This window comes from Desulfobotulus pelophilus (genome assembly GCF_026155325.1).
GTDB lineage: Bacteria > Desulfobacterota > Desulfobacteria > Desulfobacterales > ASO4-4 > Desulfobotulus > Desulfobotulus pelophilus.
On record NZ_JAPFPW010000001.1, the window covers coordinates 344,004 to 456,829 of the forward strand.

Annotated in this window: 111 protein-coding genes and 1 tRNA gene (2 of these 112 cut by a window edge); 80 read left to right on the forward strand and 32 right to left on the reverse strand. The window is 50.5% G+C overall.

Annotated features, from left to right (window positions below):
- Together OOT00_RS01540 and OOT00_RS01545 are read left to right on the forward strand one after the other, a co-directional pair.
- Positions 1-141, forward strand: partial view of a FadR/GntR family transcriptional regulator gene (locus tag OOT00_RS01540; RefSeq protein ID WP_265423528.1) — the final stretch only. It extends 543 nt beyond the left edge of the window; 141 of the gene's 684 nt are visible here — the last part of the coding sequence; its start codon lies off the left edge, out of view; the stop codon is at positions 139-141.
- A 177-nt stretch (positions 142-318) separates the two neighbouring features.
- Complete coding sequence (locus OOT00_RS01545; RefSeq protein ID WP_265423529.1) at positions 319-1,116, forward strand: sulfite exporter TauE/SafE family protein; 798 nt, start codon at positions 319-321, stop codon at positions 1,114-1,116.
- 5 nt (positions 1,117-1,121) lie between these two features.
- On the opposite strand, the gene OOT00_RS01550 is transcribed toward OOT00_RS01545, so the two are convergent.
- Entirely contained in the window at positions 1,122-2,240 is a 1,119-nt protein-coding gene (locus tag OOT00_RS01550; protein ID WP_265423530.1) for a response regulator, read from the reverse strand.
- Complete coding sequence (locus OOT00_RS01555) at positions 2,233-5,730, reverse strand: hybrid sensor histidine kinase/response regulator (RefSeq protein WP_265423531.1); 3,498 nt, start codon at positions 5,728-5,730, stop codon at positions 2,233-2,235. The genes OOT00_RS01550 and OOT00_RS01555 overlap by 8 nt, the downstream gene beginning before the upstream one ends.
- Positions 5,731-6,063: 333 nt before the next feature.
- Here OOT00_RS01555 and OOT00_RS01560 point away from each other — a divergent pair, with 333 nt between their 5' ends.
- The 13 genes from OOT00_RS01560 to OOT00_RS01620 all read left to right on the forward strand — a co-directional run bounded on the left by OOT00_RS01560 (position 6,064) and on the right by OOT00_RS01620 (position 21,938).
- Entirely contained in the window at positions 6,064-6,261 is a 198-nt protein-coding gene (locus OOT00_RS01560) for a hypothetical protein (protein ID WP_265423532.1), read from the forward strand.
- 114 nt (positions 6,262-6,375) lie between these two features.
- Positions 6,376-7,548 carry an acetyl-CoA C-acetyltransferase gene (locus OOT00_RS01565; RefSeq protein ID WP_265423533.1) on the forward strand — a complete coding sequence of 391 codons (1,173 nt, stop codon included), beginning with the start codon at positions 6,376-6,378 and terminating at the stop codon, positions 7,546-7,548.
- A 94-nt stretch (positions 7,549-7,642) separates the two neighbouring features.
- Positions 7,643-8,494 (forward strand): 3-hydroxybutyryl-CoA dehydrogenase, encoded by an 852-nt coding sequence (locus tag OOT00_RS01570; RefSeq protein ID WP_265423534.1) that lies wholly within the window; start codon positions 7,643-7,645, stop codon positions 8,492-8,494.
- A 112-nt stretch (positions 8,495-8,606) separates the two neighbouring features.
- On the forward strand, positions 8,607-9,767 hold the full coding sequence (locus OOT00_RS01575) for an acyl-CoA dehydrogenase family protein (RefSeq protein ID WP_265423535.1): 1,161 nt from the start codon (positions 8,607-8,609) through the stop codon (positions 9,765-9,767).
- A gap of 148 nt (positions 9,768-9,915) precedes the next feature.
- Entirely contained in the window at positions 9,916-10,890 is a 975-nt protein-coding gene (locus OOT00_RS01580; protein ID WP_265423536.1) for a CoA transferase subunit A, read from the forward strand.
- Positions 10,890-11,702 carry a CoA-transferase subunit beta gene (locus OOT00_RS01585; RefSeq protein WP_265423537.1) on the forward strand — a complete coding sequence of 271 codons (813 nt, stop codon included), beginning with the start codon at positions 10,890-10,892 and terminating at the stop codon, positions 11,700-11,702. Before OOT00_RS01580 ends, OOT00_RS01585 begins: the two co-directional genes overlap by 1 nt.
- 114 nt (positions 11,703-11,816) lie before the next feature.
- Complete coding sequence (locus OOT00_RS01590) at positions 11,817-12,110, forward strand: hypothetical protein (protein WP_265423538.1); 294 nt, start codon at positions 11,817-11,819, stop codon at positions 12,108-12,110.
- On the forward strand, positions 12,089-13,228 hold the full coding sequence (locus OOT00_RS01595; RefSeq protein WP_265423539.1) for an enoyl-CoA hydratase/isomerase family protein: 1,140 nt from the start codon (positions 12,089-12,091) through the stop codon (positions 13,226-13,228). Before OOT00_RS01590 ends, OOT00_RS01595 begins: the two co-directional genes overlap by 22 nt.
- A 21-nt stretch (positions 13,229-13,249) precedes the next feature.
- Positions 13,250-14,035: an enoyl-CoA hydratase-related protein gene (locus OOT00_RS01600; RefSeq protein ID WP_265423540.1), complete on the forward strand. Its 786-nt coding sequence runs from the start codon at positions 13,250-13,252 to the stop codon at positions 14,033-14,035.
- A gap of 102 nt (positions 14,036-14,137) precedes the next feature.
- The gene (yiaY, locus tag OOT00_RS01605) at positions 14,138-15,286 is read left to right on the forward strand and encodes an L-threonine dehydrogenase (protein ID WP_265423541.1); all 1,149 of its coding nucleotides are present in this window, start codon (positions 14,138-14,140) and stop codon (positions 15,284-15,286) included.
- A gap of 142 nt (positions 15,287-15,428) precedes the next feature.
- Positions 15,429-16,670 carry an L-lactate MFS transporter gene (locus OOT00_RS01610; RefSeq protein ID WP_265423542.1) on the forward strand — a complete coding sequence of 414 codons (1,242 nt, stop codon included), beginning with the start codon at positions 15,429-15,431 and terminating at the stop codon, positions 16,668-16,670.
- A gap of 192 nt (positions 16,671-16,862) precedes the next feature.
- Positions 16,863-19,253: a methyl-accepting chemotaxis protein gene (locus OOT00_RS01615; protein ID WP_265423543.1), complete on the forward strand. Its 2,391-nt coding sequence runs from the start codon at positions 16,863-16,865 to the stop codon at positions 19,251-19,253.
- A gap of 288 nt (positions 19,254-19,541) precedes the next feature.
- Entirely contained in the window at positions 19,542-21,938 is a 2,397-nt protein-coding gene (locus OOT00_RS01620) for a sigma 54-interacting transcriptional regulator (RefSeq protein ID WP_265423544.1), read from the forward strand.
- Between the two features lie 147 nt (positions 21,939-22,085).
- Here OOT00_RS01620 and OOT00_RS01625 read toward each other — a convergent pair whose 3' ends face one another.
- Entirely contained in the window at positions 22,086-22,232 is a 147-nt protein-coding gene (locus tag OOT00_RS01625) for a hypothetical protein (RefSeq protein WP_265423545.1), read from the reverse strand.
- Positions 22,233-22,821: 589 nt separating this feature from the next.
- Between OOT00_RS01625 and OOT00_RS01630 the strand changes: the two genes are divergently transcribed.
- Positions 22,822-24,018, forward strand: a complete 1,197-nt coding sequence (locus tag OOT00_RS01630) for an ABC transporter substrate-binding protein (RefSeq protein ID WP_265423546.1) — start codon at positions 22,822-22,824, stop codon at positions 24,016-24,018.
- A 71-nt stretch (positions 24,019-24,089) separates the two neighbouring features.
- Here the strand turns inward: OOT00_RS01630 and OOT00_RS01635 are convergent, their stop codons facing one another.
- From OOT00_RS01635 to alr, 3 genes are read right to left on the reverse strand one after another with little or no spacing between them, the layout of a single operon-like run.
- Positions 24,090-25,598 carry a glutamate-cysteine ligase family protein gene (locus OOT00_RS01635; RefSeq protein ID WP_265423547.1) on the reverse strand — a complete coding sequence of 503 codons (1,509 nt, stop codon included), beginning with the start codon at positions 25,596-25,598 and terminating at the stop codon, positions 24,090-24,092.
- Complete coding sequence (locus OOT00_RS16320) at positions 25,595-28,000, reverse strand: MFS transporter (protein WP_265423548.1); 2,406 nt, start codon at positions 27,998-28,000, stop codon at positions 25,595-25,597. Before OOT00_RS16320 ends, OOT00_RS01635 begins: the two co-directional genes overlap by 4 nt.
- The gene (alr, locus tag OOT00_RS01645) at positions 27,997-29,130 is read right to left on the reverse strand and encodes an alanine racemase (protein WP_265423549.1); all 1,134 of its coding nucleotides are present in this window, start codon (positions 29,128-29,130) and stop codon (positions 27,997-27,999) included. The genes OOT00_RS16320 and alr overlap by 4 nt, the downstream gene beginning before the upstream one ends.
- A 495-nt stretch (positions 29,131-29,625) precedes the next feature.
- Between alr and OOT00_RS01650 the strand changes: the two genes are divergently transcribed.
- From OOT00_RS01650 to OOT00_RS01665, 4 genes are all read left to right on the forward strand, one after another.
- Entirely contained in the window at positions 29,626-30,072 is a 447-nt protein-coding gene (locus OOT00_RS01650; protein ID WP_265423550.1) for a PaaI family thioesterase, read from the forward strand.
- 10 nt (positions 30,073-30,082) lie between these two features.
- Complete coding sequence (locus OOT00_RS01655) at positions 30,083-31,492, forward strand: efflux transporter outer membrane subunit (protein WP_265423551.1); 1,410 nt, start codon at positions 30,083-30,085, stop codon at positions 31,490-31,492.
- A 142-nt stretch (positions 31,493-31,634) separates the two neighbouring features.
- On the forward strand, positions 31,635-32,873 hold the full coding sequence (locus OOT00_RS01660; RefSeq protein WP_265423552.1) for an efflux RND transporter periplasmic adaptor subunit: 1,239 nt from the start codon (positions 31,635-31,637) through the stop codon (positions 32,871-32,873).
- Positions 32,874-32,875: 2 nt separating this feature from the next.
- Positions 32,876-36,010 carry an efflux RND transporter permease subunit gene (locus OOT00_RS01665; protein WP_265423553.1) on the forward strand — a complete coding sequence of 1,045 codons (3,135 nt, stop codon included), beginning with the start codon at positions 32,876-32,878 and terminating at the stop codon, positions 36,008-36,010.
- 8 nt (positions 36,011-36,018) lie between these two features.
- On the opposite strand, the gene OOT00_RS01670 is transcribed toward OOT00_RS01665, so the two are convergent.
- Positions 36,019-37,494, reverse strand: coding sequence for a sensor domain-containing diguanylate cyclase (locus OOT00_RS01670; protein WP_265423554.1), 1,476 nt, complete (start codon positions 37,492-37,494; stop codon positions 36,019-36,021).
- Positions 37,495-37,652: 158 nt separating this feature from the next.
- Between OOT00_RS01670 and OOT00_RS01675 the strand changes: the two genes are divergently transcribed.
- Both OOT00_RS01675 and OOT00_RS01680 read left to right on the forward strand, forming a co-directional pair.
- Entirely contained in the window at positions 37,653-38,138 is a 486-nt protein-coding gene (locus tag OOT00_RS01675; protein WP_265423555.1) for a YkgJ family cysteine cluster protein, read from the forward strand.
- A 128-nt stretch (positions 38,139-38,266) separates the two neighbouring features.
- A complete protein-coding gene (locus tag OOT00_RS01680) occupies positions 38,267-39,085 on the forward strand; it encodes a substrate-binding periplasmic protein (RefSeq protein ID WP_265423556.1) in 819 nt (272 codons plus the stop codon).
- A gap of 14 nt (positions 39,086-39,099) precedes the next feature.
- Here OOT00_RS01680 and dinB read toward each other — a convergent pair whose 3' ends face one another.
- Complete coding sequence (dinB, locus tag OOT00_RS01685; protein ID WP_265423557.1) at positions 39,100-40,230, reverse strand: DNA polymerase IV; 1,131 nt, start codon at positions 40,228-40,230, stop codon at positions 39,100-39,102.
- Positions 40,231-40,445: 215 nt separating this feature from the next.
- On the opposite strand from dinB, the gene OOT00_RS16570 reads away from it, so the two are divergent.
- The 6 genes from OOT00_RS16570 (at position 40,446) to OOT00_RS01710 (ending at position 47,268) form a co-directional block, all read left to right on the forward strand.
- Positions 40,446-40,637 carry a FeoB-associated Cys-rich membrane protein gene (locus tag OOT00_RS16570; RefSeq protein WP_497007255.1) on the forward strand — a complete coding sequence of 64 codons (192 nt, stop codon included), beginning with the start codon at positions 40,446-40,448 and terminating at the stop codon, positions 40,635-40,637.
- Positions 40,638-41,005: 368 nt separating this feature from the next.
- A complete protein-coding gene (locus OOT00_RS01690; RefSeq protein WP_265423558.1) occupies positions 41,006-41,767 on the forward strand; it encodes a Smr/MutS family protein in 762 nt (253 codons plus the stop codon).
- Between the two features lie 205 nt (positions 41,768-41,972).
- Positions 41,973-42,617, forward strand: a complete 645-nt coding sequence (gene trhA, locus OOT00_RS01695) for a PAQR family membrane homeostasis protein TrhA (RefSeq protein ID WP_265423559.1) — start codon at positions 41,973-41,975, stop codon at positions 42,615-42,617.
- Positions 42,618-42,866: 249 nt separating this feature from the next.
- Positions 42,867-44,510 (forward strand): BCCT family transporter, encoded by a 1,644-nt coding sequence (locus OOT00_RS01700; RefSeq protein ID WP_265423560.1) that lies wholly within the window; start codon positions 42,867-42,869, stop codon positions 44,508-44,510.
- A gap of 52 nt (positions 44,511-44,562) precedes the next feature.
- Positions 44,563-46,416: a putative nucleotidyltransferase substrate binding domain-containing protein gene (locus OOT00_RS01705; protein ID WP_265423561.1), complete on the forward strand. Its 1,854-nt coding sequence runs from the start codon at positions 44,563-44,565 to the stop codon at positions 46,414-46,416.
- A gap of 108 nt (positions 46,417-46,524) precedes the next feature.
- Complete coding sequence (locus tag OOT00_RS01710) at positions 46,525-47,268, forward strand: 3'-5' exonuclease (RefSeq protein WP_265423562.1); 744 nt, start codon at positions 46,525-46,527, stop codon at positions 47,266-47,268.
- A 54-nt stretch (positions 47,269-47,322) separates the two neighbouring features.
- Here the strand turns inward: OOT00_RS01710 and OOT00_RS01715 are convergent, their stop codons facing one another.
- Together OOT00_RS01715 and OOT00_RS01720 are read right to left on the reverse strand one after the other, a co-directional pair.
- A complete protein-coding gene (locus OOT00_RS01715) occupies positions 47,323-49,026 on the reverse strand; it encodes a cation:proton antiporter domain-containing protein (protein WP_265423563.1) in 1,704 nt (567 codons plus the stop codon).
- Between the two features lie 216 nt (positions 49,027-49,242).
- Positions 49,243-49,887 carry a LysE family translocator gene (locus tag OOT00_RS01720; RefSeq protein ID WP_265423564.1) on the reverse strand — a complete coding sequence of 215 codons (645 nt, stop codon included), beginning with the start codon at positions 49,885-49,887 and terminating at the stop codon, positions 49,243-49,245.
- Between the two features lie 312 nt (positions 49,888-50,199).
- Here OOT00_RS01720 and OOT00_RS01725 point away from each other — a divergent pair, with 312 nt between their 5' ends.
- Positions 50,200-50,775 carry a hypothetical protein gene (locus OOT00_RS01725; RefSeq protein WP_265423565.1) on the forward strand — a complete coding sequence of 192 codons (576 nt, stop codon included), beginning with the start codon at positions 50,200-50,202 and terminating at the stop codon, positions 50,773-50,775.
- Positions 50,776-50,809: 34 nt separating this feature from the next.
- On the opposite strand, the gene OOT00_RS01730 is transcribed toward OOT00_RS01725, so the two are convergent.
- From OOT00_RS01730 to OOT00_RS01740, 3 genes are read right to left on the reverse strand one after another with little or no spacing between them, the layout of a single operon-like run.
- Complete coding sequence (locus OOT00_RS01730; RefSeq protein WP_265423566.1) at positions 50,810-51,289, reverse strand: nuclear transport factor 2 family protein; 480 nt, start codon at positions 51,287-51,289, stop codon at positions 50,810-50,812.
- Positions 51,290-51,300: 11 nt separating this feature from the next.
- On the reverse strand, positions 51,301-52,440 hold the full coding sequence (locus OOT00_RS01735) for a (Fe-S)-binding protein (RefSeq protein WP_265423567.1): 1,140 nt from the start codon (positions 52,438-52,440) through the stop codon (positions 51,301-51,303).
- 59 nt (positions 52,441-52,499) lie between these two features.
- Positions 52,500-53,192 carry a 4Fe-4S binding protein gene (locus OOT00_RS01740; RefSeq protein ID WP_265423643.1) on the reverse strand — a complete coding sequence of 231 codons (693 nt, stop codon included), beginning with the start codon at positions 53,190-53,192 and terminating at the stop codon, positions 52,500-52,502.
- Between the two features lie 263 nt (positions 53,193-53,455).
- Here OOT00_RS01740 and OOT00_RS01745 point away from each other — a divergent pair, with 263 nt between their 5' ends.
- The 5 genes from OOT00_RS01745 (at position 53,456) to amrS (ending at position 58,555) form a co-directional block, all read left to right on the forward strand.
- Positions 53,456-54,337 (forward strand): YitT family protein, encoded by an 882-nt coding sequence (locus OOT00_RS01745; protein ID WP_265423568.1) that lies wholly within the window; start codon positions 53,456-53,458, stop codon positions 54,335-54,337.
- A 160-nt stretch (positions 54,338-54,497) separates the two neighbouring features.
- Positions 54,498-55,880 carry an NAD(P)H-dependent oxidoreductase gene (locus OOT00_RS01750; RefSeq protein WP_265423569.1) on the forward strand — a complete coding sequence of 461 codons (1,383 nt, stop codon included), beginning with the start codon at positions 54,498-54,500 and terminating at the stop codon, positions 55,878-55,880.
- Positions 55,881-55,964: 84 nt separating this feature from the next.
- Positions 55,965-56,786: an AmmeMemoRadiSam system protein B gene (gene amrB / locus OOT00_RS01755; protein ID WP_265423570.1), complete on the forward strand. Its 822-nt coding sequence runs from the start codon at positions 55,965-55,967 to the stop codon at positions 56,784-56,786.
- On the forward strand, positions 56,783-57,349 hold the full coding sequence (gene amrA, locus OOT00_RS01760; RefSeq protein WP_265423571.1) for an AmmeMemoRadiSam system protein A: 567 nt from the start codon (positions 56,783-56,785) through the stop codon (positions 57,347-57,349). The genes amrB and amrA overlap by 4 nt, the downstream gene beginning before the upstream one ends.
- Before the next feature lie 144 nt (positions 57,350-57,493).
- Positions 57,494-58,555, forward strand: a complete 1,062-nt coding sequence (gene amrS / locus OOT00_RS01765; protein WP_265423572.1) for an AmmeMemoRadiSam system radical SAM enzyme — start codon at positions 57,494-57,496, stop codon at positions 58,553-58,555.
- Positions 58,556-58,768: 213 nt separating this feature from the next.
- Here amrS and OOT00_RS01770 read toward each other — a convergent pair whose 3' ends face one another.
- Entirely contained in the window at positions 58,769-59,797 is a 1,029-nt protein-coding gene (locus OOT00_RS01770; RefSeq protein WP_265423573.1) for a LysM peptidoglycan-binding domain-containing protein, read from the reverse strand.
- Between the two features lie 254 nt (positions 59,798-60,051).
- Here OOT00_RS01770 and OOT00_RS01775 point away from each other — a divergent pair, with 254 nt between their 5' ends.
- The 7 genes from OOT00_RS01775 to OOT00_RS01805 all read left to right on the forward strand — a co-directional run bounded on the left by OOT00_RS01775 (position 60,052) and on the right by OOT00_RS01805 (position 67,048).
- Positions 60,052-60,618 (forward strand): HD domain-containing protein, encoded by a 567-nt coding sequence (locus OOT00_RS01775; RefSeq protein ID WP_265423574.1) that lies wholly within the window; start codon positions 60,052-60,054, stop codon positions 60,616-60,618.
- A 165-nt stretch (positions 60,619-60,783) separates the two neighbouring features.
- The gene (locus OOT00_RS01780; protein ID WP_265423575.1) at positions 60,784-61,794 is read left to right on the forward strand and encodes an HD-GYP domain-containing protein; all 1,011 of its coding nucleotides are present in this window, start codon (positions 60,784-60,786) and stop codon (positions 61,792-61,794) included.
- Positions 61,795-62,076: 282 nt separating this feature from the next.
- Positions 62,077-62,847, forward strand: a complete 771-nt coding sequence (locus OOT00_RS01785) for a motility protein A (RefSeq protein ID WP_265423576.1) — start codon at positions 62,077-62,079, stop codon at positions 62,845-62,847.
- A 27-nt stretch (positions 62,848-62,874) separates the two neighbouring features.
- Positions 62,875-63,678, forward strand: a complete 804-nt coding sequence (locus OOT00_RS01790) for a flagellar motor protein MotB (RefSeq protein WP_265423577.1) — start codon at positions 62,875-62,877, stop codon at positions 63,676-63,678.
- A 96-nt stretch (positions 63,679-63,774) separates the two neighbouring features.
- The gene (locus OOT00_RS01795) at positions 63,775-64,476 is read left to right on the forward strand and encodes a PTS sugar transporter subunit IIA (protein WP_265423578.1); all 702 of its coding nucleotides are present in this window, start codon (positions 63,775-63,777) and stop codon (positions 64,474-64,476) included.
- Positions 64,473-66,212: a chloride channel protein gene (locus tag OOT00_RS01800; protein ID WP_265423579.1), complete on the forward strand. Its 1,740-nt coding sequence runs from the start codon at positions 64,473-64,475 to the stop codon at positions 66,210-66,212. Before OOT00_RS01795 ends, OOT00_RS01800 begins: the two co-directional genes overlap by 4 nt.
- 14 nt (positions 66,213-66,226) lie before the next feature.
- Entirely contained in the window at positions 66,227-67,048 is an 822-nt protein-coding gene (locus tag OOT00_RS01805) for a hypothetical protein (protein WP_265423580.1), read from the forward strand.
- On the opposite strand, the gene murI is transcribed toward OOT00_RS01805, so the two are convergent.
- Positions 67,012-67,797 (reverse strand): glutamate racemase, encoded by a 786-nt coding sequence (murI, locus tag OOT00_RS01810; protein WP_265423581.1) that lies wholly within the window; start codon positions 67,795-67,797, stop codon positions 67,012-67,014. The genes OOT00_RS01805 and murI overlap by 37 nt on opposite strands.
- A 61-nt stretch (positions 67,798-67,858) precedes the next feature.
- On the opposite strand from murI, the gene OOT00_RS01815 reads away from it, so the two are divergent.
- Positions 67,859-68,128 carry a hypothetical protein gene (locus OOT00_RS01815; protein WP_265423582.1) on the forward strand — a complete coding sequence of 90 codons (270 nt, stop codon included), beginning with the start codon at positions 67,859-67,861 and terminating at the stop codon, positions 68,126-68,128.
- Here the strand turns inward: OOT00_RS01815 and OOT00_RS01820 are convergent.
- From OOT00_RS01820 to dnaX, 4 genes are all read right to left on the reverse strand, one after another.
- Complete coding sequence (locus tag OOT00_RS01820) at positions 68,064-68,528, reverse strand: YkgJ family cysteine cluster protein (RefSeq protein ID WP_265423583.1); 465 nt, start codon at positions 68,526-68,528, stop codon at positions 68,064-68,066. The two genes, OOT00_RS01815 and OOT00_RS01820, sit on opposite strands and share 65 nt — an antisense overlap.
- Positions 68,518-69,120, reverse strand: a complete 603-nt coding sequence (recR, locus tag OOT00_RS01825; protein WP_265423584.1) for a recombination mediator RecR — start codon at positions 69,118-69,120, stop codon at positions 68,518-68,520. Before recR ends, OOT00_RS01820 begins: the two co-directional genes overlap by 11 nt.
- Before the next feature lie 196 nt (positions 69,121-69,316).
- Positions 69,317-69,628 (reverse strand): YbaB/EbfC family nucleoid-associated protein, encoded by a 312-nt coding sequence (locus OOT00_RS01830; protein ID WP_265423644.1) that lies wholly within the window; start codon positions 69,626-69,628, stop codon positions 69,317-69,319.
- 18 nt (positions 69,629-69,646) lie between these two features.
- Positions 69,647-71,608, reverse strand: coding sequence for a DNA polymerase III subunit gamma/tau (gene dnaX, locus OOT00_RS01835; protein WP_265423585.1), 1,962 nt, complete (start codon positions 71,606-71,608; stop codon positions 69,647-69,649).
- Positions 71,609-71,874: 266 nt separating this feature from the next.
- Here dnaX and OOT00_RS16325 point away from each other — a divergent pair, with 266 nt between their 5' ends.
- Both OOT00_RS16325 and OOT00_RS01840 read left to right on the forward strand, forming a co-directional pair.
- Complete coding sequence (locus OOT00_RS16325; RefSeq protein WP_368407562.1) at positions 71,875-73,059, forward strand: tyrosine-type recombinase/integrase; 1,185 nt, start codon at positions 71,875-71,877, stop codon at positions 73,057-73,059.
- The gene (locus tag OOT00_RS01840; RefSeq protein ID WP_265423586.1) at positions 72,974-73,360 is read left to right on the forward strand and encodes a hypothetical protein; all 387 of its coding nucleotides are present in this window, start codon (positions 72,974-72,976) and stop codon (positions 73,358-73,360) included. Before OOT00_RS16325 ends, OOT00_RS01840 begins: the two co-directional genes overlap by 86 nt.
- A 43-nt stretch (positions 73,361-73,403) precedes the next feature.
- On the opposite strand, the gene OOT00_RS01845 is transcribed toward OOT00_RS01840, so the two are convergent.
- Both OOT00_RS01845 and OOT00_RS16330 read right to left on the reverse strand, forming a co-directional pair.
- Positions 73,404-73,802, reverse strand: a complete 399-nt coding sequence (locus tag OOT00_RS01845; RefSeq protein WP_265423587.1) for a type II toxin-antitoxin system HicB family antitoxin — start codon at positions 73,800-73,802, stop codon at positions 73,404-73,406.
- A 12-nt stretch (positions 73,803-73,814) separates the two neighbouring features.
- Positions 73,815-73,991: a type II toxin-antitoxin system HicA family toxin gene (locus OOT00_RS16330; protein WP_144682890.1), complete on the reverse strand. Its 177-nt coding sequence runs from the start codon at positions 73,989-73,991 to the stop codon at positions 73,815-73,817.
- 257 nt (positions 73,992-74,248) lie between these two features.
- Between OOT00_RS16330 and OOT00_RS01850 the strand changes: the two genes are divergently transcribed.
- A complete protein-coding gene (locus OOT00_RS01850; RefSeq protein WP_265423588.1) occupies positions 74,249-74,881 on the forward strand; it encodes a recombinase family protein in 633 nt (210 codons plus the stop codon).
- A 49-nt stretch (positions 74,882-74,930) separates the two neighbouring features.
- On the opposite strand, the gene OOT00_RS01855 is transcribed toward OOT00_RS01850, so the two are convergent.
- Positions 74,931-75,158, reverse strand: coding sequence for a hypothetical protein (locus OOT00_RS01855; RefSeq protein ID WP_265423589.1), 228 nt, complete (start codon positions 75,156-75,158; stop codon positions 74,931-74,933).
- A gap of 642 nt (positions 75,159-75,800) precedes the next feature.
- On the opposite strand from OOT00_RS01855, the gene OOT00_RS01860 reads away from it, so the two are divergent.
- The 6 genes from OOT00_RS01860 to OOT00_RS16335 all read left to right on the forward strand — a co-directional run bounded on the left by OOT00_RS01860 (position 75,801) and on the right by OOT00_RS16335 (position 79,567).
- Entirely contained in the window at positions 75,801-76,424 is a 624-nt protein-coding gene (locus OOT00_RS01860; protein WP_265423590.1) for a tyrosine-type recombinase/integrase, read from the forward strand.
- A 396-nt stretch (positions 76,425-76,820) separates the two neighbouring features.
- Positions 76,821-77,285: a hypothetical protein gene (locus tag OOT00_RS01865; protein WP_265423591.1), complete on the forward strand. Its 465-nt coding sequence runs from the start codon at positions 76,821-76,823 to the stop codon at positions 77,283-77,285.
- A gap of 437 nt (positions 77,286-77,722) precedes the next feature.
- Entirely contained in the window at positions 77,723-78,388 is a 666-nt protein-coding gene (locus tag OOT00_RS01870; RefSeq protein ID WP_265423592.1) for a hypothetical protein, read from the forward strand.
- A gap of 118 nt (positions 78,389-78,506) precedes the next feature.
- Entirely contained in the window at positions 78,507-78,938 is a 432-nt protein-coding gene (locus tag OOT00_RS01875; RefSeq protein ID WP_265423593.1) for a hypothetical protein, read from the forward strand.
- A 50-nt stretch (positions 78,939-78,988) separates the two neighbouring features.
- Positions 78,989-79,117: a hypothetical protein gene (locus OOT00_RS01880; protein ID WP_265423594.1), complete on the forward strand. Its 129-nt coding sequence runs from the start codon at positions 78,989-78,991 to the stop codon at positions 79,115-79,117.
- 270 nt (positions 79,118-79,387) lie between these two features.
- Entirely contained in the window at positions 79,388-79,567 is a 180-nt protein-coding gene (locus tag OOT00_RS16335) for a helix-turn-helix transcriptional regulator (RefSeq protein WP_368407563.1), read from the forward strand.
- A 334-nt stretch (positions 79,568-79,901) separates the two neighbouring features.
- Here the strand turns inward: OOT00_RS16335 and OOT00_RS01885 are convergent, their stop codons facing one another.
- Positions 79,902-80,201, reverse strand: a complete 300-nt coding sequence (locus OOT00_RS01885; RefSeq protein WP_265423595.1) for a hypothetical protein — start codon at positions 80,199-80,201, stop codon at positions 79,902-79,904.
- Positions 80,202-80,429: 228 nt separating this feature from the next.
- On the opposite strand from OOT00_RS01885, the gene OOT00_RS01890 reads away from it, so the two are divergent.
- Positions 80,430-81,983 carry a DUF3987 domain-containing protein gene (locus OOT00_RS01890; RefSeq protein WP_265423596.1) on the forward strand — a complete coding sequence of 518 codons (1,554 nt, stop codon included), beginning with the start codon at positions 80,430-80,432 and terminating at the stop codon, positions 81,981-81,983.
- 434 nt (positions 81,984-82,417) lie between these two features.
- On the opposite strand, the gene OOT00_RS01895 is transcribed toward OOT00_RS01890, so the two are convergent.
- The 3 genes from OOT00_RS01895 to OOT00_RS01905 form a co-directional block, all read right to left on the reverse strand.
- A tRNA-Ser gene (locus OOT00_RS01895) sits at positions 82,418-82,509 on the reverse strand.
- A gap of 38 nt (positions 82,510-82,547) precedes the next feature.
- On the reverse strand, positions 82,548-83,321 hold the full coding sequence (locus OOT00_RS01900; RefSeq protein WP_265423597.1) for a tRNA1(Val) (adenine(37)-N6)-methyltransferase: 774 nt from the start codon (positions 83,319-83,321) through the stop codon (positions 82,548-82,550).
- Positions 83,318-83,635: a DciA family protein gene (locus tag OOT00_RS01905; protein ID WP_265423598.1), complete on the reverse strand. Its 318-nt coding sequence runs from the start codon at positions 83,633-83,635 to the stop codon at positions 83,318-83,320. The genes OOT00_RS01900 and OOT00_RS01905 overlap by 4 nt, the downstream gene beginning before the upstream one ends.
- A 487-nt stretch (positions 83,636-84,122) precedes the next feature.
- On the opposite strand from OOT00_RS01905, the gene hflK reads away from it, so the two are divergent.
- On the forward strand, positions 84,123-85,175 hold the full coding sequence (hflK, locus tag OOT00_RS01910; protein ID WP_265423599.1) for an FtsH protease activity modulator HflK: 1,053 nt from the start codon (positions 84,123-84,125) through the stop codon (positions 85,173-85,175).
- Between the two features lie 2 nt (positions 85,176-85,177).
- Positions 85,178-86,161, forward strand: a complete 984-nt coding sequence (gene hflC, locus OOT00_RS01915) for a protease modulator HflC (RefSeq protein ID WP_368407564.1) — start codon at positions 85,178-85,180, stop codon at positions 86,159-86,161.
- Positions 86,162-86,226: 65 nt separating this feature from the next.
- Here hflC and OOT00_RS16530 read toward each other — a convergent pair whose 3' ends face one another.
- Complete coding sequence (locus OOT00_RS16530; protein WP_438266390.1) at positions 86,227-86,421, reverse strand: 30S ribosomal protein bS22; 195 nt, start codon at positions 86,419-86,421, stop codon at positions 86,227-86,229.
- Between the two features lie 38 nt (positions 86,422-86,459).
- Between OOT00_RS16530 and OOT00_RS01925 the strand changes: the two genes are divergently transcribed.
- From OOT00_RS01925 to OOT00_RS02005, 17 genes are all read left to right on the forward strand, one after another.
- Positions 86,460-87,008 carry a hypothetical protein gene (locus OOT00_RS01925; protein WP_265423601.1) on the forward strand — a complete coding sequence of 183 codons (549 nt, stop codon included), beginning with the start codon at positions 86,460-86,462 and terminating at the stop codon, positions 87,006-87,008.
- A gap of 131 nt (positions 87,009-87,139) precedes the next feature.
- Positions 87,140-87,379: an FmdB family zinc ribbon protein gene (locus tag OOT00_RS01930; protein ID WP_265423602.1), complete on the forward strand. Its 240-nt coding sequence runs from the start codon at positions 87,140-87,142 to the stop codon at positions 87,377-87,379.
- 255 nt (positions 87,380-87,634) lie between these two features.
- Positions 87,635-87,928: a co-chaperone GroES gene (groES, locus tag OOT00_RS01935; RefSeq protein WP_265423603.1), complete on the forward strand. Its 294-nt coding sequence runs from the start codon at positions 87,635-87,637 to the stop codon at positions 87,926-87,928.
- A 112-nt stretch (positions 87,929-88,040) separates the two neighbouring features.
- Positions 88,041-89,693, forward strand: a complete 1,653-nt coding sequence (gene groL, locus OOT00_RS01940; RefSeq protein ID WP_265423604.1) for a chaperonin GroEL — start codon at positions 88,041-88,043, stop codon at positions 89,691-89,693.
- A gap of 207 nt (positions 89,694-89,900) precedes the next feature.
- Positions 89,901-90,599: a protein TolQ gene (gene tolQ, locus OOT00_RS01945; RefSeq protein WP_265423605.1), complete on the forward strand. Its 699-nt coding sequence runs from the start codon at positions 89,901-89,903 to the stop codon at positions 90,597-90,599.
- Positions 90,599-91,015 (forward strand): ExbD/TolR family protein, encoded by a 417-nt coding sequence (locus tag OOT00_RS01950; RefSeq protein WP_265423606.1) that lies wholly within the window; start codon positions 90,599-90,601, stop codon positions 91,013-91,015. The genes tolQ and OOT00_RS01950 overlap by 1 nt, the downstream gene beginning before the upstream one ends.
- Entirely contained in the window at positions 91,012-91,875 is an 864-nt protein-coding gene (locus tag OOT00_RS16340; protein WP_265423607.1) for an energy transducer TonB, read from the forward strand. The genes OOT00_RS01950 and OOT00_RS16340 overlap by 4 nt, the downstream gene beginning before the upstream one ends.
- The gene (locus OOT00_RS01960; protein ID WP_265423608.1) at positions 91,875-93,236 is read left to right on the forward strand and encodes a DPP IV N-terminal domain-containing protein; all 1,362 of its coding nucleotides are present in this window, start codon (positions 91,875-91,877) and stop codon (positions 93,234-93,236) included. The genes OOT00_RS16340 and OOT00_RS01960 overlap by 1 nt, the downstream gene beginning before the upstream one ends.
- A 16-nt stretch (positions 93,237-93,252) precedes the next feature.
- The gene (pal, locus tag OOT00_RS01965; RefSeq protein WP_265423609.1) at positions 93,253-93,837 is read left to right on the forward strand and encodes a peptidoglycan-associated lipoprotein Pal; all 585 of its coding nucleotides are present in this window, start codon (positions 93,253-93,255) and stop codon (positions 93,835-93,837) included.
- A gap of 57 nt (positions 93,838-93,894) precedes the next feature.
- Complete coding sequence (gene ybgF, locus OOT00_RS01970; protein WP_265423610.1) at positions 93,895-94,761, forward strand: tol-pal system protein YbgF; 867 nt, start codon at positions 93,895-93,897, stop codon at positions 94,759-94,761.
- Between the two features lie 2 nt (positions 94,762-94,763).
- Positions 94,764-95,240 carry a crossover junction endodeoxyribonuclease RuvC gene (locus OOT00_RS01975; RefSeq protein WP_265423611.1) on the forward strand — a complete coding sequence of 159 codons (477 nt, stop codon included), beginning with the start codon at positions 94,764-94,766 and terminating at the stop codon, positions 95,238-95,240.
- A 35-nt stretch (positions 95,241-95,275) separates the two neighbouring features.
- Complete coding sequence (gene ruvA, locus OOT00_RS01980) at positions 95,276-95,908, forward strand: Holliday junction branch migration protein RuvA (protein ID WP_265423612.1); 633 nt, start codon at positions 95,276-95,278, stop codon at positions 95,906-95,908.
- A complete protein-coding gene (gene ruvB / locus OOT00_RS01985; protein ID WP_265423613.1) occupies positions 95,908-96,948 on the forward strand; it encodes a Holliday junction branch migration DNA helicase RuvB in 1,041 nt (346 codons plus the stop codon). The genes ruvA and ruvB overlap by 1 nt, the downstream gene beginning before the upstream one ends.
- Positions 96,949-97,278: 330 nt before the next feature.
- Positions 97,279-98,586, forward strand: a complete 1,308-nt coding sequence (locus OOT00_RS01990; protein ID WP_265423614.1) for a L,D-transpeptidase family protein — start codon at positions 97,279-97,281, stop codon at positions 98,584-98,586.
- Positions 98,553-99,401, forward strand: coding sequence for a hypothetical protein (locus tag OOT00_RS01995; protein WP_265423615.1), 849 nt, complete (start codon positions 98,553-98,555; stop codon positions 99,399-99,401). The genes OOT00_RS01990 and OOT00_RS01995 overlap by 34 nt, the downstream gene beginning before the upstream one ends.
- Positions 99,402-99,466: 65 nt before the next feature.
- The gene (locus OOT00_RS02000) at positions 99,467-101,011 is read left to right on the forward strand and encodes a M14/M99 family metallopeptidase (protein ID WP_265423616.1); all 1,545 of its coding nucleotides are present in this window, start codon (positions 99,467-99,469) and stop codon (positions 101,009-101,011) included.
- A gap of 259 nt (positions 101,012-101,270) precedes the next feature.
- A complete protein-coding gene (locus tag OOT00_RS02005) occupies positions 101,271-101,696 on the forward strand; it encodes a bactofilin family protein (RefSeq protein WP_265423617.1) in 426 nt (141 codons plus the stop codon).
- A 90-nt stretch (positions 101,697-101,786) separates the two neighbouring features.
- On the opposite strand, the gene OOT00_RS02010 is transcribed toward OOT00_RS02005, so the two are convergent.
- Entirely contained in the window at positions 101,787-102,386 is a 600-nt protein-coding gene (locus OOT00_RS02010; protein WP_265423618.1) for a class IV adenylate cyclase, read from the reverse strand.
- A gap of 206 nt (positions 102,387-102,592) precedes the next feature.
- Here OOT00_RS02010 and rplM point away from each other — a divergent pair, with 206 nt between their 5' ends.
- From rplM to OOT00_RS02045, 7 genes are all read left to right on the forward strand, one after another.
- Complete coding sequence (gene rplM, locus OOT00_RS02015) at positions 102,593-103,030, forward strand: 50S ribosomal protein L13 (protein WP_265423619.1); 438 nt, start codon at positions 102,593-102,595, stop codon at positions 103,028-103,030.
- Positions 103,031-103,053: 23 nt separating this feature from the next.
- The gene (gene rpsI / locus OOT00_RS02020; protein WP_265423620.1) at positions 103,054-103,446 is read left to right on the forward strand and encodes a 30S ribosomal protein S9; all 393 of its coding nucleotides are present in this window, start codon (positions 103,054-103,056) and stop codon (positions 103,444-103,446) included.
- Between the two features lie 792 nt (positions 103,447-104,238).
- The gene (locus OOT00_RS02025) at positions 104,239-105,267 is read left to right on the forward strand and encodes a glyceraldehyde 3-phosphate dehydrogenase NAD-binding domain-containing protein (protein WP_265423645.1); all 1,029 of its coding nucleotides are present in this window, start codon (positions 104,239-104,241) and stop codon (positions 105,265-105,267) included.
- Positions 105,268-105,393: 126 nt separating this feature from the next.
- The gene (locus tag OOT00_RS02030; RefSeq protein WP_265423621.1) at positions 105,394-105,903 is read left to right on the forward strand and encodes a hypothetical protein; all 510 of its coding nucleotides are present in this window, start codon (positions 105,394-105,396) and stop codon (positions 105,901-105,903) included.
- Between the two features lie 30 nt (positions 105,904-105,933).
- Positions 105,934-106,212, forward strand: a complete 279-nt coding sequence (locus OOT00_RS02035) for a hypothetical protein (protein ID WP_265423622.1) — start codon at positions 105,934-105,936, stop codon at positions 106,210-106,212.
- A 93-nt stretch (positions 106,213-106,305) separates the two neighbouring features.
- Positions 106,306-107,088: a ParA family protein gene (locus OOT00_RS02040; RefSeq protein WP_265423623.1), complete on the forward strand. Its 783-nt coding sequence runs from the start codon at positions 106,306-106,308 to the stop codon at positions 107,086-107,088.
- 98 nt (positions 107,089-107,186) lie between these two features.
- The gene (locus tag OOT00_RS02045) at positions 107,187-107,579 is read left to right on the forward strand and encodes a hypothetical protein (protein ID WP_265423624.1); all 393 of its coding nucleotides are present in this window, start codon (positions 107,187-107,189) and stop codon (positions 107,577-107,579) included.
- On the opposite strand, the gene OOT00_RS02050 is transcribed toward OOT00_RS02045, so the two are convergent.
- Complete coding sequence (locus OOT00_RS02050) at positions 107,580-108,239, reverse strand: TIGR04211 family SH3 domain-containing protein (protein ID WP_265423625.1); 660 nt, start codon at positions 108,237-108,239, stop codon at positions 107,580-107,582.
- Between the two features lie 297 nt (positions 108,240-108,536).
- Here OOT00_RS02050 and tsaA point away from each other — a divergent pair, with 297 nt between their 5' ends.
- Together tsaA and OOT00_RS02060 are read left to right on the forward strand one after the other, a co-directional pair.
- Positions 108,537-109,244, forward strand: a complete 708-nt coding sequence (gene tsaA / locus OOT00_RS02055; protein ID WP_265423626.1) for a tRNA (N6-threonylcarbamoyladenosine(37)-N6)-methyltransferase TrmO — start codon at positions 108,537-108,539, stop codon at positions 109,242-109,244.
- Positions 109,245-109,916: 672 nt separating this feature from the next.
- Positions 109,917-110,987, forward strand: a complete 1,071-nt coding sequence (locus OOT00_RS02060; RefSeq protein WP_265423627.1) for a ParM/StbA family protein — start codon at positions 109,917-109,919, stop codon at positions 110,985-110,987.
- Between the two features lie 4 nt (positions 110,988-110,991).
- On the opposite strand, the gene OOT00_RS02065 is transcribed toward OOT00_RS02060, so the two are convergent.
- The 3 genes from OOT00_RS02065 to smpB all read right to left on the reverse strand — a co-directional run.
- On the reverse strand, positions 110,992-112,215 hold the full coding sequence (locus OOT00_RS02065) for an HD-GYP domain-containing protein (RefSeq protein WP_265423628.1): 1,224 nt from the start codon (positions 112,213-112,215) through the stop codon (positions 110,992-110,994).
- 18 nt (positions 112,216-112,233) lie between these two features.
- The gene (locus OOT00_RS02070; protein WP_265423629.1) at positions 112,234-112,746 is read right to left on the reverse strand and encodes a chemotaxis protein CheD; all 513 of its coding nucleotides are present in this window, start codon (positions 112,744-112,746) and stop codon (positions 112,234-112,236) included.
- A gap of 68 nt (positions 112,747-112,814) precedes the next feature.
- A protein-coding gene (gene smpB / locus OOT00_RS02075; protein WP_265423630.1) for an SsrA-binding protein SmpB crosses the window boundary here: on the reverse strand, positions 112,815-112,826 show its 3' end. Its footprint extends 447 nt past the window's final position; 12 of the gene's 459 nt are visible here — the last part of the coding sequence; its start codon lies off the right edge, out of view — the gene reads right to left on this strand; it ends in the stop codon at positions 112,815-112,817.

Genomic DNA, 112,826 nt, shown 5'->3' on the forward strand with positions numbered 1-112,826 from the left:
CATTCCCTTGCGGGACATCGGGTCATTCTTGCTACATTAAAGAAAGGGGACCGGGAAGGAGCCAGGCAGGCTATGGAAGCGCATATTCAGACTATCCGGGAGAGTCTGGTCGGGAAGGAAGATCCGTATGAAAAACCATGAGGAGAACTGGTGATCCCGAGAGTTCATATTTTATTTGCAGAGGCTGGCTGAAATTTTTTTTGAACAGCGCAGTGCCACACAATATATCTTGTGAATTAAGATGATCGTAACTGTTTGTGGTGCGCTGTCAGCTGCTAAAAATAGTTTGCGGACAAGCTCTGCATCAGGGAGAGAGAAATGCTTGAGACCTTTGCGTTGTATCTGCTGCTGGGGGCCATTGCCGGTGTTCTTGCCGGGCTTCTGGGAATTGGGGGCGGGCTTGTAGTGGTACCCATGCTGGTTTTTGCTCTGCCTTCTCAGGGGGTGGAAATGTCCATCCTCATGCAGCTGGCACTGGGCACCTCCATGGCTGCTATTATTTTTACGGCCACATCCAGCCTGAAGGCCCACCATAAGCGGGGTGCCGTTCGCTGGGATGTCGTGTGGCGTATAAGCCCGGGCATTGTACTGGGTACTTTTCTGGGGGCACTTGTGGCTTCGCGTATGCCCACTATGGCCTTGAAGATTATTTTTATCGTTTTTCTTTATTACGTTGCTTTACAGATGTTTCTTAACAAAAAGCCCAAAGCCAGCCGCACCCTTCCCGGGATAACGGGTATGTTCGGTGCCGGATGCACCATCGGCGGCATGTCCAGCCTGGTTGGCATTGGTGGAGGGACCCTTTCCGTTCCTTTCATGACCTGGTGCAATCTACCCTTTCATACGGTGATCGGTACCTCCGCAGCCATAGGGCTGCCCATTGCCCTTGCAGGAACCGCTGGATATGTGGTGGGTGGTCTGGGCAATGAGCTGCTGCCTCCCCTATCTCTGGGGTTTGTTTATGGACCGGCGCTGATCGGTATTGTGGGAGCCAGTGTGCTGACGGCTCCTCTGGGGGTCAGGCTGGCCCATAGTCTGCCGGTGAATACCTTGAAAAGATTTTTTGCAGCGCTGCTGATTCTTGTGGCAACCCGTATGCTGGTGGGACTTTTGTAGGCCAGCTATCGAAGGCTATGGCTGCCATCCTGAAAACGCAGGGCTATCTGGCGGAAAGTTTCAGATTCTTTCATAAATGCCTGGAGGACGTGAGGGTCAAAATGATGGGGCAGGGTGCGGCCGTCCCCCTGACTTATTATGTGTACGGCCTTTTCATGGGAAAAGGCCTCCTTGTAGCTTCTTTTGGAAATAAGGGCATCGTAGATGTCGGCAATGGACATCAGGCGGCCGGAAATGGGTATATCGTCTCCCCGGAGGGCTCTGGGGTAACCGGAACCATCCCAGCGTTCATGATGGGTATGGGCGATTTCAGCGGCTACACTGAGAAAGGAATTCTGACCGGAAAGCCCTTTTTCAGCCTGACGGAGGGCATCATGCCCATAAATTGTATGGCGTTTCATTTCCTGGAACTCCTCTTTTGTAAGAGGTCCTTCCTTCAGAAGAATACGATCCGGAACGCCTACCTTGCCGATATCATGGAGGGGGGCAGATTTAAAAAGCTGGTCGATGTAGTGTGTGCTGTCCAGCTGGTGGCGGAAACGGGGATGGTGACGAAGATGGCGGGCAAGGGTCCGGACATAGTGCTGGGACCGGCGGATATGCTCTCCTGTTTCCATGTCCCGTGTTTCTGCCAGAGAAGCCATGCACTGGATGGTGACATCCTGGGTGCGTTCCAGTTCCATGGTACGTTCGCGTACACGGTCTTCCAGTGTGGCATTCTGCGTTGAGAGAGCTTCCTGGGCCAGCTTGAGGGCAAGATGGTTGCGGATACGCATGCGAACGATGGGCGGGTTAAAGGGTTTGGTGATGTAATCAACGGCCCCGAGGGCCAGTCCTTTGTGTTCATCCAGGGCTTCACTCATGGCGGTAATGAAGATGACGGGTATGTTGCGGGTTCTCGCATCCTGTTTCAGGCGTCGGCAGACCTCAAAACCGTCCATTCCGGGCATCATGATATCCAGCAGAATCAGGTCCGGAAGGCTGGTTTTCGCATGTTCCAGTGCTGTCGGTCCGTCAATGGCGACCATAACCTCGTATTCCGGCCCCAGCGTATCAAGAAGCAGGTCGATGTTGGTCTCTGTGTCATCTACTACCATAAGGGTGCAGTCTTCGGGTCTACGCATGGGTTTCATCCTCCAGCATCCGGATCAGTTTTTGTACTTGGATGAGTGCATCCTTAAGCTGATAGGTTCTGACCTGACGCAATATGCGGTTCACATCCGCTGCATAGGGAGATGGCCAGTTGTGTTTTTCCAGCTCTGCCATGATGGGGGCACAGCGCTTGGGTTTCAGGTTGGCAACTTCCGGTTGCAGTCGTCTGAGGCAATCCAGGAGTTCCTCACTGGTTCCGGTGAGAAGATGGATCTCTTTCGGCATAGGCTCCGTAAGACCCTTGAGTCCTTCAAGGGTGGCTGACATTGCCGCATCAAAGTCCAGCCATGTTTTTAGAAGCGTTTCTTTTTCCGTAGGTCTGCGAAGCAGCATATCGAGACTGCCTGCATGGGTAAAAACGGAATCCATTCCAAGATTACCGGAAACCCCCTTGAGGGTGTGTACGGTCATCTGCGCCTGCTGCAGATCCCCTTCTTCAAGGTTTCTTCGTATGCTGTCAGAAATATCGGCGTATTCTTCCCTGAATCTGGAAAGCAGTTCCATGTAAAGTTCGAGGTTGTCGCCAGCGCGGGTGATGCCCGATGCGGTATCAATGCCAGGGAGCAGAGTCAGATTTTCCTGTCTTTCCGGCGGACCGCTGGCAGGGAAGGAGGCTCGGGTGGTTTCCTGAAAATGACGGGGAAGCCAGCGGATGATGGTGGCAAAGAGCTGGGCAGGGTTAACGGGCTTGGGAACATGATCGTTCATGCCGGCCAGTATGGCCGCTTCACGGTCCCCTACCATGGCATTGGCAGTCATGGCAATAATGGGGAGTTTTTCCTGCCCGGCTGTGTTGCGAATCTGACGGGTTGCCTCGTATCCGTCGAGCTCAGGCATCTGGACATCCATGAGAACCATGTCAAAATGATATTCCAGCACTTTGTGCATGGCCTCCCGCCCGTTGACCGCCGTTGTGACTCTGGCACCGGCGCCGGTTAGCAATTCTCTTGCCAGCTGCCGGTTGAGTTCGTTGTCTTCTGCAAGCAGGATATGAACACCATCCAGCCGGGGCAGGGTATTTTCTATGGAAAAATCCTTTTGAGAATGGGTTTCCTGAGGGATGCAGAGGGCTTCCAGCGTGCTGTCCATGAGATCGGAAATGGTAAAGGGCTTGAACAGAACTCCGTCAAGGAGTTGTCTGTCTTTTTCCCGCAGATCTTTGCCGAAAGCTGTGACGAGAAGGAGTTTTGGTTTGGGGTCAAGGGTATTTTCCCGTATCCAACGGGCAAGATCAATACCGCTCATGCCGGGGAGTTTCCAGTCCAGAAAAAAGAGATCATAGCATGTCTTTTCTGTCTGCAGGTGCTGGAGGGCTTTTTCACCGTCGGCAAAGGATCGGGGCCGCATGGAAAGGGTTTCCGTATATTCTGACAGAACCTGGCGGCTGGCTGCGTTGTCCTCCACAATCATTACCCGCAGATCCCGAAGAACGGGCGCAAGGCTTGTTTCTCTTCCCGGCTGGCTGTGACATGGAGCCAGCCATACGTCAAAGGAAAAGGTGCTGCCTTTTCCAGCCTCGCTCGTTACGGAAATCTGACCGCCCATCATTTCCACAAGGCGTTTGGAGATACTCAAGCCCAGTCCGGAGCCCTCGTAACGGCGGGTCATGGAGGCATCCACCTGATTGAAAGGCCGGAACAGTTCAGCCTGCTGCTGCTCGGTCATTCCGATGCCTGTGTCCTGCACGGAAAAAAACAGCTGTATGCCCTCTGGTGTCTTTTCTCCGGGGTGGACAGAGAGGGTAATCTGGCCTTTTTCCGTAAATTTAACGGCGTTGCTGACAAGGTTGATGAGAATCTGACCGAGGCGCAGGGGATCACCTACGCATTGTGATGGTATTTCCGGATTTGTGATGAAAATAAGTTCAAGATTTTTTTCATGGGCCTTTAATGCTGTCTGGTTGGCAAGGCGGGTAAGAATTTCGTCCATACGGAAAGCAACAGCCTCCATTTCCATATGGCCGGCTTCAATTTTGGAAAAATCCAGGATGTCGTTGATAATGCGGAGCAGAGAGTCCGTGGCGGTTTGGATTTTTTCAAGATAATCCTTCTGCTTTGGAGAAAGGGCCGTCTTGAGGGTAAGGTAGGTCATGCCCATGATGGCGTTCATGGGTGTTCTGATTTCGTGACTCATGTTGGCAAGAAAACGGCTTTTCGCTTCCGTTGCCGCATCAGCCAGGTCTTTGGCACGGGCAAGTTCCTCGTTTTTAACTTCCAGCTCACGGGCAAAAAGGTTCAGAACTTCTGCATTTTTTTCTGCTTTTTCTTTAGCTGCTTTGAGTTTTTCGTTGGCCTGCTGAAGGGCGGCTGTGCGCTCCAGAACCCGGCTTTCCAACAGACGGTTGGCACTTTTCAGAGCCGCTTCCGCTTCTTTGCGTTCCGAGATGTCCTCCAGCATGCCCTCCACAAAAGGCAGCCCTGTTTCCGGGTTTTTTTCCACACGGGCCTGTATGGCCCCCCATATTTTCCTGCCGTCTTTTCTTCTCAATCGGGTTTCAAAGTTTTGAATGGTCCTGCCGGATTCAAGCTGCTGACGAATGGCAACCGGTATTTCTGGGTCCACAAAAAGCTCATTTTCAAAGTTATCCACAAGGTGCATCATTTCATCAATATGCCGATATCCGAAGATCCGGGCCATGGAGGGATTGATGTTGATGATACGTCCGGAGAATGTAATCTGAAAAATCCCTTCCAGGGCATTCTCAAAAATGGATCTGTATTTTTTTTCGGAAATAAGAAGGGCTGTTTCCGCCTGCTTCCGTTCCCGTATCTCTGCCTTGAGCTGATCCGTATGGGCAGCAATGCGGGTGGCCATGGTGTTGATTTCAGAAATAATGGCGTTGATATCTTCCTGGGGGACAGGGGGAATGGCGCTGTCAAAATTTCCTGCGGCAATGGCTTTGATATTGCGCAGCAGGGAGTCCAGGGGACCTTGCAGCAGGGAAGCCATGAGAAGCTGGATGACCAGGATAACCAGTGCTGTGGAAAGAAGGACAATGATGCAGACCATACGGATAAGGGTGCTCTGCATATCACGGATGCCTTCTCTGGAAAACCAGACTTCAACCGATCCGATGGAAAGGAGGGTGCCGTCATCCCGGATCTGTTCCATGGTGCGGGTCTTGCGGAAGGTGTGGGGGTTGTTGGGGTCAGGCATATGGGCAAAGACAACGGTATTCGGGCTGAAGATAACCCGCAGGCCTGCCATATGTTCGGTGTGCAGGTAGGCGGTGGCTATGCGTGTGGTGAGGTCGTTATCCAGCTGCCATGCCGGGCCGGACAGAACGTGGGCAATTTCCTGGCTGATGGCTTGGGCCTGTTCCTGCAGGGCTTTATTGGATTGATGGGTAAGGTAGATGTAGTAGATGGTTCCCAGAATGGAAAACAACAGACAAAGGGAAAGGGAAAGCCCTGAAATAAGGTCTCTGGAAAGGCTTCGTCTGGAAAATCCGGGAAGGGGCATGGGATAAGCTCGCGGAAGGAAGTGGATGGTTCATACCACGGAAATACGAATAAACCCTGTTTTTAAGAATGTATACCAATCTTTCCATACAGGCAAACAGGAATCGTATGATTTGGATGGGGCCGTTTCCTTATGATGTGGAAAAGGCAGGATGAGAATGCGGGCTGTGTCTGTCATCTCGTGTGAGGGCGGTTTCGCCACGCCAGTGGATTTGTGTGGGGCTTTGACAATATGTTTTTTTATAACAGTGGTTTATTTGCTATTTTCCGGAATGGTGTCTGTGGCGGATTCGCCACTTTTCCAGGCCGGATCTTTGAGAAAAAAAGGACTGCTATGAAGAAAACTCTTTTTTTATTTGAAAAAATCTTTGTTTATCAAGCCTTTATCTTTTTGAAGCTGGTGGGCTTCGGGCGTGGCATTGCCATTGCAATAGTCCTTTGGACAGACAAGCAAGCAGTCTGGTTTTTGGTGTCTCCTTTGGTGGTGTACACCGGCACACGCCTCCTGATGTGCCGGTGTACACATAAATAAAGGAGCCCTGTTGTCGGCAGATGCCGGGTGGTCCGGTTTTGATCGGCCAAAACTCATAATAAAAACGTATGTTTATGATCGCATACCTTCAGGGGAAAGACGGGGAGTTGAGCCATGAAAGAAGCGGTAATTGTGAGTGCCTGCCGGACACCGTTGGGGGCGTTTAACGGATCTCTTGCCAGCCTGGGAGCTGTGGAGCTTGGGGCCATTGCCATTCGTGAAGCTGTGAAGAGAGCAGGTATTGATGACAGGGAGGTGAATGAGGTCATTATGGGGCAGGTACTTCCCTGTGGCTGCGGGCAGAATCCAGCCAAACAGGCGGTTGTACGTGCCGGGATGCCTTGGGAGGTGGAAGCCCTTACCATCAACAAGGTGTGCGGTTCCGCCCTGAAGGCCGTCATGCTGGCAGCCCAGGCCATTGCTTTGGGGGATGCGGACGTGGTGGTTGCCGGTGGAATGGAGAGTATGAGCAATGCACCGTATTTTCTTCAGAAAGCCCGTTTCGGTCTGCGTATGGGGCATGGAGAAATTAAAGATGGCATGATCCATGATGGTCTGTGGGATCATGTGAATAATTTTCATATGGGCATGAGCAATGAGATCTGTTCGGATAAATGGGGTGTTACCCGTGAAGAACAGGACAGGTATGCCGCAGAGTCCTATCGCAGGGCCAATGAAGCGAAGAATTCGGGCCGTTTCAAGGATGAGATTGTACCTGTGGAAATCAAATCCCGTAAAGGCGTTAACGTTTTTGCCGACGATGAATCCGTGAAGGAAACTCCCTATGACATGCTGGCTGCCATGCCGGGAGCATTTAAAAAAGGTGGTGTGGGAACGGCGGGAAATGCGTCTATCATTGCAGATGGTGCCGCAGCCTTATGTGTGATGAGCCGGGAAAAGGCCGAAGCCCTGGGGTGTGAGATACTGGCTACCATCGGCGCCCAGGCTTCCTACGGAATAGAGATGCAGTATGTACTTATGGCACCCCTTTGGTCCATCCCCAAGTGCTGCGCTAAAGAGGGAATAGGGATGGAGGCCATTGATCTTTTTGAAATCAATGAAGCTTTCAGCGGCACGTCCTTTGCCATCAACCGGGAGTTGAATCTGGATCCTGCCAGGGTCAATGTGAATGGCGGCAGTGTGGCCATCGGTCACCCCATTGGTGCTTCCGGCGCGCGGGTTCTCACAACTCTGCTGTATGAAATGAAGCGTCGGGATGCCAGAACAGGCCTCGCGTCTCTTTGTCTGGGCGGTGGAGAGGCGGTTTCCATGATAGTAAAAAGATAAGCCTGATCGATTGGGTCGGAAGAAGGCCGGTACGCGTCACAGAAGATGTCTGGGAATAACCGGAGCCTGATAATTGTGAAAGGAGAGCTTGATAATGGAAATCAAAACCTTTGGTGTGATCGGTTCAGGACAGATGGGGGGGGGTATCGCACAGGTGGCAGCTGCCAGCGGGCTTACTGTCATTGTGATGGATATCAATGATGCTGCACTGGAAAGAGGAATTGGGCTCATTGACAAAAATCTTTCCAGAAATGTGGAAAAGGGGAAGATCAGTGCCGGGGATAAGGATGCCATTCTGGGCCGTATGAAGACCGTAACCAGCCTTGAAGGGCTTGAGCCCTGTGACTATGTGGTGGAGGCAGCAACGGAAAATGAAGGCCTGAAGTTTACAATCTTTGAAGATCTGGACCGCATCTGCAGGCCCGGTGCTATTTTGGGTACCAACACTTCTTCCATCCCCATCGGCCGTATTGCAGCGCGGACAAAACGCCCGGAAAAAGTTATTGGCATGCATTTCATGAACCCTGTGCCTGTAATGAAGCTTGTGGAAATTATCCGGGGAATCGCAACGGATACGGAAACCTTCCGAGTGACCTGGGATCTTTGTGTAAAATTTGGAAAAACACCTGCCGAAGCCAATGATTTCCCCGGATTCATTGCTAACCGTATCCTTATGCCCATGATCAATGAGGCTGTGTTTGCCCTGTATCACAGCGTTGGCAGTAAGGAAGACATTGATACGGTGATGAAGCTTGGCATGAATCATCCCATGGGGCCCCTTGAGCTTGCCGATCTTATCGGTCTGGATACCTGTCTTGCCATCATGGAAACTCTCTATGACGGTTTCTGTGATTCCAAATACAGGCCCTGCCCTCTTCTTCGTAAATACGTGGAAGCCGGATGGATGGGCCGGAAAACCGGAAAGGGTTTTTACGACTACCAGTAGCCATGGAGCTGGCACCGGCTGGTTCGGGTGGATATGCCGGTGCCAGACTTTGGATGAGGCATCGTCCCGTATGCGATGCGTGGAAAAGAATGATCACTGAACGGGGGCAGTCATGGCATTTGAAATCAGCAAAGAGCAGAAAATGATTCAGAAAATGGCTCGCGAATTTGGTCGTAAAGAGTTGGCGGAAGCGGCTATGGATCGGGATCATACCGGTGAATATCCTAAGGAAATTCTTCGTAAAATGGGGGAGCTGGGACTTCTTGGCATGCTGGTACCCGAAGAGTACGATGGAGAGGATATGGGAACCGTGGCCTATTCCCTGGCGTTAACGGAAATTGCTTATTATGACGCTTCCGTGGCCGTTATCATGAGTGTACATAATTCCATCGGATGTGGCAGTCTTGTGCGTTTCGGCAGCAATGAGCAGAAGGAAAAATATCTCAAACCCATGGCAAAAGGTGAGATTATCGCAAGCTTCGCCCTTTCCGAGCCCGAGGCGGGCAGCGATCCTGCGGGTATGACAGCTACGGCGGAAAAAGACGGAGATTCTTATGTGCTGAACGGAACCAAGCGCTGGATCACCGGCGGTGCGACATCAGGGGTTTTCATTATTCTGGCTAAAACCGATCCGTCGGCAGGGCATAAAGGAATTTCAGCTTTTCTCATTGAACCGGATACACCGGGTTTCATCGTAGGACGCAAGGAAGAGAAGATGGGCCTGAAGGGATCGGATACCACGGATCTGATTTTTGATAACTGCCGGGTTCCGGCAAGTACCTTGCTGGGTAAGGAAGGGGAAGGTTTTCTCGTTGCCATGAGCGGCCTGGACGATGGGCGTATCGGTATCGGATCCCAGAGCCTCGGTGTGGGCATGCGAGCCCTGGATCTGGCTGTGGATTATGCCAGACAGCGCCACCAGTTCGGTAAACCCATTGCGGCCAATCAGGGACTGCGCTGGATGATCGCAGATATGGCCACGGAAGTGGAGGCAGCGCGTCTTTTGGTCCTCAATGCGGCAGCCATGAAGGACAGGGGGGAGAAATGCTCCAAGGAAGCATCCATGGCAAAGATGTATGCCTCCGAAATGGCCAATCATGTGGCCGCCCAGAGTCTTCAGATTCATGGTGGTTACGGGTATACCAAAGAATTTGAGATCGAGCGTCTGTACAGGGACGCAAGGGTTTTTACCATTTATGAGGGAACCACGCAGGTACAGAAGATTGTTATCAGCGGTGAGGTCATAGGGGATAAGAAACGCAAGAAGAAGTAGGGGGCGAAGGCGGTGCATGCGCAGAGTCCTTTTTTCTGGCGCACTGAGTAAACAGCGTTTTGCTTCTTGGCCCATGTAAATATGGCGAGGTTTTGGTTTATTGTCTTGGGCGGAATAGAAGCCAGCTTTCTTTATGAAGGAGGAGAAAATGGCCAAACCCGGAAAAATGAATCTTCAGGAGGCCGTTGCGCAGATACCCGATGGTGCAATGCTGACTTTCAGCGGTTTTACCATCTGGCGGCGCCCCATGGCGGCTGTCTACGAACTCATCAGGCAGGGGAAAAAGAATCTTCACCTTGTGGAAGTGAACGGTGGAACCCATTCCGACCTGCTGATCGGAGCCGGTTGTGTCAAGATTTGGGAAAGCTGCTGGATCGGTCATGAGCTGTTTGGGAAAATAGGTGCGAACCTGGCCCGCCGTGCGGAAGCCGGCGAGGTGATTATTGAGGACTACAGTCATGTACAGATTCTGTATCGCATGGCTGCCGGGTCCATGGGACTGCCCTATCTGCCCACCTATGCCAGCATGGGAACGGATATGCTCAATCCGGCCTATGACCATCTCAGAATTGCAGGCTTACGGGACGGCAGCAATCCCAAAATTCCTAAGAAAAAGTACGAAATTGTGTCGGATCCCTTTTACGGAGGAGAACTGCTGCATATGCCTGCAGCGAATCCGGACTGGTGCATTGCCCATGTCCAGATGGTGGGTGAGGAAGGAACGGTACGGGTGGAAGGGCAGCTCTACTCCGATTCCGAAGCCATTAAGGCTTCAGACAATGTCATCATTATCGCGGAGCAGATTGTCAGTGAGGAGTATATCCGCAGAGAACCGTCCCGTAACCTTATTGCGGGTCATCAGGTTTCCTGCATTGTGGAGCAGTCCTGGGGAGCCCATCCCACAGGATGTTTCGGCTGTTATGAAACCGATGGCAGTTTTATTCAGAATTTTTTTAAAAAAACGCGGTCTCAGGAAGGTCTGGATGCCTGGGTCAAGGAATGGATCCATGATATTCCCAACTTTGAAGCCTACCTGGAAAAAATCGGTATCACGCGACTGGAACAGCTGCGGGCAAACCCGGCCTTTGGATATTCCACCACAATCAAAAGGGGGACACGCTGATGAATTGGGACACGACCCTTGCTAAAACAGGTGAATTCAAGCCCATCGATCTGCTGGCAGTGGCGGCGGCCCGTGAAGTGACGGATGGTGATGTGGTGTTTGCAGGTACGGGCCTTCCCATGCTGGCCATTGGTCTGGCCCAGCGGACAGCGGCACCTACGGCAGTCTGCATTTATGAGGCGGGCAGTGTGGACGGCAGGCCTGTTTCCCTTCCCACCTCCGTGGGAGATGCCCGGTGTATCTACCAGGCTTCCGTTGCTTCCGGGCTGTTTGATGTGTTCAACCAGCTCCAGAGGGGTGTTGTGGATCTGGCCTTTCTCGGTGGTGCGGAAGTGGACAAGTACGGAAACGTGAACACAACGGGTATGGGTAAGTACGGGATTGTTCCCGAAAAACGGCTCACCGGTTCCGGTGGGAATTCCGACATCAATGGCCTTGCTAAAAAAACCGTGTTCATCATGGTGCAGGAAAAAAGACGATTCAAGGAGCAGGTTGATTTTGTGACCTCTCCCGGATGGCGGATTCCTAAGTGGCCTTCGGGTGAAATGGTGCCCAAAAAGGAAGTGTACAACAGGGCTTTTCGGGGTGGACCTGAGGCTGTCATTTCCAACATGGGGGTGTTTCGGTTTGACGAGAACGGAGAAATGTATCTGGATACCTATCATCCCGGATGTACGCCGGAACAGATTCTGGAAAACTGCAGTTTTGATCTCAATATAAGCCGGGTTCGGGGTGAAACAAAGCCGCCGAGTCTTGGCGAGCTGGATATTCTGTATCATCAGATCGACCCGGAAGGTATTTTTCTTCCGTAATCGATGTGCCGGTGCATCCCCCGCACCGGTTTTCTCCCCCCATGCCGGGGATTTCTGAAAGGATCCCCGGCTTTCTCCCCGATTATCAGAATAAGGGGTCTAGAGGAGGTCGGAATGCATGAGGCTTTTTTTTCCACCCCCCGGTGCTGGCAGAGTTTCTGGGTACGGGATACGGCCCTGTTGTTTCGGCTGGCTTCTCCCCTTGGCCGTTTTTGTCGTTTGGGCGTGGTTGTGGTCTGGAGTTTTGGAAAAAATCCGCCATCCCTTCCCGATACCTTTGGCATGGTAAGAGATCCTGATGCCGTGGCAGCCATTCTTTGTCTCCCCGGTGATGCCAGGGTGCTGGGCTTCCTGCCCCTTGCACGGCCGGAAGAAGGAGAGGGCTTGTGTGGAGGTATGACGGCATGAGCGATATCCACCTTGCCTTTATTCCCGTTGGAAACGGCAGAAAAATACTGTGCATCCGCATCGAGGCGGAGGAACGTCTGAATACTCTGCGCATGGAGACCACGGCAGCCATTGGCCATGCGGTACGCCGGGGCGATGAGGATGCCAGTGTTGTTCTGATCTGGCTGGAGGGTGCCGGTGAGAAAGCTTTTTGTGCGGGCGGAGATGTCAGGACGTTATCCCGTATCTATAAAGAAGGAAATCGGGAGAGCGTTCTTGCTTTTTTTGCTACGGAATACCGTACGGATTACGGCGTTCATATGGCAAAAACCCCTGTTCTTTGTTTTGCCCATGGCATTGTGATGGGAGGCGGCATCGGTCTGCTTGCAGGAAGTCGTCACAAGGTGCTGACCAGCGGAGCAAGCCTTGCCATGCCGGAAATATCCATAGGCCTGTTCCCGGATGTGGGGGCTACCTGGTTTCTGAACCGTATGCCCAGAGGCTGCGGGCGTCTACTTGGGCTGGCTGCCTACCGAATGGATGCGGCAGATGCCTGTTTTGTTGGGTTGGGGGATCGGGTGGTCCGGGAGGAGGACAGGGATGGGATTTTTGAAACCCTGCAGGGCCTGCAATGGACGGGTAATCCCGAAAAGGATGCGGAATCCGTGGATGCGGTTCTCGCTCATTTTGCCCTGCCTCTGGAAACCGGCCTGCTTGCGGAAAAGCCGGATTGCCTCCGCAAACTGGCAGATGCTCCTGACCCTGCATCCTTCCGGGAAATACTGAAAGAGGCCGCAAAACGGGAAGCCCGTTTCATGCAGGCAGTTGAAAGCTACGATAAAGGAAGTCCCTTCAGTATACGGCTTACATGGGAACAGCTGGCAGCGGGCAGGCATCTTTCACTGAAGCAGGCATTCTGCCTGGAATTGATTCTTGCGGCCCGTTGTGTGGAACATCCGGATTTCCACGAGGGTGTTCGGACACTTCTGGTGGATAAGGATCAGAAGCCCCGCTGGAAAGATAAGGATACGGGCAGTGTGGATGTCCTTGAAATCCGGCGTTTTTTTACACCGCCCTGGTCTTCTCTGCATCCTTTGCGAGACCTGCGGGATCCCGCACTGGTATCCGGGTGGGCATGAATCCGTAAGAGAGGAAAAAAAATGGAATGGAAGAATCTTATCTACGAAAAAGATGCCGGTATCGTCCGCATTACCCTGAACAGACCCAAAGCGCTGAATGCATTGAATGCCGATCTGATTGCAGAGTTGGATGGCCTTCTGGATGCCCTGGAAAAGGACAGGGAAGTGCGGGTCGTTTTGCTGACGGGAGCCGGTGACAAGGCCTTTGTGGCCGGTGCGGATATTTCCGAACTGGCTCATATGGACAGTTTTTCTGCGAGGATTTTTGCGGAGGCAGGACAATCCATGATGGCAAAAATTGCCCGGCTTCCCATGCCTGTCATTGCCGTTGTGAATGGCTTTGCCCTTGGAGGCGGATGTGAACTGGCCCTGGCCTGTGATTTTATTTATGCCTCGGAAAAAGCGGTTTTCGGACTTCCCGAAGAAACACTGGGACTGATACCGGGGTTCGGCGGAACCCAGCGTCTGGCGAGAAAAATTGGTGCTGCCATGGCCATGGAGCTGATTTTTACGGCAAAACGCATTAAGGCGGAAGAGGCCATGGTCTTGGGCCTGGTCAATCGTGTGGTGCCTGCGGATCATTTGATGGAAGAGGCGCAGAAGACAGCCCTGTCCATTGCATCCATGGGACCTGCCGCCATCTCACTGGCCAAGGTGGTTGTGCATAAAGGTATTGAGGTGGATCTTGTTTCGGGTTGCTACATGGAAAGAGAGGCTTTTGGTCTCTGTTTTGCCAGCCCGGATGCGGGGGAAGGGACAGGAGCTTTTTTGGAAAAGCGAAAAGCGGTTTTCAGCAAAAGTCGTTGAGAAAACGTTTTTCAACGGTTTGCAGGAATCCTGCGCATGAAAGCCGGGAGCCTGCATTGTTGGTGCAGGGCCAGAGTCATCCCGAAGAAAGGAGCATTGCTTATGTCGAGCACGTTTTTTATTCCTGCTGTTAATTTAATGGGCGCTGGATGTCTGAGTGAGGCCGCTGATGCAATACAGGCCCATGGATTTAAAAAAGCCCTCATCGTGACTGACAAGGTGCTGAATCAGATTGGTGTCGTTAAACAAGTTGCCGCATTACTTGATGATCGAGCCGTTGATTGTGTGGTGTTTGATGGTACACAACCTAACCCGACGACTGACAACGTGGCACAAGGACTACAATTGCTTCAAGGCAGCCAGTGCGACTGTGTTATTTCCCTAGGCGGTGGCTCACCACATGACTGTGCTAAAGGCATTGCGTTGGTTGCTGTCAATGGTGGTCATATTAGTGATTATGAAGGTGTTGATCAGTCTGCTAAGCCGCAGTTGCCATTAATTGCAATTAACACTACCGCGGGGACAGCCTCAGAAATGACCCGTTTTTGTATTATCACCGATGAAGTTCGCCATATTAAAATGGCTATAGTTGATAAGCATACCACGCCGATTATGTCTGTGAACGATCCTGAATTGATGCTCGCAAAACCCGCGTTATTGACTGCCGCAACAGGGATAGACGCATTAACTCATGCTATTGAGGCGTATGTTTCGACGGCAGCCACACCGATTACCGATGCGGTTGCCTTGAAGGCGATAACCCTTATTCAGCAACACCTGCGCACTGCCGTTGCTGACGGACAAAACCTAGAGGCGCGTGAGCAAATGGCTTATGCACAGTTTATGGCTGGCATGGCGTTCAACAACGCATCCTTGGGCTATGTGCACGCCATGGCCCATCAACTTGGCGGGTTTTATGATCTGCCACATGGTGTGTGCAACGCAGTTCTGCTCCCTCATGTTCAACGTTATAACGCACAAGTTTGTGCGGGGCGTTTGCGTGATGTGGCAACGGCTATGGGCGTAGATACAGTCGCCATGAGTGATGAGGAAGGCTCGAAGGCAGCGATTCAAGCGATTCAATTGCTTTCTGCCGATGTCGGTATTCCAGCAGGGCTTTATGAGCTGGGCGTGAGAAAAGAAGATATGGATGTATTAACAAAAAATGCCCTCAATGACGCTTGTGGCTTTACCAATCCGAAACAAGCGACACACGAAGAAATTGCTCAAATTTTTATGGAAGCCATGTAAGGTCTCCACTTTTATAGAGGCCGATACACAAAACGACGCGAGTTACTCGGGCCCTTTTTTTATCGGGTTATTTAGGCCACGCTTATCGTTAATCGCTTCTGCCTTCTATTATTGATGGCGTTGCAAGTGAAGGGGGAAAATCATGCAGGATAAAGTCTTGTTCAATCGCTGGCTGGTTGTGGCTGGAGCCTGTCTGATGCAGGCCATTCTGGGTGCCGTATATACCTGGAGCCTTTTTAATTCAGCATTGGTAGAAAAGTTCGGATGGGACCGGGGGGATGTGGTGTTCACCTTTTCGGTGACCATGGTTTCTTTTACCATTGCCGTACTGGTGGCAGGCCGCGTGCAGGATAAGCTGAAGCCCAGAAATGTGGCCATCGTTGGTGGTATTGTTGCGGGTATAGGGGTTTTTCTTGCTGGAAAATCCGTTTCCATCATGGGTATGTATCTTACCTACGGTGTGATTACCGGCTTTGCCATGGGGGCGGTTTACGTTGTACCTGTGGCTACCTGTGCCAAGTGGTTCCCGGAGAAGAGGGGGCTTGTTACCGGTCTGAACCTTGCTTTTGTGGGGGTAGGCGGTATGGCATTGAAACCCATTATCGTATGGCTGATTGCCAACGTTGGCGTTTCGGAATCCTTTGCCTACCTTGGTCTTGCCTATGGTGTACTGATCATCATCGGTGCCTTTTTCATGGTTCAGCCTCCGGCTGGCTATGTGCCTCCTGGCTATACCCCGCCCAAAGAAGGTGTGGTACAGTCCGGTAAGGTAACCCAGTCTGCGAAACAGTATACCCCTTCGGAAATGATGCGCACGCCTCAGTTCTATTCTCTGACCCTGATTTATTTTTTCGGTGCGGCAGCGGGTCTGATGGTAATCAGCATTGCTGCCAATATTGGTATGGATCTGGTGGGTCTCACCCTTGCGGATGCAGGGAATGCGGTAGTCACCATTTCCCTCTTTAACGCCCTGGGACGTTTCGGCTGGGGTGCTATTTCCGACCGTATCGGCCGTATGCAGTCTTTGGCAGTGATGTCCTGTGGTTTTGTGGTGGTGATGCTTTTCATGTCCCTTGTTCCCATGAATTATGCCACCTATCTGATTTCCACCTGTATTGTCGGTTTCTGTTTTGGTGGTTATCTCTCCACCACTCCTTCCGTTGTAACGGACTGGTACGGCACGAAAAATGTTGGTAATAATTACGGTATCGTTTTTCTTTCCTATGGTGTTGCAGCCATGTTTGCTCCCAGATTTGCCGTTCAGCTGGGCTATACAGCAGCTTTTATGGTGGCCGCCGTACTCTGCGGTATTGGTGCCTTCCTTGCCTTCACCACCCGTCCCCCCAGACAGGAGGCCGTTGCAGGGAAAACCGTACGAGCATAATCCCCCCATGATTCAATGAGCCGATCCGAACAGTATGTAAGAGAAGCAGGTAAATGACCGCAGACAGGGCTGGTTCCCTTCTGCGGTCATTTCTTATGGCTTTTACCCATACCACGGCTCTGCTATGATGACATCATTACTGATGATTTTTTTGTGATGGTATCGGAACTTTTTATCTGGGAGAGGATTGGTATGAAGGCCCTGGGGATTCGTTTGAAAATGGTGGCAGGTATTTCCCTGCTTCTCTTGCTTGTGTGTTTCATGGGAATATTCGGTTATCAGCGTCTGGTGGATGTGGTGCACTATGCGGAGATCAAGGATGCGGGGGACGAAATTTTTACGCATATTCAGGATGCAAGGCGACATGAGAAGGATTATCTGCTGTTTAACGACGAAGCCCATTATCATCTGCTGCAGGAAACCTTTGACCAGATAGAGAGCAGGGCTCTGGCCGTTCGCCAGCTGGTGGGCGGCAGTGGTGTACTGGGCGGCGGTATCGCCGGTGTGCTGGAGAGCATTGGCGCATACAGGGTGGCGGCGGACGAGATGCGTGCAGGTAAGGAGGCCAATCGTGAGATAACGGAGCGACTCGGTGCCATTTCCGATGAGATTGAGATGGTGGCGGAATCCATGGCTTCGGGAGCCGCCGGAGAAATTGCGCTGGAAGTGGGAAGGACTGGCGGGCAGGAAACGGAAAATGATGCGGTAGAGGGTGTCAGGAATACGGTAGCCATCGCCCATGGTCTTTTGCAGTATTTTCATGAAACCGGTATGAGCCGGGAAAGGGCTTTTGCCGCCCTGCGAAGTCTTCGATTTGGCGATGGGCTGTATTTTTATGTGCTGGATCAAAGAGGGCGTTTTGCCGTGCATGGTACAGTTCCTGAACTGGAAGGACGGCATGCGGATATGTTTGTGGATCCTGTAACCGGCAATTCCTTTCTTGTGGAGTTGCTGGAGCATATCCGTGGGGAAGAGGAGGGTTTTGTGCGTTATTCATGGCCTGCTCCGGGAGACAAGGGGGGGATGGAGCGTAAAATAGCCTATGCCCGGTATTTTGAGCCATGGAAGGTGAGTGTGGGCAGCATTATTCTTGTGGATCAGGTGGAGGAAAGAACGGAGATTTTCCGAAATGTTGTGGCAGAGGGTATTGAGCGATATGCCAGGGCACGGGATATGGAAACCCTTACCCTGAAAGGGCGTATTGCTGCTCTTTATTACTATTTTACCAACAGTTCCGATGTGGATGATGTGGAGTGGTATCTGTTGCAGGCCCGTAATATTCCCGGTGCTGGCGAAGAAATGGCCCTGCTGGTGGATCAGTATCTTGCGGGTTTCGAGCAGTGGCAGGTTCTTCGGGAGAGGGACAGGGAACTGCAGGAGGAAATTCGTGTGGTGGCACGTTCCGGAAGAGATTCCGTACAGGCTGTGGCCGACAGGGTTCATGGCTTTTTTGATAATGCGGCTGCCGCGGGCAGAAACGGTCTTCTGGTGGCCATGTTTTCAGGCTTGATTGCCGGAGGGCTGATAGCGGCTTTTCTTCTGCGGTCGGTGACCAGGCCCATTCAGGCAACGCGGGATATGCTGCAGGATATTGCGGAGGGAGAGGGTGATCTGACCCGGCGTCTGGAAGTTGGGACCCGTGACGTGCTGGGAGAAATGGCTGCATGGTTCAATCGCTTTGCAGAACGTATTCGTTCCATGGTGGCGGATGTTGCCGGACATGCGGCCAGCCTTGGGGACTCGGCGGCGGATCTTTCCGGTCATGCCGATGCCATGGGCAGGGAAATGGAGCGCAGCCGGAGTCTGTCTGTGCGTATCGAAGAAGCGGTCGAGGAAGCCAGTGAGGATATGCAGACCGTGGCGGCAGCCATGGAGCAGGCGTCTACCAATCTGGAAATGGTAGCCGCATCCAGTGAGGAAATGACAGCTACCATTTCAGAAATTGCCATCAATGCGTCAAAGGCAAGGGAAATATCCGAAGTGGCTGTAGGGCGTGGGACTACGGCTGTGGAGCGGATGACAGGTCTGGGGCTGGCAGCCCGCAGTATTGATGCGGTGACCGAGGCCATTGAAGATATTTCTGCCCAGATCAATCTTCTGGCCTTAAATGCCACCATAGAAGCTGCCAGAGCAGGGGATGCTGGAAAGGGCTTTGCCGTTGTGGCGGGAGAAATCAAGGAGCTGGCCCGTCAGACAGGTGATTCCACCCGGGAAATCAAGGCCCGCATTGAAGAGATTCAGACCGGTACCCGGAGTGTGGAAGAAGAGATCCGTGCTGTGGGAGAGGTACTCAATGAGGTGGAACGTATTGTCAGTACCATTGCCTCTGCCGTGGAAGAACAGTCCGTTTCCATGAGGGAAATGGCATCCAATATTTCTCAGGCTGCTCAGGGAATCGGTGGGGTGAATGAACGGGTGGCGGCATCGTCTCAGCGCACCGATCATATTGCAAGGGATATGCGAACCATGGGTGAGGCGGTTCAGTCCATGGATACTACCAGTACTCAGGTCCGTGCCCAGGCAGCTGCCCTTTCCGGGCTGGCCGGAGATCTGAGAACCATGGTAGGGCGTTTCCGTACCTGATCCGGGAGAGGGGGCTTTTCCCGGTTTCTGTGGAAAGGTGCCTGGATTCTGTATGAGAAGATCTTGCGGAAAATATTTTTTTTTGACTATGGTTCTTTTGGGTTTTGTGCAGGATAATTGATCAGGTTGAATGACACGGTCTGATTTTCTTACCTTTTTCCGGTCCCTGTCTGGGGGCCGGAAAGGGGAATCGTCCAGGCGGTAAAAACATTGTTTACAAGTACAGACAGGTCTTCTTTTTGTTAGGTTTTCGTTCTGAATTTCAGGCTTATCAGCCGGGGGGGATCAATGATCAGGCAAAACCAGAGGGAAGAAAGAAGAGGTCGGGGGGACTTTTCAGGAAAAGAGGGAAGAAAAAATCTTGAAGCGGAGCTGGACCGACTGAATGCGCTGGTCACCCTGCTCCGCCGGTGTAACCATGCCCTGCTGCATGCCAGTGATGAAAAGTATCTGCTGCGTGAAGTTTGCATGGCATTGGTTGCCATGGGACGCTACCGGCTCTGCTGGGTCGGTTATGCGGAAAAGGATGAAGAAAAGAGGGTCCGAACGGTTGCTTTCTGGGGGGATGAGGACTCCTATCTGGACAAGGTCTGTGTTTCATGGGGGGAAAGTGGCCCCGGTTCCGATGCGCCTACGGGCATTGCGATCCGGACAGGCAGCCCCTGCAGGCTGCAGCATCTCGACCGGCAGATGGCCGGTGATGCAGGATCGTGGCAGGCTTCTGTTCAGGGTCGGGATTTTGGATCGGTGCTGAGTCTTCCTCTTATTCTTGCCGGTGCCGGGAGGCCCATGGGAGCTCTGACCTTGTATTCCAGGGATCCCGAAGGCTTTTCCGATGCGGAAGTACGGCTTCTGGAGGAACTTGCCGAGGATATTGCAAGCGGTATTGAACATCTGCATCGCAGGCTGGAACGGTACAGGGTGGAAGAAGCACTCCGGCTGGCGGAAGCCCGCTATGATGGTGTTTTGGAAAATACGGGGACAGGCACCATTCTTATTGAAAATGATGAAAGGATCCGTTTTTGTAACGCTACTTTTGCGAGAATGACCGGCTATACCCGGGAGGAAATTGTCGGGAGAAAAAAGTGGAAAGATTTTGTTGTGAGAGAAGACGTCCGGCGTATGGAGAACTACCATGTCTGGAGACGGGCGGAACCTGGAAGGGCCCCGTCCGTTTATGAATGTCAGTTTTTGGACCGTAACGGAGACGTGCGGGATGTACTGATGAAAGTCGGGATGGTGGAAGGAACGCTGATGAGCGTGGCTTCTTTTATGGATATTACGGAAGCCAAAAGAGCAAGGCATCTTCTGCACGAGCGGGAAATGCAACTGGCGGCGGTTGTCAACCATCTGCCCGGTCCGGTTTTTGTGCGGGATGCAAAGGCAAGAGTTGTTTTTGCCAACCTGCGTCTCATTAATCAGACAGGCTATAATCCCGAGGGTGAATACTGTTACGCAATTTTCTATGGCAGAAAAACGCCCTGTCCGGATTGTCCCGTGGACCGTGTTTTTGCAGGTGAAACCGTGCGAAGGGAGGTTTTTTTTCCGGACGATGGGCGGTGGTATGAGGTGATTTATGCTCCCATATCCGGATTCGACGGTACGGTTGGTCGGGTGCAGGTGGTTTTTATGGATATTACGGAACGTAAAGCAGCAGAATCTGCGCTGATGGTTCGTGAAGAAAGCCTCAGGGAGGAGAACCGGCGTTTACGTTCAGCTATTCAGGAGCGCTGGCGTTTTGGAGGACTTGTTGGGAAAAGCCAGGTGATGCAGGAAGTATATGAAAGAATACTGAAGGCAGCAGCGGGTACCAGCAGTGTGATTATCTATGGTGAATCAGGAACGGGCAAGGAGCTGACGGCCCGGGCCATTCATGATATGAGTGAGCGGGTACGGGGGCCTTTTGTGCCGGTGAACTGTGGTGCCATCAGTGAAAATCTGGCTGAAAGTGCATTTTTTGGACACAGAAAAGGTGCTTTTACGGGTGCGGACCGGGATCGTCACGGGTATCTTGCCGCAGCGGATGGCGGTACCCTGTTTCTGGATGAGATTGGTGAAATCCCTCTGTCCATGCAGGTAAAGTTGCTCAGAGCTCTGGATGGCGGTGGTTTTACGCCTGTGGGAGGAACGGAGGTACTTCGTCCTGATATTCGGGTAATTGCGGCAACAAACCGGAACCTTTATGATCTTTTGCGTGAAAACAGAATGAGGGATGATTTTTTTTACAGAATTCATATTGTTCCCATACGGTTGCCCGCCCTGAGGGACCGCAAGGAAGACCTGCCCCTTCTGATGGATCATTTTTTTACCAAGTATGGTGCCGGTAGGGTACTCCCGCCCATAACGGGAAAGTTGCTGGAAGCGTTTACCAGTCATCGCTGGCCGGGGAATGTACGGGAATTGCAGAATGCGGTTCAGCGCTATCTCTCTTTGGAAAAGCTTGATTTTTTAGGTGAAAGGGACTCCTTTACAGGGGCTGCCGATGAACTGGCCGAAGAGGAGGCGCTGGTTCCACGGGTGGATGCCTATGAAAAAAAACTGATTGTGGACGCTTTGCACCGTCACCAGTGGCATAGGGAGAATGCGGCGGAGAGTCTTGGCATTCATCGCAAGACTCTGTTTACGAAAATGAAAAAATTCGGGCTTCTGAATGAGCATTCCTCCCATGGTGCCGCCCGTTTCTGAAAAGGGGTGTGCTTCCGCTGAGGCTGCATACAAGATCGGAGCTGCGGTGGGCTGATTGTCGTCTGATCAGACTGACGGGCTGGGGATGTACGGAGGCATCATCGGGTGGCTGCCTTTGGCAGGGCTCTGGCAGCCACCCTTTGCTGTTTACTGGGAAATGCCGGATAAAGCCCGCTCAATGAGGGCTATCTGCTCAGAATTATTGGCTGGCTGAGAGTCGTTGTCTGCTGGTTTCACCGGTCCTTTTCTTTTTTCTTCAGCCTGTTTCTGTTCCGGTATATGGGATGCACACATGGATTGAACCTCCTCTTGTTGCGACAATGGAAACACTATATGCTACCCTTTCCCCTGCGGTTGAGCAGGATGCGGCCTGTCCTTTGAACCATGACTCTGACTGGGTACCCTGGCTCACCCATGCTTACCTTTGTTCAGGAGAAGATCAGGCCAGCCATATCCTCTACCATGGCAAAAAACATGATTCAATTCCAAATACGTATGCGTATCCATGGGTGTCCAGTTTGCCGGGTAGGGTGGATCAATATGGAGAAACACTATTCAAACAGGGGATTACCGGATGACGTCTGCTGTTCTTATTCTGGCAAGCTCAGGTGCTGCCAGTTTAAAAAACAGGGAGGTTTTCTCTGCATGTTCATCCGACACTCGATAAGGGCAGGTACCCTTTGTCAGGGCCTTGATTCCCATGGACAATGGCTGTTTGCCACTTGCCCCATATCGTAGCGTAAGAAGGGTATTGTATCCCAGAAACAGCCCCGCCAGTTTGTTTTTTTTTGTGAGGATGCTTGAAACAATAAGGCTTCCGGTGATATTTGTCTTGACATCTGCCGCTGCAGCTATAGTACGCATTGCTTCAATGATGTTTTGTTTGACCATCACCCGTATGTATCAAACCTTTCTTGAGGTGGTTATGCGCATTCTGAGATCAACGGTTCTGACCCTTTTACTGCTTGTACTTCTCATATCAGAATCATGGGCTGGGCAGTATCCCGTAACTCCTGTGACCAACAACGGTGAAAAATGGCGTATAGGCTATCTGGAAGGTGGAATGTATCCCGACTATCAGATCATTTTTTTCAGGACAGTGAAAGGACTGATGGAGCTGGGCTGGATTGGCCCCATGGACCTGCCGGAAACGTACAACCCCAATCACAGACAGGCATGGCAGTGGCTGGCTGAAAATGTTCGTTCGGATTACCTGGAGTTTGTCGGTGATGCATTTTATACATCCGAATTTAAGGCTGATCAGCGTGTCCGGACAAAACAGGAACTGATTGACCGGCTTAGTAAGCAGAACGATCTGGATCTGATTCTGGCCATGGGAACCTGGGCAGGACAGGATCTGGCCAATGATGAGCATTCCACTCCCACGGTGGTGGCCTCCACCAGTGATCCTTTGGGATCGGGAATCATCAAAAGCGCGGAAGATTCCGGATTCAGACATCTGCACGCCAAGATTGAACCTGACCGATATATACGTCAGTTACGTCTCTTTCATGATATTACCCATTTCAGGACCATGGGTATAGTGTTTGAAGACACTCTGGAAGGCCGGACCTTTGCTGCTGTAGCTGACGCCGAACAAGTGGCCAGGGAGCGAGGATTTGAACTGAAAACCTGCCATGCCCGAAACAGTGACATCACTCTGGGGCAGGCCGCCCGGGAAGCGCTTGCATGCTATGAAAATCTGGCACCTCAGGTGGAGGCCATGTATATCACTGTTCATCGGGGGGAAAGTCTGGAAAATTTGCCCAATCTTCTGAACCCATTGCTTAAAAATGGAGTGGCCACTTTTGCCATGCCGGGATCGGAGTTTGTGAAGAACGGTGTCCTTCTGAGTATAGCCCATGCTGACTTTGCCTACGTAGGCAGGTTCCACGCCGAGACCATGGCCAGAATATTCAATGGAGCCAATCCCTCAAGCTTGGAACAAAGGTGGGCCGCGCCATCAAAAATCGCTATAAATTTAAAAACAGCTGAGACCATAGGATTCGATCCTCCCTTTGATGTGCTGGCTGCAGCCGATGAAATCTATGACCATAAAACCGGGGTAAGTCAGCGATGATGCTTGTAATTTATAGACCTCCAGGATTTACACTGTGCCATTAGGTTCTGGCAATGGGTCTTCTAAGTCTGTCAGATCGGGACAATTCTTCTTTCCAGCGTAAGTTTCGCTATTCTTTCCCTGACAGACCCGGTCATGCGGCTCAGGCGATCCAGGGCACGGTCTGCGCCGGTTTTTCCGGTTTGCAATACCCATAAGGGATAATCCAGCATCCATTGGTGCTCGGAGTCGAGCCCCTGTGCAGCTGTTTCCACAACATGCATGCAAAGATCTTTAACTTTTATTCCATTGTATTCGCCGTCCAGTGCGTTTTGAACAGCTTCATTCCGTAAACCCAGAAGATCCGTCCAGCGATATTGCTTCATCAGCATGGCCGTTTGGCTAAGATTTCTTAAAAGCCCGTACTGCATGGCACATGGTGAGATAACAAGAGAGCTTGCAATAGTGGATTTGTCCAGTCCGGCCAGATCCCTGTCCGGATAGTTGGCCCCGGCAGCCCTACCTTCCAGATAGCAGAAGCGAATAAAGGGAGCTAAAAATTCTTCCAGCTTATCCGGGTAGTTGTCCATGATATCCATGAATTTACCCAGATCAGGTCCCTTGTCATTCAGGCCGTAGCGTATCCTGCAGTCTGTGTATTGGGTGAACTGATGATCAACCAGATGACGGATGCCCGGAGTAATTCTTTTTTCGGTTTTGTGGAAAAAAGATTTGGCCTGACATGGCCCGGACTTGAGAAAATCAAGCAAGGGTGGATCACAGGGGATGAGATACATATCCGCAGGGTTTTTGAGGCTGTCAGCTTCGGAGACAAACCACATACTGGTTCCGGCACCAAACATCCATTTCAGGTAGTCTGCCAGATTCCGAAAGGGTTTGGCAGGAGCCATGTGCAGTTTCCTGTCCCCCATCATTCTGGAACAATTCATTTGCCTTGACCAGAGGGTGAGTCTGTTTTCCTTGAAGCCTGTAATCCTGCCCGCTTCAAAGGGGCTGTTGGCATAGAGGGCTATAAAGGCCGGTGCAAGACCCAGAAGACAATTGAGTCCCGTTACGGCATCTCCAAGGTCTGTTTCCGTACTTGGGCTGTTTTGCGCTTTGGCATCGAAACCGGCCATGTGGTTCCATTTTCGATACTCCGTCTGATAGTTATAAATGGAGCGTGGTGCGCGTACAGAGGTATAAAATGCCGGGCTTATTCTGACATCAGGATGCTCGCTGAAGTTTATGACCATGGCGTTTTCCCGATCCAGGGCAGCGGAAATATCCTTCAGTTCCCGACGGATCAGTCTGTGCAGCTGGCTCAAGCTGTCTTTTTCCTGCCTGACAGGTCCAAGGGAACTCTCAAGGTTGTTGAAACCATTGTCAATGGAGTGCAGACCCTGCGCACACTTCAGCCCATAATCCCTGCCATGATATGCAAGAAGTTCTCCCTTTTCTCCCCGCAACGCTCTGATCTGCTGCAGATTGCGAAAAAATGGACCAACAGGATGGGTCTCTCCGGTCCGGACAAGGGCTGTGGGCATTTCAAGTTCAACACCAATGGAAGGAAAAACGGGGTGTTTTTTCAGGGTGGTCATGTTTTTGCCTGCAGGCCTTCTCTGGCGAAAAAAAGAAAAAGAATAGAAAGAAGCATATAGCCAAGCCCAAGAACGACCAGTCCCTGAGAAATGGAGACCCCGGACATGAGTGCGCCCAGTGTGAGAGGGCCAAGCATCTGTCCCAGTTTGTCCGCTGCCCGCTGAATGGACATGGCTTTGCCTACGCCAAAGTTTTCCGTTGACCGGAGCTTCAGGGCAAAGGCTGTCTGGGCAGAACTGCCGATGCTGCTGGCCAGACCAAGGAGAAAGATGGCTATTACGATCATCAGAAAACCCTGATGTATGTACAGAAGGCTGAGTCCTAAGCCTCCAAGGAGTCCTCCTGCCACAATGAAAGGTTTTTTGTTTTCTCTGCGGTCTACTATTTTACTTAGCTGGGGGGCCAGATACACAACAGACAGCCCATAGATCATAAGAACCCTGCCGATATCTGACTGACTCATGCCCAGCCCGTTCAGGTAAAGTGGTGTGGCAAAAAAAAGAAGCCCGACCTGACAGATGGAAAAGGGGATGATGCAGAAAAAAGTCAGGGCAACGACATTCCGGTCCCTCATAAAAACCAGCAGGGAGCTTGCCTTTACGGCAAGCTCCGGAGGAGCCGGAGCCGTCTGTCCTTTGAAACGCTGCATGAAAACCATGAAAAATACAAGGGATGCCAGAGCGAGGAGCATACCCACCAGAAAAACCGGAGGATAGCCTGTGCGTTCGGCCAGTATGGCTCCCAGAGCAGTCCCGCAGATATGGCCGGAAAAAATTCCGGCCACAAAATGGGAGCTGCCTCTGGCCCTTGTGGTGGGGCTGCAATGGGTAAAAAGAAAGTTCTGCAGGGCCATCCATGAAAGCCCGTAGCCCAGTCCGCATACTCCCCTTGCCAGAATGAAAGCAAGGCCGTTATCGGCCATGGCGCTGAAAAATAATCCTGCGGTTGTCATCAGTATTCCGCAGACAAAAGGTGTACGCCAGTCCCGTTTGTCTGCCATGGCGCCCGCAACCAGCGATGCCCCCAGAGCACAGAGCATTTCCAGGGAAACAGGCAGTCCCAGGATTATATTTTTGGGTAATCCCGGAATGGGCGTGTACAGTTCGCGCATCTGCAGCGGTACGAAAGACACGGGCATGGCAAATGCCAGTAAAAAAAGAAAAGCAGCAAATCGTGCCAGCATCAGATTGTCCAGTACATCCTGATCTGTATGGGGTTTGTCGGGGTTTCTTTTTTTTCTGCGGATGTGGGATATCATGAAGTAAATTTGCTCCACAATGAGCAGGGATGCAATCAGGGCAATGGTCAGGGAGTCCAGAAGCAGCTTTCTGATAAGATTTTTCATGGAAGATTTGTCCAGGACCGCCCGGATTTCTCCCAGTACAGAGTTATCGGTATTTTTGATGAGGGGCACGGCGACCCACAGGTCATCCTGTGATTTGCCGTCTTTTTGTGCGGACATATCCTGCCGGTCATTTTTTGAAGCATAGGCCTGAATATTTCCGGCCTTGTCCAGAATGGTAAGGGAGGCAATTTCAGGGTTGGTTTCAATTACTTCCATCAGGTAGACATCCATGCGGCTGATTCGTTCCAGAGCAATCCCGGATGCAAGGATACGTTCCGTGGTAGATTTCAGGAGCTGAAGCTGGGCCTGAATCTTTTCTTTATTCAACTGGACGTGGTCTCTGTGGAATTGATATACGCTGATGCCTGCGAAAGCAGCCTGGGTCAGAATAATTATTGTCAGAACCCTGAAGAATATGATTTGGTGCAGGTCATGTCCGTTAAGTTCCGGAATCCTTGAAAGGAGGGTGAAGAGAGCTCCTCCTGCCAGAATGGCAATCACTGCGCCCAGTATCAGCCTTTTTCCCCAGAAATCCCGTATCTCGGCTTTTATCTCATGTTTGTGGAATGAGAAGACCAGGCTGCCAGCCATGGTACCGGCAGTTGTCCCTGTCCCCGTCCATGTTTCTGCAGGCCCGGCGAGAGGTAACATGATCCGATACGCATCGCTGGTTTCGAGAAGCTGCATGGATGGATCGGGAGAATCAATTCTTTTGCCCTGTATTTGTGCTGAGTAAGGGTACTTTTCGGGCAGAGGCCTCATGCTGTAGACAGGGATATGGCGTGCATCATAGATTTCGATGTTGGAAAGGGTCTGGTACATGGCCGCATAGCCAGCCATTTCCTTTTCAATGCCGATAAGATTGTCCAGGGATTTCCCAAAACGCAGGGCGGCTTCTATTTTTCTTTTGAAATCCTTCTGTGGCACTGCGTATCCGGCAAGTTCCGAGGAAACAAAGATTTTTTCAAAGGAGTTGGAGACCAGAATCACCATGAATGACAGGGATAAAAAAAGAATAATAATGGACAAGATGATGATACTCTGATTTCTTCTCACAGGGTTGTTCCATCATAAAAGTATGTTTTTTCCGTATTCTTAAGAAGAGGTAAAAGTACTTCCCAGATTCCGCTGCCCGCACTTCTGGCTGCCTGATATAAATTGATGTCAGGGCCTGCCAGGAAGACTTCGCTGCCTGCCACAGTTTCCGATATACCGCTGACATCCAGCATGCTCTGGGCCAGAGCAGGTTTGCCTATGAGGGAGCATTTTTTGCCATGCACCACAGGGAATAATTTCCCGGGCAGCATGCTGTGCAGGCCCTGATCAAAACCGCACTGAATGATTGCAATTCGTCCGTCCTGTTTCATCTGATGGGAGCCGTGGTAGCCGATGCAGGCATTTTGAGCGACATCCCTGATCTGAATGATTCTGGTCGAGATCTGGGCTATGGGAGAGGGTTCTCTTTCCCATCCGTGAACTCTTTCTGCATATCCGTAGAAGAGGGTGCCAATCCGCAGAGCATTCAGTCTGCCACTGCACACCATGTCCGGAAAACCAAGAAGTCCTGTGGAACTGCCCAGATGAACCATGTCCGGCATCAGGTTTGATTGTTCCAGTCTGTCAAGAAGGCGGTTAAAAGTCTGGCACTGTTTTTCTGTAAATTCCTTGCTTTTGGTGTCGCTTTGAAAGGAGCAGGCCAGGTGGCTGTAAATTCCATCCACCTGGATATGAGGGATCGGGTCCAGCATGTCCATAACTTCCTCAACCTGATCAGGATGAAAGCCAAATCGGCCCAGGCCGGTATCCACCTTGATATGAACCCGAAATTTTTGGGCAGCGTCCGCTTTATAGGCTGCCAGTCTCAGGGCAAAATCAGGGTCAGCCACTGTCAGGGTGAGGTTGTATTGAAGGGCAAGGCTCAGGTCGGGGTAAAGAGGGTCGTTCAGTGCTAATACCGGACAGTTGATTCCGGATTTTCTGAGGCGTATTCCCTCGTCCAGTTCTGAAACCACGAGGCCGTCAAGGCCTGCTTCGACCATGGTCATGGCTATCTGCAACAGGCCGTGACCATAGGCGTTGCATTTCGCAACGCCCATGATTCTGATGTGTTCAGGCACATGGCTTCGGACCAGAGCAATGTTTTTTTTCAGAATTTCCAGATTTATACGGGCAGCCAAATGCATCATAGATTTCAGACTTAGGGTTACCCCAGAACATTGAAGGGGGAGATTGGAAAAGTTACTGAAGAATGACCCAAAAACTAAATAATGCTTGCAGCTGAATGTAGATAGAAAACGTTGAAATCAGTATCAGATTTAAACGGATTCATACAAGAAATAAATGGAAGCGCTGAAAGCGCAATTCTGAAGCTAAGGCCATAACTTCTGAGGAGAAAGGGCGTCGGCTCTGATCACATCGTCCATAGTATATAAAAAATTCTGATTATCCCACGGGTCCAGACATTGCTTTGAACGGGTTAACAACTCAGAATTTTCCTTTGCTAACCGGCATGGCTGAAAGAAGGTGCAATCAGGATGTTTTTTTGCATTTGTTTAAGGGAACTGATCGTCTGTTTTGCTGAGCGGCTTTACGGAAATTTACTTGACGCCGTGGTTGATTATGGTCACATGGGGTATGAAAAAACAGGATTGATTTCGGAATTGACGCCATGGAGGAAAAGGGTGACAGACGTAATGGAAAATCATGATATCATCCTGAAACGGCTTGCAGAAGCAGGAGGGGAACTTGGGGACCATTTTGTCACCCCTCCCTGTTTCATCACTTCAGGAGGAATTTTTACGCAATACCAGGAGGGGTGTTTCCTGGCCTGCCGTTTCAGCCATGACAAAAGCCTGATCAATCCGGGAGGTTCTCTGCAAGGGGGCTTCCTCATGGCAGCCTTTGACAATGTGTTTGGTCCTTTTTCCATCCTGGAATCGGGAAGAGCGGCCGTTACCCTTGATTTGAACGGTACCTTCCTGCGCCCGCTGATGGAAAGCGATCGTTTTTATTCTGTACGGGCAATGATGATCGAAAGGTCCGCCAGGTTTCTTGTGATGGAAGGCGAAGCCAGAGATGCCTGCGGGCGGCTGGCGGCGAGGGCGTATTCGCGGATGTTTTTTCTATAGGGGGGCAGTCTTGTTACGATGGATCCATGTGCTGGTGCTGTTGTCTTTCTTTTTCGGGTGCACGGCAAGACAGTATCCCACTCCGGAAGGACTCCCCGAAGGACTCCCTGCTGCCTATGAAGTTGAAGTTCTCGATGAAGGAGCGTCTGTTCAGGGATGGTGGGAGCTTTTCGGAGACCGGGAACTGGTTTTTCTTGTGGAAGAAGCCCTGCGTCGCAATTACGATATTCGTGAGGCTTTTGCACGGCTCGAGGCCGCTGCCGCTGATTTTGGTTCGGTGCGGGCCGGTGAGTTGCCGGATTTGACCATGACTGGCGAGGTGGGCCAGCAGCGAACCCGTAACAGTGAAACAGGTCAGACCCGCAGCAGCGAACGGTACAACACCTTTCTTGCGGCAAGTTATGAAGTGGACCTTTGGGGTCGTGTGGCTGCAGCTTCTGCCGCTGAGGGGGAACGTTTCCGTGCCAGCCGGGAAGACCTGGAAAGTGCGGCCATGACGGTGGCGGCAACGGTGGCAGAGGTCTGGGTGGCAAGGAAGCAGACCCTTGCCCACATTGACCTTGTGAGAGTTCAGCTTGAGGAAGAAAAGGCCCTTCTGTCCATCGAAGAGGCCCGCTTTGTCAGTGGAATGTCATCGGCCCTCGATGTGCTGCGTCAGAAAGAAACGGTACTTGCCACAACAGCCCGTCTGCCTGATCTGAAAGCAGAACTACGTCTTCAGCAGCATCGCCTTGCTTTGCTCACGGGAAGGGCGGCATCGGGTTTTCGGGTTGGTGAAGATGTGTCGGGCGATGCTCTGGTAACCGTGCCTCTGCCTGCTACGGGACTTCCCCTTGAACTACTTGAACAAAGGCCGGATATTCGGGCTGCCCATGCACGGCTTGTGGCTTCGGGATGGGATCTGGAGGCCACAAAGGCTCTGCGGCTTCCAAAGCTGACCCTGTCTGCAAGGGCAGGCCTGACGGCTGCGGGAATGTCTCTTCTGGGAGAAGGATGGCTTCTTGATGCGGCTGCCGATATGGCTTTGCCTCTTTTTGACGGGGGTAGGCGCAGGGCGAATATTGATCGCAGTGGGGCCATTGTCCGGGAGAGGGTGGCTGTTTTTGAGCGTACGGTCATGACAGCTGTGAAGGAAGTGGAGGATGCCCTGGCACGGGAAGAGCGTCAGGAGGCCCTTGTAAGAGAAACCTCCCTGCGCCTGGATGCCGCCAGAATCACATTGGAAGAGGCCATGCGCCGGTATCACTGGGGGGACAATAATTTTGATGCTGTGCTGACGGCCCGTACCCGGATCCGGGATCTGGAGGAGCGTATTGTGGAACAGCAGGCTTCCCGGATTCAGGCACGGATTGCCCTTTACCGTGCCCTTGGTGGCCAGTGGTGGCAGCATCTGCCTGTCTATGTATATGAAGACGAATAGCCATGGTTGCCCGGTAAGCAATGGTTGGGAAATGAACCGTTACCTTCCATTCTGTCTGCCCGGCAGGACCGTTATTTTCCCCTTTGCCTGCAGGCCAAATTGCTGAATGGCGGCCTTTTTACGATAATTCTCCGGAGTTTGTATGACATCGATTTCTTCCCAGCCCCATAACAGGCCCCCTGCTTTCCGAATGCCCATGTGGTTAAGAATTTGTATTCCCCTTGTGATACTGGCAGCCGGTGCCGGTGTGGGGCTGTATTTTATGGAAACCCGTCCGGCTGCCCAGCGGAAACCGGCGGTGCCACCTGTTCCCCTCGTTATGGTTCAGGCCCTTCAAACGACAAAAGCTCAGGAGCGGATTTCCGTTATGGGAACCGTGATTCCCGAAAGAGAGGCGGAAATCCGCAGCTCTCTTGCAGGGACCCTGGTTTTCATGGCGGAAGATTTTATGCCGGGAGGCTGGGTGGATGCGGGGGCACTGATGCTGAAAGTGGATCCGGCAGACTATGGAATTGTCCTTGAAAAGGCAAAGGCGGGTCTTGAGAGGGCAAAGGCGGATTTTGAACTGGAAAAGGGCCGTGCTGCCATGGCAGAGGCAGAGGTCAGAACCCTGGAAGGTCTTACGGGCAGCTCCTTTTCGCCCACGGATCTGGCTTTCCGCAAGCCCCAGCTTCGCCAGATGGAGGCCGCCATAGCCACAGCCATGGCAGATGTGTCCATGGCGGAAATTGAGTTGGAAAGGACGAGGATTCTGGCTCCTTTTGATGGGGTACTGACCCGGCGTCATGTGGTTGCAGGAACCCGTGTTTCCCCGGGAGAAACTGTGGCCACACTGGTGGGACGGGACTGGTTCTGGGTAGAGGCCCGGATGCCGTTGGACCGGCTTTCTTTTCTTAGGGCTGCCAAAGATGCGGAAGGGGCCTCTAAGGCCTGGATACGAACCCGGATGGGAGAGCGGGTAGGTCATGTTTTCAGGATTTTACCGGATATCAGCGAGCATGCCCGTATGGCCCGTGTGATTGTGGCCGTCAAGGACCCTCTGGGTATGCATCACGAAAGACCGCCTCTTTTTCTCGGGGACTATCTTTCCATGGATCTGGAAGGGCGTTTTTTGGAAGAAGTATTTTATCTTCCCCATGGCAGCCTGAGGGAGGGGAACAGGATCTGGGTGGTGGGCGAAGATTCCCGTTTGCGTTTTCTGTCTGTTGTTCCGCTTTTTAGCGATGATTATGGGGTTTACATAGCACCGGATGTAGAAGAGAACAGTCTCCTTGTGGTTTCGGATCTCAGTCTGGCAGTGGAGGGGATGATGGTTGCGGTGGAGTATGGTGAAAGAGATCGGTCAGAGAGAGTTCCCCTGAATGCCGAAAGAGGTGAATAGCCATGGCAACGTATACCGGGGGACCCATTGCCTGGATGACCCGCAATAATGTGGCGGCCAACCTGTTGATGGTTGTCTGCATTGTTGGCGGTCTTGTGATGTTTACGGGAATCAAGCAGGAAGTGTTCCCTGATTTTGATCTGGGGACGGTCACCGTTTCCGTGGCCTATCCCGGTGCCGGCCCTGAAGAGGTGGAGCAGGGTATCGTTCTGGCTCTGGAGGAGGCTGTACAGGGTCTGGAAGGATTGGATAAGTTTGTTTCCGTTGCCTCCGAGGGAATGGGGCAAGTGCAGATAGAGGTTCTGGAAGGTACGGATATTAATCGTTTCTCCCAGGATGTTCAACGGGAAGTGGACAGGATTACCACCTTTCCCGATGATGCGGAAAGCCCCCGGATCGTGGTGGATGCCAGGATGCGTGAAGTGCTTTCCATAGCTGTATTTGGTCCTCAGGATGAGTTTGTGCTCAGGGAAGCAGCGGAGCAGATGCGGGATCGTTTTCTGGAACGGGACGATATCACGCAGGTCTCCCTGGAAGGTGTGCGGGATCATGAAATTTCCGTGTCCATTGCCGAGGAAGAATTGCGCCGTTATGGCCTGACTCTGGAGGCTCTGGGTCGCAGGCTGGCAGAAGTTTCTGTGGAAATGGGAGGAGGTCGGCTGGAAACCCGTGGGGGGGAAATTCTCCTCAGAATGAAAGACAGAAAATATACGGCGGCCAGTTACAGAGATGTGGCCATTCTTACCCATAAGGACGGATCCAGGCTCCTTCTCGGGGATATAGCCCGTGTGGAAGAAAGTTTTGAAGACACGGATGTGCGGGCATTTTTCAATGGCTATCCCGCCGTGATGGTGAATGTGTATCGGGTGGGAGAAGAAACGCCCATTGCCGTATCCCGGGCTACTCTGGCGGCGCTGAAGGAACTGCGGGGCACATTGCCGGAAGGCATTGATACGGATGTGGTTCGAGATTTTTCCAGGGTTTTTGAGCAGCGGGCGGATCTTCTCCTGCGCAATGCCGGACTGGGTTTGATTATTGTCTTTGGCTGTCTGGCCCTTTTTCTGGAAATCCGCCTGGCTTTCTGGGTCAGCCTCGGTATTCCCATCAGTTTTATGGGGGCTTTTCTTCTTTTGCCCATGACGGATTTTTCCATCAATATGGTGACCCTTTTTGCCTTTATTGTCACCCTTGGTATTGTTGTGGATGATGCCATTGTAGTGGGAGAAAATGTGTATTCCATGCGTCAGCGGGGGCTGTCGTTTATGGATGCATCCGTTCAGGGCGCACGGGAGATGGCTGTGCCCGTTACCTTCAGCGTGCTGACCAATATGGTAGCCTTTCTGCCCCTGGCCTTTGTACCGGGCATGATAGGAAAAATATTTGGTACCTTGCCTCTGGTGGTCATCGCTGTTTTTATGATGTCTCTCATAGAAAGCCTGTACATTCTTCCTGCTCACCTGGCCCATCAGAGGGAAGGGACAAGGGGTCTTTTAAGCCGATTCAGGGATTTTCAGATGGCGTTCAGCCAGGGGCTGATACGTTTCATCAATGGTTTTTACGGTCCTGTTCTTGCCCGTTGTCTGGCCCATCGCTATCTGGTGCTGGCGGTGAGTCTGGCCATACTCATGGTGACCTTGGGTTATGTAAAAAGTGGTCGCATGGGCATGGAACTGTTTCCCAGAATTGAGTCGGACTATGCTTTTTGTGAGGCGGTGATTCCTTATGGCTCCTCCAGAGAGCGGGCATCCGAAATCCATGACAGACTGGTACGGTCTGCGAGAAAACTGGTGGCGGAGCATGGAGGGGAAGATCTCTCTCTGGGTATTTTCTCACGGATCCGTGAGAATGCCATACAGGTCCGCATTTATCTGACGGCTCCCGGCATAAGACCCATGGGTACAACGGAGCTGGTTAACCGGTGGCGCAGCGATGTGGGCCATATTGCGGGCATTGAAACCATCAGCTTTCAGGCAGACAGAGGAGGGCCGGGTTCAGGTAAAGCCCTTACGGTGGAGCTTTCCCACAGGGATATTGAGACCCTTGAAGCTGCAGGCCGGTATCTGGCCGAACAGTTGCGGGATTTCCCCCTTGTAAGTGATGTGGATGACGGTGCCGCCCGGGGAAAGCAGCAGCTGGATTTTTCCATGCTTCCCGAAGGTGAGCGGCTGGGGCTTACGGCGCGGGAAGTGGCCAGGCAGGTGCGTTCTGCTTTCCAGGGGGTGGAGGCTCTTCGTTTTCAGAGAGGTCGCAATGAGGTGACCGTGAGGGTGCGGTTACCGGAAAAAGAGCGCATGCGCATGGAGCATTTGCAGGATCTTGTACTGCGAACGCCTGAGGGAAGCGAGGTGCTGTTCAGGGATGTTGTCCGGCTGGAAGAAGGAAGGGCGTATACGGAAATCCGCAGACGGTCTGGGCGGCGTATTCTTAATGTGACGGGCGATGTGACTCCTGCGTCACGGGCGGTGGAGGTGGTGCAGGCCTTGCAGGCTGAGGTGCTGCCTGATCTGCATTACCGGTTTCCGGGCCTTACCGCAGGCTTTGAGGGCAGACAGGCGGATATGCAGGAAAGTACCCAGCGTCTGTTTCAGGGTCTGTTTCTTGCCATGGTGGCTGTGTATGCCCTGCTGGCCGTTCCTTTTAAGAGCTATTTTCAGCCATTGATTATGATGTGCTGTATTCCCTTTGGTCTTGTGGGGGCTGTTATGGGTCATCTGATCATGGGATATTCCCTTTCCATGATGAGCCTTTTCGGTATTGTTGCGTTGTGCGGAGTGGTGGTGAACGGCGGTTTGGTCATGATAGATCTGGCTAACCGGTTACGGAGGCAGGGTGTGGAGAGCCTGCCTGCCATATGGCAGGCAGGGGTTTCCCGCTTCCGGCCCATCCTGCTGACCACCCTGACCACCTTCGGGGGGCTGGCACCCATGATATTTGAGACTTCCCGTCAGGCCCGTTTTCTGATTCCCATGGCTATCAGTCTGGGTTTTGGCATTGTCTTTGCCTCTTTGATAACCTTGGTACTGGTTCCTTCTTTTTATATGATACTGGAGGATATGGCGGGGTTTTTCAGAAAGGGTGAAACAGAAACCCCCTTTTCAAAGAAAGGGATTCCTGTGATAGATCCTGAGAAACGATGACCGCCCTATCAGAGGGTAGCCGCAGGGTTGTGGTCTGTCACCACCTGGTCCCGCCCTCTTTTTTTGGCCTGATAAAGAAGGGCGTCCACGCGGCAGATCAGATATTCTGCCGTGTCTTCTTTGTGCATCTGGCAGACTCCGATGCTGGCAGAAAGTTTCCAGTCCATGGATTTGGGCAGCTGGAGATTCTCCCTGAAGCTTACGCGCAGGGATTCTGCCAGGCTGGAGGCACCTTCGATATCCGTATCCGGGAGGATGATAAGGAATTCCTCACCGCCAATCCGGGCCGCAAGATCAGAGGCGCGTAACCGGTTTTCCATGTTCCGGGCCGTTTGCTGGAGAATGGCATCACCCTGGGGGTGGCCAAAGGTATCGTTGACGGCCTTGAAGTGATCGAGATCAACCATGATGACGGAAAGGGCTCTGCCTGTCCGGCGGGAACGGGCCATTCCCCGTTCAAGGCTGATAAGGGCCTGTCTGCGGTTGGCAAGACCGGTGAGGGCATCTGTGCCGGCCAGAGTGAAGAGAGCATGCTTTTCGGCTTCCTGCCGCTTCAGGGCTTTTGCCAGTGCGTGAGTGAGAAAGAGAAAAAAGGAACAGGCCAGAAGGCTGATGGCCAGGCTGCTTTTTTCCTGCTGCCACCACTCCTTCAGAATATTTTTTCTGGAGAGAGAAACCCATGAAAGGAGGGGATAGGGTTCAATGGTTTCAAAGGCAACAATTCGAGCAACATTATCCAGCCCTCTGGCCCGGATTACTTTCTGATCACGAAGATTCAGGTGATCGGAAATGACGGAGGCAAATACACCTGCGTAGGTATCGTGATCGGGTATGCGAAGAAGAATCTGGCCGTTGTCCATGATGAGGCCTGCTGTTCCATCGGGAGGCAGAAGAAGGGTTTCGTAGCTTCGGCGGAGGAAATCAAGATCAATGAGGACGGCAAAGATATACTGCAGGTTCCCTTCGGGGGTATGGAACGCCTGAGATATGGTAAAAAAAGACTGTTGCTTGTTACCGGATATGACAGGAGGAGGGCTGATGGCAAGAGTCTGTCGGTGGTCTGCCCTGTGGGTGTGGACGTACTGCCTTCTCTGGGCATCGGTGGGCAGAGACAGGCCTCCTGCCCAGTGGCGGAGATCTCCTTCCGGATTCATGACAAGAATGTCCATGATATAAGGTTCTTCCAAGATCAGTTTTTTCAGCTGGGGCGAAATGTCATGACAGAGATCCAGACTGTTCCGGGCACATGATTCCAGCCACAGGAAGAGCCCTTTAAAAAGAATTTTAATACCGCCAAGCTGCTGTGTGGAACTTAAGGCAAGCATCCGGCTGAATTCCTGTGCCTTTGTTTCGGCGGCCTCAAATTTTTTTTGGTAATGGAGCCAGCCATTTCCTGCCATGAGAAGGGTGATAATAAGCATGGCAGAGAGTCCCAGAGCGTAGGCCAGGGTTATGGGGTTTTTATGTTTTTCAAAAAGAGACATAGCAACCTCTTTGTGAAGGGCAGGCAACCATGAGCACGATTATGAAAATGGCTGGCGAGAAACAGAAACAGTCCCAATGATAACGCGAAATTTTGTAGCATAACGGTTGCCATTACGGAAGAACTGTTTCCAAAGGGCTGAGCCGGAACGGGAGGGAGATGACGTTTTGGGAAAAAAAGAAAATGGATGAGATGACCGTGGAAGAATGGGAATCTCTCTGTGATGGGTGCGGGCGGTGCTGCCTTGTCAAAATGGAGGATGACGAAACAGGGAAAATATATTTTACCCGGTTGGCCTGTCAGTTTCTGGATCTTGTCAGCTGCCGGTGTGAGATTTATGAGAATCGTTTCCGTTGTGAGGTCTCCTGCCTTGCTGTCCGGGACTGCCTGGCCCATCACCCCCACTGGTTGCCGGAAAGCTGCGCCTACCGCTGCCTTCATGAAGGGCGTAAACTGCCGGACTGGCATCCTCTGCGACATGGGGGGAGCCGGGAAAGAGCCATGATTGCTTCTGTGGGGCCATGGGCTGTTTCCGTGATGGATCTGGACCCTTTACATCTGGATCCGGAGGCCTTTCTCATCCGTTTTAGTGGGCAAGATGGCATCGAAGTATGGGGCTATGATGATGAAGAAGAAGAGGGGTAAGGGGAGTAGCGGCGGATGTGAGAAAAACAGGTCTGAGGGTCAGAAAGAAGGCTTTTCTTTGGTATCTCAATGCCGACATGCTAAGATGAATTTGCCCCGAAATTTATTCTGGAAAAGGAGGCTTCCGAATGCAGCAAAGCATGCTTTCCATCCTTTGCCAGTGCCTGTGGAGTGGTCTGTTTGGCCTGTGTCTTTTTTCCCCGGTACAGGCCTGTTGTGCAGAGCTGCCTGCAGTCCTACACATTGCAACGCCTCAGTGGGAAGGCCAGACCAATGCGGACGGAAGCGGTTTCTTTTTTGAGGTAGTCCAAAAAATATATGAGCCCCATGGCATTCGGGTTTCCTGGGAGTTTGCCAACTGGAACCGTTCCATGGATCTTGTGGCGAAACAACATGCCGATGCCATGCCCAGTATCTGGAAGGAAGATGCGGAGGCTGCCGGTCTGAAGCTGCCCCGGCTTCCTCTCTACATTGAATATACCGTTGCCGTATTGAAAAGAACGTCCATTCCGGACTGGCAGGGCATTGCGTCCCTGAGAGGTAGAAAAGCTGTATGGCTGAGGGGGTATGATTACCATTTTGACACCCCCCTTGAAGCCTTTAATCTGAAATGGGAGGAGGTTGCCAGCGAGGAAGCTCTCTGGCGCATGCTGGCAGCGGACCGTGTGGATGTCATTATCGAGGCCGGTATAGATGTGGATCGTTATATGACTGACAATATGGTGGATACAACGGTGTATGGAGTGAAACCCCTTTGGGGTCAGAAGGCCTATTTGGCCTTTTCTCCCGCAGCATCGTCTGAAAAATTGATGGCCCTTTTTGATGAAGGGATGGCAGCCATGCTGGTATCCGGTGAGCTGGCTGTCCTGCATGAAAAATGGGGAGTGACAGGTTTTATGCCTTCCGCGTGGGAAAGGCCGGGCGAAAGGGTACAGGCATTACCCTGATTCATCGTCGGTTTTCAAAAAGGACCTGAAGGGCAGTTGTCAGCAAAGGGAAGCAGCAGCTGTCTTCCCTGGGGTTCCCTTTTTTCTTCTGAGCCGGGGAAATGGGACATGGTAAGCCCCAGCAGGCGGACAGCCTCTTTTTCCGCATCGGTTCTGTCCAGAAGGATGGACACTTCTCTCATCATGTCTTCTGATTTCCAGATGGCAAGGGGAAGGGTTGTAGACCGCGTGACACTTCGAAAATCAGGGTATCTCACCTTTAAAGTAAGTGTGTGCCCGGCCCATTTTTTTCTGAAGAGACTGCCTTCCACGTCCAGTGCCAGTTCCTGCAGAATGCCCAGCATTTCTTCTCTGGTCCGGATATCCTTTTCTAAAGTCAGCTCCCTGCCTATGGATTTTCTGCTTCTCCCCGGTGCAACGGGCCTGGTATCCTGACCGATGGCGAAAAGATAAAAGTCAACTCCGGCTTTTCCAAAAAGGGCCATCAGGCCCTCTTTTCCTTTTTCTTTCAGATCTTTCCCCGTAAAAAGCAGGTGCTGATGCATTTTTTTTTCTGTGGTTTTGCCAACTCCGAAAAAACGGCGTACGGGCAGCTTGTCAAGAAAAGAGGGGGCATCTTCAGGCCGTATGACCGTCAGGCCGGAGGGTTTGCGGATGTCCGAAGCCACCTTGGCAAGGAATTTGTTGTAGGAGACACCGGCGGATGCCGTAAGGCCGGTCTGTTGATAAATTTTTTCAAGAAGTTTCCGGGCCGTGGCAGTAGCAGAGCCGATCCCCATGATGTCTCTGCTGACATCAAGGAAGGCTTCATCCAGAGACAGGGGTTCAATACAGTTGGAAAATTCCTGGCATATGGCAAAAATCTGTCGGGATACGGCAGTATACACGGCTTTTCTTGGTTGGATAAAGATGGCATGGGGACATTTACGGGCGGCCTGGGATGCGGGCATGGCAGAGTGAATTCCGAATTTTCTGGCCTCGTAGCTGCATGTGGCCACAACGCCCCGCCCTTTGGGGTCACCGCCAACGATGACAGGCCTGCCCTTGAGTTCAGGATGATCCCTCTGTTCGATGGAAGCGTAGAAGGCATCCATGTCTATGTGAATGATTTTACGTTGATGGCTGGAAGAAATGTTGTGAGACATGACGTCATTGGGGTCAAAAATAAAATAAAAGCACGTCCTGGACTGCCAGCGTCCTGATGCCCGTAACCTGTTATTATGTATGGGGACGGAAGCTCTGTCAAATGACTTTTATGAGAATGGCTATATCCGGGGAGAAAACTCTTTTTTATTTCATTCTCCTTGACGTTTTAGTTATGGGCTATATTTTTTCAAAAGCTTTAAAACAGGAGGTCCGGATGATTTTTCTCCATACACTTATTCTTAGTCTGATTGTTTTTGTGGTCGCCGCATTTCTGGCAAAGCACTTGCGTGGCCGGGACAATGGGTCCGGATGTGAGGGCAGCTGCGGATGTGGCGGCAGTTCCTGCGATAAAAAAAAGGCACCTTCGGGTGTGGGGAAGCCGACCAGGAATGAACCCGGCAGATAGTGGAGGTACCATGCATGGAGCATATGAAGTCTGTAAAAGTATAAGGAGGCTGTTTTTGAATACGGGATCGAAAGGGATCTGAAAGTTTGCTTTGATTAGGAGAATACCTGTGGCCTGTGGAGTTGTATACCACGGGCTAGTCCATAAATACCTGCAATAGCCCTGAAAAAAACGTATATGAGCATGGAAAAAGGGCCGTGAATTGGGCTTGGTGGCATTGTTTTGCAAACCCTGTCATCTGTGTCTTATGTCAGGAACCAGACGTTCCCTCCTTTTCTGAACCATGAAAGGCCCTCCTCTGTGGGCCTTTTCTCTCATTATATAAATATCCGCATTGTTGGTGCAAGGATTGGAAGATAAGGGATTCCATGAAAATCTCTCTATGGCAGCGTATTGTACAGGTGATCTGTTTCTGGAAAAAGGAAGGCATTTCTTCCCAACCCGCCGGAAAGATCAGAAAAAAGAGAGCACGGAGAAAAAAACAGAGAAAATCTTCTTTAGAAAAAAAGAAACCAGCATCGTTATCGTCGGTTTGTGAAGATGGAAGCCTCCGTGAAGAGCGTTCTTTTTCTGAACAGAAGAAGCCTGATATACCTGCTGGCCCGGAACCGGTGGACCTGCCTCTGAAAACCCGGGAAAAAAAGAAGAAATTCAGGCGTCATTCTATTTCGGAAGTTCGTGGCGAGAAAAAAGAAAAAATCCCCCTGCTGGATGAGGATGCCGATCTTTTTGTACTGATGGGGGGAGATCCTGTGAAAGAAGGGCCGGTGCAAGAACCGGATTTGCCGGAGCAGGAGATTCTGGGTGACATACAGCAGCAAGAAACCGTTCTACTATGGCCACCTGCGGAAAGAATGCTCGATCTCCACGGCATGACAACGGCTCAGGCGGCTGTTCGCATGCGGTCTGCCATTCTTTCGGCCCGAATGGAAGGCATAGCCGTGCTGCGTATTGTTACGGGCAAGGGGCTGCATTCCAAAGGGGGAAATGCGGTGCTGAGGGAGTATGCGGAAGAGTTTTTGTCTCAGATGCAGCGGAATGGCGAGATCCGGATGTTCCGGTGGGAAGGCAGGACCAGGAGTAAAAGTGGTGCTGTGCTGGTACGGTTGTCCGGTATGGGGCTGGATTAAAGGCGAGTTGTTGTGTTGGGAAAGGCTTTGTAAAACATTTATCATAAAAGTTTTTTTGGGTTTCCTTCTCCTGTTGAGCGGGTATTCTGGTGGTGTCTCTTCATTTATTGCAAGGTTCTACGGTCTTACAAAGACTGGGTCTGAACAGAGCGGGATGCTTTGGGCCTCTCACCATATGCGGGCGTCAGGATAACAGGAGGAAAAAATGGTAACAAGGGCACAGGAAACCTTTAACTGCTATTCCCATCTTGCAGGTGGTGTTGCCGCTGTTGCGGGAACAATCTGCCTGATTCCCGTGGCAGCATCCTCTGCAGCAGGACTGGCCACAGCGCTGATTTACGGCTTGTCCGTAACCTTTCTTTTTTTTGCCAGTGCTCTTTACCATGCGTTCAAAGAGGAGGAAAATGAAGTTTCTTTCTGGAGGAAAATGGACCGACTGGCCATTTTTTTTATGATTGCAGGGACCTATACGCCCATTTCCTACTTCTGTCTGGAAGGAGGCTGGCGCTGGGGCATGATTGGACTTCAGTGGGGATTTGTGGCCTTTGGGTTTATAACGCAGGTTTTTTTTCCAAGGGCACCGCGGACATTTTATGCAGGTATTTATCTTGCTATGGGCTGGACAGCGGTTTTTCCTATGAATCAGGTGCTGGGCAACATGACCTCCCTGCAGGTGACCCTGTTATTTGCCGGTGGTTTTGCCTTTACTCTGGGCGGTCTGATCTATGCTTTGAAGCGTCCCCGTATGGTGCCCGGTGTGTTCGGTTTCCATGAACTTTTTCATGTTATGGTTCTTCTGGGGGGAGTTTTTCACTATGGAATGATTTATCATATTTATTTCACAGTATAAAAGAAGGTGCCGGATCTTCCGGCACAGGGTAAGAACATGCGTTGATAAAACCTCTGGGGATCCAGGGGTTTTTTTTATTGATGAGCAGTGGGACAGGCCTTTTGCTTGACAGGATACTCCTGAACTGAGAAATATGATTTAAAAAATAATCTGTTAGCAGAGTATCAGACCATCGGTCAGGCGAAATCTTCTGCCCTGTTCCGTTCTGATTCCCTTGTCTGACACGTTCACACCAAGGAGTCCTTTACCATGGATGATAAGAGTCTGGATAAAATAGAACCGGATGGAGAGGTTTCCCCCATTGATACCGATTATCAGGTGGGGCAGGACAATGTGGTGATCAAAATCGGGCGGTATGGTTTTGATATTCACAACCCTGTTTTCGGGATATCCGGTGTGCTGATTCTTTTATTTGTGGTTATCACCCTGATATTTCAAGCCCATGCAGAGCCGGTTTTCAGCAGTCTGCGTGGGTGGTTGACATCGAACCTGTCCTGGTTTTTTATTTCAGCCGGTAATGTTTTTGTGCTGGTATGCCTTGGTCTGATCGTTTCACCTCTGGGTCGCGTACGTATCGGCGGTACGGAGGCCAGTCCGGATTTTTCTTACCTTGGCTGGTTTTCCATGCTTTTTGCCGCAGGTATGGGTATCGGCCTCATGTTTTACGGTGTGTCGGAACCCCTGTCTCACTTTAGCAGCGCCTATGCCGGTACCAGTATGGAAGGCGGGCTTCGAACGGACTGGGCACCGCTGGGTGGAGCCGCAGGTGACGTCCTGGCTGCGGAGCGGCTGGGGATGGCTGCAACCATTTATCACTGGGCTCTGCATCCATGGGCCATTTATTCCGTTCTGGCTCTGGGGCTTGCTTTGTTTGCTTTTAACAAAGGGCTCCCGCTGACAATACGGTCCATATTTTATCCCCTGCTGGGAGAGCGTATCTGGGGCTGGCCGGGTCATCTGATTGATATTCTGGCCATCATTGCAACCCTTTTTGGTCTGGCCACTTCCCTCGGCCTGGGTGCTTCTCAGGCAGCAGCCGGGCTGGGTTATCTTTTTAACCTGCCATCCGGTGTCACTACCCAGGTTCTTCTGGTCATTGGCATAACGGTGGTGGCCCTGGCATCGGTTATTGCCGGGCTAACGGCCGGGGTACAGCGTTTATCGCAGATCAACATGGTCTTGGCCGCTTCGTTGCTGCTGTTTGTGATTCTGGCAGGCCCTACCCTTGCCATTATCACCGGTTTTTTTGCCAACCTTGCTGCCTATTTGGAGTATCTGCCTGCTCTGGCCAATCCGGTTGGTCGTGCGGACAGTAATTTTGCGGAAGGATGGACATCCTTTTACTGGGCATGGTGGATATCCTGGTCGCCTTTTGTGGGGATGTTCATTGCCCGGGTTTCAAGGGGGCGGACAGTGAGGGAGTTTCTTGTTTCTGTTCTGCTGATTCCATCGGCTGCCTGTGTGCTGTGGATGACGGTGTTTGGCAGTACGGCCATCAGCCAGTTTGTCAGACAAGGATACACAGCCGCAGCGGAAGCAGCTCTGCCTCTGCAGCTTTTTGCCATGCTGGATATGCTGCCTCTGGCACAGATTTCTTCTTTTATCGCTATCGTACTGGTGATTATTTTTTTCGTTACCTCTTCGGATTCGGGCTCCCTTGTCATTGACACGATTTCTGCAGGGGGCAAGGTTGAATCGCCTACACCGCAGCGGGTTTTCTGGTGTACATTTGAAGGGCTGGTAGCCATGGCCCTTCTCCTTGGTGGCGGGCTCGTTGCCCTGCAGGCCATGGCCGTATCTACGGGACTTCCGTTTACGGTGGTCCTGCTGGTCGGGTGCTGGGCTCTGATTAAAGGGCTTGCTACGGAACCAAGGCCCAAAAAGAAGGGATGAATCCGGGGGCGGAAGACAGGCGGGTTTCCGGACGGTCAGAACAGGGGGGACGATGGAAGTAGAGCTGGTGGACATTGCGGATCATATGCAACGTTTTGAACCCTTTTGTGATCTGCCCGCAGAAGAGGTTCTTGCCCTTTCAGGGCATGTGGATGTCCGCTACTTCAAGGCAGGCAGCACGATCCTGACATCGGGGGAACCTATTCACGAGATTTACTTTATACGGAGTGGTGCTGTTGAAGTATTTCGCCGGAACGGAACGCTCTACAATCGTCTGGAAGAGGGGGCTGTTTTTGGGCAAATGAGTCTTCTGGTACAGAATCGTGTGCGATTTCCTGCAAAATCTCTGGAAGATACCCTTCTTTACCTGATCCCTGAAAAGATTTTCAGGGATCTTTGCGACAGATTTGATGTTTTTGCGGATTTTGTGGAAATTGGGGGACAGACCCGCCTCCGTCAGGCCGTTTCCCGCGCGCAGGAGCTGAATGATGTGATGCGCACAAGGATTCAGAAGCTGCTTACACGGGAACTGGTGAGCATTGACGCTTCAGCCACCGTGGTGGATGCTGCTGGGAAAATGACGGAGGAATCGGTTTCTTGCCTGCTGATTACGGACAGAGCTTATGGCAGCGGCTCGGGTATGGCAGGGATTGTCACGGACAGGGATCTTCGCACGCGTTTTGTTGCCGTGGGCCTGTCTTCGGATACACCCGTATCGGAGATCATGTCGAGAGAGCTGGTGACCGTTGAGGCCCAGCAATATGTATTTGAGGCAATGCTCTGCATGCTTCGGTTCAATATTCATCACCTGCCTGTGATGCGGAATAAACAATGTATCGGTATGATTTCCATTTCGGATCTGATCCGTTATGAGTCCCAGAACAGTCTGCTGGTGGTTGCCCGTATTCTCAGGGCACAGGATACGGATGAGCTGGTTCGTATGAAAGCAGAAATTGAGTCCAGTTTTGTTCGTATGGTGAATGAAGGGGCCAACTCCCATATGGTTGGCAGCGCCATGAGTATTTTCGGCCGGAGTATCAAGCAGCGCCTGATGGAGTTGGCAGAGGAGCAGTTCGGCCCCTCGCCGGTTCCCTGCTGTCTGATGGCCATGGGTTCCATGGCCCGGGATGAGCTGCTGCCAGGAGGCGATCAGGATAATGCCCTGATTCTGGACGACTCCTACGATGAAGATCAGCATGGCGAGTATTTTGACTGCCTTACCAGATTTGTGTGCGATGGGCTGGCTGCCTGTGGTTATCCGTACTGCACGGGCGGTATTATGGCAAAGGAAAAAAAATGGCGTCAGCCGCTGGCCGTGTGGCGAACCTATTTTAACCAGTGGATGGATAACCCGACCCATGAGGCCCTTTTACACAGTTCCATTTTTTTTGATCTGGATGGTGTATGGGGAGAGCTGCAATGGGTGGAGCAGCTGAAAGAAGAGATTGCCCGTAAGGCAAAGAACAGCCGGAAATTTCTTTCCTGTCTGGCCCGTAATGCTTTGAGCCGGACTCCGCCCCTCGGCTTTTTTAAGGATTTTGTTGTGGAGGTGGACGGTAAACATAAAAATGTGCTGGATTTGAAACGTCGTGGCTCTGCACCCTTGGTAGCACTGATCCGGGTTTATGCCCTCGCCATAGGATCGACGGCGCAGAATTCCTTTGAGAGGCTGGATGATATCCGTGAGACAAAACTCCTCCCTCCGGGTTCCGCTGAGACCTTGCATGATGCCATGGAATTTATTTCCATGGTCCGTCTTCGGAGTCAGGCCCACAGCCTGCAGCAGGGCTTGGAAGTGAACAACAAGGTTAATCCGGAGAATTTAAGCCGTTTTGATCGGCGGAATCTTAAAGAGGCATTTCAGGTTGTCAGCAACGCCCAGAAATTCATACGCTTTCGATACTGATTCGATACTGATTCGATACTGATTCGATACTGATTCGGTACTGATTCGGTACGGAAGGGTTCTGCCATCAGGGAGTAGGCCGGACCCCAACCGTTCCAAAGGAAAAAGATGCTGTACCCCCCATGGAAAAATCATCGTTCCAACCATACAGAGAAGGCTGTTGTGTCATGGCCGGAGCTTTTTGCCCAGCAAGCAGCGGATTCCCGTCACTCTCTTTTGCAGTATTATTATGGATGCGGTTCTGTGGATGGGGATACACCTCTGTGCCGTGTTCCCCTGCTCTCTCTGGATGTAGAAACCACGGGTCTGCATCCGGGGCGGGATGCCATTATCAGTATGGGTGCCGTGCCTTTTACGCTGGAACGAATTTACAGCAGCCGTTCACGGTACTGGGTTGTGAATCCCGGGCGTCCTCTCACGCCAGACTCCGTTATTATCCATGGCATTACCCATTCACGGATTCTTAACAGTCCTGATTTGATGGAGGTTTTACCGGATCTGCTGGCTGTTATGGCCGGTTCCGTTATGGTGGTTCACTGTCGTCAGATGGAACGTCAGTTTCTGGATGCAGCCTTGCGAAGCCGTATGGGAGAAGGTATTGTTTTTCCCGTAATTGATACCATGGATATGGAGGCCCGGTATCTGCGGCAGGGAATGGGTTACTGGCTGAGGCAGTTTTTCGGGATGCATCCCCGATCTGTCCGTCTTGCGGACAGCCGCACTCGCTATCATCTTCCTTTTTACAGGCCCCATCATGCCCTTACGGATGCCCTTGCCACGGCAGAGCTTTTTCAGGCTCAGGTGGCATGGCGTTATGATCCGTATACACCGGTGAAAGAGCTGTGGTTGTAAGCCGGAGGGTTAAGATCAAGCCGTTGGTCATGGCTGGATCGGGCTGGAAAGATCTCAGTGGGCAGGGTCGGGTGATTCGGTACGCATGAGGGCCAGAAAATCCGTGAAACTGGTTGTCTGCAGGGCTTTCTGCAGCATGGGCTCATGGCGGAAAAGACCTGCAATCTCTGAGACAATGGTAAGCTGGATGGCAGGCTCGGATACGGGTGTAAGGATAAGAAAGAGAATCCGGGCCCGTTGATCGTCCGGTGCATCAAAATCAATGCCTTGGCGTGAGATACCTGCAATAATAACAGGCTTTTTCAGTTCGTGCAGACGAGCATGGGGGATGGCAATTCCGTTTCCAATGCCTGTACGGAGGGTGGATTCCCTCTCCCACACCCTTGCAGCGGTGTGATCTGTATCCAATCCCAGGTGTTCGCAGGCAGGCTGTACCATTTCACGGATGACGTCTTCGGGGCTGTGTGCCTTGAGATCGCTGATGAAAAAACGTGAAGTCAGTAGGTCGGCAAGCCGCAGGTGCTGTTTGTACTGGAGGGTGATACGGATCATGGGACCACTGATCATGGAGGTACCCATGGCCATGATAACGAGAGCCACAAAGAGCTTTTCCTCAATGATCCCCGCCTCAAGTGCCAGAAGACCCACGATGATGCCCATGGCTCCAACGGAAACCATGGAAAAACCGGCAGCCAGAGATTCCCGTGGCCGCATTCCTCCCCAGCGTGCACCGAAAAAGGCACTGCCGACTTTGCAGATTACGGCAAGGGCTGTTACCAGAAGCACCAGTTGGAGGTCGAAGTGGCTGATGAAATTAACCTTCAGACCGATACTGGCAAAGAAAATGGGGGCAAAAATATAGGAAACAAAGTGGTCGATGGTAAAGCGTGTCCGTTCCCGGAGGTGTGCCGAATCGCCCAGAGCGGCTCCCACCAGAAAGGCGCCGAACATGGCATGGATACCGATCCATTCGCAAAGGGCAGCACCCAGCAGGGCGAGGATAATGGCAAAGCTCAGTTCACCGCCGGGCCATCGGGTATAGGCCTGCACAAAAGGAAGAACCGTATGAATGGCCTGTCTTCCGATAGTTAGGATCAGGAGGGTGAAAGTCAGGGTCAGGCCAATGGTAAGACCTATGGGCATGGTCTGACAACCTTCTCCCATCATGCTGAGAATTATGGCGAAAATAATCCATCCGGCCAGATCATTGAAAATGGCTGCGCTGATGACCACCATACCAAGATCGCTCCGGTAAAGATCCATGTCCATGAGGGTTTTGGCAATGATGGGCAGAGCGGATATGGAGATGCCTATGGCAAGAAAAAGGGCGAAAAGAACGGGCGGCGATCCGCTGCCCCGTCCCATGGTTTCCGGGATAAACCAGGCTGTGGTAAACGCTGCGGCAAAGGGTATGAGCAGGCTGGCGGCACCAATGGTAAGTCCGGTTTTCCCCTGTCGCCAAAGGGTGGAAAGATCCACTTCTATACCGGCAACCATGAGGAAAAGAATGATGGCGATGGTGGCAATGGTGTCCAGAGCAATGGCATTGGCTCCCGTGACCGGAAAGAGAAACAGGTTGACTTCGGGAAAAAGAGTGCCAAGGACCGTTGGTCCCAGAAGAATGCCTGCCATCAGCTCTCCCAGTACGGCGGGCTGGCGGAGGCTCCGTGCCAGCTCACCCAGAACTCTTGCCGTGGCAAGGAGCAGGCCAAGGGCCAGCAGCATTACCAGGATATTGTGGGGTGAGAGACTTTCCATAGTTCTTCTTTGCTGAGATGGCAGAATCAGATCGGAAGCGGATTATGTGATTCGGCATGGGAAAAAGTGCTGCTATGATATGTGGCGAAAAGACGGATGAAATCCTAATCTATTTTCAGGATGAAAACACCTTTATTATGGGTCGCATTACTGAAAAAGGAAAAAAGTGCCCGTAAAGGAAAGGTGCTGTGCTGATAGGGAGACAGGGTGACGTATTCAGGAAAGGGTTTTGATCAGACCCAGGCGAATGCCGAAAGCCACCAGTATACCCCCGCTGATTCCTTCCAGCCAACGCCTTATGGCAGGATTTGTAAGCCAGTAACGCAGGCATTGCAACCCGTGGGCAACAAGGCATAGCCAGGTCAGGGCCATCATAAAGTGCAGGCTTGCCAGAAAGAAGGATTTCAGTACGGCCGGATCCTGGGGGTGGATGAACTGGGGCAGAAAGGCCATATAAAAGACAGCGGTTTTCGGGTTGAGTACATTGGATAAAAAGCCTTCCCTGAAGGCTTTGATTCGGGAGGTTGTTTCGGTATTCTGTCCCGCGGGTGCAGAAAAAAATGAGTCCTGGCTGCCAGCCGCACGCCGAAGGCTTTTGCACCCAAGCCATATGAGATACAGAGCCCCCAGGGTTTTGACCATGGAAAAAAGAGAGGCTGACTGCATGAGAATAAAAGAGATTCCCAGAGCAGAAAGTCCTGCATGAACAAAAAGCCCGCAGCAGACACCAAGGGCCGTGAGATCCCCTTTGCCGCTGCCTCCCGTCAGGGTATTGCGGATTACAAGTAAGGTGTCCGCCCCCGGAACAAGAGTGAGCAGGAGCATGGCAAGAAGAAAGGCGGGAAGGGATGCGTCAACCATTGGGTCTCCGTGAGAGGGAAATCAATGAAGTCCTGTGTGGACTTACTCCTGTACAGGCCCCTTTGTCCATAAGAAAACAGGCATTGATGAACGCAGGCCCCGAAAGACAAAATGTTGATCAGACCTGGGGTTGCGTTTTAACGTTTGTGGGCGGACGGGTATGGAGAAAATCCTTCACTCCGTGGCAATTCCTTTCCGTCGGGCGGTAATGATGAATAGATGAACTCGGGTTTGCGGTCGGATTGCGGGTGTGCCTTCGTTTGAAGAGGATAGAAGCGAGCAGATCGACCCCCTGGGTGAAGGAGATGTGGTATGAAGAAGTGCGGATATCTGCTGACCCTTGCCATTCTGCTGGTGTCACTGGCCGAAACCGTGCGGGCCAGAGATATGGCTGTTACAGTGTTTGCCGGACAGAGCACGAGGAATGTGTGGGAGGATTTTTTCCTTTCGCCCGCCTCCCTTGATTTTGCGGATTCCAGGATTGCTGCCTGCGCCCTGTCCTATACTTTTATTCGTATACCGGACCGGTATGTATCCTTTGAACTGGAAGGTCAGATTGTCCGTCACTGGGGCATACAGAGCCATTGGGAGGCCAATTTGCCTGTGGTGATCCGTTATCACGGCCTGCCACTGCGTGACCGAATACGCAGCTCCGTCGCCTTTGGGGTGGGACCTTCCTGGTCCAGTGATACACCGCCCCTTGAGGTGGAAACGCGGGATGACAGCTCCCCGGTTCTTTTCCATTGGTTTATGGAGTTGACAGCAGGCCCGGCCCGGGCACCGTGGATGCTGTCCGTACGTCTGCATCACAGATCCACGGGTTTTGGACTGATGGCGGATAAAGGGGGGCTGGATACTCTGGTGGGGGGTATCCGCTGGGACTTTTAATTATGTTTTTCAGGCTCTTTTTCAGCGGGCTGGACTATTCCGGCATGAGAGACGAGTGGTGGCTGATGATGCGCCAGTCTGTGCCATCCCATCGGTAAAGGAAGGAATATCGTCCACTGGCCTGTTCCCCCGTAGCTGCGAAGGTGAAGGTATAAAGGCCGGCGTCAAGGGCCATATTGCATCCAGGGATAATGTGGCGCTGGTCAATGTTTCCCTTGGGTCTTTTTTCCATAAAGTGTCTGAAATAATCTTCTTTTTCTGAGACAGAAAGTCTGGGCTGATTGGAAAGGGTGGGGAGCAGTATGGAGTTTTTTGCATAAAGGGCTGTTACTATGGAAGGGTTGCCTGATGTGAGGCTTTCGTTCCACCGTTGAAAAAGGTCAGCAATTTCAGTTTCTGAGATAGTTTGGCATATTTCATATCGTATACCATCCGTGGGAGTCGAAGGCTGAGGGTGCAGAGTGCATCCCGTCATGACAAGGGCAGAAAGCATCAGTACAGAAAGAAAACGCATGGCTGATCTCCTTATGGCGCAAGTTGTTCGCAAGCAAGGCTGGCAATGTGGGAAATATGCAGGTTCTGTCCCTTTTTTTTGGCCGTATAGCCAAGGTTGAAGATACAGAAAGGACAGGTGGTCACCAGTAATGTTTCATGGATATCCGCCAGCAGTTGCTGGCTGATATCCATGGAAAGATCGGCTGCAAAGGACCGGACGCCTGCCCCTGCCCCACAGCAGCGGGAGTTTTCACGGTTTTCCGGCAGTTCCTTCAGCCTGTAACCCATGTGTTGCAGAAGTTTTCGGGGGGCTTCATAGATACCTGATTTTCTGCCCAGTTTACAGGAGTCGTGAAAGGTGATCGTACGGGATACCGGAGTGAAGGTAAGGCGTTTTTCCTCGATGAGTGTGAGCAGGAACTCACTGATATGCACGGTCTGAATGGTGAAGTCTGTAAGCATTCTGGGATAGTAGGTGGAAAAGGTCCGGTGGCAGCCTGCACAGGGAACAATGATACGGGAGATCCCCAGTTCTGCAAATTTTTTTTGCATGGAGGTAAAAATGCTACGAGCCTCTTCCCGTTTTCCAGCATTGTACGGGTAGATGCCGCAGCAGAATTCATCTTCCATCAGGGTAAAGGCTACGCCCGCTTTTTTCAGGAGAAAGTAGCAGGCCCGGGCTGTGGCCTTATCCACCCAGGAAGCCATGCATCCCATATAAAGAAGGGTGTCACAGGGTCGTTCAAGGGGGGCCAGGGGCCTTTCCTCCGCAGGAAGCCAGTCCAGTCGGGTGGCGGCATCTTTGTTCACCGCATTGCCCTTGGCAAAAATAGCGGCAATCATGTCATTGTGTCTGGGAAGCGGCCCGAATCCCATGGCAACCATGGGAACCTTGCCTTCGGCAATGGTTTCGGAGATGGGAATCTCCATGGGGCAGACCGTATCGCAGCGACCGCATTCCGTACAGGTGTAGATATTCCGGATGTCTTCTTCCAGAACGGCTTCCCCGGAAAGAAGACGGTGGATGATAGCCAGTCGGTTCATGGGAGTTGATTCCGGGTTTCCGGTGGCTTCAAAAGTGCAGCAGGCCGTAAAACAGGTTTCGCAGGAAATACAGGCATCACAGGATTTTGACAGCAGGGCTGTATCGGGGCAGACGGGCCTGGTCATTGAGGGAACTCCTTCGCTTTTAAAGATGGGTAGAATCATGCGGAATCCATGGTAACGTTTTATCGTTTACCTGAACAGCGGTTTTCCAGCGGGGATCGGAAGGTTGTTGGAGAAGGCAGGGTAAGGGCTTTTTTCGGACAGTTTTCCACACAGCTTTTACACCGCATACATTCGAGGCTGGGAACTTCTCCCTTGTTTTTATAGGCCCCCGGAAAGGTCTGAATGGGACAGACCCTGCGGCAGATTCCGCATTCTGAACAGTTTCCGTTCACCTGCAGCAGGAATGTTTTGGGAGAGAAAATCCCCTGTATGGTCCCCATGGGGCAGAAACTGCACCAGGCTCGGGGTTTGAAATACACCCCGAATGCAAGGGCAATGACTGTGGCTACGGTCCACATCATTACAAAAACGGCAGCTGTTTTTTCCGGGTCTCCCCCGGCCTGGATAAGGCGGGTGATCATGAGTCCCATGAGGAGTAAGAAAAAAAGTCCTCGAAACCATGGTTTTGTAAAAAGGGGAGGGAGGTCTCTGTGCAGGCTGACACGGGTTGTCATGCGTTCATGAAAGGCCCCCATGGCACAGAGCCAGCCGCAGTACCAACGGCCACGAAAGAACATGAGGGTAAGCATGAGTACCATCATGGCTGCAGCCAGAAAGCCCAGCCATGGCCAGAAAAGTCCCCCGATAATCACCAGTGGAACGAGCAGGGCAAGGCCATACTGTAAAAGCCTGCGTCCTGGTTTTTCTTTCATTCTTTTCAAATTGTGGCTCCCTGTCATAAAATTTTTTCCATGCAGTCATGTCGCAGACCCTTGTCTCAGCCAAAAGAAACAGGATGCGCCACTGCCATAAAAGGAGACGGGGAGTAAAGAATCCGTTACACTTTCTCTGGCCCGGCCCCTCTGGCCCGGCCCCTCTGGCCGATATGGTATGCGTTCTGTTGTGTGGTAGTTTTTTTCGAACAATAGGGATAAGATTTTGGTACGCGCGATTTTATAGAAAGGGAATCTGGTTCATGAAGCGTTTTGTGGTGGATTATGGCATTATTTTTTTTGCAGGCCTTTTGTATGCTGTTGCGCTGAAATATTTTGTTCTGCCTTCCCAGGTAATTCTGACGGGAACGGAAGGGGTTGCTTCGGCCCTTTCCTATTATTTTGAAAGTTACTGGCTTTTTGTGGGGCTCTATCTGACATTTCAGGCTTTACTGCTGAGTTTTGCTTTCTGGAAAGTGAGCCATACCTTTGCCCTGCGTTCTCTTCTGGTGGTGGCAACGGTGGGAAGCTTTCTCGCCCTGATGCCGGATCTGCAGGTAGCCCAGCCGGAGCCTCAGAATGAAAGGATGATTCTGGTCATTTTCGGAGGACTATTGGCTGGTGTGGCCAAGGCAATGGCTTTGCATAAGCGGGGATCCACGGGTGATGAGGACGTTCTGGCTGCCTATTTTGCCATGAAATATCTCAAATCCGTTGGATATATTGCTGTTTTTGCCGCCATTGTCTCCACGGCCTTCGGTCTTTTCATGGATTTTCTGAAGTACGGTCAGCTGGCTTCTGCTATTAATACACTGATGTATACCTGTATTTATATTTTTGTTTCAACCACTACCCTGAACAATTTTTACCGGAAATTTCAGCTGACCATGCTCTCTGTGATCACCCGCAGGAAAGATGCTGTGGGTGCAGCCATTAAAGCAGCCTCCAGTCATCGGACCTATACGGTTCAGAAAGGTATCGGCGGGCATTCTGGAGAACGGTTCTGGCGGGTGCAGACCATCATCACCCATGAAGAGCTGCCCCAGTTTCTTGCAGCTGTGGAAGGTGTTGACCCGGAGTGTTTCTACTATTATGAAAATATTGAGGGCATCTCAAAGGGTTACTATATTTCGCCCATAGGGTGAGAAGGTTCGGAATACCGGCGGTTCATATTGAAAGGCCTGCCTTTTACCCCCTATGGACAGGGCTTCTGTGCCTGCTTATATTTTGTATGCAAACAAATAAGGTGGTGAGACAGGTTATTGAAAGAATCCCACCCTGACCCTTTTCCGGAAGGAAGAAAGAATGCAGATTACGGTTATCAGTGGCAGTCCCAAAGGTGAGCTCAGTGTGACCCTGCAGTCTCTGCGTTACCTTGAAAAGAAGTTTCCTGAACACAGCATGCATGTGGTTCATGTCGGCCAGACCATCCGGAGCATAGAGGAGAAAGCGGAAAGAAGAGAGGAGATCCGGAACCTCGTCAAAGTCTCGGAACTTGTGCTTTTTGTCCACCCCGTATATACTTTCAGCATCCCATCTCAGCTGAAGCGGTTTATGGAGATCGTTCATGAAACGGATCTGAAAGAGGTTTTTGCAGGAAAATATGCGGCTGTCCTTACAACATCCATTCATTTTTTTGATCACAGTGCCCATGCGTACATGAGGGCCGTAATCGAAGACCTGGGTATGGCCTTTGCCGGTGCCTTTTCCGCAGACTCTTATGATCTTCTCAATGAAAGAGAGCAGCAGAGACTGGAATGTTTTGCCACAGATCTTTTGGCAACGGTCAGCCTGAAACGACCCGTTTCAAGGGCTTATGCTCCCCTTGCACCGTTTGTCTGGGATTATGTACCCTTATCCTCTCCTTCGGTGCTGGATTCCCGGGGCAAAAAGGTGGTCATTATTCAGGATAAAAGGTACCGGGGCATCAATGCCGGAGCCATGGCAGACCGTCTGGCCAGTCGTTTTCCTGATGCGGACCGGATTATCCTGGAAGATATATTCATCATGGGGGGGTGCCTGGGATGTGTACAGTGCGGTTTTGATCACAGGTGTGTATTTACGGGTAAGGATGATTTTATCCGAACCTATGAAGATCGCATCAAGCCGGCGGATATTCTGTTCTTTGTCATGAAAATTGAAGACCGTATGTTTTCTTCCCTCTGGAAGACTTTTTTTGACAGGGGATTCTACAACACCCACACGCCCACGCTCAGGGAAAAGCAGCTGGGGTTTGTTATTTCCGGTCCCCTGGGACAGATGGCCCCCTTCCGGGAGGTGCTGACGGCCTTTACGGAATGGCAGGGGGCGGGGCTGGTGGATCTGGTCAGTGATGAATGCGCTGATGCATCGGTTCTGGATAGCCAGCTGGATACCCTTGCGGAACGAACTGTGGAAGCCTCTGAGCTGGGTTATGTGGCTCCGCCCACTTTCCTTGGCAGGGCAGGAATGAAGGTTTTCCGTGATGATGTTTTTGGTCGCCATCGTTTTGTTTTTCAGGCAGACCATGAATGGTTTGAAGCCAATGGAATATATGACTTTCCCCATGATGACAAGCGTGCCATGGATACCAATGCCTTTATGCTGGAACTGATGAAAGACCCCGACACCAGGGAAGCCATCCGTAAGATGCTGAAAAGTGAAATGGTCAAACCCATACGTAAGGTTGTGGAGATGCTGAATACCTGAAAGGGGAGAGGGTGGCAAAGATTCCCTCCGGAGCTGTCGGAAGGTTCTGAAGTGTTCCGGGTAATGGGCCGGAAGGAGAGTGGGATGGACAAACGGACAGGCAGGATTCGCCAACCTGCTGTTGCCTCATTGTTTTATCCGAAGAATGCGGATGATCTGAGAAAAGAGGTCCGTATGCTCATGGATAAATCCGATGATTTCTCTTTTCTTCGCCCCAAGGCACTGGTGGTTCCCCATGCGGGGTATGCTTATTCCGGTGCCTTGGCCGCAGTGGCCTACAGAGCCCTGTCGGAGCGGAAGGACAGTGTTCACAGGGTGGTTCTGCTCGGGCCTGCCCACAGGGTGTACCTGCGCGGCATGGCCCTGTCCACAAGCAGTTTTTTTGCCACGCCTTTAGGGAAAATCCCGGTGGAGAAAGAGGAACAGCTTTTTCTGAAGGACGGATTCCCATGGGTCAGGGTGATGGATACGGCCCATGCCATGGAGCACAGCCTTGAAGTGCAGCTTCCTTTTTTACAAGTGGCCCTCGGACCGTTTACCCTGCTTCCCATTCTGGTGGGAGCGACATCGCAAAGTGATGTCGCTGCCGTTCTGGACAGCGTTTGGGGTGGCGCAGAAACCCTCGTTGTTATCAGCTCAGATCTGAGTCATTTTTTGGATTATGATTGTGCCAACAGGCTTGATACCTGTACTGCCGAAGCCATTGAAAGCCTGGATCCCGGTGGCATAGGCAGGGAAGCGGCCTGTGGACTCTATCCTTTGAAGGGTTTTCTGGCGGTAGCCGGAGCCCGTGGGATGACGGTTCATCGCCTGGGACTTTGCAATTCCGGTGATGTAACGGATGGTATGCATTCTAATGGCGTTGTGGGCTATGGTGCCTGGGCGTTTATGGAGAAAGAGGGATGAAACGTACGGGACTGACGGACGCAGAAAAAAAGATTCTTGTGGACCTTGCATGGGCGGTAATCAGAGAAGGTGTCCGTACCGGAAACAACCGTATGGAGGGGAAAAAGCCCTCAGGAGACCGGTTTTTGCAGAAGGGCGCTTCCTTTGTGACTCTCACAAAGGAAGGCGGGCTTCGTGGCTGTATCGGTTCTCTGGTGGTCCACCGCCCTCTGTGGGAAGATGTGGCAGCCAATGCCTGGAATGCGGCTTTTGAAGACCCCCGTTTTTCTCCTCTGGATATTTCTGAACTTCCCCTTCTCCGTCTCTCTGTTTCTGTACTGACGCCAGCGCAGCCCCTTTCTTTTGCATCCGAGGAAGAGCTTCTTGCTCAGCTGCGTCCCGGTGTGGATGGGTTGACAATCCGCGCAGGCGGGCGGAGTGCTACCTTTTTGCCGGGTGTGTGGGAGCAGTTGCCCGTACGGGAGGTTTTTTTCCGGCAATTGAAGTTGAAGGCGGGTCTGAGGGAAAAGGGCCTGCCGGTCGGTTTGTATGCGGAACGCTACGGTACGGAAGAGTGTGACTGAATCCGTGCCGGATTCCGGGATACCGCAAAGGGCTCCAGTGGCTTTACCACGGTATCTGCTGCCATGATTAGGGTTTCTGTATGGGGTCGCTTGTTGAAGGACGGGGGGCGGTTTGACGGAAGGGGCCTGGGAAAAGGAGGGAGCATGACAGGAGGAGCTATCTATTCCCGTGTGCTGAAAGACGGGCGCTTGCAGTGTCTGGTCTGCCCCCATACCTGCATTTTGAAAGAAGGGCAGCGGGGCCGTTGTTTTATACGTATGGCTGAAGGAGAACGGGTTATTCTCACCGCCTATGGCCGATCCTCCGGATGCTGCGTAGATCCTATGGAAAAAAAACCATTGTATCATTTTTTACCGGGAACGGCTGTACTTTCCTTTGGTACGGCAGGTTGTAATCTGAGCTGTCGTTTTTGCCAGAACTGGGAGCTGTCCCGATCCCGCAGCATGGAGCGGATGATGGTCAGATCTTCTCCCGAAACCATTGCGAGGGCTGCTCTGAGAAATGGATGCAGGAGCGTGGCCTATACCTACAATGATCCAGTTGTTTTTCTGGAATATGCCATGGATACGGCAGAGGCATGCAGGGAACACGGTATTGCTTCCGTAGCCGTAACGGCTGGCTATATTCAGGGGAAGGCCAGGGAAGATTTTTTTTGCCGGATGGATGCGGCCAATGTAGATCTGAAGGGTTTTTCCGAATCGTTTTACGGGAAGTACTGTGGTGCCTCTCTGAAGCCTGTTTTGGAAACACTGGATTATATACGTCATGAAACATCCCTTTGGCTGGAAGTGACCACTCTGGTCATTCCCGGGCACAATGATTCCGATGCGGAACTGGATGCATTGTCTGCCTGGATTTTTGAGCATCTGGGTGCGGATACTCCCCTTCACTTCACGGCTTTTCATCCGGACCATCAGTTTCGGCACGTGCAGAGAACTCCAGTAACGGTTTTACAGCGCGCCAGAAAAAGGGCCATGAATCAGGGACTTCATTATGTGATGACAGGCAATGTGCATGACCCGGCAGGGTCTGGTACGTACTGCCACCACTGCGGGCATTTGCTTATTGGGAGGGCTGTATTCTGTATTACGGAGTGGCAGCTTTCGGAAGGGGGATGCTGCTGTGTCTGTGGTACCCAATGTGCCGGGATTTTTGAAAAGGGCCCCGGTCAGTGGGGATCGGAGAGCCTGACTTTCAGGGGGTGATGTCTTTTTATGGTATGGGTGTACCCAGGTATGGGACTTTATCTGCGTGCATTTTTTGAAGGAAGAGTGATTTCTGTACTCATTGAATTATTATCTGTTTTCGATCAAACCAGGTGGCGTGGCATGGGATGTCCGATGATCAGGTTTCGGGACCATGGGAACAGACGGGGCGGATTGAGCCAGCCACCCCGTCCGTTGAGGAACGCCTGTTTTTTAGTGAATCGGACTGGTTACAAGGGTTCCTATGCTTGCATTTTTTCTGGAGTCAATTACAAAGGCTGCGGAAGCCGTTTCCCGTGTATCAAGAATGAAAACGGCCCCAAAGGGAATGCGGTCTGTACGCCTGTCTTTTTTTAACCCTGTGGCTGAAATTTCTTTTTCCTCAATCAGATAATAGGTCTGGCCTGGCATCACTCCGTCTTTTTTGCCGAAGTTAATATAGATTATATCTTCCTGGGCAAACATCGTTTGATTCAGATCTCCGGCTATGATTTTTCCCTCGAGGCCTTCAACAGGTGGTTTGAGAGGAATTTCTGGTTTGCGTTTCGGCATGGGAAAGAGCAGGTCCCCTTCCTGTATGGGGCGGAAAGCCGAACTGACATGGCCTATGGTAAGACCGTTTCTGTGTTCTGTTATATCCACAAGTCCTGATATGTAATGGAGATAACCGATATAGGAGCGCTGATTATCCGGATTTCGTACCTTTTCAGGGCTGGCATAGATGATGTAACGGCCGGCTATGGGAAGTATGCGATCCGCTGAGGGAGCGATATAGACCCGGTCGCTGGTACTGATCATGTCCCGGCTTTCCGTTGCAGCAATTATCCGGGCTGACGGTTCCACCGGTTCCGGTGTAATGAAGCCTACTCTGTGGATGGGCGAGAACCGGTAGGAAGGTGGTTCAGGCTCAGGCAGCGGTTTTTCTGTTATAATCGGAAGGGGTTCGGGTTCAGAAATAGTGCCCCGGAGTGCAAGGCGCAGTTTCTGGCCCGGGTAAATCCAGTGGGGGTTATGACTGCTGATGCTTATGTCGTTTTCGGCCCAGAGTCCTGGCCAGTACCATGCCGTATTGAAAAAACGGGCGGAAACATCCCAGAGAGTGTCTCCTTTCTGAACAACATAATAAAATCCATCTTCAAGCTCCAGAACCCCCGGAGGAGGAGTATGGCGGTCAGCCATGGCTGCCGCTGAACAGAGCAGCAGGGAAATAAGAAGTGAATGAAGGAGAAGGCGTCGAATCATAATAATATTTTCCTGTGAATAAGAAAGGTAGCAATGGGTAGTGTGGAAAGGACACAGTTTTCATCTTCCTTTACCGGATGCATGCAAATTTCAGTCCTGCAAATGTATCCGGTGGATTTAATTTTACTTCAATAAAAAACTGGTTTTCGAGGAAGGACTATAATAGAAATATATCCTTTATTATTAACGGCATCAGAGAAGCTTTGTCAAGTTCGACAAAGGTTTTGTAAAGAGAAAAAGAAAAGAGAGACCCTATGCAGCGTATCGTACATCTGCTTTTTGAAGCACTCATGCTGAAACGTTTACCCCGATCCGGGTATCATTTTTTGGGGTCAGGGAGTGAGAGTGTGGCCGAACACTCTTTTATGATCACTATGATTGCTTATGTCATGGGCCAGATGAATCCAGAAGCGGATCAGGGCAAGCTGATGGCCATGTGTCTGCTGCATGACCTTCCGGAAGCCAGAATGGGAGATCTGAACTATGTACAGAAAAAATATGTTTGCGCCGATGAAAAAAAAGCGGTGAGAGACCTTGTGAAAGGTTTGTCCTTTGGTGGTGAGATGGTAAGACTTCTGGATGAGTTCACTCAGGGAGAAAGTCTGGAGGCACGTCTGGCAAGGGATGCGGACCAACTGGCTTTCCTTGTGGACTTAAAGGCCCTTGCGGATACGGGCCGCAGGGGGCCGGCAAAGTGGATGGGGGTTGTGGAGAAAAGGATTCTGACGGAAACAGGCCGGAGTCTTGCCCAGAGTCTGCTGGATACAGACTGGGATGCCTGGTGGCTTGAAAAGTATGCCGAACCTCCCCGTGAAGGGTAAACTGGAATGCCATGGTGAAGAAGCAGCACGCAAGAGAGGACGTTTTGGGTCTGACAATTTTTGTCTTTTTTTGCCTTTTTTTGTCTTTCTGTGGAGCGCTCAGGTTGGTTTCTGGCCTGTGCTGTTTCGATGCGGAAAGTCTGGGTAAGAAGTGAATAAGGTATCTTGCTGCTGTTTGTCACTGAAAAAGAATTGCGTAAGCAGGTTGTGGAGATCGGTGTGATATCATCCGGAGAAAAAAAAGAGCGCTGGCTGCAACAGGAGCTTACCGGACTGAAGGCGGAGCTGGCTGCTGAACAGAAGGAAAAGCGTTTTTTTGCACGGCATTGCAGGCAGCTTCGCAGCCTGCTTGAGAATGCTCTGGAACAAAACCGGCTTCTTGCTGATGAAAGAAAGTCATTATGGAGTCATATTGAAAAACTGCAGGTGAGACGGCGGTCCGCATTGGAAAAAATGATAGGTCTCCTGTCTTTTTTGCAGGAGTGTCATGGAGGAGGAGAGGGTCTGGAAGATCAGCTCCTGCTGACGGAAGCGGTCGGTGACGAGCTTCGACTTTCTTTTAAAGAAAAGTGGCGATTGAGGCAGGCGGTCAGGCTCCATCGAATCGGTTTGTTTCACCTTCCCCACGAACAGCAGACAAAGCCGGAGATCTGTTTCTCGGTCACTGTTAAGGAGACCCTGGTGCAGGTTCCCGTGGCATCGGCACACATGGTGGCGCAGCTCGAAGGGCTTTCAGGCGTTGCCAGAGTTCTGCGTCATCTGGGAGAGCGTTATGATGGCAGTGGGGGGCCATCGGGCCTGAAAGGAGAGAATATACCCACCGAAAGCCGGATTCTTTCAGCCGTGCTGGCTTACGGAAGTCTGGTTGCTGCAGGGCAGGACCGGGAACGGGCACTGGTCCGCCTCGGTCAGGAGGCGTTGTGGGATCCAGCGGTTCTGGCTGCCCTGCGTATGCTCGCCAGTCAGGATGACAGTGGGGGTCGGACTGTCCGGATCAGATTGTCCGACCTTGCTCCGGGCATGGTGCTGGCAGCTCCCCTCCATGCCCGCGCTGGAGCCATGCTTCTTCCGGAGGGCATCTCTGTGACGGAAATACACCTTGAAAAGCTGCGGGCATACAGTGGTGCAGGCCCCCTTGATGAGATGGTAAGGGTTTACAGGTCTGAGGAGGAGTGAAAGAAATGGGACCACACTGGCAGTGGAAAGATTCCTCCGGCTACATGAATTGAGGCAGAGGGTGCCAGGAGTGTTTTTTTGGGAAAATTGCCTTTGATTTTTTATGATTATTTGCAAGTATAGTGTATCTTGGCAGGTGCAGTGTTCTGGATCGTGAAAGGTTTTTTTCACTGATTGATAAAAAGAACATGGCGTCTGTCTGAGGTTGTCAAGGGTATTGGCAGGGTTTAGCCAGCCAGTTTTTTTTACCTTCTGCGGGTCGAATGCAAGGATTGTTTCCTTATGGATATTGCTTCCATTGTCGGACTGATTGCGGGTGCAGGCTTTATTCTCATGGGGATTCTCCTGGGAAGCGGTATCGGTCTCTTTGTCAACGCTCCTTCCATGGCCATTGTCATAGGGGGTACCATCGGGGCCACACTGGTTGCTTTTCCCCTCAAGGATTTTTCCAAAGTCGGCAAGGCGCTGAAACGTATTTTTATGTTCAAGCTTGAAAAGCCGGAAGATCTGGTTGCGCGGCTTGTGGAAATTTCCAATAAGGCAAGAAAAGGCGGCCTTCTTTCCATTGAGGGGGATATCAAAACCATTGAAGATCCCTATTTCGCATCTGCAATTCAGATGACCGTGGATGGGGTAAAGACCGCCGATATTGCTGCTATTATGCAAAAAAAAATGGGGGTTGTCCTCAGAGAGAATAAAAGCGGGATCACCCTTTTTACGGTCATGGGAGCCTATGCACCGGCATTCGGCATGATCGGTACGCTCATCGGTCTTGTCCAGATGCTGGCTACCCTTGATGACCCCTCCACCATCGGACCCAAAATGGCCGTGGCTATGATTACTACTTTTTATGGTGCCGTTATGAGTAATCTTGTTTTTCTTCCCATGGCGGACAAACTGAAGGTGAGGAGTGCAGAAGAGATTAAAAATATGACCCTTCTCTATGAAGGCGTGATTTCCATACGTGAGGGTGAACACCCACGTCTTATGGAAGACAAGCTGAACATCTATCTGATGGATGCCAAGCAGAGTAAGGAAGACAAGAAAAAGTAATATGGGGTAACCAAAGGAGCATCACCCATGGCAGAAGAAGGGGAAAAAGAGAAACCTCCCGTGCTGGCCCAGCCGGTTGCCGATGAGGAGGAAGGAGAAGGAGAAGGCGGGGCTCCCAAGTGGATGACCACCTTTGCCGATCTCATGACTCTTCTTCTGTGTTTTTTCGTGTTGTTGTTTGCCATGAGTACCATTCAGGATGAAGTGTTCAAGGAGATCATACAATCTCTCCGAACGGCACTGGGTGTACAGACCATACCCGAAGCAGGTACCCGGGAAGGTCTTATCATGGACCCGAGCAGCCCGGAACCCCGTGAACGTCAGCGGGAAGCCGTGGATGAGCTGGGTGCCATGGTGCAGAAGGAGGTTGAGGAAATTGTTTCCGATGTACGGGAGCTGGTGCTTTTCAATCGTCTGGGCGGCATGGTGGATGTGCGGGAAAGCGACGTTGGGGCCGTGATCACCATCTCTGACATGGTGCTGTTTCGTTCTGGTGAAGCGGTCATGGTACCAGAAGGTGCCGAAATTATGGGTAAGCTCGTGGAGGTGTTGAAGCAGTTTCGCTATCCGATCCGTGTTGTCGGTCATACGGATACGGTTCCCATAGCAACGGCCCAGTTCCCTTCCAACTGGGAACTGTCTACGGCAAGGGCTTCGCAGGTGGTCCGTTTTCTTATTGACAGGGGGCTGAATCCCCTTATGCTGACAGCTCAGGGCTTTGGAGAATACAGGCCGGTGGACACCAATGACAATGCACAGGGCCGTGCTAAAAACCGTCGGGTTGAGGTTATTTATGAACGGGCCAGTATCGGTGATGTTTTGAGGCAATGAATTTTTCGGAATGAAAATCCGGAAACAAACCGGCAACGGGATGGCCTGTTGCCGGTTTGTTTTGATGGGGCTGGGAAAAGATTACGGGAAAAAAGAATGAAGCGTCTGACTCTCATGGAAACGGCGGCAAGCCTTGATCTGCCTGTCGATACGCTGGAGCGCTGGATCCGGCAGGGCCGAATACCCATTCTGCGGGATGGGAGTTACTGTGTTTTTAAACTGGACAAGCTGACTCGCTGGGCGCGGCAGCACCATATGCCTTTTCGGATTAGTGAGGGGGGGGGCGGCTGTGAGAAAGGTAGTGGTTGTGAAAGTCTGCTTGCGGAGGCTTTCCATCGTGGAGGCTTTGTTATAGGCTTAAAGGAAGAGGACAGGGAGGGCCTCCTGGGCCGGATGATTTCCGTTTTGCCAGATCTGCCGGAAACAGTTGCCCCCCGCCTTATGGAACGACTTCTTGAGAGAGAAGCTCTGGGATCCACAGGGGTTGGTAGAGGTATTGCCCTTCCCCATCCGAGAATTCCTTTGGAAAACTATCCTGAGAGTGCCCGTATTCTAGTGGCATTTCCAGAAAAACCTGTTGACTATGGTGCCATAGATGGTCAGCTGGTATTTGTTTTTTTTCTTTTGCTTGCTCCGGATGTAAAAACCCATCTGAGCCTTCTTTCGCGTCTCTCCTGCTGTCTGAGAACCCCAGAATTTTATGCTCTTCTGGCCCGAAGGCCTGGAAGGGAAGATCTCATGAAAGCACTCACGATTTATGATCAGGGGCTCTTGAAGCGTGGGGAGATACGTTCATGAAGGGAGCGGACAGAGTCGCAGGGGGCTGGCATTGGCTTCGGTCCCATATGGATCCTCAGCTTTTTCTGATTGCTCTGGCCATCCTGGTAGGGCTCTGCGGGGGGCTTGCCGCCGTGCTTCTCCATCATCTCATTGAAATGGTTTTTTCGTTTCTGTCGGGGCATAGACAAGTTCCATGGGCTTTTCTGTTTCCGGCAGCGGGAGCAGCCGGAGCTGTTTTTTTTATGGAGAAGGTTGTCCGGGAAGACAACGGTCATGGGGTGCCGGAAGTAATCTATGCCATCAGCCGTCATGGAGGACTGATCCGGTTACGCTCTTCTTTTTCAAGAATTCTTGCCAGCAGCATGACCATCGGCAGTGGCGGTTCCGCCGGGCCGGAGGCACCTGTGGTCATGAGCGGGGCTGCCATTGGTTCGAATATAGCACGGATGCTGGGTCTGAATGAACGGCAACGTGTGGTTCTGGTTGGTTGTGGGGCAGCCAGTGCCATTGGTTCCATTTTCAACGCGCCTGTGGCTGGCATGGTTTTTACCATGGAAGTTCTTTTGGGGCAGTGGCGCAGCAGTCATCTGGTGCCCATAACCATTGCAGCCGTAACAGGTACGCAGCTGAGCCGAAGACTTCAGGGAAATCAGATACCTTTTGAGAGTGCGGCATTCGGGATTCAGATTCATGATATCATGGCCTCCGTCGGGCTGGCGGTGACCACCGCGGTTGTGGCCATTCTTCTGATACGCAGTCTCCGTGGCATGGGTGGTGTTTCATCCCGTGTGGCATCGGTGTGTCGTCTTTCGTTATGGATGAAAGCCGGGGTGGGAGGTCTCTGCGTAGGGGTTATGGGTGTTTATTTTCCTGTTGTTCTGGGTGAGGGATACCATGCCGTGCGGGAAATGATTGCAGGGCAGTTTGCAGCAGGAATAGGAGTGGTCGTGCTGGTTCTCGGGGCTAAAGTGCTGGCTACGGCCTTTACGTTGGGATGGGGTGGCGTGGGGGGAATCTTTGCTCCCGGCCTGGTGATTGGAGCTATGACAGGCCTGCTGTACCACCGGATTCTTGTTTATTTGTTTCCTTCCACGGCATGGGTGAATGAGGGGTGTTTTGCTCTTCTCGGTATGGCCGGATTGTTAGCGGGGGTTCTGCAGGCACCCTTGACGGCCATTTTTCTGATTTTTGAAATCACCGGCGGGTATGAAGTGATGCTGCCTTTAATGGTTGTTTCCGCTTTGTCTTCCATTCTTTGCCGTTATGGTGAGCCTGCATCCATTTATCTGAGGGATCTTGAGGCAAGGGGGGAGTTACTTCGACCCGGTACGGATGGTCGGGTACTGCTGGACCTGCGTATTCCTGAAATAATGGAAAAAGATTGTGCAACCATCAACAGGAATATGCTTTTGAAGGAGTTTGTGCAGTTATTGCGCAATTCCAGAAGAAATTTTTTTCCGGTGGAAGACGATGCCACGGGCCGTTTTGTGGGTATGGTTCATCTCGACGATGTGCGCCCCTACCTTCTGGATGAGATGCTGTACGAAACGGTTCTCATGGAACAGCTTATGCAGAGGGATGTGGCTGTGGCGCATCCGGATGATGAGCTGCAGGATGTTCTGGATACCATGGACAGGCTGGGGCTTTTCAGTATGCCTGTGGTGGCGGATCATCGTTTTATGGGCATGATATCCAAAGCAACGCTGCTGGACCATTACCGCAAGGAGCTGCGGGTACAGACCAGTGATGGCTGACGCAGGAGAAATTTGTGAATCCCAGATTACTGCACGTTTATCAGAATACTCCCACAGGCAGGGAAGCCCTGCTCCAGACATCTTTTTTCTGCAGGATGATGGGCGCTGCCCCCGTGATTTATTTGCCGGAAAGCCCTAGATTTCTAATGTATTTCGAAAAAAAGGTGGTTCAGGTTGATCTGGAGGGTTTTCATGAAAACAGGGAAGGTGTCCGGGAATGGCGCTCACGGGCATCGGATATTCTTGCAGAAGCAGGGCTGGATGCCCACTTTTTGGAAATTCGCCACAGAACAACACCGGATCTTCCTGATGTACCCGTGGATTTTGACTATATGACCTGCCCCGTTTCCCCCTTTCCCCGGTTTCCAGTTTATTCGGAGCTGGGAATGCGCAGATTGACAGCTGTAGCTCCTTTTACTTTACTGCTTCCTTCTCCTGTGGCCAGGGAATGGAAAAGTCTGGTGGTTTTTTATGAGGGTTCCGGTCAGGGGGAGGGTGTGCTGGCTGCCGCACTGATGATGGCCCGAAATGCAGATCTTCCCCTTGATCTGTTTACTTTCGGAAGTGCTGACAGTGTAAGAGATCTGCCTTTTGCTGGTGCTATCCGTCATATTTTTTCCGGTAATAAAAACGGAAAAAGAGAATCTTTGTGGATGAATGTCCCCCATGATGCCCTGGCAGTGATGGGGGCTTCACATCGAAGCTGGCTGCGGGAGAGATTCGGCTTTACCCTTAAAAAGGAGTTCCGCCGCAGAATGGCATCGGCTCTTTTGCTGACGGGTCCGGTTGCCCAGGAGCGTTACATGCGTATCTGGGAAAGACGAATGGGTTCCTGAAGCATGGTGCGGGCACTTATGGCGAACTGTTCTGTAATATCGGAAACATAAAAACGGTGCAGGTTGGTTTTTTCCAGCTGAGCATCCATATCCGGGTGCTGACGGAGGTAGTCTGTTACGGTCTGTGCAACGCAGCTTCCGGAGTCAATGATACGGACATGTTTGCCGATTTTCCGGTGGATGATTTTTTTGAGAATGGGATAATGGGTGCAGCCCAGAATAAGGCTTGTCACCTGCCTTGTTTTTAAAGGGTTGAGATATTTTTTGACAATCCGGACAGTTTCCGGCGTGTGCAGCCAGCCTTCTTCGACAAGCGGAACCAGGAGGGGGCAGGGTACGGAATGTACGGTGGCATCTGGACGCAGGGCTTTGATCTTGCTTTCATAAATACCGGAACGGATGGTTGCCCGAGTGCCGATTACGCCGATTCGTAAGGATCCTTTAGCATTGACGGCAGCCTGAACCGCAGGGTCCACTACTTCAAATACGGGCAGGTGGAAAGAGGCTGTAACGGCTTCCATGGCTGTACTTGCTGCGGAATTACATGCTATTATAATAATCTTTGCACCGTTCTCAACAAGAAAACGGGTGTTTTCCATGGCGTATTGCCGAACGGTTTCAGGGCTTTTGGATCCGTATGGCATCCGGGCTGTATCCCCGTAGTAAAGAATATTGTATCCGGGAAGGGCCTGCATTATGGCGCGCACCGTAGTGAGGCCTCCGATACCGGAATCAAAAATACCTATCATGAAAGTTGCTTTCAGTGCCTTTTTTCCGCAAGGTCGGAAAGGGGCTGGAAAGGATGGTTGGATGAAATTTGATACCAATCCCATGCGCCAGGAAATATTTACTCTGGGGCTGGAAGTGGATGTGATTTCCGCATATCTTTGTTGCTGTGGTCTTGCTGCTGACGGGGCTCTTTCCCGTGACCGCCTTCTGCATGTATGGAACCAGGATGAAGGGGTTCTGGACATGGCCCTTGCGGTATTGGAGGCACGCAATATTGTCACCCTGTTCAGGCAGGAAAAAGGGGCCTGTTATCAGATACATCCGCCGGAGCAATGGCTTGTTCCGGTCTGAATCCGGGTCTGGTTTTCTGCAGGGAGGCAAGGGTCTGGTTATAAACGGCCTGTGCAGGAGCCTTCTGGATAATACCCGGGCAGGCATCACCCATCAGCTGCCAGTTGCCGGGCTGGCGGAGTACGGCAGGGATAAAGGGCCATTCGCGGCACATTCTGGGTTTTACGGGGTGGATGCTGCAGATGTGGTCTTTTTGAAAAATGCAGCGATTCTCTTCATCAACAGCCAGAACGGGTCCCCTGGCTGCCTCCTGGCAGCAGCTTTCCCGGAAAACGGTTTCAGAAAGACCGGTGAAACGGGCAATGGCATGAATATCCTCGCTGCTGACATAGGTACCGCCGAAGCCTTTGCAGCATTCGCCGCATTGTTTGCAATCAAAGACTGGATTTTCAAGTGACATGACGTCGTGACTCCAATGCGCGTTTGAGTGTGACCTGGTCAATATATTTGAGATCCCCTCCCATGGGAATACCCGACGCTATACGTGTGATGCGGACGGGGAGTCCTGCCAGCTGTTCTGCAATATAGGCCGCTGTGGCTTCACCTTCCACCGCCGTTCCCGTGGCCAGAATGATTTCCCGAATCTCTTCGGTTCGGGTACGGAGTAAAAGTTCCCTTATGCGGATGTCTTCCGGCCCGATGCCATCCATCGGAGAGAGGACTCCCTGCAGTATATGGTATACCCCCTTAAAACCGGAGGCTGCTTCCACAGCCATCATGTCTGCAGGTCTTTCCACCACACAGATAATTCCGGGGTCCCGTGCCGGGTCCCGACAGACAGGGCAAAGGTTGCTTTCGCTCAGGGCAAAACAGCGTGAGCAGAGACGCACATTGGCTTTCAGGGCAAGGATGCTCTGGGCCAGCCCCCGTACTTCATCCCCGGAAGCTTTCAGCAGATGGAGCGCCAGTCGTTCAGCCGTTTTCGGACCGATACCCGGAAGGGTGGAAAGTTGTCGGATAACCTGAAGAACCGAAGGCGGGTAGTGCTGCATAGGTAGTGCTGTCTTTCTCGGCCGGATCAGAAACAATTACTGGCAGAACCCAAGAAAAAGGTCCGTTGCGTCTTTGCTGCAACGGACTTTCTGTGAAAGAAGAACTCGCCGGTTATGGGATAAGGTTTTTCTGGCTGCAAGGCCGGGTAAAAAAACCTGTGCTGGAATGTGCAGAACCGGAAAGGTTTGAAATGTATCAGAATAGCCCAGGGATTTTCATGCCGCCGGTGAGCTGGCCCATGGCGGAAGACATCATTTCCTGGGATTTCTGAAGAGCATCGTTTACGGCTGCAATGAGAAGATCCTGCAGCATTTCAATGTCTTCCGGATCGACAACTTCTTTTTCCACGTGGATGGAGAGGATTTGCTGTTTGCCGTTTGCCACGACACGAACCATGCCTCCACCGGCGGAGGTCTCAACGGTTTTGTCGGCCATTTCAGCCTGCATTTTCTCCATTTGCTGCTGGAGTTTTTGGGCCTGTTTCATCATCTGACCCATGTTCCCCATGCCTTTCATGACGCCTCCTTAAAGGAAAGAGATCTCAGCAACCCTGCCCTTGAAAATTTCCAGTGCGTCCTGCACAAGGGCATGGGTTGCCGCTTCATTCCGTAAAAGTTCTTTTTCAGACTGATTGTGAAGGGCTTCGGTACCATCTGCTCCCGTGGTTGTAATGGTAAGCTGCAGCGGATTCCCGAAAATTTCATGGATGAGTTGTTCCACAAGCTGGCGGGTTTTTTCATTGCTGAGCCTCGATACGGAATACCCCGAACCCTGAACTTCCACTTCCATACTCTGATCGTCAAGCTTTTTCAAGGCTGTTTTGGTTGCAAGGAGCTCGCCCATGGACGGGCTGGCTTTGCGAAGCCGGGCAATGAGGAGTTTCCAGCCCTCTTCAGGATTGACAAGGTTGTTTGATTTTGCAGGCACATAATTTTTCGGGGAGGCCTGGGGGCTGTCCGCCTGGACTTGTCTGGTTTGGGGGGGCTCTGCTGTGACAGGCAGGGATACATTGCCCTGCGGTGGACTGTCCGGTCTTTTTGTGAAAGGAGGCGATGGGCGGATGGCATAGTCTCCATAGGGTTGAGGGGAGGATGTTGCAGAAAGGAGATGGTGGGGGTGCTCTGAAACAGTCTCCGGGTCAAAAAGCGGCGGCAGGAACTGTTCGGTGGCGGTTTCATGAGTTTCTGGTGTGGCAGGGTCTGCCAATGCAGGAGAGGGGATACCAAAGGCGTTGGGTGGGTGGCTGTCGACATTTGTTTTGTGATTGGCATGGATTTTATCCTCCATGCGTGCGGATTTTCTGCTGGAGAGGGGTGCATCCTGTTCAGACTTGTCGAGAATATCGTTACGCAGGGCATCCAGTCTTTCCACAAGGCGATCAATGGAAAGGGCAGGCTTGAGGCGCAGGCAGCGCAGCAGAAGGGTTTCCATGGCAATTCTGGGGTGGGATGCGTGCCGCAAGGTGTGCTCTTCAGCCATGAGCATGTCGAGAAGGCGGGAAAGATAGTGCGCCGATGCAGGGCCAGCCTGTTGAATGAGATCTCTGGCACTTGTTTCCGGGATATCCAGAAGTTCCATGCAATTCTGATGGCTTACCTTGACCACCAGAAGATTGCGGATATGAGAGGCGATGTCTGCGTGAAACTTTTTGAAGTCCACACCCGCATCATGGAGTTCCCGGATAATGGAAAAAACGGTTTCCGTATTCCCATGAAGTATGGCTTCTGTTATTTGAAAGGACTGGCTTCGTGCGGCGATACCAAGTATGGCCGCAACATTTTCCCTGCTTCCCTGGGATGAGTCCAGCCCGGCTATGACCCGGTCGAGAAGGCTCAGGGCATCGCGCACGGACCCGTCTGCTTCCCTTGCGATCATATCCAGCCCGTCATTGTCCAGCTCTACGGATTCGGCCTTGCAGAGGGTTGCAAGATGACTTGTCAGCAGAGGGGTGGATACTCTCCGCAGATCATGCCGCTGACATCGGGAAAGGATGGTCAAAGGGATTTTATGGGGTTCTGTGGTGGCGAAGAAAAAGAGAACATGGGCAGGAGGCTCTTCCAGTGTTTTGAGCAGTGCATTGAAGGCTGCCGTAGAAAGCATATGAACTTCATCAATGATGTAGATTCTGTACCGGCTGTGGGCTGGCATATATCCAAGGCCTTCCCGCAGGTCTCTTATCTGGTCCACGGAATTGTTGGATGCGCCATCGATTTCCATTACGTCCACACCGTTGCCTGCGGTAATTTCCCGGCAGGACCGGCATTGGTTGCACGGGTTTGGAGAGGGTCCTTCGGCGCAGTTCATGGCTTTTGCCAGAATGCGTGCAATGGATGTTTTACCAGTTCCTCTCGGACCACAGAACAGTATGGCATGGGCAATCCGGTCGGCAAGGATGGCATTCTGCAATGTCTGGGAGACATGTTCTTGAGCAATGATTTCTGAGAAGGATTGGGATCTGTATTTGCGGGCCAGCACCAGATAGGACATGAGAAGAGCTCCTTGCCGTAAGTTTGTATTCCATAGACCCTAAAACAAAGAAACCCCGCCGTAAAGGCAGGGCTTTTATTTGCACGGCATTGTATATGGCGGAGAGGGGGGCCGCCGTCCATATGTTGCGCCATGCCGTTATGTGTAGTTAAAACCCTTTGGTTTTCAGGATGTTGTGTGTTTTTATGTGAAATGGTGTTGCATGATTTTTTCCTTTGTTCTACGTTTTGGCTTGGTACCGGACTTGGTACCATAAAGGAGCCGAAATGAGAATACATGAAAAGCTAAGTGCTGCAAAGGTAAAATCCCTTCCCCCAGGAAGATATGTAGATGGTGGCGGTCTCCATCTTTTGGTGAGAAAGACCGGATCTCGTTCATGGGTTTATCGCTGGCAACGGTTGGGGAGGCAGCGGGATATTGGTCTGGGGCCATACCCTGATGTGTCCCTTAAGGCTGCACGGGAAAAGGCGGCTGAGCTACGGGCCATGGTACAGCGGGGCCAGGTTCCAGCCATTGAAAAGCCACAGCCGGAATTAACATTCGCTGAGGTTGCCCTTGCTTGCATAGAAAGCCGAAAGGCCGGGTGGAGCAATAAGAAACATGCCCAACAGTGGGAGAATACGCTTGCACAATATGCCTTTCCGGTGCTCGGGTCCATGGATCCAAGACACATCCAGGCACCAGACGTTATCCGTGCTTTGAAATCCATATGGAATGATAAACCTGAAACCGCTTCACGGGTGCGTCAGCGGATTGAGACTGTTCTCGACCATGCAAGGGTAAAGGGGCTTCGGGAAGGGGATAACCCGGCTTCATGGAAAGGAAATCTTGACAGCGTTTTTCCAAAACGAACGGCAGTTGCTGGTGTCAAGAATTTTGAGGCTGTCCCCTTTACGCTGTTGCCGGGTCTTTATAAGAGTTTGAAAAAATCGGAATCTGCTTCCTCTTTATGTTTGCGCTGGATCATCCTTACTGCTTGCCGTTCTAATGAAGGCCGTTCTGCCATGTGGTCTGAAATAACCATTGAGCGGGGTTGCTTGTGTTGGACAATTCCAGCAGCCCGGACGAAAACAAAGAGGCCGCATTCTGTACCCCTTACGGATGAAATGAAAAGCATCATTGAGAATGCCAAAAACTACGATGATAAAAGTGGCTTTATCTTCCCTTCTCCCAGCGGTTCAGTCCTTTCCGATGTTGCCGTATCCAAAGCCTTAAAAAGCAGATTGGAGCCAGACCAGAAGGGTACCGTGCATGGTATGAGGTCTTGCTTTAAAGACTGGTGCCTTGAGAAGCAGCCATTGATACCGGATCATGTTTCGGAAGCCTGCCTTGCCCATGTATCCGGGGATCGTGTCCGGGATGCTTATGCCCGGACAGATCTCCAAGACCAGAAGAAAGAGCTGCTTCACAGGTGGAATATCTTCTTGGTATCCGGAGAGAGAAGGGGGTAGTGTCGCACGTCTCAAAAACAGGATTTTTATCTTTTATATACTTTTATTTCATACTGTTATGATCGTTGTTTGTTGCCGAAATAGTGTCGAAAAATTGTCGCAATGTAGTCTCAAAAAGGAGGTTTTTGTGGATAACAAGGACAGCAGGCAAGAAAAGGAACTTTCTTTCCCGCTGACAGAGGTGCAGAAAAAGGAGGCACTATCGGACAAGGAGAGGGAGGAAGAGCTTTCTTCCCTGTTAGCAGAGGCGAAGGAAAAGCTCAAAGCGATCAAGGAATACAGGGAAAAGATGGGGTGGTAGTGCAAGAAGGAAATAAACCCGCCCCTTGAGGGACGGGCCATGTCTAAGCCTGAGCGTTTTCTTCCAAGTAAGTTGATACGGCTTCCGCCAGTAGGCCGGATCTGGTTTTGCCATGCCTGCCCCGATAACTGTCAATTTCACGAAGGAGGCTTTCGGGAAGACTGATATTGACCCGGACGGACTTTTCATAGGAGCGCATTATCCTACTATCCAAGATCACCGGGACAACATCTCCCCCGTTTGTCTGGGACTTGATCTTTTCCCTTGGGGATGCCGTGGGTTTTTTGTCCAGACCAGCCAGGGAAGCAGCCAAGGCATCCGTGGCCATCCTGAAAGCTTCATCCCAATCCTTTCCAAAGGTGGCACATCCGGGGATGTCCGGGAAATAGACTTCCGTAAATCCTTCTTCGCCTACTTCAAAAACAGCATAATAGTATTGCATGTGGCCCTCCTTCTATTTTATGCCAGCGGCTTTAAGGATCTTTTCCGCTGTCCCCTTTGGTATGTCCCGTGGATTTCTGGGGATTGGGATTCTGGGGAATCCCTCTTTCGTCCAGATTTCATGAACGCCGCCTTGCTCTTGCTGGAACCCTGCCTTTTTTAAGAGTCTTACCAGTTCACTTTTTTTCATGGATGTCAGAACCCTTTCTTTGAAAAAGAATAAGTGTGTAAAGACACAAAATCAAGCTTTTTTTGTGTCTTTACACAAACAGAACCCTTTTTCAGAAATACGGTTTATTTTGGGTATACCCTTTGGACACCAAGAAAAGCCCATTGCTACACTTGAAAAAATCCCATAAAAACAAGTTTACTTTTTCCTTGACACCGCATCAGGTAAACCGTATATGTAAACCATGGTCTAAATAAACCAGACAATAAGGGGGAATCATGGGAAACGGGAGCCGGGTGTTTGCATATCTTCGAGCATCGACAGCGGATCAGGACGCAACCAGAGCAAAAAAAATGTTGGATACCTTTTGCCATGAGCAAGGGGCATCCATTTCAGGGTATTTTGTGGAAAATGCTTCGGGCGCAACCCTGGACAGGCCGGAATTGATGAGGGCCTTGGCATTCATGCAGGAAGGGGATGTGCTTCTCCTTGAACAGGTGGACCGCCTCACAAGGCTTAAGTCTGCGGAATGGGAGAAGCTTCGGTCCATTATCGAGGGAAAAGGGATTCGTCTTTGTGCGCTGGATCTGCCCTTTACCTTCCCGGTGCTGGAAAAAAAGGAATCTGTTGCTGAGGATGATTTTCAGCAGCGTATCGTGGCAGCCATAACGGGGATGATGCTGGATGTTTTGGCGGCGGTTGCCCGAAAAGACTTCGATGATCGCCGGAGAAGACAAAAGGAGGGAATTGCCAAGGCGCAGGAGCAGGGGAAGTACGCAGGACGCAAGAAGGATGAACAAAAACGGAATCAGATCCTTGCATTACGGGAGAGGGGCTTGTCGTACTCTGAAATTGAAGATTTGCTTGCGTGTAGTCGCAGGACCATATCACGGGCGGTCAAAGGGGTTTGAATATGGTGGATAGCACGGGCAGGCCCGGAGGACTGCCCGGAAGTAGAGGTTAGGGGACTTCTGAAATGTCAAAAAAATTTTGACATAAGGCAAAAAGGATTTCATTTGCAAAATATTTTATTTGGGCAATGACAAACATCCTATTTTCCTCACCAATATGTTCCCATCCCTCTTCAAGAAGGCTTGTCCAATCCCTTATTTTGTGGGCAAAAAGTTCGGTTCTGATCGCTCGATCAAAACAAATATCTATTTTTTCTTCAAGGGTCAGGTCATTCATGGCAACTCCTTTCATGCGGTGAAAAGAATGGCCGCCTGCTCAAATAGGGTAGGCGGTTCTATACGGGTTGGAACTACCGGAAATAGGCAACCGGCCCCTCCGAAGAGGGCCACGTATAGAACCGCCATAAGTGGGATGCAGGTATGAAATAAAAATGCGCCTGCATTTTTTGTGGGGGCGCTATGCTCCTATTTTGCCGGGGTTCCAATCCCGACCATGGTCTTTTTCCATGGTGGAGTTAGCTTGTCATTTTTCCCGTGGTTCTGCAAGTCCTTTTTCCCGTCCATTTTGAATGTATTCCTCTCTTGCCTGCCATGAAGGTGAAAGGCTACTGCCTCACAGTTAAAAAAGCTGTCCCCTGATTTTCTTCACATGCGCTCATAAAAAGACAATATGCGGAAAGCTCACGAACAGACTTTCAGGGCGATATTTTTTGAGGTCTGACCGGATGCCTTCCTTTTCTCCTTGTTTTTGCTTCCGTAAAGCCTCAATCCCTTTGAATTAAAAATATTTTTGATTTGCGGAAAAATTATTTGTCAGAAAAGAAAAATCGTCTTAAAATACCGCAAGATGACGGGTTATTTTGGAGTTGTTGGTGGTGGAAGAACCAGAAACACGCTTTTTGATGGAGGATTTTTTATCATGGAAGAGAAAAAAAATAAGCCAAAAAATCACCCCAAAAAAGGTGATGTTATTCTTGTTGAGCCAATTAAATCAAAGCAAAAAATAGAAGAAATCAGGGCATTGCTGAAGGGGCAGAAATCAGGCAGAGACTTGGCCTTGCTTGAGTTGGGTGTAAGCTCAAGTCTACGGGCCGGAGACTTCCTTAATTTTCGGATCAGCGATGTTCGAGAGCTTGTCCGATCGGGGAGCTTCCAGTTGAGAGAACAGAAAACAGGCAAGGTGCGCAGGGTTGGAATCAATAACAAGGCCATGACAGCCATTGAAATTTATTTAACGGAAAGGCTTTCCCGTGGTGCGGAGGATGAAGATTTCTTTTTTTCCGGCCAACGGAACCCAGGAAAGCAACCTATGACTACTTCTTGGCTGACACGGCTCCTGAAAAAATGGGCATCAAGTGTGGGGATTTCTGGAAATTTTGGCAGCCACAGCCTGCGCAAGACCGGGGCTTACCATCGGCATCAGGGCGGGTGTTCTCTTGCAAGCTTGTGTGTTTGGTTAGGCCATTCCGGGGAGCGCATGACCGCCCGGTACATCGGTATCGATCTAAATGAAATAGAAAAACTAAATAATTTTGAAATCTGAGTTTATGGCGGCAGGAGGGATTTTTCATAAACAGACAAGGGGGCTTCATGCATTTTCGCACTTAATACGCAAAGAACGGCGCACTTTCGGCGCACCATCGCAAGAATTACTTATAGCTGGCCTTTTGGTGGATGCGCAGCGTCCGGCAGATGGAAAATCAAAAAAGATGCGTAGCCGTTGGAAGATGGGACAGGGCAAGAAAAAAAACGGATTCCTTGTCCGGGGCTTGACACAAGAAAAAATCTAAAGTAGCGTTGATACAAGATAGCCCGTGCTTTTCCGTGGGCGATACATCATGTAGCACACGAGGACCACAAGGCCCGGTGCAGAAAACCCGTAACAATGGGTGATCTGTTCCGGGCTTTTTTTTTCTACAACAAAAAAAAGGAGCTTTATATGTGCGTTCAAGTGATTGTCCACGGCGGTTTTAATGTGCCGGAAAATTTCATCCGTGATCTGTATTGGAGAATTGGCTTAGAAGGAAAAAGTTCATTTTTTAATGGTCGCAGCGAGGATGATTTTTACAGTGCTATTCAGAGCGGGAATCTGGGTGTTTTTTCTGTGATTTTTAAGAACAAAATTCCATCAGGAGCCATTTTCACAAGGGGCATAGCTCCACGGGTGGCCGCCTTCTCCATGGTTTCCTTTGGACAAGGGCTTTCGGTTTCAGATGCCAGGGAAGTTCTTTCATTTTTCCGGCAGCCGGATGGTGAAGAAATTTTATCAGAAACACTTCTTGCCGCTGTTCCCAGCGGCAGCGAGGATCATCATTTTTTCCGGGAATCAGGGTGTTTTGATTTTCCCCTGGACGATCTTGGGGCAGCAGGAACTACCTTGATATTATTCCGTGGTGAGGTGTGAAAAACGAACGAGAGTTTTTGACTTATACGTTTAGGGGCAACATGGATGCTGTCCGATTCATTGAAGTTTTAGGTGGCATTTCTCAGGTATGGGACGACTTGATTGACAAAGACAGGCATGTTGGCGAAGCGGAAATCAATAATGTTTTTTGTGACTGTCTGTTGCTCATCCCCGAAAATCCATTTTTCCAAAGAAACATGAAAACCCTTGTCCCGCTGATGCGGCAAACCATCTTGGATTATGTTGCCAGCGTGGAACTAGAGAAGGGCTGCCAGCATGAAAGGAGTATATCTTTTGTGCTTCGAGACAGCATGGTGGGCTTGGTTCATCACATTTCTTTTTTGGTGGGAGGGATGCGTTGGGCTGCAAAAACAGGGTCTGTAATCAGGCGTTTTTTTCACGATGAAACGCTTGCACAATATGAAAGGAATCTTCCTATGAGCGTGGGGGGCGGCGGTGGAGGAAGCGGTGTTGATAAAGAACACAACGCTAAAATGGCTGCACTAGCTGAACGAAGCATGGATATGTCTGAAGAGTACCACGATCTTTGGAGGCGCAGCTATCGGCCTTTGGAAGAAGCCCAAATGAGAGCAAACATGGCAATGATTCCTGACGAGGTGAATCATCACCAAGCCCAGCTCCGATACGGAACAGCACAAGCCGATGCACAACGAGGACTCCTTCCCCAGCAGACGGGTCTTGCATCGGCCCAGATAGATTCTCAGCTTTCCCTTCTCCCCCAGCAGACGGAGCTTGCCAAGGCGCAAATGGATTACGGGATGACGCAGGCCAATGCAGGCCAGCAAAAAACCATGATGGGATTGGGGGCTACGCAGTCTCTATATAGTGATGTCATGGCAGGGCCGGACCTGAAAGGGGCTTCGGATCTGGCCGGGTCGCAGATGGCCGCAGGATTCCAGGGGGCAGCGCAGAAAACCGCTGCGGATGCATCCCGCATGGGCATGGGTAATATGATGTCCGGGCTGGGCGGTTCCAATGTTGGCATGGGTGCTTCCGTTGCTGCGGCAAAGAATCAGGCACGGCGGGACGAAAAGAACACCCACAATCAAAAACTTGGCATGATGGCCGGGCTGGGTGGGTAGGATTTGAACCGGATCCCACTGGACCGCAGTTCGGTGGAGAAGCAAGGATTTGAAATCAGGAAACGAGGACCATATAGGCCCGTCCTGTAATTTTCTCTAATTATAAGGAGGGCTTGTTATGTTTGATTGTAGAGACGAGGGGCAGTGGATGGATAGCTTGGACGCTCACGGATTGCCAGAAGCGTATCACAAGATTTGTGGGAAGCTGGCAGCCCCGCTTTATGTCGGAGTGACAGCGGCTGAGGCGTTAAAGAACATGCTTTTGAAGTTTCCAGAAGCAGCAACTTTCCAAAAAACCGAAAACTTCATGGAGGCATTCTGCAAGTCTGTCTTGGTCCGGCTCCGGGAGGGGCTGCCCATGGAGATCATTTCTGAGGCATGGGGTGGGGATGTTGATGCCCTTCGAGGTGCAGCTTTGGATGTGCTTGGGGCTATCGAAAAAAAAACTTTGAGGCGGGAGAAATGCACTCTTCCCACTGGGCACAAAGCGGGAAAACATCATATTTCAGTTGCCATAAAGGGCCGAAAGGAAAGGTTTTTATGTGTTTAAAAGATAGAATCGGGCGGCTACCAGCACCATCCAGTCGCAGGAGCCGGATTTTGCGGAAGCTTGAGCTAGAGATAGATGGTGTGCTTGCATCCATGGTCAAGGCTGCAAAAAATGGAGACGCTCAGGCCGGAACAGCCCTGCTCAGACTCTGGGCAGGCGAAACCCCTTCGGGGGGATAGCAGACAGTTCCGAACGATGCCCGTTTAGGGGGATTTTTTCACGGACCCCTTCTGACCGGGCATTTTTTTTCAAAAAAAAGACGAAAACCCTATGCTCATTTCCGCCAGAATATTTCAATCGTGCCACCTTGCTCCTTGATTGGTCATACCAATTATGAGTAACGAAAAAAAGGTGTTGTGCTGGAAAGCGACATGATGCAGCCTGCTAGTGGGCTTTTAAATATGTTTGGGGTTGATTAACAGCGTTGCACTTTACGGAGGATAGATAACATGGATAAGGCTTTTTACAGGTCAAAAAATGTATGTGAACTGCTTCAAGTGAACCGCTCCACCATTTGGAGGTGGGTCCGGGAAGGGCATTTCCCTGAACCCCGCCGCTTCGGAGCTGGTAGGCGGCTGATAGGTTGGGATCGAGAGACCATAGAGAGGTTCATTAAGGATCAGGAATAATAAAACCCCCTTGTGGGAGGGGGCTTATTTGGGAAAAGCTGAAATAAATTGATAAAAAACTTTATCATATTGCATGATAAAATCAAGCTTTTCCGCATTTTTTCCATAAAAAAATAGCGGAGTTCATTATATGTATCAATTCTCCTGCGTGAACGTTACGGGTACAGATGCAAGCCCTTCCTTTGGGATTATAAAGCCCATCCGTTCAAAGATACCGCCATCATTGAAAGCCTGCCCGTATTGGGTAGTCTGGAAGCCCAAGGCAAAGCCGGGAGGGTATTCAAAGGTGCCGTATGATCCCAAAATGGGAAAAGCCTCTGACCACAAAAGGGATTCATTCAGCGGTTTTGATGATGCATGGGCTGCATATAAGGCCCATCCATACGGCCCTGAGAATCCGTCCGGGTATGGGGGTATTGGGCTTTATTTCACAGAGGAAAATAGTTTTTCCGGGAGCGACTTGGATCATGTCCGAAATCCCGATACGGGCCGGATTGAACCATGGGCGTTGGATCTGGTGCATGCCTTGGGGAGCTTCACGGAGATTAGCCCTTCCGGTACAGGGCTGCACATCCTTTTGCCGGGCAAAATACCGCAGGATGTTCTCAGGCTGTACGTCAAGGGATCTGACCATTCTTTCCGGTATTCAGGCCGGGGCCAGTATGCAGGACAGGGCATTGAGGCATACAATTTCGACAGGTTTTTCACGGTAACGGGGCGTGTTCCTGGTGGCATGCCAAATGTTCTCCGGAAAGCACAATCAGAAGATTTTCAAAAAGCCTTTGGAAATTGTCCGCTGATTCCGCAGGCAGAAAACAAGATCATGCCTTTTCCTCCTCAGAGGGTGAGTACACAGCCATTCATGGGGCAAAGATTTTCCGATGAAGAAGCGATTTTTTTGCTCAAGTCCCTGCCAAACAATCCGGGGGCGCACATCCTTTTTAGGAGGGGAGCCGGAGAGGGGGCGGATCTCAGTGCCTGTGACTTCTCCCTGTTGGCAGCCCTGAAACAAATCACAGGGGGGGAGCCGGACCAGATGGAAAGGCTCTTTCTCCAGTCTGTTCTGGGGAAGAGGGATAAAGCCAAAAGGCCAGACTATTTAAAGCGGACCATCGATAGGGTGCTGGGTGATATCAGCATTGCGCCCATGGACGAAGTCTTTCTTCGGGGGCTTCTGTCTCCCGTTGCCAGCGTGGTTGCGGTCGATGGTATCCCCGAAAACCCGAAGGAGCTTTTGCATCTCCCGTGGAAATTGGGATCGATTCAGGATTACGTTTTTAACAGGATGCCTTATCCGTGCAGGGCCACAGCAGGGCTTGTGGCGTTGTCGGCCATGTCGGTTATTTTGCAAAAAAAATTCGTGATACAGTCCCAAAAAGGGCTGGGTTTCAATGAGTTTTACATGGTGTTGGCACCGACTGGCTTCGGGAAAGAAAGTCTGCGTGGTGCGGTTCTGGACCTTATGCGTGCAGGCGTTGACAGGTGCAGGATTTCACGGGAAGAAGTTACAGCTTTGCACCATGCGGCCCCTTCTTCTGCTCAGGGCCTGCATCGGCTCCTTGAGGGTAATGCATCCATAGGCCTCCTTGCAGATGAATTTTCAATCTGGTTGGCACAAACAAGGGCCGGAGGGTATCGGGAAGAAACTTTAAAATACGCCATGGAGTGCTACGGACGAGCCATGGGGAGTATTCATCCCGGCCATACGGCCAGCAAGGAAAACCCTTATGAAACCGTTAACCATCCCCGGCTTTCTCTTTTTTGTACGGGAACAAAAGAAAAGCTCATTGAAGGGTTAACCGGGGAACAGGGGCAGACGGGGGCATATAACAGATTTTTGATTTTTATTGGTGATAGGGAGCTCCCCCCCAAAAGGTATGATGGACTCATCTTTGAGCCGGAAGATGGGCTTGTGGCTTTTGTTGCTGATCTTCTGCGGCGTGATCCTGAAAAGGGCGTGGTTCGGTTCTCGAAGGAGGGTTGGGAGAGCTATAAGACTGTTGATCAGAAAACGGCAGAAAGGGTCCGGCGCAAGGATGCGGTGCTTGGCGGGAGGCTTGGCGAGCAAGCCATAAAAATAGCGGGTATGATTGCCGTGGCTGATGGCAGAATGGAAATAGGTGCAGATGACATTGAAACAGCATACGCTATCCGCATGGGCCTGTACCATAGGGCCGCAGCCATCGTTAAGGATGAAGGGAACATCGGGGATCTGCATCCGACAATGGCGGCAGCGGAACAGATTATCGGGGTTTTGAAAAAGCATCCGTGGCTATACAGGTCTGCTCTGGGAAAACATTCCCGGAGGTACAAGACGCTTTCCCCCAGGTGTCAAAAGGATGTGGTGGATCTTCTTTTACGGGATGGGTACTGTGATGCGACTGGTAAGAAGTTGATTTCCTGCATACATAAATAATAAACAGAAACTGATTCAGGAAAGAGGGTGGCTGGCATATGCTGGCTGCCCTTTTTTTTATGGATAAAAGCAAAAGGCAAGCACAGGAGGGGGAGAGAGGGGTTTCCGACAATTGGGACAATTTTGGACGGGGCTTGTCGAAAAAAGAAGGGTGTGAAAGATTTTGTATTTATATATATTTTTTTCTTTTTATTTCTTTTTTTGGACTTTTAGACGGGGGCATGGTGTTGTTTTTCGGGGTGCATCCCCCCTCTGTGATTGATTTTTTCTTTTCAAGATAAAAAAAGGGAGCTGACATGGTGCCAGATCCCTGTACTTAATTTCTGTATAAAAAGCCCTTGGGGTATCAATCGCTTGCCTTGGTACCAGATTTGGTACCATTTTTTAACCTTTCCCCTTAAGTTGCTGATTTTATTAAAGAAAAAAAGTTAAAATGGCGGAGAGGGGGGGATTCGAACCCCCGGTACGCTTTCGGCATACACACGCTTTCCAGGCGTGCACCTTCAGCCAACTCGGTCACCTCTCCTTGCTTGACACGATTCTGTGCCAGACAGGTGAGGATGATTACTCGTTTTTATTCTGGCTGTCAACAGGGGATTTGAAAAAAAGTTGGTTTTCGGGCCAGAGGATGCGAAGAGCTTCGTCACTGTATTCCCCCGGGTTTTTATAAAGAACAAGGGGGGGAGCTACGGTCAGGCCATGGCGGGCCTCCATGCGCCCTTCCACGAGAATCAGTCGTGCCTGGTTTTTGGCAAGGGAGTGGACACACCGCAGATACTTGGGGGTGATGCGATTGTTTGCCATGGTGCTGAGTAGCTCTGCCATGCGGTCAGCAGGAAAAATGCAATACAGCCGACCGCTTTTTTTAAGAAGTTTTCTTGCGGTAAGCACCCATCCTGGGAGATCAATTGTGATTTCATGCCGGGCGGCGGCTTTTTCATTGAGAGGGTTCAGCCGACCGCTGTGGTATTTGAAATAGGGTGGATTGATGATGACGCCGTCGGCTGGCCCCCCGAGGTCCCGTTGGCTCAGAAGGCGCATATCTTTTTCAATGATGTGAATACAATGCTGTAAATTATTGGCAATCACGTTGTTCCGTGCGAGGCTGGCAAGGTCAGACTGAAGCTCAACGGCGGTGACGCGTATCTGTGGTGTCTGTGTTGCCAGAAGAAGGGCCAGAACACCGCACCCTGTTCCAAGGTCAACAAAATGCTCTCCCGGCCGGGGCTGGGCGTGATCAGCCAGAAGCAGCGGGTCGATGGAAAAACGGTACCCTTTCTTATGCTGGTAGATCTGTAATTGTCCCTTTAACAGCGAGTTGGGCGTACAGGCTGTCATGGTGCGCCGATACGTAGTCTGATATCATGGACAATTTTGGATCCGTAGCTTGCATTGAGGCGGTCTGCTATATCAGCTTTGAGAAACTGAAGGTGTTGCATCCATACCGAGCTGGTTACGGAAACAAGCAGACATCCGTCACGGAAGGATACGGGCTTTGCGTTTTTGGTTATTTCCGGCCCAACGGTACTTTCCCAGGAAGCCCAGATGGCCCTGAAGTCGCCCTTGCCGTACCGGGAGTGAAAAGGCTCCAGCGTTTTTGTGAGTGCCGTGCTGATGTGAGAAAAGCGTTTGTTGCGGAATCTTTGATTCATGATGTTCTATTGTGAGGATGGTTTATAAAGGATGCAAGCTTTTGGCTAAAAAGGCTTGTTCCCTATTTCCCTTGACTTGGTGTGCCATGCATTTTATTTTGTAAGAATGTATAATTTGTTATTTTTCTTGTTTTCAGTATTCCATCATTCCAGAAAACTGAAGTGAAGAAGTTGTGTATTTGTCGTTTGGATCAGAAAAAAAAGCAAGTGAAATAAAGAGGGGAGAAGGGGGGAGTCGTTTGAGTGCGATCCGATTAGATGGAGTTTACTTTCTGTACAGCCGTCTTTCAGCAGTAAGCCGGAAAAAATCTTACGCCCGGAAAACGATTTGCGGTATTGTTCCCGGAACAAGATTGTGATCATTGGCCATGGGTATGCATGGATTTCGTTGGTACCCATGAATTTCTGACAGTCAGGATCGGTATTGTATGGTGAAGGATGGTCCCCTTTTTGGGATTTTTGAACCTTTTGGAAGGAAGATGCACACATGAATTGGGACTGGGATAAACTCAGGGACAAGCAGCAGCAGAATGAACGCCGTACGGGTGGAGGTGGCGGTGGTAAGCCACCCCAGATGGATGAAATGGTTGACCAATTGAAAAACATGAAGGTCCCCGGAAGTTTCTGGCTTATTTTTCTTGTGTCTATAGCCGTTCTTATGGGGTTTACCATGTTTTATACCGTCGGAGTTTCCGAAGTTGGGGTGGTGCAACGCTTCGGAAAGTTTGCACGGGTGACAGAGCCGGGTCTTAACTTCAAACTTCCTGCGGGTATTGAAACCGTGAACAAGGTGAAGGTTCGGCTGGTTTACAAGGAAGAGTTCGGATATCGTGAAAATATGGATTCCCGAACCCGGTTTGCGGGTAGTGATATGGAGAATTCCGCGCTCATGCTCACCGGAGACCTGAATGTGGCGCTGGTCCCATGGATTGTACAGTATCAGATCCGGGATCCTTATAATTTCATGTTTAAGGTTCAGGATCCTAGGCAGCTTCTCCGGGATCTGTCCGAGGCTTGTATGCGTCTTGTAGTGGGTGACCGGAGTATCAATGAGGTTATCAGTGCCCGGGAGGAAATTGCCCTTGCCGCCCATGAGATTCTCCAGAGGGAGCTGGATAAGGCAGAGGCTGGTATTCATGTTGTTACTATTGAGATGAAACGTACCAACGTTCCTGAACCTGTGCAGCCATCGTTTAACGAGGTCAACCAGGCAACCCAGGAAAGAGAACAGATGATTTACAAGGCCAAGGAAGAATATAACAGGGCGGTACCTGCGGCAAGGGGTGAGGCTGAACGTGTTATCCGTGAGGCGGAGGGGTATGCCCTGAACCGGGTCAACCGTGCCGAGGGTGATTCGGCCCGTTTCCAGAGTATTTATGCTGAATATGTTAGTGCAAAAGATGTAACAGAGCGGCGTATGTATCTGGAAATGATGCGGAGTCTTCTGCCCACGTTGAAAGATAAATATATTATTGATTCAGATCAGGGTAATGTGCTGCCCTTCCTGAACCTTGGAAAAGAACTCGGGGTGAAGCAATGAATATGAAAGGTGTTCTGGGGGCGGTCCTGGTGGCTGCGTTGCTGCTGGCGTATTCTGCGGCATTTGTTGTGGATGAAACGGAGCAGGCTGTGGTGACGCAGTTTGGTCGTATTGTTGGGGACCCTATCATTGAGCCGGGTCTTAAATTTAAAGTTCCTTTTGTGCAGATGGTAACCTTTTTTCCGAAAAACCTGCAGGCATGGGACGGGGATCCCGGTCAGATACCTACGCTGGATAAGACCTATATCTATGTAGATGCTTTTGCCCGGTGGCGGATTGTGGATCCTGTGAAGTTCTTTCAGTCTATTGGTGCTTTTTCATTGGCAAGGGGCCGTCTGGATGAAATTATTGATCCTGCCATCCGCAACCTGGTAACGTCCAATGCTCTTGTGGAGTCTGTGCGGTGGACAAACCGGGAAATGGATCCTTGGGTGGAGCTGGATGCCTTCGGTGAAGTGGAAACCATTGAAGAAGAGCGTGATAGAGAAGCCTTTGCAAGAGACGACAGCCGGACCCGGGAAATTCGTGTGGGGCGTGAAAAAATCACGGAGCAGATACTTGCTCAGGCTCAGCCGAGGCTGGATGTGTTTGGTATTGAGCTTGTGGATGTAAAGATAAAACGGATTAATTATGTAGAGCAGGTCAGGGAATCTGTTTATAAGCGCATGATTGCTGAGCGCCGTCAGATTGCGGAAAAGTATCGTTCAGAAGGTGTGGGGGAAGCCCGCAAGATTCGTGGTGATAAAGAAAGAGAATTGCAGCGGATTGAGTCTGAAGCATACCGGACCGCCCAGAAAATTCGTGGTGAAGCCGATGCTAAAGTTGTAAAACTTCTGGGAGACACCTATGGGGTTGACCCGGAATTTTATACCTACCAGCAAACCTTGGAAACCTACAGGGAGGCGTTGGAAGGAAGTACGGTTGTGTTCTCTACGGATTCAGATTTTATGAAGTTTATTAACAGGCAGGGCGTGAAGAAGCGCTAGCTGGCGGTATAAAAAAAAGCACCCGGAAACGGGTGCTTTTTTTGTGCCGGAAAAAAGCTGTAAAACTATTTTTTTCTACGCTGATGGCGTGTGCGTGCCAGGAGCTTCCGGTGCTTGTGACGCCGCATTTTTTTTCTGCGTTTTTTAATAACACTACCCAAAACATCACCTCCAGTCTGAAAGGAAAAATTCTTGTTCATCGATCTTTCTGGTAAATCGATAAGTTGTTTTAGTAGCATGCGCCTGCTCTGCTTGTCCATATGATTTTCCGGAAAAACTCATCATGACAGGAGGGGCTTTGCATTTTTCTGAGCACGGGGAGCTCTTTTCAATAGATATGCTGGAAATACTGGATCTGGCCCTGCCGGTTGCAGAAGAGTCTGTTGCCGGGTTTTATAAGATGAGCACTTCGCGGTGGGGGCGTCTGCGGTATGATGTCAGAACGGCTGTTGACCTCCTTCCCCACGAACAGGTGGGGAATGCTTATGCTCAGGTGTTGAGGTATGTAGGAATGCCATGGCAGCGGAGTACATCGGCGGCAGCTTTTACCGTATATCGTATCTGTCTTCAGGATAGTCCGATCCTGGATCGTCTTCGCAAAAGTCCTTTTCTTGAGCTTCTTCCCTTTTTGGTCTATGTGCTTGTGCATGAACTGGTTCATGTGGTGCGGTTTTCAACGCATTTGCAGTTGTTTGAAGCCTTGCCGGAAAAGCGTTTGCAGGAAGAAAGGCGGGTACAGGAGATTACCGGCATGATAGTGGGTGAAATATCTGTGCCGGGTTTAGCGCCTGTATGTTCTTTTTTTTCCGGTCCTGGCGGAGCCAGTGTAGATTTGTTTGAATTTTAAATGTTTGCTGCCTATGGATTTTTGTGAGTGGGAGGGCAAGGGCCTTCTTGACAAGGCAAAAGAACTGACTATCTTTACCACGTTTTGAGTAGCTTGTGTTTTAGCCTTATTTATGACCAGGAGAGCGTGGCATGCCTATTTACGAATATGAATGCACCCAATGTGCGAAGGTTATGGATGTACTTCAAAAAATATCCGATCCTCCTTTGGAAAAATGCCGTTTTTGCGGGGGGGCTGTGCACAAAGTGATGTCACAGACAACCTTTCACCTCAAGGGTGGAGGCTGGTATGTGACGGATTATGGCGGGAGTAAAGCTCCTGTATCACCGTCTGCGGAAACAAGCACTCCTTCTGTGCCGGATACCGATTGATTTTTGGTTTTGCTGTATCGGTATTTTTTGCAGGGGAAGCTTTTTGTCAGAAAAACATCCGTATTTGTTGTGAGTCTCTGTGACTGAATTTTTTCCGGAATTTCGGTTTGCTCTGCTCCTTATCTCTTTTTAGAAACTAAAAAAATATCGAGAGCATCTTTACAAACCTCTGGCCATGCTTATCCTTTCGGCCGGTTCCGGAGTAATCCAAAAAACAGTATTATTTGTCTATTTTTAAAAAGGAGAGATTGTATCATGAACATCAGACCCTTGTTTGACCGTATTGTTGTCAAGCGTACCGAAGAGGCTAAAAAAACCCAGGGTGGCATTATTATTCCAGATACGGCAAAGGAAAAACCTGCGGAAGGAACCGTTATTGCCGTTGGTGCGGGTCGCATGAATGATAAGGGAGAGCGTATCCCCATGGATATTAAAGTGGGTGATCGTGTTCTTTTCAGCAAATACGGCGGCAATGAAGTAAAAATGGCTGGTGAAGAATTCCTGATGATGTCTCAGGATGATGTTTATGCGGTTGTGGATGAGGCCTGATGGATTCCTCTGTGCCAGGACTATAATGGCTTAGAATCCAACGGATCATCAGTTTTTCGATTGCAGATCTTCATTATGAATTGCAACCAGATTGTAAACGGAGAAAAATACCATGGCTAAAGAAATAATTTATAGCGAAAATGCCCGCGCAAAAATGCTGAAGGGTGTCAAAAGTCTTGCCGATGCTGTTGTGGTAACCCTGGGGCCCAAAGGACGCAATGTTGTCATTGAAAAATCATGGGGTTCTCCCACGGTAACGAAAGACGGCGTAACGGTTGCCAAGGAAATCGACCTTGCAGACAGGTTTGAAAACATGGGGGCCCAGATGGTGAAGGAGGTTTCCTCCAAGACCTCTGACATGGCTGGTGACGGAACCACAACCGCTACTGTTCTTGCCAGGGCTATTTATGAAGAGGGGCAGAAGCTTGTTGTAGCAGGAAACAACCCCATGTCCATCAAACGTGGTATTGATAAGGCAGTCGAAGTTGCGGTGAAAGAGCTCGCTAAGCTTAGCAAGCCCACCAAAGACCGCAGAGAAATCGCACAAGTCGGTACCATATCCGCAAACAGCGATGAAACCATTGGAAATATCATTGCTGATGCCATGGAAAAAGTGGGCAAGGAAGGGGTTATTACCGTGGAAGAAGCCAAATCCATGGAGACAACCCTGGATGTGGTTGAAGGCATGCAGTTTGATCGTGGCTATCTGTCTCCTTACTTTGTAACGGATACGGAAAAGATGGTATGTGAGCTTCAGGATGCCTACATCCTTCTCAGCGAGAAAAAAGTCAGTAACATGAAAGATCTGCTTCCCATCCTGGAGCAGGTTGCCAAAATGGGTAAGCCTCTTGTTATCATATCTGAAGATGTTGATGGTGAAGCATTGGCAACCTTGGTTGTGAATAAGCTGCGGGGAACTTTAAGTGTGGCTGCCGTCAAAGCTCCTGGCTTTGGTGACAGAAGGAAGGCCATGCTGGAGGATATTGCCGTTCTGACGGGTGGTCAGGTAGTATCAGAAGAAATGGGTATTACGCTTGAAGGTCTTCAGCTCACCGACCTAGGCAAGGCTAAGGGCATTACCATTGATAAAGAAAATACTACCATTGTGGATGGTGCCGGCTCCCGTACGGCTCTGGAAGCCCGCGTTAAGCAGATTCGTGCTCAGATAGATGAAACATCATCTGATTATGACCGTGAAAAACTTCAGGAGCGTCTTGCCAAGCTGATCGGTGGTGTTGCTGTGATCAGTGTGGGTGCGGCAACTGAGACGGAAATGAAAGAGAAAAAGGCGCGTGTTGAAGATGCTCTCAATGCAACCCGTGCGGCTGTTGAAGAAGGTATTGTGCCTGGAGGCGGAGTTGCTCTTGTACGCTGTATGGCTGCCCTTGAAAAGGCAAAGTTCAAAGCGGAAGAAAAACTGGGCGTACGAGTGATTATGCGCGCCATGGAAGAACCTCTGCGCCAAATAGCCAACAACGCGGGTGTTGAGGGCTCTGTTGTCATCGACAAGGTAAAGCAGGGAGAAGGTTCTTTTGGTTACAACGCCGCAACGGATGTTTACGAGGACCTGATTGAAGCAGGTGTCATTGATCCGACCAAGGTTGTGCGTTTTGCCCTGCAGAATGCGGCCAGTGTTGCTTCTCTTATGCTGACAACGGAAGCAATGATTGCTGATAAGCCTGAAGAAAATGCCGGCGGCGCAGGAGCCGGTGCTGCAGGTATGGGTGGCATGGGCGGTATGGGTGGTATGGGCGGAATGATGTAAGACTTTCGCTTGTAGTTTCAGGTTGTTGAGTATGGGCCCCGATGCATGTATGTGCATTGGGGCTTTTTCGTTAAGTTGTAGGGTGGAATCGAATTGTCCGCCTTTTCTTGACAGTGGCCGCACTGTCCTATAATTATGGAAGGTGGTATAGTTCTGCTTAGAACTGTTTTTTTGTATTGACTGCATGGGTGTTCCCTAGGAGTTATCATGGCCCACGATTCTCTGAGTCTTCTTACTGTTCTTGGTTCCGCTGGCACTGTTGTTAAGCTTGTCCTGTTGGTTTTGCTTCTTTTTTCTGTAATTTCATGGGCTATTATTTTCATCAAGTATTTTTCCCTTCGCCGTGATTACAGAGAATCCGTGCGCTTCCAGGAGTTTTTCTGGAAGGGGTCCAATCTCTCTGATGTTTATTCCAAAATGAAACATATGGGAGAGAGTCCGGCTGCGCGTGTTTTTCGGGCAGGGTATAAAGAACTGAAGGCCGCCGGTAAGGCGGGAGATGGGGATACCCTTGGCAGAAGGGCTGCGGGCATGGATACTCTGAAACGAACGTTGGACAGAACCTGCTCATCGGAAATGACCCGGATGGGGCAGCTTGTTTCATTTCTTGCCACCTGCGGCAATACAGCACCGTTCATCGGTCTCCTTGGAACAGTCTGGGGCATTATGGATGCTTTCCATGGAATCGGTATAAAGGGGTCCGCGAGCCTCGCTGTTGTGGCTCCCGGTATTTCTGAAGCTCTTCTCGCCACTGCCATTGGACTTGCGGTAGCAATCCCTGCCGTAGTTGCCTACAATACCTTTTTGCATAAAATCAGAACCATTGGCTCTGAACTTGAAAATTTCTCGTCAGATTTTCTGAATATTGTGGAGCGGGATCTTCACCGTATACAGGGAGACTCCTGATGGCCACAGGATTTCGAAACAATGAAATGCTCAGTGATATCAATGTGACTCCCTTTGTGGATGTCATGCTGGTTTTGTTGATCATGTTTATGGTAACCGCACCAATGATGCAGCAGGGTGAGGAAGTATCTCTTCCGCAAGTGGACTCCGCCCCGCTGGAAGAAAGCCGGGATCCACTTATGCTTGTAGTGGATAGGGACGGAGCCGTATGGATCGGTGAAATGCGGGTTGGGCCGGGAGTCCTTGAAAATAGGATGGCGGATCTCTTACGAGGAGATCCGGAGGCTCAGGTTCTGTTAAAGGCAGATGCTGCGGTACCCTATGGACGTGTTGTAGAAATTATGAACAGTGTCCGTAAGGCAGGTGTCACACGCCTGGGAATGCTGACCCAGCCTGTAGGGGACGCTGTAAGGTGAAAACGGCGGTGCAAATGGCGGCCATGGAAAATCGATTTGGTTTTTTTCTTTTGATATCCGCTCTTACTCACCTTGTTTTTTTGGGCTGTATGGTGGTGTTTCCCCGGTTTTTGAGTCTGTCTGTTTCACAGACTATGACACCCATGCTGGTAGATCTTGTAGCACCGGTGTCATCACCTTCCGTTGTACCAGAAGAGGTACCGCAGACTCGTGCTGCGGCAGATCCTGCGCCGCCTCAGCCTCAAGCTTCGTCGAGGCAGACCAGTTCTCTGGAGAAAATTCATGTTCCTATGGCAGAAAAAAAGCCGGAAGTTGTGACGCCTCGTTCAGAACCAGTCTCTGTACCCGTGAAGCGCCCTCAAAGCTCACAGCGAACCCGGCCTCCAGCGGATGAAATGAACAGAAATCTGCTAGAAACGGCCATGGAAGATATCGCCCGCCAGGTGGAGGAAGGGGCGAGTCGGTCTCTGCAGAGGGCGTTTCAGGATCTTGAAAGGGATGTTGCAGAAAGGTCACGAAGACAGGGCCGTGCAGGAGCTGGCAGTGAAGGTCTTCGTGGAGAAGCCGCCGGGCGTGTACTGGATCTGTACATTGCCCAGGCTGCCCATCGCGTTCAGCAGAACTGGGCTTATGCTGGTGCCGGTCGAAGCACAGAAGGGGCCGTTGTGGTTTTTCAGATAACACGGGATGGCCGGGTCCGTAACCTCACGGTGACGCAGTCGTCAGGCAACAGACTAATTGATGAGTCTGCTCGAAGGGCCATATTGAAGGCAGAGCCTTTTTCCGTTTTTCCGGATACACTGCCTGATGATCGTATTGCCATTGGCTTCCGATTTACCGATAAAGGGGTAGACCTGTAATGGGGCATGAGAGAAAGCTGAAGTCGTTGTTTTCCATAGTAAAAAGTACTGTGCTGCTGCTTGGGTTATTGATGATGTGGCCAGGTGGGAGTGTTGCGGTGGAGGATGTTCCCATCATTGATATTCAGGCCCCTTTTCTGCGTAAAATCCCCATAGCCATTCCTGCTTTTGTTCGGATGGAAAATGACGATTCATTGAAGGATGTGGCTGAAAAAGGTGTTTTGTATTTTTCTGAAGCAGTAGATTTTTCAGGTTATTTTAAAGTTCAGTCCGGGCATGAAACTCCCGGCCTGCCCGTTCTTGAAGGAATTGTTACATCAAAAATTGATTTTTCTGTATGGAAACAACAGGGAGTTGAGCTTCTTGCTACCATAGGCTTTGCTTTGGATGAAGCGGGTCAGCTGGAGATGGAGTGCCGACTTTTTGATGTGATACAGGAAAATCTGATTACAGGAAAACGGTATCGTGGGCCGCAGGGTGACTACAGAAGAATGCTGAGGCTTTTTGCCGGTGAAATTCTGTTTCAGGTGACAGGCCGTCAGGGTCTTTATGAAAGTCGCCTGGCCTTTGTTTCTGATGCAACAGGGTATAAGGAAATTTATACTTGTGACTATGATGGCACAGGGGTTCGGCAAGAGACCAGGGATCAGAGTATTGCGCTGTCACCAGCCTGGTCTTCCGATGGTAACTGGCTTGCTTACACTTCCTATAAAGAGGGGAATCCTGATCTTTACATCCGGCATCTGGCTGGAGGACGTGGGACCGTAGTGTCCAAGCCGGGCCTGAATGTTACCCCTGCATGGGTTCCGGGGGCTTTTCAGCTTGCTGCTACATTGTCGTTTGAGGGTTATCAGAATATTTACATGTTGACCGGTAACGGTAAAGTGATTAAAAAGTTAACCCACAGTTGGGATATTGATGTATCTCCTGCCTTTTCTCCCGACGGCAAACAGATGGCTTTTGTCTCCAGGCGTTCGGGATCTCCTCAAATTTATGTGAAGGATATGGATTCAGATCAGGTTCGCCGTCTGACCTTCGAAGGCAATTATAATACTTCTCCTGCGTTTTCTCCGGATGGTATGCATATTGCATTTGTTGGAATGAGGCGAGGTGAGGGAATCAATATTTATCGCATGGATCTTGAGGGGGGCAGAGTTGTGCAGCTCACACACAATTCCGGAGATAACGAGGATCCCACCTGGTCTCCGGACGGCAGTCTTATCGCCTTTGCGTCTTCCAGAGAAGGTGCTTTCAGGCTCTATGTTATGACTGCTTACGGAACGGATCAACGCCGGCTTTTTTTTATGCCCGGCACCCAGACAACGCCGAGATGGTCGTTGAAACCAGTACAATTCGAATAATGATGAAGGAGGAAACATGGCCGCAAAATCGTGGGTTCGTTATGGCTTGGTACTGGCGGTTCCCTGCGTAATGGTACTGTCATCCTGTGCAGGCAAGACAGGAGGCACTGACATGGCAGAACAGGAGATGGCAGAGCAGCTACAGGAAGAAGAGGCTGCCCGTATTGCTGCAGAGGAAGAAGCCAGAAAAGCAGAAGAAGCCAGGATTGAGGCAGAGCGTCTTGCAAGGGAAAAAGCAGAGGCGAAAAAAAAGGAAGAAGCGAAGGCCGCTTTCCTTGAATCGCATGTGCCCTTTGACTTTGACAGCTTTGCCCTGAATTCAGGAGCCATGAAAATTCTGGATGCGAAGGTGGTGTGGCTTAGAAATAATCCTGCAGTTAAGGTGACTGTTGAAGGTCACTGTGACGACCGTGGAACCCGTGAGTACAACCTTGCTCTGGGGGATCGACGTGCGCGGAGCGTCAAGCAGTACCTCGTAGACAGCGGTATTTCTGCTGATCGCATTGCCACCATTAGCTACGGAGAAGAGCGTCCTCTGGATCCTGCAAAGAATGAAGCTGCATGGTCGAAGAACCGTCGTGCTCAGTTTGTTATCCGATAACCTGTGAGAAAAGCATCCGGACTCAAAAAGTGTCCGGATGCTTTTAAGGAAGTTTTTATGGTTAAGGCAAAGGGCTGCAGGGTATGCCTTTTTGCATTCGTAGCGATGGCAGCTGCCGGGTGTGCAACCCGGCATGATTTTATTGATGTGGACGCCCGTGTGGCTTCCATTGAAAAAGATCGGGCTGTACAGGTAGGGATGCAGGAAGAGATCCGTGATCGTATGGAAAAAATTGAGGGCAGAGTTGAAGGACAGGAGCAGGATCTGCGTTCTTCTTTTGCCCGTATGCGTTCAGAAGTGGATTCACTGCGTCTTATGATCCAGGAGTTGCAGGGAAGCATGGAAGAAAGTTTTTTCCGTACGCAGGGAGTGACAGAAAAGCGGGATGCCCTTGCTGGGGAGCTTGCGTACTTAAAAGACAGCCTGATGAAGCTTTCCGGTCGAATCGAGCACATGGCCGATTATGTAGGCTTTGAATCCTCCGCTGTAGAAATCCCGGACGATGAGATGAAAGCTGCGGATGTTCAGCAAAGAACGAAAGCAGAAGTCCACGAGAATGTGGATACCTTATATGCTGAGGCAAAACAGGCTTTTGATAATGGTGTCTTTGAAAAAGCCCGTGACGGGTTTCAGGAAATTCTCAAACGTTTTCCCGATGCCGGACTTGCTGATAATGCTCAGTTCTGGATAGGAGAAATTTATTATCGGGAAAACTGGTATGAGAAAGCCATTCTTGAATATCAAAAGGTTATTGATAACTATCCCAAGGGTAACAAGGTTGCATCTTCCCTGCTTAAGCAGGGTCTGGCATTTGAAAAGCTGGGGCAGAAGGCGAATGCCCGTCTGATTCTTGAAGAGCTTTTACGTAAATATCCGGGCTCCAGTGAGTCTCTTATTGCCCAGAGAAAGTTGCGGCAACTATAAAAATGGTGACAATCCTGGGGCTGGATCCGGGGCTAGCCAGAACGGGAATTGGCCTTGTCCGGGGGAATGGGCTCAATGTGACGAGTTATGCCTTTGGTTGTATAGAGACACCCAAAAAAGATCCCTTAGCAAAGCGGATCCACCAGATCTATACGCAGGTCTCCTGTCTACTGGAGAAGGAAGCTCCGAGCCTGATCATAGTGGAAGATATTTTTTCTCTGCAGCAATATCCAAAATCTGGGATTCTTTTGGGAAAGGTCACCGGAGCACTTCTGGTTGCCGGATGTGAAAAGAATATCCCTGTGCGTGAAGTAGCTGTAAGGGAGGCAAAAAAAATTTTAACGGGCACTGGCAGTGCATCCAAGGTGCAGCTTGAGAAGGCAGTCAGGCATGCTGTCTGTCATCCTGATTGTATACGTCCGGATCATGCTTCTGATGCTTTGGCTTTGGCCCTTGTGGGTTTGTATCGTTTTTCCTGATTGACCATGAATGCTGCAAATGATCCTGGAGTCTTATGATTGCCTATCTGGAAGGCACTCTTTTTAAAAAAGAAGAAGACCGTATTATACTTCTGGTGCAGCAGGTGGGCTATGAGATTTTTTTGCCTGCCGTGGTGCTGGAGGCTCTTAAAAACAGAGAAACCGGCACTCCCCTTGCCCTGCATATCTACTACCATCAGACGGAGCGGCAGCCCCGTCCCGTCCTCATTGGTTTTCATACAGAAAATGAAAAAGAATTTTTTCAGCTTTTTCTTACCGTGGAAGACATAGGCCCCGTTAAAGCAGCAAAGGCTCTGACAAAGCCCGTGGGAGAAATAGCCAGGCTGATTGAGGCTGGCGATGCGTCTGGTCTGGCAGGTCTCAAGGGAATTGGTAAACGAACAGCCCAGAAAATTGTGGCAACTCTGGGAGGAAAGACAGAGCGGTTTTTGGATAGTCCTTCCCCGGTTAGAGAAGCTGTGGCAATGGAGTTAGTGGAAAAATATTTTGTGCCTTCGGTGATCGATGTCATGGTTCATCAGTTGGGCCATAAACATGCAGAGGCCGTAAGAATGGTAGAAAGTGCCCTGTTGCGCTGTCCGGACATAAACACGCCGGAAGCATTGCTGGAAGAAGTGTACAGGGGTAGGGAAGCAGGAGGTTCATAATGGATAAACAGGAATCTCCTCTTTTATATTCATCCGATATCCGGGGAGTGCTAAATCCGGAGGCGGAACCGGAGGATTTGGAAGAAAGCCTCTTTTCCCTGCGGCCTGGGAGTCTGAGCGAGTATGTTGGGCAGGCGGAAACGGTTGAAACCCTTCAGATAGCCATTGCCGCAGCCCGTAAACGAGGTGAGTCTCTGGAGCACGCGCTGCTTCATGGCCCTCCGGGTTTAGGTAAAACTACCCTTGCCCATATTATAGCCCATGAAATGGGAGGGCGGTTGACTCTTACGTCAGGGCCTGCGCTGGAGAAGGCTGGAGATCTTGTGGGGATTCTTACCCATCTGGGAGATGGGGATATCCTCTTCATTGATGAAATACACCGGCTTCCAAGGGCCGTAGAAGAGTTTCTCTATTCAGCAATGGAAGATTTTGCTATTGACTTTGTTTTTGATAAGGGTGTTCATGCGCGGAGTCATCGGTATCGCCTGAAACGTTTTGTTTTGGTTGGAGCGACCACAAGGGTGGGGCTGCTTTCGGCACCTCTAAGGGATCGGTTTGGTATTTTCCGCAGCCTTGATTTCTATGATGATGCGGATCTTGTACGCATTGTTATGCGTTCAGCTTCGCTTCTGGGGGTTCCTCTTTTACGTGAAGGCGCAGAGACGCTTGCGAAGCGCAGCCGTGGAACTCCACGCATTGCCAACCGTCTTTTGAAGCGGGTGCGGGATTATGCACAGGTTCGCGGGGATGGTCGAATTTACGAAGACACTGTGAGCAAGGCTTTAACACTTGAGGGGATAGATACCATGGGGCTGACTCCTCTGGACAGACGCTACTTGCAGACTATTCTGAGTTTTTATAATGGCGGGCCTGTCGGTATAGAGGCCATTGCTGCAACGCTGCAGGAAGAGAGCGACACCCTTGTGGATGTTGTGGAGCCGTACCTGCTGAAAATAGGGTTTGTGATCCGGACTTCCGCAGGGCGACGGTTGGGAAGTGCAGCCTATGAGCATCTTGGATTCCCTTTGCCGCAAGACTGAGGAGCTGCCGACGGGTCACAGCTGTTTTTCCGTGGGAGAGGGGAGTTCTTTTCCCCTGGAGGGCAGTGACGGATTGTTGCCGCGGTGAAAATAAGAGTGGTTTAGAGAAAAAATATTTTTGTTCAGTTCCATTTTCAGTTTACCTAGGCTTTCAAGGAGGCCTTTCGCCTGAAGCAACCCTGCTTTTTATTCCGAATTGGGAAGGCTGGTTGCCGAAAGGGCATGATCAGGCATCTTTGTTGGTTTAGCAACACCTGCCAATACGGATTTAGCGCTATTTATCACAATAATTTCAGTAATTAGTGCGTATTTCGAGGACACGGATTATTTATGGCTTATATGAGGACGTTTCTGTTTGGATGTTTATCCTTTCTGCTGGCTTACCCTGCCCAGGCGGTTACAAAGATTCCAGATGTCTTTTTGTATGCGGAATCAAGGCCTTTTACCGCTGTTGTTGTGGAAAAATCTACGCAGAATCTCATGGTTTATGTAAAAAATGAGGAGGATATGCTCTATCTTCGTCATCTTTTTCCCTGTTCTACGGGAGAGGTTTCCGGAGACAAACAGGTTTCCGGTGATAGAAAAACGCCGGAAGGTGTTTATTTTTTTCTTACGGAGTTTGAGGAACGGTATCTGGCTCCCATTTATGGTACGGGTGCTTTTCCCATTGACTATCCCAATTTTATGGATCAGAGGGCGGGAAAAACCGGAAATGCCATATGGCTGCATGGCACAAACAAGGCTCTGCGCCCTCAGGATACCAATGGATGTGTGGCCCTTGAGAATCAGCATCTTGATGCCATGCGTGGTGATATACGGCTTCTCAGGAGTCCTATGATTGTTGTGGAGAACCTCGCATATCATTCTGACTATCCCCCGAAAAATGACGTAAGCAGGCTGACGGGACTCATTGCTGCCTGGACGGAAGGGCTTCGTGGGGACTCTTACCATGCTTATCTTGAGCAATACAGCCGGGATTTTCTGCCGGATGTTTCCTGGTGGCAGGACTGGCTTTCACTGCGTGAAATATTGGAAGAAAGTATCCCTGAATTCCGGTTTGAAATTGAAGGGCTTGATCTGTTCCAGGTATCTGGCAGGGTAACGGGAATTTTTGATCTTGTGGTCCGCGTAGGAGATGCAAGCAGGAATCTTGGAACCAGAATTTTATATATGGAGCCGGATGATAAGGGAAGGATGCGAATTGTTGGAGATCCATGGCTGGCTCCGCCAGAGTCACCCGTACCAATAGGAGAACCTCTTCTGGCCGGGCTTCAGTCTTTTGAGGAAGTATGGGATGCGGAAGACCAGATTGTCCGCATGGTTGATGACTGGCTTGTGGCCTGGTCCAGCCAGGAAATAGCTCCTTATGCAGCATTTTATGCCAGTGATTTTCGTTCACAAGGAAAGAACCGCAACGCATGGGTCCGCTATAAAGAAGGGCTGAATCGTCAATACAGTTTTATTCAGGTAACAAGGGAGGGGCCGTTAGAGATTCGCATGAGAGGGCAGGGACGGGCTGTGGTTCGTTTCGTCCAGCGTTATGAGTCCAGCGGTTTTGAAACCCGGGGCCGTAAACGGCTTGACCTGATACGTGAGGGCGGTCGATGGAAGATTTACAGAGAGATATGGGAAGGCTGATCACCGAGCATTCGAAGTCCCCTTCCAAGGAGGATTCTCCCAGAGAAAAGTGGAGTCTTCTGCTTGTGGGGAGCCGTGGCCGTATTGTTCGTCTGCATCTTGGATGGGGGCTGGCCGTTGGCTTTGCTGTCTGTTTTCTGGCGGTTTTACTTGTCATAGGGTTTTGGCGTTTTCCAGATTTTGGCTGGCCGGTGAGCGAAAAGCAGGCGCTGCACCAGAGCTTGCAGATGGAAATGGATGCATTGCGAAGGGAAAATCAGCGTCTCATGGCCAGACTTGCTGCTCTGGAGGTTGTCATGTCTGATCATGCTGCAGGGCAGTATCAACCCGATGAAAGGGGGCGCGAAACGGAGAAGCCTGTTGAGGAAGTCACTGACAGAATGCCTGTGGACGTGGAAATTGACAAAAGAGGGGCGGCGGAAAGTTTACCGGGCTTACCGCAGGTGGATATTGCTTTCCCCAAGGTAGCCCTTGATTCTTACCAGGCAGGTATGCAGGACGGAGTTTACAGGGTTTCTTTTAATATCCGAAATGTTCGTAACGATGCCGGAGTTTCGGGCCATATTATTTCTGTTCTTGTCCCAGAGGATGCAACAGCCCCATACCCGGCATCTCCTGCCATGCAGGTGTATCAAGGCAGACCTGCCGAGCCTCAGCAGGGACAGTTTTTTTCAATTCGGAATTTTAAGGATGTTCGGCTGCGCTTTGGTGCCCTTGATCCAGGGCGCTATCTGGCCAATAGGATTTTTGTGTTTAATGAAGCAGGGGATCTGCTTCATGTGGAAGAGTTTCAGGTTGTACAGAGTCCGTTATAAACGGCCCTTGCTTTGAGGAAAACAGTGCACCAGCTGTATTATTCGCTGTGGAAGGATGGCTGCCTATGTCTGCCCGGAGTAATGGAAACTTTAAAACGGATGGGGGGCAGGTTTCCATGGTGAGTGCGTGGGGATTGAGGAAGGAAGTCTTCGGAAAGCTTGCCTTTTTAGCCGTAACGGTCATTATGTTTTTATCGTTAGAATTTTCTGCTTATGCACGCTGCGGCATTGAAACCTGGTTTGAAGACGAAGAATTTGTTCTGAATGTATATCGCGTATGTGGTGAAAAGGCTGGGAAAACCCTCATGATTATTGGTGGTATACAGGGCGATGAACCAGGAGGGTTTCTGGCAGCAGATCATTATGCTGATATCAGACTCCGTCAAGGTAATCTGATCCTGATACCCCGGGCGAACCTTCCTTCCATTATGGAGAGTCGTCGTCAGATTCATGTCGATATGAACCGGAGTTTTGGGGAAAGCAGCTTCAATGAAACCTATGAAAGAAGCGTTACTGAAGTCCTTCAGGCCCTTATGGCGGAAAGTGACCTGCTTTTAAATCTGCATGACGGATCGGGCTTCTTCTCCCCGACATGGCTCTCAGAAGACAGAAATCCCCTCCGTTACGGGCAGTCAATCATCGCAGATGCATCCCGGTACCGGAAAGAAAACGGGGATGTTCTGATGCTTGAAACCATTGCTACTGAAGTTGTGGAACGTATGAATCGGAATATAGAAAATCCGGATCATCATTTTCATTTTAATAATCACCGAACGCTGGAAGATGATTCACCCCATTGGGAACAGCGCCGCTCAGCAACATTTTATGCCCTTACCCACCGCAATATTCCAGCCTTCGGTGTGGAAGCCAGCAAGTCCCTCCCAATGGAACTAAAGATTAAGCATCACATCCTTGCCATTAATGCGTTTATGGATTTTCTTGGTATTATACCGGAAACTCCCCCCGTACGGACCGAACCGCCCGCGCTTGGTTTCCTTGTTATTGCCGTTGAAGGTCAGACTCCGGTAGCTGTGGAGAAAAATCAGATTCTGCAGCTTTCTAGAGGATCCATTATTACAGTTTCACACATTGTGTCCAATTATTCGAGAGGTTTTTCAGTACGTATTGATGGATTTGATGGCAGAAATTATATGGGACAGCCCGTAGTCCTGAATGAGTCAACCAGAATACGTGTGTTTAAGGATCACCAACCCTGTGGGTCTGTTGGGATCGATATCAGAGAAAAGGTCAGGATACCGGACTCCGTAGTGAGGGATCCTGAGGATGAAGCGTTGCGTTATGAGGTGCGTATTAATGAGAGAATTGTCTGGCTTGAGGACGGCGCAACTCTTGATGTGCCTTATGGCGCGATCATGGAAATTGTGAGTGTGACATCTGGGAAGATAGATCCTGTTGACCTCATAGTAAATTTTAAAGGGTTTGTTCCGGATGTTGATGTCAATACTGGTGAAGACAGGGGCTACCCCATTGATACAGCAAAAGATTTATGGGTCCGGTATTCCGAAGGGCGTGAAGGGCTGGTTTACCCGGTGGAAACGTCTCTTTATGGAAAGAGAATTGGTGGGTTTCGGGTTCGTCTTGTCCCTTAGGCGGATTTCGGATTGCATAACAGAGAAATGTGATTCTATCCGAATCGTAGTATGAAATGAATTCAAAGTCTGTTTTGCCGGATAAAGAGCAAGCGTTGTATCTGCTGTGTTGAAGAAGAAGGAGGGCTCCATGAGACTGTGGTGGAATCGATTTTTTTCAAAGGAGTTATCCGCAGACCAGCAGGAAGAGAGGGGAAAGGCCGATTCTTCTCCGAACTTGCCGACTGCTTCTATTTTTGGCCATAAAAGGAGAGAACAGGTGGGAAAGGTAAAAAATCTGTCCATTATCGACAGTGACTTGCGCGTGGAGGGAGTCCTGAATGCAAAAGGACGGCTGGTGATCAAAGGTACGGTCCGGGGAACCATTTCAGGTGCTACTGTTGTGATTGCTGAGGAAGGAAGGGTCTATTGTGATGCTACTGTGGAGGAGCTGACCATAGGTGGTGTTTTTGAAGGCAATATTCAAGCCCAGGAGCGTGTGGTCATTCTGTCTACAGGGCGATGCGCAGGTACGGTAAGTTGCAAGGATCTTGTGGTAGAGAGCGGTGGCATTGTCAATGCTGAAGTGACCTGTACACGGGAAAAGGATGCGCGGAATAAGGGCGTTGCAGAAAAAGGGGGGGAGCCTAAGAAATCAGAGGCTGAAAAAGGAGAAAAGACAGATAAAATTCGGCAGGTTTTGTGATGTTCCAGTCTTATGGATGCCAGATTGTTTTTTGATGTACTGGAACGATCCGGATACCGGGCAGCCCTGTTTTTGAAAAAATGGTGCAGGTTAAGACAGGATTGCTGAAATATCTGCAGGCATGTTCTGAAAAGCCGTGAAAGTGATGTCTGAGAATGAATACCCATGATGCTGTGCAAGGCGTTCGAAAAGTGCCCGGTAGCTCAGTGTCTGTCGCATGCACCAGTCCAGTCCGAGAAGTCCGGCTATTGTTCGGATATTGTTTTTGGTACCTTCAAGTTCAGCAAAAAAACCAAAAGGCATTTGATCAAGGCAGACTTCAACCCCTTTGAGATGAAATGACTCCCTGTATTTTTCATATATTGTTTCATGGGTGTAACCCAGTGTACGGAACGCTTGCCTCGCGTCTGTGAAGCTGCCAACGACAGTTTCTGTTTCTTGAAGAATTTTGAAGTCGGGGTCGTGATGGTTGCCGGGATGGCTTTTAACGGTCATGATACAGTTTTCAGCCTGACGCAGTCGGAGAAGGATGCCTTGCTTCCTCAGTCGGAGGTCGGGAGTGTCGAACAGGGTGTTTTTTTCAAATATTTTCCCCATCGATATGCCATTCTGTGCAAGAATCAGGTTGCGAAACCCTGCAGGGTTTGATATATGAAATTTTACTTCGATTTCGAGGTCATTATGGTTCATGGTGGTCTCCTGAAATCGGGTTTATGAAGCAGAAGAAGGCGGGCCGGTGACCTGCTTTTTTTATGTGCCTGTTTAACCGGGCACAGGCCTTTCGTCAAGCTTTGGATAGCCCCGTTTCCGAAGAGCGAGAAGCGTGTTTTTTTCTCATTGACATGGCCTTGAAGAGTCTATAAAAAATAAAGTTATTTTAATCGGGAGTGACAGCGGTGAAAAAATATACTTACAGCGCAAAAAAAGCAGACAACCAGGGAAAATGGTGGGTTATTGATGCTGAGGATATGATCCTCGGGCGTCTGGCTTCCCTGATTGCATCCCGTATCAGGGGCAAGCACAATCCTCTTTATACACCCCATGCAGATACCGGTGATTCCATTGTGGTTGTGAATGCAGAGAAGGTGCGGTTAACCGGCCGTAAATGGGCCCAGAAAACCTATTACCGTCACAGTGGATATACAGGTAATCTGAAATCCATTACCGCGGAAAAACTTCGGGAAAAACGTCCTGAGGATCTTCTGCGGTTTGCTGTTCGTGGTATGCTGCCCAAAAACAGCCTGGGGCGTGATCTCCGTAAGAAATTGCATGTATATGCCGGTCCGACGCATCCCCATGTGGCGCAGCAGCCGGAAGAACTTAAACTGCAGTAACCCGAGATATCCGGAGTATTCATATGGAACAAAACAGCATTTACGCAACTGGAAAACGAAAAACATCCATGGCACGTACGTGGATTCGGCCTGGATCCGGTAAAATTACGGTAAATGGCATGGATGTTGAGAACTATTTTAAAATTGATACCCATCGTCTGGTTCTTGGCCAGCCCTTATCTCTCACGGAACGATCTGATCGTTACGATGTTATGGTAACCGTAAAGGGCGGGGGAATTTCGGGTCAGGCAGGAGCGGTACGTCATGGGATAACCAAGGCGTTACTGGAAGCAGAGCCGGAATTGAGAGCTGTGCTGAAAAAAGCAGGCTTTATTACAAGGGATGCCCGCGTTAAAGAGCGGAAAAAATATGGTCAGCGGGCTGCACGTGCGCGCTTCCAGTTCTCCAAACGCTAACTGGTTTTTTCTTTTGAGTTGTTGTTTTTGTGCAAAAAGGCAGGCCACGTGGCCTGCCTTTTTAGTTCTTTCTCCAGCAAAGCAGGAATTCTGTTCTCCTGAAAGGGTGTCAACCTCATTCATGCTGAAAGAACTCTTCCGTTGAAAATGCAAGGCTTTGAAGGTGAGGGCGGACTGGTTTAAGCAATGGTGCTGGCCTGATCCTGCAGACTGCTATCGATCATAGGCGTATCTACCCGTAAGCTTTTTTCGGCCTGTCAGTACAGTTTATGGTCTGGATGTTTTTTACTTTAAAAGAGTATGTTGAGACTTGCCCTGCTGCATATAATATTCGGGGTTGAATGGAAGGGTTTTATTGTGTGATTTTTGGGGTCTGATTATCACATTGATTCAGCACTTCTGACTAAATCAGAGAAAAGAGAGACGGCAGATCCTTGGTTTGCTGACAGCCCTCATTCAGGCCTTCCGCCTGAACAGAGCTCCGAGGTTAAGCGGGAGGGGCTGCCGGGCATACCCTGATATAAACGAACAATGGTTGAGCAAGAGAGATAGTCCGATAGTTTTTGGCAGTGAGGGATGACCCGTTTTCTGGAGTAGGGCAATGATCGGGACAATGCTTGTTGGGTCCCCTCCGGCGGGAACTACCCCAGAGAAGCTGGCCCGGAAAAGAGGCAGAAGCTTGCGTAGTGTTCTGCCTGGGCGTCGTGGCAGGAGAGGGTCTTGTGCATCGCAGTAAATGGGAGATGGACCTCCCTGTTTGACTGGAAACCATTAAAAACGGTGTTGAAAACCATGACCATCAGGCTTGGAATTAATGGGTATGGCAGAATCGGTCGGTGTGTGTTGCGTGCACTTTATGAGTCACACCATAGGAATGCCATGCGCATAGTCGCAATTAATGACCCTGCGGATATGGCTGCCATGGCCCACCTCACCCGCTACGATTCAACCCATGGACCGTTCCGAAAAAAGGTAGCCTTCCATAACGATGAGCTTTATGTGGGGGAGGATTCAATTTCGGTTACCCATAGCCCGGAGCTTGATGGCCTTCCGTGGGCAGATCTCGGGGTTGATGTGCTGCTTGAGTGTTCCGGTGTTTGGGTCCGGCGGCAGGATGCAGAGAAGCACAAGGCCATGGGAGCTAAAAAAGTTCTTTTTTCAAATCCAGCAGAGGCAGATGTGGATGCCACGGTAGTGTTTGGCTTAAATGACGCAAACCTCTCAAAAACCGATACTATTGTATCCAATGCCTCTTGCACCACAAACTGTATTTGTCACGTGATCGACGCACTGGATAAGGCTGTGGGGATATCCGGAGGCGTTATTACGACCACCCACTCCGTGATGAATGATCAGCCGGTTATTGATGCCTATCATCATAGTGACCTTCGTCGTACAAGGTGTGCCGGTTTTTCCATTGTGCCTGTTGAAACGGGGCTGGCGAGGGGGATTGACCGCATATTCCCTCATCTGCAGGGGTGTTTTCAGGCTGTGAGTCTTCGGGTCCCTACCATGAATGTTTCCATGATGCAGCTCACGGCTCGGGTTGAAAAGTCTGTGAACATACGCGGTGTCAATGATATTATCAAAGAAGCTGCGTTGCCAAGGCCCTCGGTCATGGGTTACACGGAAGAACTGCTTGTATCATGTGATTTCAACGGAGACGCACGTTCGGTTATTGTGGATGGAACCCAGACCCGTGTGGTGGGGAATCGTATGGTGACGGTGTTGGCCTGGTTTGACAACGAGTGGGGGTATGCCAACCGCATGCTTGATACTGCTGAGGTTTTGGGTAGAATTGCTGAGGGTAGTTCAGTCTGAGAGAGATGCTGCCGATATAGGTATTGAACCTGCTTTGATGATTGCCGGGCCTTTGCAGAACAGGGAGCAGGCTTGGAGTAAATACCGTTTCAGGATGCCCTGATGCTTGCGAAGGGAGCCTTGACTATGCAGCGAATATACATGGTCCTTGCCTGGTTTGTGTGTCTGTTTATTCTGTCTGCGCTATCTTATGGAGATGGACCTCCCGATTTCCGTCAGGTAAACTGGGGAATGGGGCGTCTTGCTGTAATGGCTGCCGAAGAATCTGTTCCGGAGCCGGTGTCCGGTTCTGGTCTTTCCTATCGGCTGTGGCTTCTTGGACAGAGAGTTTTTTTAGGATATTCTTTCTCGGCAAACAGGCTTTTTGAAGCCCGGTATGTATTTCCCGAACCCTCCTTTTCTTTACAAAAAGAGGTAAGGGATATTCTGGAAAGCAAGTATGGGAATCCGGATAATAAAACAGATCATGAGAACTCATTGCAGTGGCAGACGGAGAGAACTCAAATTCGTATGATCAGCGGGGATGATGGCTACCTGAGAGTGGTTTATACTGGAAGGGAAATGGTTCAGTGGCACGAATCCCGAAGGCACAATCGTATGGAGGAAAAGCATGCAAGGCTTTTGAATCAGTTTTGAGAAGTCAATGTGCCGTAAGGAGAAAAGTCCATGGAATGTCGCTGGCTTGTGATGCTCCTCTGCATTGTGGCTGGAAGCTTTGTCTGCTCTGACCTTGCAGCCGCTGAAGAAATCCCTGTATGGCGTCTGGCCGACAGGCAATTTCATAGAGAAGACAGGCGGTGGCAAGAGGCCGATCAGGATCCTGAGGCGCAGTGGCGTCGGCAGGATCGTTTTTTTTTCAACAGGGACGATGCCTGGAAAAAAAAGCAGGATGCGTCTTTCGGGAAAAGAGACAGGCAGTGGATGCGAAAGGAGCGCACTCTCTGATGCAGACACTTTACTTGACAGTGGTGCTCAGGCGGTGTAGGCCCATGAATCACATGGTTTTACGGAATTGACCTTCTGATATAAGGAGGCTGGATGATTCGTGTCGTGTTCAACCAGAAAGGCGGCGTAGGGAAATCAACCATTGCCTGTAATCTTGCTGCTGTGGCTGCAAGCAGGGGTAAGCAGGTTCTTGTGGTGGATCTGGACAGCCAGTGCAATGCTTCTCAGTATCTTTCCGGCAAGGGCCGTGTGCCCCAGGAAGGTGTGACAGATTTTTTTAAAGATCATTTGTACGTCAGCTTTTTTCAGTCGAAATCCTTTGCTTCCATTATTCAGGCTACACCATTTAAGGGGCTTTTTATGGCTGCTGCCAGTCCTGAACTTGAAGAGTTGGGGCCTAAACTGGAAAGCCGCTACAAGATGTTCAAGTTGAAAGAGGCTTTACGACAACTACAAGGATATGATGAGATTTATGTGGACACGCCACCGGCATTGAATTTTTTTAGTCGATCAGCATTGATAGCGGCAGACACATGCATTGTGCCCTTTGACTGTGATGCCTTCAGCCAGTATGCTTTGCAAACTTTGTCACAGGGAATTGAGGAGATACGATCTGACCATAATGCATCTCTTCGCCTTGAGGGAGTTGTTATTAATCATTTTCAGGCAAGGGCTAGTTTTCCCGCCAAAGCCGTTGCGCGGGTTGAAGAGGCAGGATATCCGGTTTTACCGGCGTATATATCCTATTCCGTGCGGATCCGGGAGTCGCATTTTGCGGGTGAGCCCATGGCATTTTTTGATCCTCGGCACAAGCTTGCCCTTGAGTTTGAAGCATTGTACAGCTGTCTTGATGAGGGGCGTGGATCGTCGATGTAAAACGCTGGTCTTTTGTTGGCCAGTAGTTTTTTTGATATGTAAGGCGGCCTGTAAATATTTGATCAGGCACGGAAGGCTAAGGCGGGGAGGATGGTCGCATGGAGGGTGTCGTATGGGGAGTGGTTGTCGGTTTTTTTTTGGGCAGTTTTGGTTATATTCTTACACGGTTTATTGTTTCTCCTGTTTTCCGGTACCGAAAAATAAAAAAACATCTTCGTGTAGATTTAAAAGCTGCTGAGATGAGCGCAGAAAAAGATACTCTTAACCGCACGGACCTTGCAAGAATTGATGGCTTTCGGGGTCATGCCAAAGCTATCATCCACCATGTGGACATGGTCTTGCCCCTGTGGTTTCGCCTTTCCCTTGAAAGGCAGGATGAAAGACCCATGGATGCAGCTGCTGAGCTCATGACCCTTGCCAATATTCGGAATCCGGAGCACCTGAAAAAAAGAATTGCTGCGGTTCGGAATTACCTTCATCTGGAGAGATGATCAGAGCAGGCGGCCAGAATAGCGTTTCTGCCTGCGGCCCCATAGAAAACCGGTGAGCATTCCGCTAAAAACGAGAACTCCGCCGATGAGAAGGGTGTGGTTCCTGCTTTGAGCGCGGAGCAGTATATTTTCTTCAAGTAGTGCATCTCTTTCTTTTTCAAGATTGCTGGATTTTTGCCTGAGTGTGAGATACCCGGAAGATTCTTCTGTTAGCCGGTCGAGATCCTGACGGGTCTGTTCCAGTTCGCTGCGGGTTACAGAGAGCTTGTCAGACAGAATTTTTATTTTTTCTTCGCTTTCTTTCCAGGCTTTGTCTGTTTGATCGAACTGCTGCCTGAGCCTTTCATTATCTTCTGCCAGTTGGTGGTTCTGTACCTCTAAGGGAAGGTTCCGGGTAAGGTAACGGGCCAGAACCCATCCTGTGACCGGTGCCGTGTCTCCCCTCTCGATGGTAACAATGCGGGACCATCCGTCATTTTCTTCCAGAATTTTTACAGGGTGACCTGAGTGGATAAATCGCAGAATTCTATGCTCTGTGGTCGGCCCTCTCCGTACACTGATCTGCAGGGAATCAGTCACATAGGCTGTGCCAGCCATACTTGAAAAAGGTAATGTCAGAATGAGAAAAAAAAATATCCAGAAAAAATGAGAATCTCGCATGAATGAATCCTTAACAGGGAATGGTTGCATACCGGGCCTGAATGAAAGCTCTGCGCCTTCGGGCTTCCATAATGGCTGTGCCGGAATCATAGAAGCCGTTTTAGGTACAGGTTAAAGGGTATTGATGAGCCCTTTCAAGATGCAATCCTGATGGCTTTCAACGTGACGGCACTCGGAGAGTATGCATGTTCAGTATACATATTCTGATGCGGTTTTATAGCCGGAAATCCAGAAAAAGTAAATCTGGATCAAGTCTAAAACTGGTCAAAGAAATTATGGTTCCCAGGGAGGGGCGTTGTGGCCGATAAGTATTCTTTCTCACCCATTGCAGAAATCCGTTCCTGTTTTCAGGAAAAATTCGGGATCCCTAGACAGGCGGGGCTTGCACCTTCTGCTTTTGCAACTATCCACATGCACCCTGAATATGCCTCGCCTGAAGCCGTACGGGGGCTTGAAGCATTTTCTCATATCTGGGTGATTTTTCTTTTTCATGCTCATGTCGGTTTACCCTGGCAGGCAACGGTCAGGCCACCGCGCCTTGGGGGGAATCGGCGCATGGGTGTATACGCTACCCGAAGCCCATTCCGACCCAATCCTGTAGGGTTGTCTGTCGTTGTCCTGGAAAGGGTTGATGTGGATAAGGGGATGGTTACTCTTCATGTTTCCGGTGGTGATTTTATGGATAAAACACCTGTTGTGGATATTAAGCCCTATATCCCTTACGGTGATGTGGTGGAAAATGCATCAGGAGGCTTTGCCACAGGGGCTCCGGAAGTGTTTTGGGATGTATATTTCAGTAAAAGTGCTGTTTCTGTATGTGAGATGGAACTACAGGCTGGAAGAAGAGATTTACGCCCTCTCATTCGTGAAATATTGTGCATGGATCCGAGGCCAGCTTATTCGAAAAGGAAAGGTCCGTTCGGTACGAGGGTTGCGGGTTATGAAGTTCGCTGGCTATTTGGTGAAAGGGGTGTGGAGGTTACGGATTTAATCCCTGTGGAATAAAAAAACGTGGGTGTTTCTGCCTTTTTGATCCTTGATAGACGGTAAGGAAAATTTTGTTGCATCCATTAGCTGTTTGTATTTTGGCGCATTGCCGGTGTGTTGACAGGGAAATGGTTTTCAAACAGTCGGCTTGCTTTTCATTTGATTATTGGGTTCGTTTCTTTTTATCTCTGAAGTCTATGGTCGATGGTGTCTGAAACAGTTCAAACGCTGTGGGCAAGCACGCCATATCTCGTATTCTGGCATTGCGGAAGCATTTATGGTCGTATCATGCGGGTATATAGCGTGCTTTTGCAAGCCCACCACGGGTAGAAAGGCAGGGGATTGCTCAGATTGATCCTTTTATTCCTTTAGCGTTGAGACTGCCACTGGAAAATTATTTTATCTGGTCCGTATATGCTTAAATTAGGGTGCTATGATTATTTGATTGTTTGTGGTCTGGATTTTGCTTTTCATAAAAGTACAGTAAAGAGCTAGTCCGAGAGCTATTTTTTTCAGCCAACGGCACGTATATATAGCTGTGTTTTGCTCAATGCCACACAGTATAACGTGTATCGAGTTGTTGGAATAGAGATCTTCGGGTAGCCTCTATAAAAGTCTTTTGACCGGAGAAGAGAAAGCGCCCCGAGAGGCGGTCCTGCTTTTTATAATGGCCCGAAGGAGGATGTACCCATGGAAATCATCGGTATTGATGTGGGATTTGGTTTTACAAAAGCCACCAATGGCCGCAAATCATTCTGTTTTAAATCTGTGTTGGGTGAAACAACGGATATCCAGTTTGCAACGGGTCTCGGGAGCAGGGATCCTGTAGGTAATCTTCATGTAACTCTGGATGGGAAAGGATATTTCATTGGAGATTTTGCCATTGCCCAGTCATCCGTACGCCAGTTTACGCTGGAGCAGGAAAGGCTTCTGGAAGATTTTCTTCCCGTGTTTTCTTTGGCAGCCGCCGGACTGTATGCGGAAGATGGGATTACACTGAATGTAGTCACCGGGCTTCCCGTTGTGTTTTTGAAACAGGATTACGAGAAGATGATCAAGGCTATGTCGGGCAAGCACCAACTGATTTACCACTGGCCCGATGGTAGCAGGCAGAAACGTGAGGTGGCTATCAATGCAGTACAGATTATGCCTCAACCCCTTGGTACTGTTTTTGGTCTGCTTATGGATGATAACGGTCGATTGGCAAACAGAGACCTGCCGGAGAAAAAAATCGGCGTGGTTGATATCGGATTTAAGACAACGGATTTCCTTGTTTTTGATCGTATGAGTTATGTGGAACGCAGCAGCTCAACGGTGGACATGGGAATGTCCAGAAGTTTTATGGCCATTGCAGAGAAATTGAAAAGAGAGTCTGGTGTTCAGATTGAACTCTATAGGCTTTATGAAGCCGTTGAAAAAGGGTGGATTCAGATCCGAGGGAAAGAATATCACATTGCAAATCTCCGAGACAGGGTATTTGCAAGGGCAGCGGAAGAACTGAGCGGTGAAATAGCTCGTCTGTGGGCCGACGAATGGGATCTTCATGGTGTAATTCTGACGGGTGGTGGGAGTGCGGCTCTATCTTCTGTTCTGGCACCACGGCTTGATTTGCCAGTAATAACGGCAGGAGTAAAATCCATGGATCCGCGTTTTTATAATGTAGAAGGCTATCTGCGTTATGGGAAGAGTCGATGGAGGAAAACAACTGTTCCCATGCCTCCACAGAGTCCGGTAAAGCCAGAGAAAGAAGATAACTCTTGAAGACTTAGGGAAAGCGCTGGGATATCTGGTGAAAGCGATCCAGAATTTCAAAAAAAATATCCACCAGCTCGGGATCAAACTGTGTGCCAGCCCCATCGCGAATGACTTCCAGAATCCGTTCCTCGTCCCAGGCCTCTTTGTAGACACGCTGATGGGAAAGGGCATCGTAAACATCAGCTAGGGCAACAATTCTTCCAAAAAGAGGTATCTCTTCTCCTCTGCGTGGGAAGGGTCTGCCCGATGCGTCGCTTTTTCCGGGAAGGGGAAGGCCTGTTGCCGGATCTACGTGGCCGGGATAACCCTTGCCATCCCATCTCTCATGGTGGGTCATGGCCACATCTGCTGCAGCCTGATCAAAGTCGGAATGGGGGTTGAGGAAAAGGCGGGCACCATGGAGAGTGTGCTCCTTCATAGTCTGGAACTCTTCTTCCGTGAAACGGCCCGGCTTTTTAAGAATATTGTCGGGTATGGCTACTTTGCCGACATCGTGCAGCATGGCAGCCATGCGAAGACGGTCCCTCTGGCGTTCAATGGTTGCAGTGTCCAGCCCTTTACGGGCGGCCCATGCCTCGTACAGCGCCACAGAATAGCTACCCACACGGTTGACGTGGGCCCCTGTTTCTTTAGGATCCCGCATTTCTGCCATTTGTATCATGCGCAGCAGAATGGAGCGGGTAAGGCTGGCACGTTCCAGGGCAAGGGAAGCAATCGATGCGAAATGTTGAAGAATTTTAGCATCTTTTTCCGTAAAAATGCGCACAGACCGGTCCGGTGTAATGGCGTTGAGAACCTGAAGGACTCCAATGACCCTTTGATTGATATCTTTGAGGGGGAGAGTATACATGGAACGGCTGCGGTACTGGGCTCGGACATCAAACGAACGTGAAAACCGGTAGGGTGCAGATTCTGATATCTGATAAACATCCTCAATGGATAATGCCTTGTTATGAAGGGCTACGTATCCGGCTATGCTTCGGTCATCAATGGGCAATGCGCAATTTGTGTAAAGGAGTTTTTCATTTTTCAGAAGTTTTTTCTGCAGGGTATCGTTTTGAGCGTAGGCGAAATGGAGGGTGTTGTTTTCCCGTATGTAGATGGATCCAGCATCAGCATGGACAAAGGAACGTGCTTCCGTTAGGATTCTTTCCATCAGAATATCAAGATCTTGAATCCCACCGAGATCACATCCGATCTGCAGCAACCGGTCCCTTTGTTCCTGTTCGTGCATGAATGTGGCCTCCTTTTTTTATTCCCTCATTCCTTTATATGGATACCAGTCTCCGGATCGGAGACGTTCTACCCGGTAGACGACGGATTCACCAGAGAGTGTGTCAAAAATGATTTTTCGTCCCTTTGTCCCTCCGGTGTCATTAACACTGATGGGGATTTCTGCTTTTTGCAGAAGGGCCAGGGCTGTGGAAATATTGTTTTTTGCTATGGCCTGTGCCTCTGGTATGGATGGTGGTGAGGCGCCGCCGAAGATCATCGCTTCCAGATCCACTTTCTGGCTGTGACTTTTGATGAAACAATGGATAAGGGCAGCGGTGCTCACATTGCCATAGAGGGTGGTAGCCCTGCTGGGGTCAGGAGCTTGCGGATAAAGGAAATGATTCATTCCCCCTTTTTGGTTTTTGCGGTCAAAGAGGGCAACGGCAACGCAGGATCCCAGAACGGTTGAAATAACGGTACCCTCATCCGGTATGAAAAGAAATCCTGGTTGCAGCAGATAGCCGGGCAGCATTTCCGGATTATGAACCATAGAATTGCCTTTAAGCCTGGGAAGCCGAACGTTGTCCCTGTCCCCACGAGAGTTTAAAAAAAAGGAGTTCAGTCATCACT

Bases quoted from the DNA above. Each gene is read 5' to 3' on its own strand.
- groES (WP_265423603.1), top strand. From the start codon at position 87,635: ATGAACATCAGACCCTTGTTTGACCGTATTGTTGTCAAGCGTACCGAA.
- OOT00_RS01875 (WP_265423593.1), top strand. From the start codon at position 78,507: ATGTTTGATTGTAGAGACGAGGGGCAGTGGATGGATAGCTTGGACGCT.
- OOT00_RS01710 (WP_265423562.1), top strand. From the start codon at position 46,525: ATGCTGTACCCCCCATGGAAAAATCATCGTTCCAACCATACAGAGAAG.
- OOT00_RS02070 (WP_265423629.1), bottom strand. From the start codon at position 112,746: ATGGTTCATAATCCGGAAATGCTGCCCGGCTATCTGCTGCAACCAGGA.
- OOT00_RS01590 (WP_265423538.1), top strand. From the start codon at position 11,817: ATGCATGAGGCTTTTTTTTCCACCCCCCGGTGCTGGCAGAGTTTCTGG.
- OOT00_RS16335 (WP_368407563.1), top strand. From the start codon at position 79,388: ATGGATAAGGCTTTTTACAGGTCAAAAAATGTATGTGAACTGCTTCAA.
- ybgF (WP_265423610.1), top strand. From the start codon at position 93,895: ATGGTTAAGGCAAAGGGCTGCAGGGTATGCCTTTTTGCATTCGTAGCG.
- OOT00_RS02060 (WP_265423627.1), top strand. From the start codon at position 109,917: ATGGAAATCATCGGTATTGATGTGGGATTTGGTTTTACAAAAGCCACC.
- OOT00_RS01665 (WP_265423553.1), top strand. From the start codon at position 32,876: ATGGCAACGTATACCGGGGGACCCATTGCCTGGATGACCCGCAATAAT.
- OOT00_RS01885 (WP_265423595.1), bottom strand. From the start codon at position 80,201: ATGGTCAGATCCCTTGACGTACAGCCTGAGAACATCCTGCGGTATTTT.
- murI (WP_265423581.1), bottom strand. From the start codon at position 67,797: ATGATAGGTATTTTTGATTCCGGTATCGGAGGCCTCACTACGGTGCGC.
- pal (WP_265423609.1), top strand. From the start codon at position 93,253: ATGGCCGCAAAATCGTGGGTTCGTTATGGCTTGGTACTGGCGGTTCCC.
- OOT00_RS01790 (WP_265423577.1), top strand. From the start codon at position 62,875: ATGGCAGAAGAAGGGGAAAAAGAGAAACCTCCCGTGCTGGCCCAGCCG.
- OOT00_RS01720 (WP_265423564.1), bottom strand. From the start codon at position 49,887: ATGGTTGACGCATCCCTTCCCGCCTTTCTTCTTGCCATGCTCCTGCTC.
- OOT00_RS01565 (WP_265423533.1), top strand. From the start codon at position 6,376: ATGAAAGAAGCGGTAATTGTGAGTGCCTGCCGGACACCGTTGGGGGCG.
- yiaY (WP_265423541.1), top strand. From the start codon at position 14,138: ATGTCGAGCACGTTTTTTATTCCTGCTGTTAATTTAATGGGCGCTGGA.
- OOT00_RS01890 (WP_265423596.1), top strand. From the start codon at position 80,430: ATGGGGCAAAGATTTTCCGATGAAGAAGCGATTTTTTTGCTCAAGTCC.
- groL (WP_265423604.1), top strand. From the start codon at position 88,041: ATGGCTAAAGAAATAATTTATAGCGAAAATGCCCGCGCAAAAATGCTG.
- OOT00_RS16530 (WP_438266390.1), bottom strand. From the start codon at position 86,421: ATGGACAAGCAGAGCAGGCGCATGCTACTAAAACAACTTATCGATTTA.
- OOT00_RS01555 (WP_265423531.1), bottom strand. From the start codon at position 5,730: ATGCCCCTTCCCGGATTTTCCAGACGAAGCCTTTCCAGAGACCTTATT.
- OOT00_RS01905 (WP_265423598.1), bottom strand. From the start codon at position 83,635: ATGAATCAAAGATTCCGCAACAAACGCTTTTCTCACATCAGCACGGCA.
- OOT00_RS01950 (WP_265423606.1), top strand. From the start codon at position 90,599: ATGGCCACAGGATTTCGAAACAATGAAATGCTCAGTGATATCAATGTG.
- OOT00_RS01770 (WP_265423573.1), bottom strand. From the start codon at position 59,797: ATGATTCGACGCCTTCTCCTTCATTCACTTCTTATTTCCCTGCTGCTC.
- OOT00_RS01625 (WP_265423545.1), bottom strand. From the start codon at position 22,232: ATGTGTGCATCCCATATACCGGAACAGAAACAGGCTGAAGAAAAAAGA.
- OOT00_RS16570 (WP_497007255.1), top strand. From the start codon at position 40,446: ATGATTTTTCTCCATACACTTATTCTTAGTCTGATTGTTTTTGTGGTC.
- OOT00_RS01785 (WP_265423576.1), top strand. From the start codon at position 62,077: ATGGATATTGCTTCCATTGTCGGACTGATTGCGGGTGCAGGCTTTATT.
- OOT00_RS01800 (WP_265423579.1), top strand. From the start codon at position 64,473: ATGAAGGGAGCGGACAGAGTCGCAGGGGGCTGGCATTGGCTTCGGTCC.
- OOT00_RS16325 (WP_368407562.1), top strand. From the start codon at position 71,875: ATGAGAATACATGAAAAGCTAAGTGCTGCAAAGGTAAAATCCCTTCCC.
- rpsI (WP_265423620.1), top strand. From the start codon at position 103,054: ATGGAACAAAACAGCATTTACGCAACTGGAAAACGAAAAACATCCATG.
- tolQ (WP_265423605.1), top strand. From the start codon at position 89,901: ATGGCCCACGATTCTCTGAGTCTTCTTACTGTTCTTGGTTCCGCTGGC.
- OOT00_RS01845 (WP_265423587.1), bottom strand. From the start codon at position 73,802: ATGCAATACTATTATGCTGTTTTTGAAGTAGGCGAAGAAGGATTTACG.
- recR (WP_265423584.1), bottom strand. From the start codon at position 69,120: ATGCAGCACTACCCGCCTTCGGTTCTTCAGGTTATCCGACAACTTTCC.
- OOT00_RS01725 (WP_265423565.1), top strand. From the start codon at position 50,200: ATGAAGAAGTGCGGATATCTGCTGACCCTTGCCATTCTGCTGGTGTCA.
- OOT00_RS01930 (WP_265423602.1), top strand. From the start codon at position 87,140: ATGCCTATTTACGAATATGAATGCACCCAATGTGCGAAGGTTATGGAT.
- OOT00_RS01580 (WP_265423536.1), top strand. From the start codon at position 9,916: ATGGCCAAACCCGGAAAAATGAATCTTCAGGAGGCCGTTGCGCAGATA.
- OOT00_RS02045 (WP_265423624.1), top strand. From the start codon at position 107,187: ATGGAGGGTGTCGTATGGGGAGTGGTTGTCGGTTTTTTTTTGGGCAGT.
- hflC (WP_368407564.1), top strand. From the start codon at position 85,178: ATGAAAGGTGTTCTGGGGGCGGTCCTGGTGGCTGCGTTGCTGCTGGCG.
- ruvA (WP_265423612.1), top strand. From the start codon at position 95,276: ATGATTGCCTATCTGGAAGGCACTCTTTTTAAAAAAGAAGAAGACCGT.
- OOT00_RS01660 (WP_265423552.1), top strand. From the start codon at position 31,635: ATGACATCGATTTCTTCCCAGCCCCATAACAGGCCCCCTGCTTTCCGA.
- amrB (WP_265423570.1), top strand. From the start codon at position 55,965: ATGGACAAACGGACAGGCAGGATTCGCCAACCTGCTGTTGCCTCATTG.
- OOT00_RS01670 (WP_265423554.1), bottom strand. From the start codon at position 37,494: ATGTCTCTTTTTGAAAAACATAAAAACCCCATAACCCTGGCCTACGCT.
- OOT00_RS01675 (WP_265423555.1), top strand. From the start codon at position 37,653: ATGACGTTTTGGGAAAAAAAGAAAATGGATGAGATGACCGTGGAAGAA.
- OOT00_RS01750 (WP_265423569.1), top strand. From the start codon at position 54,498: ATGCAGATTACGGTTATCAGTGGCAGTCCCAAAGGTGAGCTCAGTGTG.
- OOT00_RS02000 (WP_265423616.1), top strand. From the start codon at position 99,467: ATGTCTGCCCGGAGTAATGGAAACTTTAAAACGGATGGGGGGCAGGTT.
- OOT00_RS01570 (WP_265423534.1), top strand. From the start codon at position 7,643: ATGGAAATCAAAACCTTTGGTGTGATCGGTTCAGGACAGATGGGGGGG.
- trhA (WP_265423559.1), top strand. From the start codon at position 41,973: ATGGTAACAAGGGCACAGGAAACCTTTAACTGCTATTCCCATCTTGCA.
- OOT00_RS02025 (WP_265423645.1), top strand. From the start codon at position 104,239: ATGACCATCAGGCTTGGAATTAATGGGTATGGCAGAATCGGTCGGTGT.
- OOT00_RS16330 (WP_144682890.1), bottom strand. From the start codon at position 73,991: ATGAAAAAAAGTGAACTGGTAAGACTCTTAAAAAAGGCAGGGTTCCAG.
- OOT00_RS01615 (WP_265423543.1), top strand. From the start codon at position 16,863: ATGAAGGCCCTGGGGATTCGTTTGAAAATGGTGGCAGGTATTTCCCTG.
- OOT00_RS01830 (WP_265423644.1), bottom strand. From the start codon at position 69,628: ATGGGGAACATGGGTCAGATGATGAAACAGGCCCAAAAACTCCAGCAG.
- OOT00_RS01700 (WP_265423560.1), top strand. From the start codon at position 42,867: ATGGATGATAAGAGTCTGGATAAAATAGAACCGGATGGAGAGGTTTCC.
- OOT00_RS01745 (WP_265423568.1), top strand. From the start codon at position 53,456: ATGAAGCGTTTTGTGGTGGATTATGGCATTATTTTTTTTGCAGGCCTT.
- alr (WP_265423549.1), bottom strand. From the start codon at position 29,130: ATGATGCATTTGGCTGCCCGTATAAATCTGGAAATTCTGAAAAAAAAC.
- OOT00_RS01560 (WP_265423532.1), top strand. From the start codon at position 6,064: ATGAAGAAAACTCTTTTTTTATTTGAAAAAATCTTTGTTTATCAAGCC.
- hflK (WP_265423599.1), top strand. From the start codon at position 84,123: ATGAATTGGGACTGGGATAAACTCAGGGACAAGCAGCAGCAGAATGAA.
- OOT00_RS01870 (WP_265423592.1), top strand. From the start codon at position 77,723: ATGAGCGTGGGGGGCGGCGGTGGAGGAAGCGGTGTTGATAAAGAACAC.
- OOT00_RS01820 (WP_265423583.1), bottom strand. From the start codon at position 68,528: ATGTCACTTGAAAATCCAGTCTTTGATTGCAAACAATGCGGCGAATGC.
- OOT00_RS01740 (WP_265423643.1), bottom strand. From the start codon at position 53,192: ATGAAAGAAAAACCAGGACGCAGGCTTTTACAGTATGGCCTTGCCCTG.
- OOT00_RS01735 (WP_265423567.1), bottom strand. From the start codon at position 52,440: ATGACCAGGCCCGTCTGCCCCGATACAGCCCTGCTGTCAAAATCCTGT.
- OOT00_RS01850 (WP_265423588.1), top strand. From the start codon at position 74,249: ATGGGAAACGGGAGCCGGGTGTTTGCATATCTTCGAGCATCGACAGCG.
- OOT00_RS01730 (WP_265423566.1), bottom strand. From the start codon at position 51,289: ATGCGTTTTCTTTCTGTACTGATGCTTTCTGCCCTTGTCATGACGGGA.
- OOT00_RS01855 (WP_265423589.1), bottom strand. From the start codon at position 75,158: ATGAATGACCTGACCCTTGAAGAAAAAATAGATATTTGTTTTGATCGA.
- dinB (WP_265423557.1), bottom strand. From the start codon at position 40,230: ATGTCTCACAACATTTCTTCCAGCCATCAACGTAAAATCATTCACATA.
- OOT00_RS01690 (WP_265423558.1), top strand. From the start codon at position 41,006: ATGAAAATCTCTCTATGGCAGCGTATTGTACAGGTGATCTGTTTCTGG.
- OOT00_RS01620 (WP_265423544.1), top strand. From the start codon at position 19,542: ATGATCAGGCAAAACCAGAGGGAAGAAAGAAGAGGTCGGGGGGACTTT.
- OOT00_RS01840 (WP_265423586.1), top strand. From the start codon at position 72,974: ATGCCCGGACAGATCTCCAAGACCAGAAGAAAGAGCTGCTTCACAGGT.
- OOT00_RS01860 (WP_265423590.1), top strand. From the start codon at position 75,801: ATGGAAGAGAAAAAAAATAAGCCAAAAAATCACCCCAAAAAAGGTGAT.
- OOT00_RS01815 (WP_265423582.1), top strand. From the start codon at position 67,859: ATGAAATTTGATACCAATCCCATGCGCCAGGAAATATTTACTCTGGGG.
- OOT00_RS01550 (WP_265423530.1), bottom strand. From the start codon at position 2,240: ATGCGTAGACCCGAAGACTGCACCCTTATGGTAGTAGATGACACAGAG.
- OOT00_RS01795 (WP_265423578.1), top strand. From the start codon at position 63,775: ATGAAGCGTCTGACTCTCATGGAAACGGCGGCAAGCCTTGATCTGCCT.
- OOT00_RS02065 (WP_265423628.1), bottom strand. From the start codon at position 112,215: ATGCACGAACAGGAACAAAGGGACCGGTTGCTGCAGATCGGATGTGAT.
- OOT00_RS01960 (WP_265423608.1), top strand. From the start codon at position 91,875: ATGGGGCATGAGAGAAAGCTGAAGTCGTTGTTTTCCATAGTAAAAAGT.
- OOT00_RS01865 (WP_265423591.1), top strand. From the start codon at position 76,821: ATGTGCGTTCAAGTGATTGTCCACGGCGGTTTTAATGTGCCGGAAAAT.
- OOT00_RS02030 (WP_265423621.1), top strand. From the start codon at position 105,394: ATGCAGCGAATATACATGGTCCTTGCCTGGTTTGTGTGTCTGTTTATT.
- OOT00_RS01975 (WP_265423611.1), top strand. From the start codon at position 94,764: ATGGTGACAATCCTGGGGCTGGATCCGGGGCTAGCCAGAACGGGAATT.
- OOT00_RS02050 (WP_265423625.1), bottom strand. From the start codon at position 108,239: ATGCGAGATTCTCATTTTTTCTGGATATTTTTTTTTCTCATTCTGACA.
- OOT00_RS02010 (WP_265423618.1), bottom strand. From the start codon at position 102,386: ATGAACCATAATGACCTCGAAATCGAAGTAAAATTTCATATATCAAAC.
- OOT00_RS02035 (WP_265423622.1), top strand. From the start codon at position 105,934: ATGGAATGTCGCTGGCTTGTGATGCTCCTCTGCATTGTGGCTGGAAGC.
- dnaX (WP_265423585.1), bottom strand. From the start codon at position 71,608: ATGTCCTATCTGGTGCTGGCCCGCAAATACAGATCCCAATCCTTCTCA.
- OOT00_RS01715 (WP_265423563.1), bottom strand. From the start codon at position 49,026: ATGGAAAGTCTCTCACCCCACAATATCCTGGTAATGCTGCTGGCCCTT.
- amrA (WP_265423571.1), top strand. From the start codon at position 56,783: ATGAAACGTACGGGACTGACGGACGCAGAAAAAAAGATTCTTGTGGAC.
- OOT00_RS01585 (WP_265423537.1), top strand. From the start codon at position 10,890: ATGAATTGGGACACGACCCTTGCTAAAACAGGTGAATTCAAGCCCATC.
- OOT00_RS01775 (WP_265423574.1), top strand. From the start codon at position 60,052: ATGCAGCGTATCGTACATCTGCTTTTTGAAGCACTCATGCTGAAACGT.
- OOT00_RS01995 (WP_265423615.1), top strand. From the start codon at position 98,553: ATGGAAGATTTACAGAGAGATATGGGAAGGCTGATCACCGAGCATTCG.
- OOT00_RS01545 (WP_265423529.1), top strand. From the start codon at position 319: ATGCTTGAGACCTTTGCGTTGTATCTGCTGCTGGGGGCCATTGCCGGT.
- OOT00_RS02040 (WP_265423623.1), top strand. From the start codon at position 106,306: ATGATTCGTGTCGTGTTCAACCAGAAAGGCGGCGTAGGGAAATCAACC.
- OOT00_RS01600 (WP_265423540.1), top strand. From the start codon at position 13,250: ATGGAATGGAAGAATCTTATCTACGAAAAAGATGCCGGTATCGTCCGC.
- OOT00_RS01990 (WP_265423614.1), top strand. From the start codon at position 97,279: ATGGCTTATATGAGGACGTTTCTGTTTGGATGTTTATCCTTTCTGCTG.
- OOT00_RS01680 (WP_265423556.1), top strand. From the start codon at position 38,267: ATGCAGCAAAGCATGCTTTCCATCCTTTGCCAGTGCCTGTGGAGTGGT.
- OOT00_RS01705 (WP_265423561.1), top strand. From the start codon at position 44,563: ATGGAAGTAGAGCTGGTGGACATTGCGGATCATATGCAACGTTTTGAA.
- OOT00_RS01610 (WP_265423542.1), top strand. From the start codon at position 15,429: ATGCAGGATAAAGTCTTGTTCAATCGCTGGCTGGTTGTGGCTGGAGCC.
- OOT00_RS01900 (WP_265423597.1), bottom strand. From the start codon at position 83,321: ATGACAGCCTGTACGCCCAACTCGCTGTTAAAGGGACAATTACAGATC.
- ruvB (WP_265423613.1), top strand. From the start codon at position 95,908: ATGGATAAACAGGAATCTCCTCTTTTATATTCATCCGATATCCGGGGA.
- amrS (WP_265423572.1), top strand. From the start codon at position 57,494: ATGACAGGAGGAGCTATCTATTCCCGTGTGCTGAAAGACGGGCGCTTG.
- OOT00_RS01575 (WP_265423535.1), top strand. From the start codon at position 8,607: ATGGCATTTGAAATCAGCAAAGAGCAGAAAATGATTCAGAAAATGGCT.
- OOT00_RS01635 (WP_265423547.1), bottom strand. From the start codon at position 25,598: ATGACCACCCTGAAAAAACACCCCGTTTTTCCTTCCATTGGTGTTGAA.